Raw genomic sequence first — 113,955 nt, forward strand, 5'->3', positions numbered from 1 at the left:
CCTGGTCCGAGCGCCAAGCGGCGGAACGCGCCGCCTGGTCGACGCCGGGCGTCCGGATGGTGGAAGACCGGATTGCGATTGTCTGATGGTTCGACCCGGTTGACGCGGCGGCTCAAGCGGCCGCCGCGCCGATAGTCCCGAGGCACGCGCACCGCGAAGCTGGCGGTGAAGATCGCGGCCAATGATGGCGAGCAACACCTTCAATCTATGTCAAGGAGTAACAGCATGATTATGACGACTGGCACGCTGGTCGCGGTAACCGACGGCGAGAAATTGCGCCTGTTTCGCAACAAGGGTCACGAGCCCCGGATCGATCTGGTTGAATTGGGCGAGCCGACGCTTCAAGCGGCCAACACCGGCTCGGGTGGTCGCCACCGCAGTTCCACCGCCAATCCCGACGACTCTCGCCTGCGGGAAGACGATTTTGCCGCTGCCGTTGCCGAGTATCTCAATCGCGAGGCCCTCGCGGAAGCGTTCGAGCATGTAGTCGTGGTTGCTGATCCGCGGACGCTCGGCGAACTGCGCAAGCATGTCGAGCCTTCGCTGAAGGCGAAACTGGCGGGCGAACTCGGCAAAGATCTCGTGAAGCACTCAGTCGAAGCCATCGAGAACACGTTGGCAGCGGCTTGAGTAGCCCGCACAGCCCACAACCAGGCTGATATCGACGACCGTCGCGGCCTGGTATCACGGGATGTTGGCCTCACGCACTTACGATTGGGATGGCATCGCTGGCGGCAGTGTTTTTCGCCAGTGGCGTCCGCCGCAAATCCCCAGCCAAGAATCTCCGGAGGGCTCCTGCACAACCGATAGCTGTCAGCCATTGCCGCTAAACGAGCGAGAAGTCCGAGCCCAGGAAGACGAGAAATTGCCCTGTGATCAAAGGAATTCGCAGCACCGGACCGTCGTCGCTGCTGTCCTGAATCGGTGATCCCGTGACACAAGGGTGCACCTTCAGGATCTCTTTCCAGATCGTCGGAAAATCCGCCCCTTTGCTCTTCTCCGCTTTGCACGCATTGAGAAGCCCCGTAACGCTGTCCGTCATTGAAACCACATTGCCTAAGTGCCCGATCCCAAATCTTATGAATGAACGCAGCGGAGACGGTCTTGATCTCGATCAAATTACACGGCTTGGTCGGATGGGCACCCAATCCCTGCCTGCCTTGCGATAGTGGCGCTTCACGGCAGCCCACGCGACGCGATGGGCTGTTTCTTCACGCTTTTCGCCTTGGTCGACATATTCGTCCCAAGCGCTGTTGAAGGCAGCGCGAAAGATCTCCTGGGCATGCGTGGGCAAATGCGTCCTGATGGGCGATGGAAGATCTTCCTCGGTCGCATAAGGCATTTGCCATCCTCCCTTCCAAGCCCCACCGGTGCCAATAGCCGTAGTCGCTGGCGAACACGCCAAGGCATGTCGAGGGGCGGGTGATCAGTTTGACATGAAGCGGCAGAGCTGGACGTCGTCGAGCAGCGAGCGGGTAACGCCGCCGAACACCCATTCCATGATGCGGCTGTGTCCATAAGCGCCTGACACGATCAGATCGGCCTTGGCGGAACTCAGGAAGTCGATCAGCTTGTCGCTCTCGTTGTCGGCCTTCAGCACTTCGGTGCGCGCCTTGATGCCATGCTCGGCCAGGAAGGTCGCGACATCCTTTATGCCGGCTGTCGTTCGGTCACCCGGCTCGGAATCGATCGTGACCACGATCACATCGTCCGCCATCGCCATCAGCGGCACGGCATCGGCCACCGCCCGCCTGGCTTCGCGCGTATCCTTCCAGGCGACCACGATCCTGCCTGTCGGTGCCTGCTCCGCCCCGGCCGACGAGATCAACACCGGCCTGCCGGCACGCAGCGCGAGGCTGCCGGGATCGACAGTCCGATAGGAATCGCCGGAGGAAGCCCCTTCCGGAGCTCCGGTGATGATGAGATCCGCGCTCCTCGATGTCGCGACCAAGGCATGGTTGGGATTGTCGAGCGTGTTGCGCCATTCCGTCGCCACCGAACCAGCAACCAGGCTGTCAAACTCGACGTGGAGGTCCTCGAAGCGCTTCTTGATGTCATCCCTCAATTGCTGCCAGACCTCGGCGGCTATCGCGGCCCCCTCGGGTGCCATCGTGACCGGCAAGGGCGCATCGGCCGCACAGAAGCCGATCAACCGAGCCTTGGAGCGCCTGGCAAGATCGATGGCAATCTTGGTGACGGGCGCGATCGGGCCGTCTATGCCCACATTCAGCAGAATGGATTTGTAACTCATCGCTCACGCTCTTCTTCGATATCGTCGGACCAGCTGAGACTAGCCGTCCCATGCATTGCGATCCTTGATGCCGATCAAGTTGCAACCTCAGGGCATATGCGACTCGAAATGGATGGTCTCTCCGTCCACCACGAAGGTACCCTTTCCGATATGGTGCATGGTCTTTGGCCTTGGCTGCCCCGGGTCAACCCAGGCCTTCACGACCTCGAGGACGAAAAGATTGTATTTGTTGACGAGCCGGGTATCGACCACGCGGCATTCGAGATTGGCAAAGCATTCGGCGACCAAGGGCGCGGCGACATGCTCGGCGGCCAGCGGCGTCAGCCAAGTCGTCGCGAACTTGTCTTTGTCCCGGCCTGAGCAGTTGCCGACCGCCACGACCTTGTCCGCCAGTCCCACGGCAGGAATCGCGATCACGCACTCCTTGGTGTCGCGCAACGCGGCAAACGAGAAATCGCCACTCGACACGACACAGGCAATCGTCGGCGGTGTAAACTCCACCATCATGTGCCACGACATGGTCATGACATTGGCGCGGCCTCTCGCCCTCGTTGTCAGCAGAACGACTGGACCCGGTTCGATCAGCCGATAGACCTCGGCAAGCGGCAGTTCCTTCATCTTCGCACCCTCCGTTGTATTCTATATTGGCAAGCGCAAGCCGGCCGTCACCGGGCGAACGGCCTGCATTCAGTGCGTCAGTTCGAGAACAAGCGGTTGACGGAGCCATTGCTGAGCAGGGAGCGGGTCATGCCTCCAAAGGCCCATTCAAACAGCCGGCTATGCCCGTAGCCGCCGGCAACGACAAGGTCGGCACCCATGCCGTGGGCGAGTCCGATAATGGTTTCGCAAGCATCCCCACGATCCGAGTCCAGGATTTCCGAACTCGCCTTGATGCCATGCCTCATCATAAACCGGACGACGTCGCTGACACTTTCGCGCGCATCCCTCTGGTTTTGTTCTTCGATCGTCGCCACGAGCACATCTTGTGCGCCGGTCAGGAACGGCAGTGCATCCGTGACTGCTCTCCGAGCCTCGCGGGTATCCTTCCACGCGACCAGAACCTTCTTGGGGTCGGGCGGAACAAGCCGGTCGGCCGCAATCAGCACGGGCCGTCCGGCCGACAGCACCGATGTTCCGATATCGACCACCCGATGGTGATCAGCGCCGGAGACCGGCGTTCCCGTCACGACGAGATCGGCGGCGCGGGCATGTTTCGCGAGCAGGCGTGTCGGGTCCCCGATCTCTTCACGCCAGGTGGCGTCATCTCCGACGAGGCCCAGGAATTCCTCCTTCAGGATCTTCAGGCGATCCTCGATCTCGATCCGGCGCTCACGCATGATTTCCGCCGCCGCCATCCCGCCATCGTCACCGGGGACAAAGACATATGAATCGGCCGCGGCAAAACCGATCAGTGTGGCTTCGAAGCGTCGCGCCAACTCCAGCGCATAGTTCGTTCGCGGCGCTGCCGGAGAATCGACATCGAGTTGAACCATGATGGTGTTGAAGATCATTTTGGTGCCCTCCGATGAGATTTGTCGCAGGATCACCTGAGGTCCGATCGTGCGCCTTGATGCGCATCAAAGCCTGCCAGCCTCGGCGGTTCGCGCCTTTCGCCTCCAATCCAAATCGGTGCTCCGGAACTCGCCGCCTACATCGCCATCTCTGGTTCGAAGGTGCGTTCTTTCGTCGGTTCCGGAATTTCGGTCATGGTCGCTTCGGTCAAGAGCAGAACGCTCGCCACCGAGACTGCGTTCTCCAGCGCGATGCGAACGACCTTGGTCGGATCGATGATGCCGGCTTCAACCAAGTCGACATATTCCTTCCTTCCCGCATCGAAGCCGAAATTGCCGGTGCCTTCGAGCATCTTGGCAATAACAACGCCACCGTCGACGGCGGAGTTCTCGGCGATCTGCCTGACCGGCGCTTCGAGAGCCCGCCTGAGGATCTGCACGCCGGTCCGCTCGTCACCTTCGCAGTGTTGTTCCTCGTCAGCCACGGTCGTGATGCATCGCAAGAGGGCAAGCCCGCCGCCTGGCACGATGCCTTCGGCGACCGCAGCCTTGGTGGCGCTGATGGCATCGTCGAGAGCTTCCTTTTTCGACTTCATTTCAGCCTCGGTCGGCGCGCCGACCTTGATGACGGCGACACCACCCGCAAGCTTGGCCAGCCGCTCCTGCAGCTTTTCGCGATCATAGTCGCTCGTCGTATTGTCGATCTCGCGCCGAATCTGTTCGACACGGCCCTTGATTGCCTTCGGGTCTCCGCTGCCACCGATGATCGTCGTATTGTCCTTGTCGACGACCATGCGCTTGGCCCGGCCCAGCTGTTCCATCGTGACATTTTCCAGTTTGAGCCCGAGGTCCTCGGAGATGACCTGTCCGCCGGTCAGGATGGCGATGTCCTGCAACATGGCCTTGCGGCGATCGCCGAAGCCAGGCGCCTTTACGGCACAGTTCTTGAAGGTGCCCCGGATCTGATTGACGATGAGCGTCGCCAGTGCCTCGCCTTCGACTTCTTCGGCGATCACGAGCAGGGGCGCTCCCGACTTTGCTACAGCCTCGAGCAGCTTGATCAGATCATTCAGCGAAGCGATCTTCTTTTCGACGATGAGCACGAGCGCGTCTTCCAGGACCGCTTCCATCTTCTCGGGATCGGTCACGAAATACGGTGACAAGAATCCGCGATCGAACTGCATGCCTTCGACGACGTCCAGAACGGTCTCGGTGGTCTTCGACTCTTCGACCGTGATGACGCCTTCGCCGCCAACCTTCTCCATTGCCTCGCCGACCAGCTGGCCGATGAGAGGATCGTTGTGCGCGGAGATCGTTGCCACCTGTTCTTTTTCGCGACGGGTCGAGACCGGACGGGATATCTGCTTGAGCGTGTCGATCGCGCGTTTTGTTGCGCGATCGAGACCCTTCTTGATGTCGATCGCGCTGGCGCCAGCGACGACATTGCGCACCCCGTCAGCGAACATCGCATGGGCCAGAATGGTCGACGTGCTGGTGCCATCACCGACCATGTCCCCGGTCTTCTCGGCCGCCTGCCTGAGCATCCGCGCGCCAAGGTTCTCCTCGGGATCCTTCAGGTCGAATTCCTTGGCGATGGTCACCCCGTCATTGCAGACGATGGGAGCGCCCCACTTCTTTTCGATCAAAACCGATTTCGAGCGCGGCCCGAGCGTCACGCGCACGGCGTCGGCGAGCTGGGTTGCGCCACGCAGAATCTTTTCGCGCGCCGCTGAGCGAAACAACACCTGTTTGTGAGCCATGACCGTCTCCGAGCTATCATGCGTCTTGGCTAACAGGGATGAGTTCAGTCGGCTTTGATACGCATCAATCCCGCTCCAACGTACCTCCACGATGTCGGCCGGTTCGATCACGGGCACGGGCATGAAATGCGCGTCCGTCCTCCGTCAGCTGCACGCTGCGCGTCGTCCGGTGCAGGAGCCTGACACCCACATCTTCCTCCAGCTTCCGGACGGCCGTCGAGGCCCTCGGGTGGGTGCAAACGCGGATGGGCGGCCCAAGCGCTACCGACGACTTGGAGCAAGCCCACCTTACCCAGGCCTGGCTGGCCGCCGACGAGGCCTCGGCGGGGATTTCAGGCGAATATTTCTACCATATGGAGCGCCGGAGCCCGAACCCGGAGACCCGTGATCCCGCTCTTCAGTAACAGCTTCTCAACCGCTGTGCGGAAATCACCACCATCCCCTTTCCATCCGATCTCGACTGATAACCGAAGACAGGGACATGGGGCGCGCGAATACCCGCCGATGCACCCGAAGGATGACGCATGGGCGAAGCGCATACACACGGCAAGAACGGCCGTTCAACGGTTACTCGCCTACTGGTCCCATATACCTTCGCCGCCTGGCTGGGGTTTCTGGCGATCGGGATCCCGCTCCCAGTCCTCTCCCTCTTTGCACATGATCGCCTGGGATATGACCCGCTGGTGGTCTCCAGGCGGCACTTCCGCCAGAGGGAAAACGCTCTCCGGCGCCGGCAAGGCCAAGGCTGTCGGTGATCAGATAGAAGCGGAGGTTGACGAAGCCGGCGTGAGCGAGCCCTAGACCGAACGGCCGGCACGCAACATGGCCCGCGTAGTTGCGAGCTACGTTCCGTCCTGGCGTTCTCTCTCTCTCTCTCTCTCTCTCTGGGTCATCCAGGTTTGTCCAAGGGCGTTGATGCCGGCCCAGTGGCACAATGTCAGGTCATGCTTCGCGAAAGTCCTGCCGCGTTTGGCAAGGAAGCGCCGGAGCGCCAGCATGGCCGAGGTCTTGCCATTGTTGTTTGCGCCGACAAAAAGCGTGGTCTTATCGGCCAGGTCGATCCGCACCGAAAGTAATTTGCGAAAATTGGCGATTTCCAGATGAGCAATATGCATTTCAGACCCCCAAAACACAGCGTGGTGCAGAATTGGCGTGGCTCACATCGTCTTGGTTCGGCTGCTGTGTTGGTAGGTGATGCCTCGCTCGCAGTTGCCGTGCGCGTGCACAAATCAGCTGACCGCCACTGAGTAGAGCAGAAATCACTTCTTGCAAGATATTTTCGGAGGCATAGACCTCGAAACGGCACACCAAATTCGGTACAGCAGATCCTCGATTAGGGCCAATATCCGGCATTCCAATCAATGGTTTTATTTATCAAAAGCGGACATAGATAGGATCACAGTGATTCCATTATCGCTAAGAGTCGCAGCGAAGCCCAGTCCGGCTTGGGTCGATCGCGAGATTATCCGGAGCTACACGCCTATCAGGTTCGTCCTTGGTCGGACACAAGGGCTGCATTCGCGTTCCTCATGCTATAGCGCTGGAAGGGTGACGATCGGATTTGGAGCTGACATCAATGTGTCCGGCCTGCCATACCGACAGGATGCGCCAGGCGCACACCTCGGCCTCCGCCGCCACTGCGCTCATGATCGCCAATCAGCTCGATCCCTGCTGCCCTGAGGGCGATTACGACATTCTTCTGCATGTCGAACGCGCCCGGTAGATCGCTCTCGCCGGCTTCCATTCGTTGGATGGCTGACAGCGAAATGCCGGCACGCTCAGCCAGGCTTTTCTGGTCAATTCCAAGCAATGCCCGGGCTGCGCGAATCTGCGAAGCGCTAATCACATTTCGGTCTCCTAATTACGACTGCTCTGCACTGCAACAGTCATCGACCAGCGCGACAGCCTGTGGAAACGCGCAATTGTGATCAGTAAAGTGTTCATCTCGGCTCGTCGTTTTCAAGCCGCGAAAACCAGAATGCGCTGATCAAAGCACCTTTTATGCGGGGTAACAAAAGCAGTATCAGCGCTACAATGATAAGAGAGATCAATATCATTGTGACGGCGAAGTATAACAGAAGAAGCTCTTGGAACAAGAAATACAGGGGCGCTGCAAAGACGCCCGCTATGAGGACAGTGAACCAAGGCGCCGCGTCATCAGATTCTATGTCACCAAAGCGTTCTCCACAAACCGCGCAATGCTCCACCTGCTTCGGGTAGGTGCGATAAAATTTCCCCTGACCACAATTGGGGCATCGGCCCACCAAGCCTCGTGAAAGGGCGACTGGCAGGGTCGGCCGTGCAAATCTATCGCTTCCTTTGTCCATTAATGATAATGTATAATACATGATACTCGATGGTTCAACGCCTAGATATCCACTACCTAGCATGATGCCGCATGGGCTTCGAACCACATGGACACAGGCTGACCGCGCGCCTATTGCGCCCTGTGGTTTCAGATGATCGGCGAGCTCATAGATCTCGCTCGGCCGCACCAGAGACTGCCGGGGCTATCTCGCTGACGTGTTCACTAGGGTTCACTGCGGAACGCATCGGTTCGGTGAGGAGCAGCGGAAGCTATCTGCGCGCGGCTGGTAGTCCCTAGCCGCTTGGCTGCATCAACAAAGTGGCCCCCGAAAAGCCTCAACGTCGATATTCAGCCTTGAGCAACGCCAGCCCTTGAATTCACTCGCTCAAGTAAGGCGAGCAAGCCCCTCAGAATTTCGATTGGCGGCGGCGGGCAGCCTGGAATGTGCAGGTCGACGGGCACCACCTCCGACACTCCGCACACCACGGCATAGCTGCCAGCGAAACAGCCGCCGTCCCTGGCGCAATCTCCGAGTGCGACAACCCATTTGGGGTTGGGCGTTGCGTCGTAGGTCCGCTTCAATGCCTCGCGCATGTTTTTTGTGACCGGGCCGGTGACAAGCAGTACATCGGCATGGCGCGGCGAGGCGACGAACCGGATTCCAAAACGCTCGATATCGTAGAAAGCGTTGTTGAGCGCGTTCATCTCAAGTTCGCAGCCGTTGCAGGAACCGGCGTCGACCGCCCGGATCGCCAGGCTTCGCCCCAATCGCTTGCGAGCAGCCCCATCGAGGGCGCGTGCAAGTTCGTCGACCGCGGCGTTGCTAGCCAACGGCGGACGCTCGGTGAGAGCGGGGCGTATCAGGCTTTCAAAAAGAAGCTTGCGCATGACGGCGTGCCTTCAAAGATCATGGCCCGAATAAGAGCAATTGAACGATTTGTTGCACAGCGGGAAGTCGGCGACGATGTTCCCCTCGATCGCCGCCTCAAGGAGGGGCCATTGAAACCATGACGGATCACGCAGGTGACAGCGCTCGACCAGGCCGCTTTTGCCAATACGCAGCCAGGCCAGAATGTCGCCCCGGAAACCTTCGACGAGCGCCATGCCTTCGTGCGGGCCGCTTCTCTGCGCAAAGTCGACACGGATCGGTCCGCCCGGCAGCTGTCGCAGGATTTGCTCGACCAAGGACAGGCTTTGCTCGACTTCGTGAATGCGAATCCAGACACGGGCGTTCACGTCGCCTTCCTGGAGGAGAGGCACATTGAAGGTGAGCGCGTCATAGGGAGGATAGGCCAGACTCCGGCGCGCATCGAAGTCCCGACCGGAGGCTCGGCCGACATACCCCCCGGCGCGATATTGTCGAGCGAGTTCCACCTTCAGCCGCCCAGTTGCGACTGTCCGATCCTGCAGCGACGCGGTGTTGTCGTAGAGCTCGACAAGTGCAGGAAACCGCTGCCTGATCTCTGCGACGAGAGACCAAACGGCTGTCGTCCCCTCGTCGGTCAGGTAGGTTGCCACTCCTCCAGGCACGATGCGGTCGCGCATCAAACGATGGCCGAAGGCAGCATCGCTTGCCCGCAATACGCGCTCGCGCAGCACACCACAGTGGGCATGCATGAGCGCGAAGGCAGCATCATTGCAGATGGCGCCGATATCGCCCAGATGGTTGGCCAGACGCTCCAGCTCAGCCATGAGCGCTCGCAGCCAGACCGCGCGCGGCGGAGCCTCGACGCTCAGCGCCGCTTCGACCGCACGTGCAAATGCCAGCGAATACGCTACGGTACTGTCACCGGAGATTCTGCCCGCCAGTTTGGCGGCTCGGTCGATATCGGACCCCGCCATCAGGCCTTCTATGCCCTTGTGCGTGTATCCGAGGCGTTCCTCCAGCCGGACGATCGTTTCGCCGCTCGCTGTAAACCGAAAATGCCCTGGCTCGATGATGCCGGCATGCACGGGCCCGACCGGAATCTGATGCAGGCTTTCCCCCTCGACAGGCAGGAAATGGTAGGGGGTCGCCGTCGCAGCAGACGTCCGGACGCGTGCACTCAACGGATAGCTGACGCCCCAATGGCCATGATCAAGCCACGGCCGGGTATCGGGCGCGCCTTGTGGCAAGAGCCCGAACAGGTCCGCGGCCGCACGTTCGAGGCGCAATGCGGGCGAATGCAGCCGGCCGACCGACGGGTAACGTCCATCGGGACATACCAGGCTGACAACGCCGATGTCCCCGGCGGCCTCGTCGAGGAGTGCCATGTGGACGGTGCCTGGCTCGCCCCAGAGACCGAGCAAGCTCCATTGACCCTCAGCCAGCTGCTCGACGGCAAAGCTCCATTTTTTCGGGGTTACCACTGCGCGCGACCATGGGAAATGGTTGTCCACACGTTTGCCAGTAAGGATGAGATCGATCAATGCGGGCATGTTTTTTCTTCCGTCCGCGTCATCCTAGCAGGTTGGCGACATGCTGGAACCATATGACCAGCGGTGGTGGCAGATAGATGCCGGCGGCAAATACCAGCGCCAAGTGGGAATACATCGGAACGTAGGAGGCCTCGGCGGGCGCGGTGCTGCCGCGCGGTTCGCCGAATGCGACGCCGGTCAACCGAAGCAGCAGGGCGCCGAAAGCGAGCAAAATCCCGAACACCAGCGGCATCGCCAAAAGGGGGTGCCTTGCAAATGTCGAACTCACGACCAGGAATTCGCTCATGAAGATGCCGAGCGGAGGGAGGCCGGCAATGGCAACGACGCCGATGACGAGCGCCCAGCCAAGCCCCGGATGCGTTTCCGTCAACCCCCGGATCTCGGCAATGTTCTGTGTTCCCTTGATCTGAGCGATGTGGCCGACCGTAAAAAAGATCGCCGACTTGGTCAGGCTGTGCATGACCATGTGCAGCAGTCCGGCAAAATTGGCGAGCGGGCCACCCATGCCGAAAGCGAACACGATGATGCCCATGTGCTCGATGGAGGAATATGCGAACAGACGTTTGATGTCGCGGCGGCGGTAAAGCATGAAAGCTGCGAAAACAAGCGACGTCAGCCCCATCGTGATCATCAATGGCCCGGGCGGGATCGCCTCCGGGCTTGCGGCAAGCAACAGCTTGAAGCGCAGCACGGCATAGAGCGCGACGTTCAACAGCAAGCCCGACAGCACCGCGGAAATCGGCGTAGGGCCTTCCGCGTGCGCGTCGGGCAGCCAGGCATGCAAGGGTGCAAGGCCAACCTTCGTGCCGTAGCCGAGCAGCAGGAAGACGAAGGCAACGTCGAGCAAAGCCGGGTCGAAGCGCGCTGCGTGCTCGATAAGCACTGTCCAGACCATGGCATTCGTGCCTTCGCCAACGACCGGCTGTGCGGCCATGTAGACGAGGATAGTGCCGAAGAGGGCAAGCGCAATGCCGACGCTGCCGAGTATGAAATACTTCCAGGCCGCCTCCAGCGCCTCGTGCGTGCGGTAGATGCCGACCATGAGCACGGTGGTCAGCGTGGCAAGCTCCACCGCCACCCACATCAAGCCGATATTGTTCGACACGAACGCCAGGTTCATGCCGAACATCATGATCTGGTACATCGCGTGGTAGAAACGGAGGTTCGGCGCGGTCAGCCGTCCGGTGTCCAGCTCATGCGCAATGTAGGAGGCGCTGAACACACTGGTCGTGAAGCCGACGAACGTGTTGAGCACGATGAAAACGATATTGAGATCGTCGACGAGCAGGTATTGACCGGGCGGTGGCCGAACCGTGACGAAAAGCGATATTGCGGCGAGCAAGGTCAGCAAGCTCGCGGCGACATTGAGGCCAGCCGCCAGCCGATAATTCGGCAGCGCCGCCAGAAGCGCGGCCGCGACGACTGGTATCAGCAAAATGGCGGCCACCGCATCGAGGGAAAACGCGGTCAACGGTGTTCTCCCCTGTAGTCGTCGAGCGCGCCGACATCGACCGAGTCGAACCTCTCGCGGATGCGGAACAGGAAGACACCGATGACGATGAAGGCGATGAGGATCGAGAAGGCGACACTGATCTCGACGACCAGCGGCATGCCCTTGGCCCCCGTGGCGGCAAGGACCAGGCCGTTCTCGAGCGACATGAATCCGACAACCTGGCTGACGGCGTTGCGGCGGGTGACCATCACCAGCAGGCCCAGCAGTATTATGGACAGCGCGAAGGCCAGGTCCTCGCGGGCGAGGGGGGCGGCGTAGGGGGTGACCCTCAGCATCAGGACCATGGACAGGGTCACCAGCCCTATTCCCGCGAGCATGGTCGAACCGATCCCGACCGCCGTCTCGATATCGCGATGGATGCCGAGCCGCTGAATGATGCGATGAAGCCCGACGGGAATGATGATCGCCTTGAAAATGAGGGCAATCGCCGCCGTGACGTAGAGATGATGCGCGTCCTGGATGTAGGCCTGCCAAGCCACCGACAGGGCGAGGACGATGGCATGAACCGCAAAAACGTTGATCAGTGCAAAGAGGCGATCCTGGTACAGCATCATGAAACTGACCAGCACCAGGCCACCGGCCAGCAGATGAGCGATGTCGAAGGTGAGGCCGTTCATCAGAGGCTCCTCGAGACGAACCGCAGGAGCGTGGCAAGCAGGGCCAGCATGAGCGCTGCCCCGAGGAAATCCGGGACGCGGAAGACACGCATCTTGGCGATGGCAGTCTCGAACAAGGCGAGGAGAACGCCGCTCGCGGCAAGCTTGCAGATGTAGAAAATGACGCCCAGAACATAGGCCCAGGGCCCGGCCCCGGTGGTCACGAGCCCCCAGGGAACGAAGACACAGGAAATCAGCGAGACGTAGAGCAGAAGCTTCAGGAAGGCCGCGAAATCGATCATCGCCAGATGGCGACCGGAATATTCCAGGACCATCGCCTCGTGGATCATGGTCAGCTCCAGATGCGTCGCCGGGTTGTCCACCGGTACACGGGCATTTTCCGCGATTGCCACCATGACGAGAGCGATCAGTGACATTCCGAGCGATACCCGCAGGCCAACCTGCGGCGAGCCCATGAAAGCCGCCACCGTGGACAGTTGCGTCGCTCCGGCAACGAGTGCCAGGCTGAACACGATCAGGAGCATGGCGGGCTCGGCCAGGGAAGCGATCATCACCTCGCGGCTGGCGCCGATGCCGCCAAAGCTCGTGCCGACGTCCATCGCCGCCAGCGCAAGGAAGAACCGTGCGCTTCCAAGCAGCGCCACGATCGCTATGAGATCGGCGGTCCAACTGAACTCGAGGCCGGTGGCGAATGTCGGGATGAGCGCGGCGGCGACCCAGGTGAAGGCGAAAATCAGATAGGGTATGACGCGAAACAGCCAGGATGCATTGTCGGCCAGAACGACCTCCTTGCGCATGAGCCGCAAGAGATCGCGATAGGGCTGGATGAGAGGAGGGCCCTGGCGCCGCAACAGCCTTGCCTTCACCTTGCGGACGAAGCCGGTCAGGAGCGGTGCCAGCAAAAGCACCAGCAACATCTGCGCGCCCTGAACGGCCAACTCAAGGATCAGGGCCATAGTGCGAGCACCAAAAGCAGGACAATGAGAAAGAGAAATACAAGGGTCAGGTAGCGCCTGATCGTCAGGAACTGCAGATGATTCAGGTGGTCGGTCGCAAAGTCGAGGGCCTTGCCAATGGGCAGATACAGCGTCTCCCAGATCGCGTCATGGATTTCCAGATTGAAGCGGGCCGGACCGGTATCGCCGGGTGCCGGCATTTCGACCCTTTCAGTCGCGCGGAACACGAATGTGCCGAAGACCCGGCGGATAGGCTGTGCGAAGCTGACGCCCGTGTACTGCGAGCCCGGGACGGCATCGGCGAAGCCACAACCCCAGGCGGGACCGCGACGGAGTGCGTGCGAGGCGAAGCGATGGATGACATAGACCGCGGCGGATGCGGAAATGGCGATGAATATAAACACCAGCAGGCCGTTGTAGGAACTGCGGCTCTCGGCGATTGGCGCGATCGAAAGCCAAGGTTGCGCCATCTGCACCGGCATGCGGCTGCCGATGAGCGAAAGCGTCACGGGGGAAAGGCCATCTATGACAAAGCCCGGCAGAATGCCGGCAAGCAGACAGAGCGCGGCAAGGATGAACATTGCCGCCAACGAGTAGCGGTCGGCTTCGTGCGCGTGTTCCACCGCCGAGGTCCGTGGTCGGCCCAGAAACGTAATTCCGAAGGCCTTTACGAAGCAGGCCGCGGCCAGCGCCGCCGACAGCGCCAGCAGGCCGCCGACCGCGGGCACCATCACCTTCAGGGCCCATTGCGGCAGATCCGGGCTTTGCAAGACAGCCTGGAAAGCCAGCCATTCGGAGACGAAGCCGTTGAAGGGCGGAAGTGAGGAGATCGCCACGCAGCCAACGAGAAAGACGAAGCTGGTCTGCGGCATCCTATGGATAAGACCGCCCAGCTTCTCCATGTCCCGTTCGCCGGTTGCGGTCAGCACCGCACCCGCGCCGAAAAACAGCAGGCTCTTGAAAAAGGAATGATTGAGGACGTGGAATAGCGCGGCGGTGAGCGCCAGCGCTGCGGCCGATGGCATCGCATTTGCCCTGAAGGCCAGCGCAAGGCCAAGGCTCACGAAGATGACACCGACGTTTTCGATGGTGCTATAGGCAAGAAGCCGCTTCAGGTCCTTTTCCATCAAGGCGTGAAGAATGCCGAGAACCGCCGTCAGGCCGCCCAGGAAAAGCACGACAACGCCCGACCACCATGCCGGCTCGCCGAGCAGGTCGAAAATAACGCGTATGAAGCCGTAGATAGCGACCTTGGTCATGACGCCGCTCATCAGGGCCGAGACGTGGCTTGGCGCGGCCGGGTGAGCGAGTGGCAGCCATACGTGCAGCGGTACCAGGCCAGCCTTGGAGCCGGCGCCCAGCAACATCAGAGCCAGGACGAAAACCGCGACGGGCGGAGTAGAGGAGGCGGCACGCATCGCTTCGAACGTGTAGTTTCCGCTCGGGCCAGCCAGCAGGCCGAAGGCAAGCAGCAACGCGAGCGTGCCGAAGCTCGCCATCACTAGATAGATGTAGCCCGCCCGCGCATTGTCCTGCTCGCGATGGTGCGCCATGACGAGCGCCCAGGAGGCAAGGGACATGAATTCCCAGGAAAGCAGGAAAGTGAAGGCGTCGTCCGCCAGCACGACCAGATTCATCCCGGCTAGGAAGGCAGGGAAGAACGGCAGCACCCGATGCGGCGCAGACTCATGTCTGCCGTAGCCGAGGCCGTAAAGACTGGCCATGGTGCCGCCGAAGTTCACGACGACGAGGAAGAAGGTCGAGAGCGCGTCCAGACGGAAATGGGCGCCAATCCATGGCAGCCCAAGCGGCAGCGCGGCAGTCGACGGAGTCACGGGATCGTCGGCGATGCGGCTGGCGAGAACCAGGAGCACGGCCGCCGATATGCCTAGCGTCAGGCTATAGATCAGGCGCGTTCCTGCGTCCGATCTACGGCTTCCCGCAGTCGCAATCACCGCAGTTCCCAGGAGCGCGGCAACGCCCCACAGGAGAACTGCGGCCCCCGAAATCACGCCACACTCCTCACGGGGGTTTTGGCGTCCGCCTCGACCCCTCCTAGAATCTTGGCGGGATCAAAATCTGCTTTCAGCCGCACGCCGCGCCCGCCGATTTGGCTGGAGGCGCCTTCAGCAATCAATTCGACGCCGGCCAGGTCAAGCGCCCCGATCAGCTTCATTAGAGAATCTACATTGCCCCGGATAATCGACTCGCTGGCTTCCATACGCTGTATCGTCGGCACGGAAAGGCCAGACAATTCGGCAAGCCTGCGCTGGTCGATGCCAAGGAGCGCCCTCGCGGCACGCAACTGTGGAGCGGTTATCACGGTCGCATTCCCTTTTTGATCAGCTTTGAGATATTATCTCTACGCGCTGCAGCATATATTAAAATGCCGGGCATTCAATTAATGATGCGTGACGCATCTGTCTTGAAGTTGTAGAAAACTGAGTGACACGAGCCGGGAGGCTCTGGGCCTCGCCGAGCAGTTGTCCTGCAACTGCGAAGCGGAGCCTGCTGCCGGAGGCCCCCCCGCGGCTCCGCTGGACGGGTCTGACAAACGGAAACCAGCCGAGCGGCGGACTTAGGAATTGGCTGTGATGACAAAGTCATGATCCGGGTTGCGAAATATCATACCGATTTCGGCAATATCGAGGTTCTGCGGAGCAAGGACTCCGGTTCGTTCATCTATCGTCAGGGTGGCTGCTATCAAAGCGAGTGCGATCCGAGCGGCATCAGCGTTGTGCCCTACATCCACGCGATCTTTTGTCTTCTCGCACAGGCGCAGGTGTCTGATGTTCTGATGATCGGCTGTGGAGGTGGCAGCCTGGGCACGATGCTGGATAGGGTTGGTGTGCGTGTTACGATCGTCGACATCAATCCCAAGGCTTTCCAAATCGCCCGGAAATATTTCGGGCTACCTCTTGGCGTTCACTGCTGCATCTCCGATGGGCGGGACTTTTTGCGCGCCGGCCGTCACCGCTACGACGCGATCGTTATGGACGCATATTCCGGGGGGCGCATCCCAGATCACTTGTGCGCCGAGACATTCTTCGGCTTGGCGCAGACGCGTCTCCAGGATTCTTCCGGTATTCTGATCGGCAACGTTCATGCTCGTCACGACCTCGACATCATGCCGGATCGCGTTGCCGCAAAGCTCGCCAATATCTGGACGGATGTGAGACTGCTCGATATCCGCGGCATTCCGGATCGCAACGCACTCGTCATGGCAGGCAAGGTGCGGGATCTCGTCCAGCCGGTGCTGCTGATACCGCCGTCGGTCGGAGCCGACGAGATCGAACATGAGCTCGGCTTGCTGGCATTCAGGCCGTGGCGCGGACCGCGACGGGCTGCCTAAGGTGCGGCGCCACTGACAAGGCTGAGCAGAACGCCAAGTTCATAGAGGGCTCTCGATTGCTTCTGTCACGAGCCAGTTGCGAAGGTGGCGCACCGCGGGCCGCTGCAACGCGTCGGAGGGGGCAACGGGATATTAGGCGAACCGTGTTGGCCATCGAACGGCAATCGCCCGCACCAACCGGTTCGCACGCAGGTCATCGTCAGCATAGACATTGCGCAGAAACGCGAGCCCCTGACCGGACACGGCAGCTGTGACCGTTGGAGCCGCAGCTGGCGCGTTAGCGGGCGGCTATCTCTTCGATCTCACTCTACGTGAGGAGTGGGTATGGCCGAGTTCGCTCGCTCTTGCCGTCGGAGCCGGTCTTATCGTGTTCGTGCTTCAGGATAGCTGCCGAAATTTAAGAGCAGCGCCTTCGCGAATGTGGCGCCAAATCCGGAATGTGGCACAGCTTTGTCGAGCTACTGCCAGAGCCGCCTCATGCGAATGGAGAGATCCTCCAAGACTGGCATTGAGGCCAGCACAAGGAGAATGGCCGCGAGAAACAACGTCGCTGCAAAGCCAATGTGTTTGAAACCCACAGCGCCGATGACGCCGCCGACAAAGAACAATGCTACAAGCGACGCAAGCAGTCTCAGCTTTCTCCGGTCTGCTCTTACGAAGAGTCTGTCCGAGTCATTGCCTGAGATGTTCCAATAAAGCAGCTTGCCAAGTTCGATGCCCATATCGGTCACCAGGCCCGTGACATGCGTCGTCCGGATTCTGGCTTCCGACAGTTTGGTTATGATGGCGTTCTGCAGCCCCATGATGAAGCAAAGCAGCATCACCGTCATTGGCACGAACAGCGCTTCGTGACGTGCAAGATGGCTGCCGAGCAGACCGAAACACATCAGCAGGATCGCTTCCAGGACAAGCGGGAACGCGTATTCGCTCTGCAGACCCTGCCGCCGTCCCCAGTTGACCAGGACTGCCGAACAGGCAGCACCTGTGACAAATGACAACAAGGCCCCCAATCCGGAAAGTGCCAGTCCGACATTGCCCAGTGCCAGGTGGTCGGCCATCGACGAAACGATGCCGGACATGTGGGAAGTGTACTGCTGAACTGCCAGGAAGCCGCCAGCGTTGGCAGCTCCTGCTATGAACGTCAGGAAACGGGCGAGATGCCGATCCGTTCTTTCGCTTCGTTCCCTGCCAGTCAACCGGCGCAGATATAGGATCATGGGCAAACCTCGCCTTTCCACGTGGAAAGGCGGGACCGCAAGCTGACGTGCCGGGAAAGACTCATAGTGTTTCTTGAGCAGGGAAGACAAAAGCGAGGGCGGTGAATGCGTGGCGCCGAGGGTATGCTTTTGTACGGCCTAGTTTGGCCTGCCAAGCAGCGTGTCCGGATGGCGGAACCTGACGCCACGGCCGCCATCGTCGCTACGCACATGTTCGCTGAGAAGTTCGACGCCGGCGCGGCTCAGCGCGTTGATCACTTTCATCAAACTGTCGACAACGCCTCGCACATTGCCCTGGCTGGCTTCCATTCGTTGGATCGTCGGCAGCGAGACGCCCGCCATTTCCGCTAGGGTTTTCTGGTCGATGTTGAGAAGGGCGCGGGCAGCACGAAGCTGGGAAGCAGTGATCATTGAGGCATCAGCGTTTGAATATGAGAAATGATATTCTTCATGGTATCACTGACGTATGAAACATCAATACAAAGTGAAAAAATATTGAACCACCCTTGGCACAGGGAACCTCGGCGATTATCGTATCCGCATGACTCAACGCTACAAACCCTTTCAGGAGCCGACAGACACCTGGGCTGTCAACGATGCCTGGACCGGGCGGCCTGCCGAGATGGGCAGCCGAACCATTGTTGGAATGAACCAGCACGATGCCGAGGAACTTGCCGATCTCCTCAACGGGCTGGATGCACAAAAGCAGGAAGCGAAATCATGAAGGCCAAAGACAGCAACGGCACGCCGCTGAGCGAAGGGGATTCCGTCACGCTCATCAAGGATCTCAAGGTCAAGGGCACGTCCGTCACCCTGAAACGCGGAACTCTGATCAAAAACATCCACCTCACGGGCAATGAAGATGAGGTCGAGTGTCGGGCCGAAAAGGTCAAAAACCTGGTTCTACGGACGGAGTTTTTGAAGAAAGCGTAGGAAGCGATCGCTTCGAGGGGCGATGTTGTCTTGAGAGTTGTCAAGGAGTGCGATTTTAAGCACGGCAAGGGCGCGGTTTTCCCGACAATTTTGTAGATTGTATTGAAGACGCATCCGTCAGTTTCAGGATCGCCGATGCAGGACTGGAGTGAGGAAGGCGCTATCCTGAAGGTTCCCCTCATTACCGGCCGCTCCCTCGTATTCGCGTGGACGAGTCGGCGGTGGTGTGAAAGATGGACGAGGGATCGATTGGCCGAAATTGCACGCAGAGGAAGGGGCACGTTTCTCCACCCGACGACCGCAAGGCCCAGCTGGCGCGTGTTCTGAGCAGTGCGGACTTTCAGGCAACCGATCGAGAGCGTCGTTTCCTCGTGTACGAAACCTTGGCGGGGCGCAGCGATCGCATTAAGGCTTATTCAATCGCGGTAGAGGCGTTCGACTGGCCCTTCGTCCTTCCGGGCCCGCCATGACCGTTGATTTTGTTGATGAAAATTGCTGTCGGTTCTTGCCGCGAAGCGACCCGGACCGAGCCCATGGTGCCGAGCTCCGAAGTTGATTGGACGGCGCCGCAGCCAGCTCGACGCCCCAAGCTCCACGATGTTGTCGTTTCCGACTGCGCCAAGCTCGGGCCGGCAGACACAACCCCTCGACGGCCCGCGAAGCAGCAGGATCTACCGCTACTCAGTCAGCCTGCCACTGCGGTGCCCGAGCGCCTGCTTCGCAGCATACATGGTCGGCGAGCGCTTGCCGGGAAGGTTCGCCTCCAGAACAAGCTGTTCGACAAAGCCCTGGTTCATTTCGAATTCGACGCATTGGTCAAGCTTATCGACAATCCAGACCCTGTAATAGTCTTTCTTAAGATCATATCCGGAATCATCGCCGGGTATCTGTAGCGGAGGTGCCGGTATCAACATGATCTTTGGTTTTGGTAGATCGTATGTGTGCCCCTCGTACGCATATCCGAAAATTACTCCACAGCTATATTTCTTCGAATCTTTCTTAGTTGGTTGTGTGTCGATCGCACTTAAAAGTAACATATAATTATCTAATACAGATTTAATAAAAACGTAAGAACTTTCTTGCTTGGTAATTCCTTGATTCTCGAACATTGTTTTTATCATTTGCAGCAATTCTTCATAATTATTGTCAGGAGTGCTTTCCGCCAATTTGGAAAAAGTTATGGCGTACTGACCTTCTTTTACAATAGTGTTTATATCTCCAAATTCATTTTTGTCTTCTGGCTTTGGAACTCCAGGAACCCCGTAGAGCCGCACCTGCGTTGCATTGAACGCTCCGTGCAAATCGGTCGTCGTATATGTAGGACGGTGATAGTCGTCGCTCATGATGCTTCTCCTCGCTTCGGCAATTCAGTTCATGAAATTTCTCGCCACCTGAAGTTTTCCTCGAACTTGGCGCCCAGCGCCGGCGCGATGCGGCTGCCGGCTTCGGTAATGGCCATCGCGGCATTCTCAAAGGTCAGATCGTCTGCGTCGAGGCTGGACCAGGTCCGGGCAAGGGTCAGCGCCACATCGTCGCGCGCCCGGGTCAGCGCGCTTTTGAACAGGAACGGCCTGGCACGGAAGGCCAGCGCCGTGAAATTCGAGATGCGGTGCATGGCGGCCTCGTCGATATCTCTAATATCGATATCGAGAAGCCGCCCGTCGGCTAGTCCATCACCCACGAGATTCGCGTGGTAGATGTCGACGATCGTATCGAATACGGCCCCCGTGAAGGGCCGCGACCTGTCATGGATTTCGTCGGAGACTTCAGACATGCGGCGCGAATTGCTGGCGAGGCGAATCTGCCGGTCGCCGATCAGTTCGGCAATGCGGTTGAGCTCGTTCAGGACGAGGAGGTTGCCGTCGCAGTGGCGGAGCAGCCGGTCGAGGCCGCTGTCGAAATGCAGGAAGGACAGAAGCGACGTTATGTCGGCGCTCGCCTCATGGAACGACGCGAAGTCGCCGGTCTTCAAGCCATTTGCCGGCACCCCAAAAAGGGAAAACAGAATCGCATGGCCGACCTCATGCGCAATCGTATCGAAGTTGAGGGCATAGGGATAAGTTCGGCCGTCGGGCGCCCTGTCCACGCCGAGTTCCAGATAACCGTAGCCAGATTGGGCGTTGTTCCAGTCGACCCACGGAATGATCTCCAGCCGCTCATAGGTTTCGGCGAAGTACCAGGTAATCGGCCGCCCAAGGTAGCTCTCCCAGATGTCCAGGACCCTGCTGACCGCCCCGAAGGCGTGTGCCGCCAGGAACTGACGTGAATTCAATGAAATCTGGTCGAAGTGACCGTCGTAGGCGGGTTCCGCCGGCGGGAAGGCCTCGCCAACGAAGGGCGGCAGATAGGGATACTCGTAAGGTTCCTTGTCGAGAAGCGGATCGCGGACATAGATGCGGTGGTCCTCCGGACCGGCGCTTAACCGGCCCGGCGGGGTCGATATCCAGACGGTCTCTGGTGTGCCGTAGTCGGCAAGGTGGGGTACCTGGGGGAATAGAAGGAAGCGCGTGCCGACGGAACGACCTTGGTCGCTGGATCGATCGAGCGTTCCTATTAGCTCAGCCCCTCTCATTCTAATACATTAGCAATTTTTAATACATTAGCAAAATGCCAAACGCATCGTATGTTGAGATTGAGAATTCTCGCCCTGATGCTCTCAAATCTCTAACCCGGCTTCGTCGAGATCCTTAAAGAAAGCCGCCGTCAATTGGAAATCCGGCAGGGGTGCGGGCTCCTTGAATAAGCCGTGATGCAATAGCCGGAGTGCATCGCGCGCATCCTGCTTCTTTTGCTGAACGAAAGTTGCGGCGAGGATCTTCTGATATTTCTCGACAACGAGATCACCTTCGCATGACAAGGCGTCACCGACCATGCGGGCGAGCGTGCGCTGGCGAAAATTGAGAGCTTGTGCGGCGCGCTCCAGGCTGGCTCTGTATTCAGCCGAAATAATGCCTCGACGGCAGGCCCTGCGAACCGTCATGCGAAGATCGATCAGCGCGTGGGTTATGGGCGCGGAATTTACCTCCCATGGTCCGTGCAGCACGGCCACTGCATCGTCAGGCGCAAACGCAAAACGACGATACCACCGGTAGATGAGCCCCACGCCCTGCATGTATGGAAAGAGTTCCGCGGCGCGAAGTGCCCCCATGCTCGCTGCGCCGATTATCGGAACACCTTTCGCTATTGCCCAAAGGATTTCCTTGTGCCTGACCGCCGGCTCCGACTGAAAGCCGCCGTCGATGATGACTATCGCGCTCGGATCAAAATGCTGCACGGCCGCAATGATCGAACCCTGCACAGCCGGCGGAAGGCAGATCGCCTCCACGACTTCCAGCACCTCGCCCTGTGACAGGGTGGGACCGGAGAAGACCAGCTTGGGACGCATTTGCCTAGCCATGCAACAGCGGCCTTAAGGCCGGTATGACGATCCTGATGACCGACAGGTCGCAGAGCGGCCTCGTATCGAGCTGAATCATGTACACCGCGTCGATTCCTGCGCCCTCGATCTGTGCGAGAAGGGCGGACATCCTATTTCCCGCGCTGGTGTGGTTCTGTCCGGCAATCGCATGGAAATGGACGTCGCGAGGGCCGTCGGACAGGAGGCGTCGGTGCGCCGCAATTTTTTGCCAATCGGGATATCTTGGATAGGACACACGCGTCAGGTCATCACGGGCGCCGGAGATCGCCGTCAATCGCGACTGCGCCGCCTCGTAGATTGCGTGAACGATCGCGGACGCGGCATCGAAACCTGCCGCCGAGCCCTCTGCCGGATGGTGAAGAATTGCAGTTTCCGGTGGCCGATCCTCCATGAGATGGCACCAGATCACCGGCAGTCCCAGCGGCGAGGGGGCGTGCCAAAGCCCCACCAGCAGGCCTTTGGCTTCCAGGCTTTCGAGAAGGCCCGCAACTGTCGGATCGTCGATCGTTCTTGGGTCAATTCGACGGCGCTGGAAAAAGCCATGGATTCGCTCCGCCCGCGTGAGTGCGTCGCGCTCGATGCATTCCATTATCCCGTGCAGGATAGAGTCCGTTTCCTTGAAGGAGGCCGCCAGGCCAGACGTCGATGAAGCGAAGATTTCCTCGTGGGGCCGCGGCGGGAACACGTAGGCAGTGTGTACAAGCTCGAACGGGACCCAATCCTGCAGGCCACCCTTGAGGATATTCTCGGCATGAATCCAAGCTATGTCCCTGCTGCGCCAGCCCGCGTCGACACCAGGCTGGAGATGGGCTTCGAATCTTTCAGGAGGAATATTCAGGGAGTCGGCGGAGGCCGCGATGGGGTCGTAGTGCGTCAAGCGCTCGGCAAAGCAGGATTCCGCGGCCTCGAGAATGGCCGATACCGCAGCCTCAGTTCTGGTCGGCCCCTTGCCTTGCGAAACGGAATTTAAAAGGGAGAAAGGCCTGACCGCCTGAACCACGGGTATGTCGAGCACGTCGAGGCCTGTGATGTCGGCAATCCGTGTGATGCCCAAGAGCTCACGCATCGTCATTAGCCGCATGAGCGCTTCGCACGGCGGAGGACCCGAGCGCTCGTATCGTTCCAGCATGGAGCCTTCCTGATCTCCCAGCCGCGCGGGCTAGTGGCGCAGGCTTGGTTCTAGATTGACGAACAACGCCGCGCCCTGCTCGATGGCTGATTTCGCCAAGGCGACGCGCCCACGGTACTGCCGGGATAATTCCTCCGATACGCCCCATGTCCCGAGCATCTCATATGCATTGAGCAGGATTGGCACCGCATTTTGCTCATCGGCGGTAGCCAGGCTTTTGGAGAGCGCGGCAACAACATCCGTGCCCGAGGAACCTCTCAGTAGAAGCAGATGTGCCTTTCGCCGATAGAGTTCGGCGAGCCAAGAAAGGCTGCCGCCTGCTTCGGCTTCCGCAGCCGCGGAAGAGACAAGCCTGAGGGCCTCGTCAGTCTCGCCTGTCCGGGCCAGAAGCTCCGCCAGCATGCCGTAGTAGACGGGATAGTCTTCCGGCGTCTGGAGTTCGCCGTGGATCGCGAGACCCTCCCTGATCTGGTCCCTGCCTTGCTCAACCCGAGCAGCATTTCCTTCGCACCAGCCTTCGAGAATTTGCGCTAAGGCGGCAAGGGAGGGCAGATGGTGGCGCTTCGTCAATTCGCGGATATCGGCGATGACGCCGCGCAGCGCCGAGAAATCTCGGCGATAGCAATCAAGCATCGCTTCGTTGATGTAGGCATGGGCGATACTACCAACATGCGCCGTTTGCATTGCCCAGTGCCTGGCTTCAGCCAACGACCGGACTGCGCTTGCGGCCCGGCCGGTAAACCATTGAGAGAGACCCCTGTGTGACAGGCCGCAAACCCTGGCGTCATGGCCGCCGAACAGAGTGGCATCTCCTGCCCTTTGGCCTGTCCCATAGAGCGCAAGTCCTTCGTCGACCGCCGCAATGCAGTTCTTGTGATGCCCAAGATTAAATTCGATCGCCCAGACACAGTGTCTGGCCTGAAACTGCACTTCGGGGTCGTCGACATCCCTCAGATCGGTGAGGACGGTCCGTGCGCGTTCCCCGTCGATGGTTGAGTCGGTGAACCACCAACCCCAGTAGATCGGAAACCACTTCGCACGCTCGGCGAGTGGCCGCCGCCTGGCGATCTCTACCCCGTCCTCGTAAAGTTTGCGGGCCGGCAGCGAGTTTGGACCTTCCGTGGCTGTAAGTATCGGCCCGAGCGGCATCATCGCGGCGAGGCGCAAAACGTCCTGCTTGTCCGGCCTTCTCACTCGCTGGCAAAGGGTCATGGCATGGTCGAGAATCTGTCTCGCCTCGGCCATTGCAGAGCGGACGTAGCTTTCCCGGCCGGCTGCGATGAACTGATCGATCGCTTCCTCGATAAGGCCAGCGCGTTCAGCATGCTCCGCCAGTTCAGCCGTACCCAGCCAGGGAGCCAGATTTCGGTCGCGGCCGACAGTGGAGAAAAGCGACTGATGAAGGGTCTGCCGTCTCCTCCGCAGCAGTGCATTGTAGATTGTCTCTCGGATCAGGGCATGACGAAATCCATAGTCGGGCTCGCCGGAAGGCCTGACCCGGATGAGGAATTCCGCCTCGATGAGGGTGTCCAGTGCGTTCCTGATCGTCTCGTCACTGTATTCCGGCAGCAGCTTGCGGAGCAATTCCAGATTGAAACGGTTGCCGGCGACGGCCGCCGCTCGTGCCACATCCTTTGCGGGGCCTAAGGCTTCCAGCCTGGCTTCAACGATGCCTTCAAACACCGATATTCGGCTTGATGAGCCTGCTGGCGCAAGGCGATCCGTTATGGAGGCTGCATTTTCGGCGATCCATTGGCAGATTTCCTCGATGAAAAGAGGCACGCCCCCGGTTACCTCCTCCACCATGCTAACGAGTTCCGCGTGCGTGGCTGATCCGATTTCCGGCCGCATGGCGATGATTGCCTGTCGCGTTTCCTCGCGATCGAGCGGCTTCAGAGTAATATGCGACACGTCCCGGAACACTGAATAAGTCTCAGATCCAGGTCGCGCAGTCATTATGAGAAGCACGGGCAGCCGATGAATGAAGAGTGCAATTTCTGCCAGTAATTGCCTCGATGTGGGGTCGATCCAATGTATGTCTTCGACCACCAGGATGAGTGGTCCGCGTTTGCATATGGCTTCGATGCTTCTGCGCGCCGCCCAGGTGGCTTTCTCCCGGATGACCTTGAGATCAGCCTCCTTCAGAGTGGGGTTCGATCCTTCAGCCCCAAGCAGAAACGAGAAGATGCCGACCACGTCGTCATCGTGAACGCTTTGATTTCCGAAGACCTTCGCTACGTCTGAGGTCTCCAGCCGCCCCTCTTTGCCAGCCAGCTCACTGCGAACATTTTGCAGCAGAGGATAAAGGGCCGAGTGAGAGCCGCCTGGCTGACATTGAAAAAGCAGCAATTTTGCCCGCTGAAAGCGTGTCCTCTTGCGGACTTCATAAAGCAGCCGGGACTTGCCGATACCGGCCTCACCCTGAACCAAAATGACGCCGCCCTTGCCGGCGACAGCATCGCGCCAACATGCGGCGATGGTGGCCAGTTCGTCCCCACGGCCTATAAACGTATTGTTCAAGCGCCCGAAGGCGAAGAAGCGGTCGACGTCCCGCTTGTGGCTGATGGCACGCCAGGTCCGCTCCGGCTCCGCGAAACCCTTAATAACGTGAATGCCACGAAAACTGAAAACGTGGGACCGCCGCGCCAGATTTCGGGTCTCGTCGGACACCAATATTGCATCCGGCTGAGCCATGGCCTGAAGCCGCGTCGCCATGGCCAAAGCAGGGCCAGTGACGCTGGCATGCGCCGTGTTACCGCCGTCCTCATGAACGAGGGTCATGGATGTAGCGATCCCGACCCGAACATGTAGGTCCGTATGGTCTTTCTCCAGCCCGACCCGCTTGCACGCTTCAATGATTTCGAGCCCGGCCCGGATCGCCTGCGAAGCCGCGTCCTTTGCCTCCATCTCTGCTGGAAAAAGTGCGACACCGCCGTCGCCGGCTTCCACCACGACAACGCCCGAGTACGATGAGATTGCCTGTCTTGCCTCACGCCGAAAGGCCGACTCCAGTTCGTCATAGTCCTCGATATCCAGAACTGCGAGCAGGTCGGTCGATCCGACCAGATCATAACAGAGAGCTGTCATAACGCGCCGCTCGCTGCGAACGTCGGACACGCTGCTGTCGCCCCTACTCACGACGCTGTTGGTAAGGGCCACGATTGGAGGCTCTACTCGAGGCTTTTCCGACATGTTACGGGTGCCTTGGCTGGGCGGCGTGGGAGCGATACTATCAAATGCGCTAATATTCACCAGAGCAGCGATACTTCGGACGATGTGCGTCACGCTCCCTGACCGCCCAATCTCACGAGATTGCCGAAAGCAGGATAAGTCTCTCGCAGTTCGTCCAGTTCAGCCACGTGCCGCCTGTTCCACAGAACGTCGGCCACCTCGCTGGGGCGAAATCATGGTCACGCCGTCATGGCTGGCCGGACGGTCTCACGAACCGGCGACGTCAAGAACGGCCTGGACAAAGGCCTTCGGCGCCTCCTGAGGGAGGTTGTGCCCGACACCTCCCTCGATCTGCCGATGCTCATACTTGCCAGTGAACATCTTGGCGTATGAACTCGGCGCTGGATGCGGCGCGCCGTTGGCGTCGCTCTCCATCGTGATGGTCGGGACACCGATGGTCGGGGCGGTGGCCAGTTGTTTCTCCATTTCGGCGTACTCGGCCTCGCCTTCGGCCAGGCCGAGCCGCCAGCGGTAGTTGTGGACCACGATGTCGACGTGATCAGGGTTGTCGAAGGCCGCCGCGCTGCGCGCGTAGGTGGCGTCATCGAATGCCCATTTCGGCGAAGCGAGATGCCAGATCAGCTCGTTGAAATCGCGCCGGTTTTTCTCGTAGCCAAGACGGCCGCGTTCCGTTGCGAGGTAGAACTGGTACCACCACTCGAACTCGGCTTGCGGCGGCAGGGGCATCTTGCCGGCCTCCTGGCTACCGATCAGGTAGCCGCTGACGGAAACCAGCGCCTTGACGCGCTCGGGCCAGAGCGCGGCGACGATGTCGGCTGTCCGGGCGCCCCAGTCGAAGCCCGCCAGGACCGCGGTTTTGATCTTGAGACTATCCATGAAGGCGGTGAGATCGACGGCGAGCGCCGCGGGCTCGCCGTTGCGAAATGTCCCGGTGGAACGAAAGAGCGTTCCCCCATAGCCGCGCAGATAGGGTACCAGCACGCGATGCCCCGCCGATGCAAGCATCGGTGCAACGTCGACGAAGCTGTGAATGTCGTACGGCCAGCCATGCAAGAGCACGACCGGCGGGCCGTCGGACGGACCGGCCTCGGCATACTCGATTTTGAGCACGCCGGCATCGACCTGCTTCAGCGGGCCGAAGGACGCGTCCGGTTGTCCGGTTGCCTGCGCGCCGAACACGACCGGCATGCCGAACTGGCCGGCAGCCGCAAGAGCGACCGCGCCGAGCAGCCGGCGGCGCTGACGGTCGACCTTTTCGCGAGCTGTGCTCATTGCCGGCCTCCTGTCCTTGCGGCGCAAGCTCAACGCTACGCAGGCTTGGCAATTATGCGCTTGGTCGAAACGCCACACCAGTCAGATTTTCGCCGACGCTCTGCCAAGCCCGTCGCAGCCGAAGGCTCGAACTGAACCATCCTTCGCGAAAGCACTCATCGCGAAACCTGCGCGGGCGAAGCGATCGATCCTGAAATCGTCAAGTGGCGTTTCGCAACGGCCGGTCATGATGAGTTCGGCCATGGCGTCGCCCACGCCCGGACCGAGCTGGAAGCCGTGCCCGCAGAAACCGAAGGCGTGGAACAAGCCTGGCGTCGTCGCCGAGCCTCCCATGACCGGCAGCATGTCCCGTACATAGCCCTCGCAGCCGGACCAGGTGCGGATGACCGCGACCTGCGCGATTGCCGGCAGCAGCCGTGTGACCGCGCGCAATTGCAGGGGAAGACGCATGGGATCGGCGACCGCATGGCCCGGATCGAGGTCCACCGGCACCCTTTCGGCCGCGCCGCCGAAGACGATGTTGCCCCGCTCGACCTGGCGCAGATAGGCGCCATGGTGCTTGTCGCGCGTCCAGATGCCGACCACCGGCAGGATCCGATACGGCAGCGGCTCGGTCACGCCCATTTGCGGGCCGCGGGCGTCGAGCGGCACGTCTTCGCCGAACTGTGCTGCGATGCGCGCGCCCCAGGCGCCGGCGGTGTTGAGCAGGCATTCCGCGGAGAATGCGCCTTTCGAAGTGGCGACGAGGAAACCGGAGCCCGTGTGGGTGATCGTGTCGACTTCAGCGTCCTCGACGATTTGCATGCCGAGCTTGCGGGCAGCTTCGGCAAAAGCGGGCGCGATCAGCCGCGGATTGCCGCTGCCATCCTGCGGCGAGAACGACGCGGCGACCGCGTCAGGGCCGAGGCCGGGAAAACGGGAACGGATCTCACGCGGGCCGAGTTCTTCCAGCTCGAGCCCCCAGGGCCGCGCGGCTTGGGCATAGGCCCGCATGTCGGCAAGGCTGCCCTCGTCGAAGATCAGCCTGATATGACCAGTGGCGCGGAATTCCACGTCGCGACCAAGCATCTTTTCGGCTTCGCCCCACAGCCGCAGCGACCGATGGGCCAGCGGAAGCTGGGACAGATGGCGTCCCGTGCGCCGGATGTTGCCGAAGGAGGCGACGGTCGCGCCGGTGCCGATCCGGTTGCGCTCGATCAGCGTCACGCGTGCGCCGCGCCTGGCAAGGAAATAGGCGCAAGCCGTCCCCATCAGTCCGCCGCCCAGCACGATCACATCCATGGTTATTCCTTATGCCGAGCGGATGATCTCTTAAGACGCCGATCTTGTCGGCACCGCTTCATTGCGTCAAAGATGGGTTTGGGCAAGAACCATAAGCTTAACCTATGGAGTGGCCATGCGGGCCCGGCAGCTCGAAGTGTTCATCGCCGTCATGCGCGCGGGCACCGTGACCGCCGCGGCGCGGATGCTGAACATTTCCCAGCCCGCGCTCAGCCAGATCCTGCTCCACACCGAGGACGAACTCGGCTTCACGCTGTTCGAACGGGTGAAGGGCCGGCTGCGGCCGACCCCGGAGGCGCTAGAGATCTTTGCCGATGCCGAGAGGCTGTCGGCGGGGCTGGAGGGCTTGCGCCGCAAGACCACCGACCTGCGTTTGGGCCGGACGGGGCTGGTGCGGGTCGCGGCCTCGCCGCCGCCGGCCATGGCGATCTTGCCGCGCGCTTTCACCAGCTTCCGGGCGCAGCATCCCGACATCTTGCTGCGTTCCCATATGGCGCCGATCGCCGCCATCGTCGACATGTTGCGCGCCGGCGATGCCAGTCTCGGCGTGGCCTTGGATGACCGTCTGCCTCCCGATATCGAGGCGGACGTGATCGGCAGCGTCGGTTTCACCTGCCTGCTGCCCGCCGGGCATGCATTGGCCGGGAAAACCGAGCTGACGCTCGCCGATCTCGCCGGCGAGGACTTGATATCCTATCGCGCAAACACCCGCCCTGCTGACGAGTTGGCCCACGCGGCGCGCGCGCAGGGCGTGGCGCTTTCGCCGGCACTCGAGATCGACGTCTCCATCTCGGCAGTCGGCTTCGTCCAGGCCGGGCTGGGTGTCGCCCTGGTCGACGCGTTGCTGCCCTGGCATCAGTTTGCCGGGCTTGCCGTCCGGCCGCTGGCGAATGGGCCGGAATTTCCGATCGCGCTGCTCACGTCGCGCACGCGGGCTCTTTCGCGGGCCGATGAGATGATGCGCGACCAGATCCGCGCGGCCTGTTCCGTCGTGCTGGGCGGTGACAAGACAAGGGCATAAGCAAGAAGGGGGCATAAGCAAGACTTATATCGTTCCTCATCATACGTCTTGGACCCTGGCCATCCTGTCGTGTCAGCTTTGGTTGGCAGACAGGAAGGGACGTATCATGGATGGTGCCATCGCGGCGGACGAGGCGCGGAACGAAGCCGACTGGAAGGTCGGCGTCGATATCGGCGGCACATTTATCGACTTCTGCGCGCTCGAAGCCAATTCCGGTCGCGTCGCCTCGCTGAAGGTGCTGACGACGCCGGAAGATCCGGGTGCCGAGCTGATGACGGGCCTCACGCTTCTCTCCGAGCGCGAAGGCTTCGATCCCGCCCGCATGACGCGTTTCGTGCATGGCACGACCGTCGGCATCAACACCATCATCCAGCGCAAGGGCGCGCCGCTCGCGCTGTTCACCAATGCCGGCTTCGAGGACGTGATCGAACTCGCGCGGCTGCGCATGCCGGACATGTATTCGCTGTTCTGCGCGCGGCCTGATCCGCTGATCTCACGCGACATGGTGTTCGGCATCCCGGCCCGCATGCGCGCCGATGGCAGCGAATCCCAGGCGCCTGATATGGCGGCCGTGGAAAGCGCGGTGGCCGTGGCGAAAGCGAACGGCGCGCAAGGCGTCATCGTCTGCTTCCTCCATTCCTGGCGCAACGCAGCGCAGGAAGCCTCGGTCAAGGCGGCGATCGCCCGTCTCGCGCCCGATCTGTTCGTCTTCTCCTCGGCGGAAGTCTGGCCGGTTATCCGCGAATATGAGCGCAGCTCGACCGCCATCCTCAACGGCTACGTCCATCCGCGCGTCTCGGGCTACCTCACGGCGCTGGAGGAGCGGCTGAAGGGCCGCGGCGTGCCGGCCCGCCCGATGCTGACCAAGTCGAATGGCGGGCTGATGAACGCCGCCGAGGGCAAGCGTGCCTGCGTCAACATGCTTTTGTCGGGAACGGCCTCCGGCGTCATCGGCGCCTCGTGGCTGGCGCGCCAGGCTGGTGAGGACAGGATCCTGACCCTGGACATTGGCGGGACCTCGGCCGATTTCGCGCTCATCATCGACGGCGAGGCGCAGTTTGGCACCGGCGAGTTGATCGGCGAATTCCCGCTGCATATCCCCTCCGTATCGGTCAGCTCGATCGGTGTCGGCGGCGGCTCGATCGCTACTGTCGACGCGCAGGGGGTACTGCGGGTCGGGCCGGAATCGGCCGGTTCGACGCCGGGGCCGGCATGCTACGGCCGTGGCGGCGAACACGCGACGGTGACGGATGCCATGGTGGTGTGCGGATGGCTTGGCCATAGCGAGATGGCCTATGGACAGCTGCGCATCGACACCGGACTGGCGCAGCGCGCGGTCGGCGACCTTGCCGCCCGGCTCGGCCGTCCGACGCAGCAAACCGCGCAGGCGATCCTCGACATTGCCGTGTCGGAAATGTTCGTCGAGGTCGAGAAGCTCGCCTCGCGCGCCGGCGTCGACTTGCGCGATTTCACGCTGATGCCTTTCGGCGGCGGCGGCCCGATGCTCGGCGCTTTTCTTGCCCGCGAGCTCGGCATGAAGCGTGTCATGGCGCCGCGCCGCCCCGGCGTTGTGTCGGCGCTGGGCGGACTGGTGGCGGATCTGCGCGGGGATTTCATCCGCACCATCTTCAGCCCGCTGTCGTCCGTGGCGCTTGCCGGAATTCGCGGGGCCTTCGAGACGCTTGCACAGGAGGGTCGCGATTGGCTCGCGGCGCAGGGGCACGACGCGGCGGCGGAGCTCAACCTCTCCTGCGATATGCGCTATGTCGGGCAGAGTTACGAGATCGAGGTCGTCCTCTCGCCGGAATGGCTGACGGAGGGCAATGCGGGCGCAATCGGGCAGGCCTTCCACATGACCCATCAACAGCTCTACGATTTCCACGATCCGGACGGCGAGATCGAGCTTGTGAACCTCCGTCTGTCCGCCATAGGCGCCGGGCCGAAACTCTCCCTCCCGGAGACCGAAGAAGTGGATGTTGCGGCCATCCCGGCGCGCCGGCTCCCGGTCTATACCGGCTTGGGCGTCGAAATGGTCGACCTGCACGACCGGCAAGCCCTCGTGCCGGGCAGCAGGTTCCAAGGGCCTGCCGTGGTCGTTCAGGAAGACACCACCTTCGCCATCCCCGCTGGAGCGCAGGCACGGGTCGACCGCCATCTCAACCTTCTGCTGACCTTCGCGGAGTGACGCCATGTTCGACCGCACAAACCTCCAGGTTCTGGCCAACCATGCCCGCGCGGCCGCCGAGAACATGGCCCACACGCTGCATCGCACCGCGCATTCCGCCTTCGTCAAGGAGACGCAGGATTTTACGGTGATGCTGATGGATCGATCGGGGGCGACATTCGCCGTGCCGATGGAACTCGGCGCCACCTGGTATCCCGGGCTTTCCTATCGCCGCGCGATCGCGATGGTCGACGACTACCGGCCGGGCGACGTTGCCTTCACCAACGATCCCTATTCCGGCCACGTCGCCACGCATGCGCCCGATACGCATCTGTGGAAGCCCGTCTTCGTCGACGGCGAGATCGTCGCCTGGACCGGAGGCCATATCCACAACACCGATATGGGCGGGGCGGTGCCGGCCTCGCTCAGCCGGGCGCTGACCGAAATCCATCAGGAAGGCATCCGCTTTCCGCCGATGAAGCTGGTGAACGAAGGCGTCTTCGACGAGATGATCCTGCGGATCATGAGCACCAATGTGCGCAAGCCCGACCTCAACATCGGCGATATCAAGGCGCTGGTCGGCGCGCTCAACACCGGCGAGCGCAAGATCCAGGCGATGGTGCGGAAGTTCGGCAAGGCCGGTTTCATCGAAGGTGTTTCGGCGCTTCTCGACCATGCGGAGGCGCAGGCGCGCGACGTACTGCGGGCCATGCCCGACGGCACATGGGAATTCGCCGATTACGCCGATGAGGATTCTGTCGAGGCCAATCCCTGCCGGCTGAAGCTGAGGCTGACGATCAGGGGCGACGAGGCGGTGCTCGACTTCACCGGCTCCGATCCGCAGCTCGGTTCCTCGCTCAACGTGCCTTCGGGCGGCGATCCGCGCCACACCATGCTTTTGGTGGGCGTCTACTACGTGCTCTATACGCTGAACCCGAAGATCCTGCTCAATACGGGCCTGACCCGGCCGTTCACCTGCATCACGCCCACGGGGTCGGTGCTGAATCCCGTCCACCCCGCCGCCGTGGGCATGCGCTCGCTCACCTGCGCCCGGCTGCGATCGGTGATTTTCGGCGCCTTCTCGCAAGCCGTGCCGGAGCGCCTGCCCGCAGCACCCGCCGGCAACAACTGCATCGTCAACGTCATGACCACGAACGAGCGCACCAGCCGGACCGTCATCACGGCGGTGAACCCCGTGGTCGGCGGCGGCGGGGCGATGCCGCACCGCGACGGGACCAATGGGTCAGGCGCGGATGCCGCCTATCTGAAGAACACGCCGATCGAGATCACCGAGACCGAGACGCCGGTCGAATTCCTGAAATACGGGCTCGCCAGGGACAGTGGCGGTGCGGGCCGTTGGCGAGGCGGGCTGGCGACCGAGATGGCCTTCCGCGTCTTTGCTCCCGACTCCAGGATCACGGCGCGCAACCGTGACCGCAGCTTCTTCCGTCCCTGGGGTGTGCTGGGCGGCAAGGCCGCCGGCCTGTCCGACATGATCGTCAATCCTGGGACTGAGCACGAGCGGCGGCTGGGCAATATCGACACCGCGGTGCTGCAGCCCGGCGACGTGCTCGATATCCGCTCCGCCGGAGGCGGCGGGCGTGGCGATCCGTATGAACGCGAGCCCTGGCGGGTCGCGCAGGATGTGCAGCGCGGCTACGTTTCGCCGATAGCGGCTGAACGCGACTATGGTGTCGTCATTCGCGAAGGCGAGGTTGATGAGCACGCGACGGAAAGGCGGCGCGCGCATCACGAGCCGGCCGCCGGCCATTTCCATTTCGGTCCGGAGCGCGATGGCTACGAAGCGCAGTGGACGCCGGCCGCCTATGACCGGCTCACCGCCATACTGGGGGATTTGCCGATCCACTGGCGCTTCTTCGCCAAGACGGAAATCTTCCGCCGCATGAAGGGACTTTCGGGGCCGGAGGGCGTCCAGGCGGCGTTCGATGCCGTCTGCGAGCGGTTCCCAGAACTGCCTCGCCCTGGCCCGGTGCGTGAGGCCGCGGAATGATCACCGCCGGCCGCATCGTCCGGCTGGCTGAGCGCGATCGGGCGCAGCTGCATTTCTTTCTCGACGGGCAGGTGAGCACTGCACTGGCCGGCGACACAGTGCTGACTGCCATGCTGGCGTCGGGACACGCGTTGCGAACATCCGAGTTCGGACCGGAACCGCGCGCCGGCTTCTGCCTGATGGGCGCCTGCCAGGATTGCTGGGTCTGGCAAGAGGAAAGACCGCGCCTGCGGGCATGCTCCACCCTTGTCACGGAAGGCATGCGGCTGCGCACTACGCCGCCGGGGAACTGGCCTTGAGTGAGACCTCATCACCGCGGGTCGTGATCGTCGGCGCCGGCCCCGCCGGCATAAGGGCGGCGGCGGCGCTGGTCGATGCGGGGCTCCATCCGGTGGTGATCGACGAAGGCAATCGCGCCGGCGGCCAGATCTATCGTCGCCCGCCTGACGGGTTCGTCCGCACGACGGAGCAGCTCTACGGGTCGGAGGCGGCGAAGGCGCGCGCGCTGCATGCGCTGTTCGACCGCTTGGTGGCAGACGGGCGGCTCACTCATTGCACGGGAAGCTCGGTCATCGCCGTGCATGAGGGGCGGCTGCACGTGCTGGGGGAGGGCGGGGTGCAGATAGTCAGCTATGACCGCCTGATCCTTGCCACCGGCGCATCCGACCGTGTCGCTCCGGTTCCGGGCTGGCAGAGCGCCGGCGTCTACAGTCTTGGCGCGGCGCAGATCGCGCTCAAGGCGCAGGGCGTGGCGCTGGGGCGGCGCATCGTGTTGATGGGGTCGGGGCCTCTGCTGACGCTGGTCGGCGCGCAACTCGTCAAGGCTGGAGCGGAAGTGGCGGCGGTGCTCGACACCTCGCCCTGGCGTCAGCAGATACGGGGCTTCTGGAAGCTTGCCGCCCGGCCGCTCGTCACGCTGCGCGGTCTGGCCCTGCGGGCGCAGCTCGGCGGCCGCTATCATGCAGGCGTGAGCCTCGAAAGGATCGAGGCCGACGGGCAAGGTGTCACGGCGATGTGTTGGCGCGATACCGGCGGAAGGCAGCACCTCACGCCATGCGACACGATCGGCATGGGCTGGCATCTACGCGCCGAGACGCATCTCGCCGACCTCGCGGGATGCGCCTTCACCTATGATGAGCAGTGGCAGCAATGGCTGCCAAAGACCGATGAGATGGGTCGCGCCGGCAATGGCGTCTATCTTGCGGGTGACGGGGTTCGTCTTCTGGGGGCGGACGGCGCGGAGATCGCGGGGCGTCTGGCGGCGGTGGCATGTCTTGCCGATCTCGGACATCGGGCGCCCGCCACCAGCGCCAATCTGCGCAAGCTCAAGCGGCTCGAGCGCTTTGCGCGCGGTCTGGCTAGCGCCTTTCCCTGGCCGGCCAAGATGATGCGGGCGCTGCCCGACGACGCAATCATCTGCCGCTGCGAGAACGTGACTGCCGGAGCCGTACGTCAAAGTGTGGATTTCGGTGGCGGCGAGGCCAACCGGGTGAAGTCGTTGTCGCGTGTCGGCATGGGGCGATGCCAGGGGCGCTATTGCCAGTTGGCGGCCGTTGAACTCGCAGCAGCGCAAGCCGGTTGTATCCCCAGCGATGTCGGTCGATTCCGCGGGCAGGCGCCTGTACGGCCTGCGCCTATCGGCGCCTTTCTCCGGGAAGACTGATGCGATTGCGAACCGCGCATGGATGAGGATACCGTCCTAGAAATCGGCGACCTTCCCCCACACGGAAGCATCGAAGCGCCGCGGATCGTAGGATATCGCATCGACGATCGGTTGCGACCCGGTCACCAGATCGGCAACGAGGTGACCGGCGCCGGGTCCGATGCCGAAGCCGTGTCCCGAAAACCCGGCGGCCAGGAAGAAACCCGGAACGCTATGGATCTCGCCGATGGCAGGCACTCCGTCCGGCGTGCTGTCGATATAGCCGGCCCAGGCAGCACTTATCTTGGTCTTTCGAAGGTCGGGCAGAAGTTCGAGCGCGCGGGCATGGGTCAGGTGGATTGTCGCCTGGTCCGGGACTGGATCGAGAATGCGCATCCGCTCCATCGGCGTCGGCTGGTCGAGCCGCCAGCGCTTGAGCGTTTCGTGGCCCGAGCGTACGCCCTGCAGCCCGCCCGGCGCGAGGCTGCGCCAGCGCTTCAGGAACATCGGGACGAATTGCGACGAGAAGCGCAGTTGCTGCGGCGTCACGTCGACGCGGCCGCGTCCACTTATGGCGAGGGTGTAGCCGTCGTCGCCGCGACGCGTGGCCGAGATTTTCGCCGTGTGCAGCGCATCCGGCAGACCCTCCGCGCCCGGCGAGACCGACAGGATCGAGGAGCGGATCGACGCCTGCGGAAAACGGAAACCGAACTGCCGGCAAAAGGAGGATGCCCAGGCGCCGCCGGCCAGGACCGCCAGCTTGGTCCGGATCGTACCGCTTTCGGTGATCACGCCGCTCAGGCGTCCGCCTTCGGTCTCGATGCCGCGCGCGGCGCAGTTCTGGTGCACGGTGCCCCCGAGCTTGAGGATGGCCCGGGCGACCGAGGGGGCTGCCCGCGACGGGTCGGCGGTGCCGTCGGTCGGCGAGAAGACGCCGCCCTTCCAGCTCCGGCCGGTGGCGCGGCCCCGCTCGCTGGCCCCGGCGCTGTCAAGCATATGCGTGGTGACGCCGGCCGTCCTGGCGAAGTCACGCCAGCGCGCCCAGCCGGCCAGCTCCGCCTCGTCATTGCTGAGATAGAGCAGGCCGCAGCGGCGAAAGCCGGTGTCTTCGCCGGTTTCCGCGGCAAAACTGTCCCACAAATCGAGGCTTCGGGTCGCCATCGGCAGCTCGCGGGCGTCGCGATTCTGCTGGCGGCACCATCCCCAGTTCCGCGAGGACTGCTCGGCGCCGATGCGTCCCTTTTCGACAAGCGCGACCTTCATGCCGCGCCTGGCCAGATAATAGGCCGCGAAGACACCGACGATGCCGCCGCCAATCACCACCGCGTCCGCGGACTTTGGCAGGTCACCAGATGTCTCGATTTGCTGTAGCGGCGCGCCCATGGTCTCTCTGCCTTGAAGCGCCAATCTACCGTGTTGCGCAGGCAGCCGCTGCCGCAGTTGCGGCCGAAGCAGAATTTTATTCCGGCAACGCGGTCGAAATCGGGAGCCGCTGCGTTTCAAAGCGCTATCCGCTTGGATGGACAGGCCAACGGGCTGTGGTAGTGTCAATGTCCATGAGCAAGGCAGCATTTTGTGCTGTGGCGTGCGTTCTGCGGAGACGACCGTGAAACTGGATCGGATCGACATCAAAATTCTGTACGAATTGCAGAAGAACGGCCGCATCACCAATGTGGAACTGGCTGAACTGGTGCATCTGTCGCCGAGCCCGTGCCTGATGCGGGTCAAGAGACTGCAATCGGAGGGCTACATCGAGGGCTATTCCGCGCAGATCAACATCGGCAAGCTTGGCCAGACGCTGACCGTGTTCACCGAAATCACCTTGAAGAATCACCGCCAGGTCGACTTCGCCCGCTTTCTCGCCGTCGTCGAGAAGATCGACCAGGTCATCGAATGCCATCTCGTGTCGGGCGGCTACGACTATCTGATGAAATTCGTGACCGCCGGCATAGCCGAGTACCAGACGATCATGGAGCGGCTGACCGACATGGATATCGGCATCGACAAGTATTTCAGCTTCGTGGTGCTGAAGTCGCCCATCGTCAAGGCGCACATGCCACTGCCCAGCCTGTTTCCGAGGTGAGGCTCTGCCGTTTTCAGTCTTTGTTTTGATGCATGTCGTTGCCCCAGAACTGCGGTACATTTTCGGGCGACATGCATTAGTTTTGACGCAATTCCGGACGGAAAACCGTTCACACTTCCTGGAATTGCTCTAGCGGTGGCCGTACTGACTGACCAGCTCGGGGTCGCGGACGAGGCCGTCGAGCCATGTCGGGTCGAGCTTCGGCACGGAGGAGAACAGAAGCTTGGAATAGGGGTGGGTTGGCGCTTGCAGTCTGTCGGGTGTGATCTGCTCGACCCGCTGCCCATTGTACATGACCATGATCTCGTCGCAGATCGCTTCGACGACGGAGAGGTCGTGGCTGATGAAAATGTAGGAAAGGCCCAGCTCGCGCTGCAGCTCCTTGAGCAGTTCGATCACGGCGGCCGCCACCACCGTGTCGAGCGCCGATGTGATCTCGTCGCAGATGATGAGCTTGGGATCAGCTGCCAGCGCGCGCGCAAAATTCACGCGCTGCTTCTGGCCGCCCGAGAGCTCCGACGGGCGGCGGTAGCGCAGCGTCCTGGGCAGGCGAACCATGTCGAGCAGTTCGTCGACGCGTTTCGAGCGCGCCTGCCTGTCGAGCCCGTGATAGAAGGCCAGCGGCCGGGCAATGATGTCTTCGACCGGCTTGGCCGGATTGAGCGCGGTATCTGCATACTGGAACACGATCTGCATCTCGCGCAGCTGGTCCTGGCTGCGTTTGCCTGCGACGCGCTCCAGTTGTTTGCCGTCGAATATGATGTCGCCGGCCGCCGCGGGATGGATGCCGGCGATGACGCGTGCCAGCGTCGATTTTCCGCAACCGGACTCGCCGATGACGCCGAGATTGCGCCCTTTCTCGACGACGAGGCTGACGGTATCGACGGCGCGGATGAGCGGCAGTCCGTCAGCCCGCACCGCGCCATAGCCGGCCGTCACATTGTCGATGCGCAGCAACGGTTTGGCGCCGGCATCCGCGTCCGCATGCGCTTGCCGCGGCTTAGGCTCGAAGGCAGCCAAAAGTTCACGCGTGTAGGGGTGCTGGGCAGCCGAAAGGATCTGGGCCGTGGTGCCGGTCTCCTGCACTTCGCCGCCCTTTAGCACCACAATGTGGTCGGCGATCTGGGCGACGACGGCGAGGTCATGCGAAACATACACACCCGCTATCCCGCCCGCCCGCATGACCGACTTGAAGGCCTTCAGCACGTCGATCTGCGTCGTCACGTCGAGTGCCGTCGTCGGCTCGTCGAAGATCATCAGCTTGGGATCGCCGATCAGCGCCATGGCCGCCGACAGCCGCTGCAATTGCCCGCCCGAAACCTGGTGCGGATAACGCGCGCCGATCCCTTCCGGGTCCGGCAGCGACAAGGCCCGGAACAGCTCGACCGCGCGCTTTCGCGCCTGCTCGGGCGGCATCAGCCCGTGGATGCGCGTAACCTCGATGACCTGCTCCATGATGGTGGACGAGGGGTTGAACGAGGCGGCGGCACTTTGCGGAACATAGGCGATGTCGGTGCCGCGCAATTTGGCGCGCTGCTTTTCGGAAAGTGCGGCCATGTTCTTGCCGTTCACATTGATCTCGCCGCCGATGATCCGGCAGCCGGGCCGCGCATAGCCCATGAGCGAGAGCGCCACCGTCGTCTTGCCGGAGCCGCTCTCGCCGATCAGGGCGACGATCTCACCGTCGGCGATGTCGAGGCTGACGCCCTTGATGATTTCGACGACGCGTCCAGAGTCGGTCGTCGCCTCGATCTTCAGGTTCCTGACCTCGACGAGATTGGTCATGCGTCGCGGTCCCTGATCTTCTGTGGCAAATTGTCGATCAGCAGGTTGACGCTGATGGTGAGGCTGGCGATCGCCAGCGAGGGAACGATGACGGCCGGTGCCGCGAAGGGCAGGCCGCCTATGTTCTCGCGCACCAGCGCACCCCAGTCGGCGAGCGGCGGCTGCAGGCCGAGCCCGAGGAAGGACAGGCCGGAGAGCAGGAGCACGATGAAGACGAAGCGCAGGCCGAAATCGGCCAGCACCGGGCGGATGATGTTGGGCAGGATCTCGGAGCCGATGAGGTAGGCGATGCTTTCGCCGCGGACGCGGGCGACGGTCATGAAGTCCATGGTGTTGATGTTGACGGCGAGCGCCCGCGCGAAGCGGTAGGCGCCCGGTATGTATATGACGGCGAGCGTCAGGATCAGCGCCGGGATCGACGAGCCGACCGCGGCGACGACCACAAGGCCGAACAGCTTGCTGGGGATGGAATTCATGGCGTCGAGGAAACGGCTGAGGCAAGTGTCGAGCCAGCCGCCGGTGACGGCCGCGATCATCCCCAGCACCACGCCCGAGAAGCAGGCGATGATGACGGCGGCGAGCGATATGCCGACGGTGTAGCGCGCGCCCATCAGCACCCGCGAAAGCATGTCGCGTCCCAGATAGTCCGAGCCGAGCCACAAGCCCTGACGCATCGGACCGAAATAATCGTCGTCGACGATGTCGCCGATCGAATGGGGAATGATGACGGGCGCGAAGATGGCGATCAGCGTCCACGCCAGGATGACCAGCGCGGCCACGACGCCTACGAGATTGTAACTGTGGCCCAGCAAGGACCGTCGGGAAGCTGCCACGCGCGCCATCGTCACCTGAGCCTCGGGTTGGACATGATGGCGATGATGTCGGCGACGGTGATGAGCAAGAGATAGCCGAGGCAAAAAATCATCGCGCAGCTTTGGATCAGCGGCAGGTCGCGGGTGGCGACGGCATCGACCATCAGCTTGGCGATGCCGGGATAGTTGAAGATCGTCTCCACGATGATGACGCCGCCGACCAGATAGGACAGGGACAGCGCGACCGCGTTGACGATCGGCCCGAGCGCATTGGGAAGCGCATGCTTGAGCACCATACGGCCGCGTGAGGCGCCTTTGAGAAGCGCCATCTCGACATAGGGCGTGGAGAGCGTTTCGATCACCGCGGCGCGCGTCATGCGGATCATCTGGGCGGAGATGACGAAGGTGAGCGTGATCACCGGCATGGCATAGATGCGCACCAGGTCGGTCAGCGTATGCGCCTCGTTGACCGAGGACAGGGCCGGCAGCCATTTGAGATAGACAGCGAAAAGCAGGACCGCGAGCGTCGCGACCATGAATTCCGGCACCGAGATGACGCCGATCGATAGGATGGTGACGGCGCGGTCGTAGAGGGAACCGCGCAACATGGCGGCGGTGATGCCGAGCGTCAGCGCCAACGGCACCGAGAGCAACGTGGTGATGCCGGCGAGTTCCATGGTGTTGACGAAGCGCCCGCCGATCAGCGCCGCGACTGGCATCTCATTGGCATAGGAGGTGCCGAGATCGCCGTGGAGCAGGCCGAGAAGCCAGAGCAGGAAGCGCAGGATTGCCGGATCGTTGAGATGCATGGCCTCGCGCAGGCCGGCGACGGCTTCGGGTGTAGCCGCCTGGCCGAGCAGGATCGACGCGGTGTCGCCGGGCAGCATGCTGGTGGCGAAAAACACGGCGAACAGCACGATCAGCAGCGTGACGACCGCGATCGCCAGCCGCTTCAGCACGAGGTTTAGAACCCCAGACGTCATTGAAGCGCTCCTGCGGTTGCGTTCGGCCAAGTCATGTTGCGCAATAGGTGCCGGGGACCGGCTGTCCGGTCCCCGGCAGGCGCCTCTCAGGCTTCGAGCCAGAGATATTCCGCCATTGCGTAGCCCATCATGCCACCGAGCGGGTTCGCCTCCAAACCCTTCACCTTGCTGGAGAGGGCGTCCACGTTGGAAATGTAGGCCGGGATGATGGTGCCGGCTTCTTCGGAGATCATGGTCTGCATCTGGCCGTAGATCTCCTTGCGTTTGGCCTGGTCAAGCGAGCCGCGCGCCTCGATCATCAGCTTGTCGAATTTCTCGGACTTGTACTGGCTTTCGTTCCAGGGCGCGTTGGAGGCGTAGAGGAGCGAGAACAGGATGTCTGGCGTCGGGCGCGGATTGATGTTGCCGAAATGGATCGGCGCCTTGAGCCAGTAATTGTCCCAGTAGCCGTCGGACGGGACGCGCTGGACGTCGAGCTTCATGCCGATATCCGCGCCGGCGGCCTGGATGATCACCGCCATGTCGATCGACGAGGTCGCCGCGTCGGAAGCGACCACCGGGATGGACTGGCCGAGCAGGCCCGCCTTCTGGAAGTGGAACTTCGCCTTGTCCGGGTCGAAAGCCTTCGGCTTGAGGTCGGCGTTGTGGTAGATGTTCGCCGGCGAGACGGGCTGGTCGTTGCCGATTTCGCCGAGGCCGCGCAGCGCCGATTTGACGATCTGTTCGCGATTGACGAGGTACTTCATGCCGGCGACGAAATCGGCCTTGTTGCCCGGATCCATGTCGAGCCGGATGTTGAGGTCGGTGTAGTTGCCCGAGGTCGTCTTCGACAGTTCGAAGCCCGGCTGGCCGCCGATGAGCTTCATTGCGCGCGGATTGATCGAGGCAGCGAAACTGATGTCGCCGGAAAGCAGCGCGTTGACGCGGGCGCTATCGTCGCTGATGGCGATGAACTCGAACGAGTCGAGATAGGGCTTGCCCGACTTCCAGTAGTTCTTGTTCTTGGTGACCACCGAGCGCACGCCCGGTTCGAACGTCTGCAGCACGAAGGCGCCGGTGCCGTTGCCCTTGGAGAAGTCGGTGGTGCCGTCCTGGACGATCATGAAGTGGTGCAGCGCCAGGATGGTCGGAAGGTCGGCATTGGGATCGGCGAGCGTGATTTCGACCGTGGACTTGTCGACGGCCTTGAAGCCGGTCATCTGCGCGGCGATCTTGGCGACCTTGGAACCGACAGCCTTGTCGAGATGGCGCTTCAGCGAGAAGACGACGTCGTCTGCGGTGAGGTCCTTGCCGTCGTGGAAGGTGACGCCCTTGCGCAACTTCACGGTCCAGGTCTTGGCGTCCTTGCTGTCGAAGCTTTCGGCCAGCTCCATCTGCGTGACGCCATCCTTGTCGAGGAAAGTCAGGCGGTTGTAGAGCGAGCAGCAGCGGACATAGTCGGTCGACAGCGACGCCTTCGCCGGATCGAGCGTGTCGGCGGTCGAGGACGACCAGCCGGCTGCCTTGAAATTGCCGCCGGAAACTGGCGTGGCGGCGACGGCCTGGGTGGCTCGGCCAAGCACCACGCTGCTCGCGGCAATCGCGGCGCCGCCGGCCAACAGCATCTTGAGAAGTTCGCGGCGGCTCGCGCCCCGCCGGATGGCATTCTCGACCATGGCATCGTCTGCGCCGGTCCAGTTGGTGATCTTGTCGGTCATAGCATTCCCCTTTCTGTTTGTTTCCGGGTTGCTCGTCTTGCTGCGGCTTTCCGGGCTTGGGCTCAGGTTCGTTCCTTCAGGCTTTCCCGCACGGCCGCCGCCAATGCGGCCATTGAGGTGAAATGGTAGTCCGGCGCGGTGAAGCGCTCGGGCTCGATCGTGCCGCCATAGCCCTTCTGGGCGTGCCGGCGCTCGATCCAGCAATTGGTCAAGCCAAGCGCCCGGGATATGCCGATGTCGTGGTACTGGCTTTGCGCGACGTGCAGGATGTCGTCCTTGCTGTCGCCTCGGGAGGCGACGAAATCGAAGACCTTCTGGAAGAAGGCCGGGTCCGGTTTCTCCGTGCCTGTATCGTCGGCCGTAAAGGTGGCGAAAAAGGGCGATCCGAGCTGCTTTTCGAAATGATCGAGCGCCCAGCGCCTTGCATTGGTCATGGCGATCAACCTGTGCGACTTCGCAAGCTCCGCCAATGCCGCCGCGCTGTCCGAGAAGCCTTGCCAGACGCTGGCGGAGTCCCGCAGGCAGACGCCGTATTTTTCGTCAGCCGGCAGGCCGAGCCGCGGTGCGATGACTGTGTAGACACGCACAAGATCGTCGGGAAACAGGCCGGCATCGGGCATGTAGCGGGCCTGCCGGTAGAGGCTCAGCGCCTCCTCGCCATCGATCGAAACGCCGGCCTCGGCGGCAATTCCCGCCAGGCAGGTCGTGATGCCGCCTTCGAAGTCGATCAGCGTGCCGACCACATCGAAGGTCATGTATTTGAATTCGCTAAAGCCCCTGGCCAAGACTGGGTCTCCTCTGCGCGCGGCCGAATTGCATGTGTTGAACAGAACAAAATTCCGTGCTGTCCGGGGCGTCGGCCTTTTTCGAAGGCCCGGAAATCCGGGCTTTCTGGCCTTGTCTTAACTGCAGTCTGGCACTTCCCCCGCGCTGGATTCGCCGAAAAGGCGTGAGGGGGCGGCACAAAATTGCGAAATCGTCCGCCCCAGCGATATTTCGAGACACGACATATTTCGCCGCCATCATGCCAGTGCCCTGCGGACATCGGGATCGGCCAGCGTCTGGTCGAGCGTACGGCGCGTGCGCTCGATGATCGCATCGATGTCGGCGTCGGTGCAGCAGAGCGGCGGTGCGTAGCCGAGAACCCCGTTGGCAAAGGCACGGATGATGAGGCCGTTTTCCCACGCCCGGTCGAAGACCCGCCGCGCCGGCATAGAAGACGCCGGAAGCGGCGACTTCTTGTCCTTGTCGACCACCAGTTCGATGGCGGCAAGCATGCCGCGGCCGCGCACCTCGCCGACCAGCGGGTGGTCGCTCAGGCCCTTCAATCCCGCCATCAGGCGGGCGCCAGCCTTGATGCCATTCTCCAGAAGGCCGTCTTCGTAGAGCTTCAACACTTCGAGCGCGACGGCGGCGCTGACGGGATGGGCGGAATAGGTGTAGCCGTGGCCGACCGCCGAAGCGCCCGCTCCATCGGCGATGACGTTATAGACACGATCGGCCATGAACACGGCGCCCATGGGAACATAGCCCGAGGTCAGCCCCTTCGCCGTCGTCATGAAATCGGGAACGATCTCCTCTTCGGTGCAGGCGAACAGGGGCCCCGTGCGGCCGAAGCCGGTGATCACCTCGTCGGCGATGAACAGGATGCCGTACTCCCGGCAGAGCTCGCGCATCGCCTTGATCCAGCCTTTCGGCGGGACGATGACGCCGCCCGAGCCCTGGATCGGTTCGGCATAGAAGGCGGCGACCCGCTCCGGCCCGATCGCCTCGATCTTGGCCTTCAGCGCGGCGAGCGATGCGGCGATGATCGCGTTGCCGTCCTCGCCGACCGGGTTGCGATAGGGATAGGGGGAGGGGATCTTGTGCTGCCATTCGAAGGGAATGCCGAAGCCGGCGTGAAAGGCGGGGAGCGCTGTCAGGCCCGCGCCGACCACCGACGAGCCGTGATAGCCCTGTTCGATGGAAATGAACTGGTCGCGTTGCGGCTCGCCCTTGGCATTCCAGTAGTAGCGGACGAAACGGATGGTGCTGTCGACCGCGTCCGATCCGCCAAGTGTGAAGAAGACGTGATTGAGATCGCCGGGCGCGCGCTCGGCCAGTTCCGAGGCGAGCCGGATGGCCGGCTCCGAGCCGAGATCGAAATAGGCGGTGGCGTAAGGGAGCTCGCGCATCTGCCGGGCCGCCGCCTCGACGATGCTGTCGTGGCCGTAGCCGGCATTGACGCACCACAGTCCGGCGAATCCGTCGACGAGTTGCTTGCCGGAAGCGTCGGTCACGGTCGCGCCCTTCGCCGATTTCAAGACGCGTACGCCGAGCGCCTCATGGCCGTGATAGGATGAGACCGGGTGGATGAGATGGGCGCGGTCGAGTTCGATCAGCGAATTGGCGAGCATTGTTGTCCTCCTAGCCGAGCGCCTGGTTGGCGAGGGCGTAAATTTTTGGCCTGGCCTGTTCCGCGACCGTCTTGGGTGGACGGTCCATGGCCACGCCGCCGCCGACATGGGTGAGGCCGATTTCCTCGAGCCAGCCGGCGATGCCAGTCCCGCTGCCGGTATCCACGCGCAGGAAGGCGCCTGGACGCGACGCCGCAAAGAAGCCGATCAGGGCCTTCGCCTCGGCTGCGCTTCCCGCGATGACCGGACCGATCACCTCGCCGCGTCCGAACGGGCGGATCGCGGCATAGGCCTCGATGGCGCCGTCGCGGTGGATGACCGCGAACTGGCCACGCTCCGCCAGCGCATCGATCAGGGCTTCGCGGTCGGCGCCATAGGCATCGCGGTCCAGCGCCTTGATGTCAGGCAGATCGTCAGGACCGGCTGCTTCCACGCCATCGGGCGCGCCAAGCGCCGCGACCTTGCCCTGGTGCTGCAAAATGGTGCCGGAAGGCACGAAGCCTAGTTTCTCATAGAGAGGCATGCCGTCCGCCGTCGCGACGAGCCGCAGCGGACGTTTGCCGGCAAGCGCGAATGCCTGATCCATGAGCCGGCGCCCAAGGCCCTTGCCGCGCGCGTTCCTGTCGACGATCACCATGTTGATCATGGCGCAATCCATGCCGTAGGGCGTGACCAGGATGGTTCCGGTGACACGGCCCTGATCGTCGAGCGCGACCGCGCCGTTCGAGAGCTGCAGCGCCATCTGCCAGTCCTGCGGGCGATGCGGCCAATTCTCCTGGCGGGAAAGCGCCACGGCGCCTTCGATATGGTCCGGCCCGAAGGCCTGGAGTTCGATCTCGCCCTGCGGCATGAGGCATCCTTCCGTCTAGAGCCCAAGTCTCGGACATCGGCGCGCCGCAGATCGTCTGAAGGCTTTGGCTTGGACAGTATCTTTCGCCGTAGCACGAGGGGTGCGCCGCATCTTGTGCTGGCATCGCCCGCGGCGGACGCGCCTAACGCCGCGCGCGGCCCCGCAATCGGCACGCCAGATGCTACAGCGTGCCAAACCGGATGGCGGATACGGAACTTTCTGCTTTCGGGAGGGCGATTTCGGTCAGGTGGGCCGCTGCCTGCCGTCCTATGATGAAATACATCCCAGCGCGGATGTGCGTCCACCGGAGATCGACTGCTATGGCTTCCTTCAGGCCCAAATACATCACCTTCGACTGCTACGGCACGTTGACCTTTTTCCAGATGGCGGAAGCGGCGCGCGACCTCTACGGCAGCCACCTCGACGAGCCACGCATGCAGGAGTTCATCAAGAATTTCGCGGCCTATCGGCTCGACGAGATCATGGGCGACTGGAAGCCCTATGCCGACGTCGTCCACAACGCGCTCGAGCGTACCTGCAAGCGCAACGGCGTTGCCTTCAGCGCCGACGACGCCAGAATGGTCTATGAGCGCGTTCCGACCTGGGGACCTCATGCGGATGTTCCAGCCGGCCTGGCGAAGGTCGCCAAGGAAATTCCGCTGGTCATCCTCTCCAACGCCATGAACGCGCAGATCATGTCCAATGTCGAGAAGCTCGGCGCGCCGTTCCATGCCGTCTACACGGCCGAGCAGGCGCAGGCCTACAAGCCCCGTTTCAAGGCCTTCGAATACATGTTCGACAGGCTGGGTTGCGGCCCGGAGGATGTTCTTCACTGCTCGTCTTCGTTCCGCTACGACCTGATGTCGGCGCACGACCTCGGCATCAAGAACAAGGTCTGGGTCAATCGCGGCCACGAACCGGCCAACCCGTATTACGGCTATGTCGAGATATCGGACATTTCCGGTCTTGCGGGCGTCGTTGGGCTCTGAAACAGGCGGATTGCCGATGAAGTTCGTCTCCTACTGGCACGACACAGCTCCCGTCTTTACCGGCGGGGCGCAAGGCCCGGTCGAGGGGCACTACGATGCCGCCATCATCGGCGGCGGCTTCACCGGTCTCGCCGCCGCGCGCCAGCTGGCGAAGGCCGGTGCCAAGGTGGTCGTGCTGGAGGCGCAGCGTGTGGGCTGGGGCGCATCCGGGCGCAATGGCGGACACCTCAACAACGGCCTCGCCCACAGCTACGTCTCGGCCAAGGCGGAGCTCGGCAAGGAGCGCGCTATCGCGCTTTACCGGGCGCTCGACGACTCCGTCGACACCATCGAGGCGCTGGTCGCCGAAGAAGGCATCGACTGCAACTTCCGCCGCGCCGGCAAGCTGAAGCTCGCCTCCAAGCCGCAACATTTCGAAGCGATCGCCCGCAACTTCGAGGCCCTCCATGCCGAGGTGGATCCGGATACGGCGCTGCTGTCGGCGGTCGATCTGAAATCGGAGATCGGCTCGCCCTTCCATGGCGCGATGCTGTCGAAGAAGAGCGCCATGATGCATATGGGCCGCTATGTGGCGGGTCTCGCCACTTCGGCCGTCCGCCACGGCGCGGTCATCCATGAGCACACGGCGGTGACGGATCGCAAGCAGGCCGGCGGCAGGCATGAGCTGACCACTTCGCGCGGCCGGATCAGCGCCGACAATGTGCTGGTGGCGACCGGCGCCTACACCACGCCTGACTTCAGCTATTTCCGTCGCAGGATCATTTCCGTCGGCAGCTTCATCATCGCCACGCGGCCGCTAAGCGACGCCGAGATCACCGCCACCATGCCCGGCAAACGGACATGCGTCACCTCGATGAACATCGGCAACTACTTCCGGCTGTCACCGGACAATCGCCTGATCTTCGGCGGCCGCGCACGCTTTTCGGCGACATCGGACCAGCGCTCCGACGCCAGGAGCGGAGAGATCCTGCGGGCGGGCCTCGCGGCGATCTTTCCGCAGCTCGCCAAGGTCGAGATCGACTATTGCTGGGGCGGGCTGGTCGACATGACCAAGGACCGTTTTCCGCGCGCCGGTTACCATGACGGTGTCTGGTACGCGATGGGCTATTCCGGCCACGGCGCGCAGCTCTCCACCCATCTCGGCATGATCCTGGCCGATGCCATGCTCGGCCGCGAGGACCGCAATCCGCTGAAGGGGCTCGAATGGCCCTCCATTCCCGGCTATTCCGGCAAACCCTGGTTCCTGCCGATGGTCGGCCTCTACTACAAGGCGCTCGATCGGGTGAGATAGGGCAGTAGGGCAGTAGGGCGGTGTCTCCCAATTCCCTGCTGCCTATTACCTACTGCCTATTCCCATGTGGAAGCTTTTCATCTCGAGATATTCCTCGATGCCGGCCTGCGCGCCTTCGCGGCCGAGGCCAGACAGCTTGACGCCGCCGAACGGGGCGACTTCGATCGAGACCGAGCCGGTGTTCAAGCCCACCATGCCGAACTCCAGCGCCTCGCCGACGCGCCAGGCGCGTTTCAAATTCTCGGTGTAGAAGTATGAGGCAAGCCCGTAGGGCGTGCCGTTGGCCAGCGCGATCGCTTCCTCTTCCGTCTCGAACCGGAAAAGCGGCGCGACCGGGCCGAACGTTTCCTCACCGGCGAGCTGCATGTCCTTTGTGGCGCCGCTCAGCACTAGCGGCGCGACATACTGCGGGCCGTCAGGCAATGCCGGCTTCTCGGTGATGATTACAGCACCCTTGGCCAGCGCGTCCTCGACGTGGCGGTTGATCTTCTCGACCGCCGCCATGTTGATCATCGGCCCGATGGCGACGCCGGGCTGCGTGCCGGGTCCCACCGTCATGGCGTTGACGCGGGCGGATAGCTTGGCCGCGAAGGTTTCGTAGACACCGGCCTGGACGAGGATGCGGTTGGCGCAGACGCAGGTCTGGCCGCCATTGCGGAATTTCGAGACCAGCGCGCCCTCGACAGCGAGGTCGAGATCGGCGTCGTCGAAGACGATGAAGGGGGCGTTGCCGCCGAGCTCGAGGCTGAGCCGCTTCACGCTGTCGGCGGCCCCGCGCATCAGCAGCGAGCCGACCCGCGTCGAGCCGGTGAAGGAGATCTTGCGGACGGTCTCGTTCGCCATGATCTCGTTGCCGATGTCGGTCGGCATGCCGGTGACGATGTTGATGACGCCGGCGGGAATGCCTGCCCGTTCGGCAAGCACGCCGAGCGCCAGCGCCGAATAGGGCGTGAACTCGGAGGGCTTGATGACCACCGTGCAGCCCGCGGCCAGCGCCGGCGCGACCTTGCGGGTGATCATCGCATTGGGAAAATTCCACGGCGTGATGATGCCGCAGACGCCCACCGGCTCCTTCAGCACGATGATGCGGCGGTCTGGCGTCGGCGAGGGAATGGTGTGGCCGTTGATGCGGCGCGCTTCCTCCGCGAACCATTTGACGAAGGACGCGCCATAGCGGATCTCGCCTTTGGCCTCGTCCAGTGGCTTGCCCTGTTCCGTCGTCAGGATCAGTGCGAGATCGTCCAGATGCGCCAGCATCAGGCCATGCCAGGCCTCCAGCAGGGCAGCGCGCTCGGCGTTGGTCTTTTTCCTCCAACTCCCGTATGCGGACGCAGCGGCCTCTATGGCCGCACGGGTCTCCAGACCGGCCATGTCGGGCACGGTGCCGATCGCCGCCTGCGTCGCCGGATCGATGACATCGACGGTCTTGCCGGAGCCGGCGGCGACCCACTCGCCACCAATCAGGCCGGCTTCCCGGAAGAGGCTTTTGTCTCTGAGGTTTTTCATCGAAAACGACCTTGCTATTAGGTGAGCGCCGCGACGACGGCGGCGGTGATGGCCTCCGTACGATCCTTGCCGGGAATGGTGCCCATGCCTCTGGCGGTTGTTGCCTCGACCGCCTTCATGACGCGGTCGGCCGCGGCCTTTTCACCGAGATGTTCGAGCATCATGGCGCCGGACCAGATGGTGGCGATCGGATTGGCGACGCCCAGATGGGTGATGTCGGGCGCCGAGCCGTGCACCGGCTCGAACATGGATGGCGCCGAGCGGTCGGGATTGATGTTGGCGGAGGCGGCGTAGCCGAGCCCGCCCTGGATGGCCGCGCCGATGTCGGTGAGGATATCGCCGAACAGGTTGGAGGCGACGACCACGTCGAGGCTCTCCGGCGCCATGATCATGCGCGCGGCGAGCGCATCGACATGATAGCTGGTCACGACGACGTCAGGGTACTCCGCGGCCAGCTTGCGGGTGATCTCGTCCCAGAACACCATCGAGTATTTCTGCGCGTTGGATTTGGTGACGGAGGCCAGCTTGCCCCGACGCGACCGCGCCTGCTCGAAGCCGAAGCGCAGGATGCGCTCTACCCCGGCGCGGGTGAAGATCGAGGTCTCCACGGCGACCTCGTCCAGCGTGCCTTGATGCACGCGTCCGCCGGCGCCCGAATATTCGCCTTCTGTGTTCTCGCGGATGCATAATATGTCGAAACCTTCCGCCCGCAGCGGTCCCGTCACGCCCGGCAGCAGGCGGTGCGGCCTGATATTGGCGTGCTGCACGAATGCCTTGCGGATCGGCAGCAGCAGGCCGTGCAGCGAAACGGAATCCGGCACCTCCGCCGGCCAGCCGATCGCGCCGAGAAGGATGGCGTCGAAGCCGCGCAAGGTCTCGATGCCGTCCTGCGGCATCATGCGGCCGGTTTCCTTGTAGAATTTGCAGGACCAGGGGAACTCGGTTGCGGTCAAGGCAAAGCCCGCATGCTCGGCGGCGGTCTCCAGCACCGTCCATGCGGCGGCGGTCACGTCGCGGCCGATGCCGTCACCGGGGATAATAGCGATCGAATAGGACTTCATCGGCATCTCTCTAGAGGCTGATCAGGACGCTCTTGGTCCTGCGGTTGGCGAGATAGGCCTCGCGGCCGAGGTCCTTGCCGATGCCGGAGCGCTTGTAGCCGCCGGTCGGCAGGATATGGTCGCGCGAGCGGCTGTAGCGATTGATCCAGACGGTGCCGGCCTCGAGCTTGCGGGCGAAGCGGATGGTTCGGGACAGGTCTGAAGTAAACAGGCCGGACGCCAGCCCGTAGGTCGGATGGGAAGACAGCGCCAGCGCCTCCTCCTCGGTCTCGAAGGTCTGGATGGTCAGGACCGGGCCGAAGATTTCCTCGACGATCGCCGGATTGGCCTGGTCGACATCGGCGATCAGCGTCGGTTCGTAGAAATAGCCTGGGCTGTCCATGACGCCGCCGCCGGTCAGGCATTCGCCGCCGGCCTCGATCGCGGCGCGCACAATGCCGTCGACGCGCGCCCGCTGCCGTTCCGAGATTATGGGCGAATACTGCGTCGCCTCGTCCCAGGTCGGGCCGGGCAGCACCGCCTTCATCTTCTCCAGGATCGCGGTCGTAAGCCTGTCGGCCACGCTCTTCTCGACGATCAGGCGCGTGCCGGCCACACAGGCCTGGCCGGCATTGAAGGTGACGCTGCCGGCGATTGCCGTCGCCGCCTTGTCCAGATCGGCATCGGCAAAGACGATCTGCGGGCTCTTGCCGCCGAGTTCCAGCGTCATCGGCTTGACGCCGGTGCGGGCGACATTCTCCATGATGGCCGAGCCGGCGCGGGTCGAGCCGGTGAAGCTGACCTTGGCGATATCGGGATGGCCGGTCAGCGCCGTGCCGGTCGTCGGACCGTCGCCCAGCACGACGTTTATGAGCCCGGCCGGCAGGCCTGCTTTGACAGCGAGTTGCGCCATATAGACTGCCGAAAAGGGCGTCATTTCCGATGGCTTCAGCACGACCGCATTGCCCGCGGCTAGCGCCGGACCAAGCTTCCATCCGGCCATCGAGATCGGGAAATTCCACGGCGTGATCGCGCCGACCACGCCATAGGGCTCGCTCATGATCATGCCGAGAGTGGCGTCGTCGGTCGGCACCAGCTCGCTGCCTTCCTTGTCGGCGAACTCGGCGAAGAAGCGGATCTGCTCGGCGGTGATAGCAATGTCGCCGGCGACGAGCTGGCCGACGGGCCGGGTCGAGCACAGTGCCTCTATCCTGGCCAGCGTTTCGGCTTCCACCTCGATCAGGTCGGCCCAGGCCTGGAGCGCCCTGGTGCGCTCGCGCGGCCGTACGCCGCCCCAGTTGCTGGCCTTCAGCGCCGCCTTCGCGCTCTCCACCGCCCGGTCGACCATATCGACGCCGGCCACAGGGCAGGCGGTGTAGGCTTTGCCGTCCGACGGGCGGTGCATCTCGATCTCACCCTCGGCTGCGATCAGTTCCCCGCCAATGAAATGGCCGACGGGAAGGGAGATTGTATCCGGATCGAAGCTCAGGCCCATGGGCGCTTACTCGCGGTTGTTCTGGAGAAACCTAGCGCGAGCAGCGGCGCAGCATGCACCGTTCGACGATCAGCCGCGGATGATTGTTGCGTGCCGGCGATGGGCGACGGCAAAATCTGTTGCGGAGGCGGGCTCCGGCTACCCCACCGTCACATAGATCTTGCGTACCGTTTCGATGGTCTTCCAGACGCCGGTGAAGCCAGGCTTCATCACGAAGCTGTCGCCGGCGCCGTAGGTCACTGGTTTGCCGCCGTCGGGCGTGATTTCGATCACGCCGGAGAGGATGTGGCAGAACTCGAAGGTCTCGCCCTTGATCGAGCGCGTCTCACCCGGCGTCGCTTCCCAGACGCCGGTGTGGACGAGATCGTCCTTGGCGGCGTCCTGCGCCCAGGTCTTGAAGGCGGGGCTGCCGGCAATCAGCCGTTCGGGCAGCGCCGCGGATTCGCGCGGCGGGAAGGCCGGGTTTGTGTCGACGGTCTTGAGCAGGGACAAGGGATTGCCTTTCATGTTGGACTCTAACTCTTTGTTTTTGAAGCAATTCCCAAGGGCAAAGCGCATGCGCTTTGCCCGGGAAAACCGCACACACTTTTCCTGGAATTGCTCTAATAGCCGCGCGACCGGTCGACGAGCCCGATGGGATCGAGACCGGCGCGGTAACGCCGGATGTTTTCGACAACGGCTTGCGCGGCGCTGGTGGGCTGGGTGACGCTGGCGACATGCGGGGTCAGGATGATTTTCGGATGTGACCAGAACGGATGGCCCGCCGGCAGTGGTTCGGGATCGGTGACGTCGATCATCGCCGCGGAAAGGTGGCCGTTGTCGAGCGCGGCGACAAGGGCTTCGTGGTCGAGTTGCGGCCCCCGGCCGGTGTGGACGAGCGCCGCGCCCTTGGGCAGTTTCGCAAACAGGTCGGCACCGAGGAAACCGCGTGTCTCCTCGGTCAGCGGCAGCAGGCAGATCAAAATGTCACTGGCCGCGAGCATCTCGTTCAGCCCGAGCTCGCCATGATGACAGGTCACGCCCTCGATCCGCCGCGGCGAGCGGCTCCATCCGGCAAGCGGGAAGCCGAAGGGCTTCAGGCGGTCGAGGACGGCCTGGCCAAGCTGCCCGAGACCAAGCAGGCCGACCCGGCGCGATCCGGCCTGGGGCTGCGCGATGTCAGCCCATTCGCCGGCGCGCTGCTGTGCCAGATATCCAGGCAGGTTGCGGTGGAGCGCGAGCACGGCAAGTGTCACATATTCCTGCATCATGCGCACGATGCCTTCCTCGATCATGCGCACGATCTTCACGTTCGCGGGCACCGCATCGAGGTGAAACTGATCGACGCCGGCGCCGATAGAAAACAGGACTTCCAGGTTGCTGTAGCGGGCGAGATTGTCCGGCACCGTCCAACTGATCAGGTAACGCACGGCGTCGGGATCGACCGTCGTGGCATCCATCGTAAAGGGGACCTCCGGCAGTTCTCTCGCGAATGCCGCGCGGAAGATCTCGCCGCGGCGCGCATCGGAATTGAACAGGAATGTCATTCCGTTCCTTTCATGCCGCGCAGCGGGCGCCCAGCGCCTCGATCAATCGCTGACAGGCGGTGAGCTCGCTGGCAAGGATGTATTCGTCGGGCTTGTGGGCGCGGTCGATGTCGCCGGGGCCGCAAATGATCGCATCGAGCCCGGCGGCCTGGTAAAGTCCGGCCTCCGTGCCGTAGCTGACGGCAGCGAGTGGCGCTTCGCCGGTCAGTTCGCCCAGCACCGTCGCAAGCGCCGCATCCTGCGGCAGCGACAGCGCCGGATAGGCGCTCATCGGTGTCCATTCGATCCGAAAGCCGTCGGTGGCAAGGGCCTCGGCCCGCGCCTTGACGGGCGCGAGCAGGCTGGCCGGGTCGACGCCTGGAATGGCGCGCGCCTCGAGGTCCAGAGTGCAGGTGCCGGGGATGATGTTGACCTGATGTCCGCCCGCCACGACGCCCGCCTGCAACGAAGAGTAGGGCGGCTCGAAGGCAGCGTCGAACGGACCGTGTGTCAGCCGCTCGGCTTCGCTCACGGCCGCGCTCAGCGCAGTGGCCGTGGCATGGATGGCGTTGAGCCCGAGATCGGGTCGGGAGGAATGGCCGGAGCGCCCGTTGATGATCACGCGGGCGGCCGCCTTGCCCTTATGGCCGCGCACGGCGCGCATGCCGCTCGGCTCGCCGACGATGACGCCGAGCGGCCTGGCGCACAGTTCGGGAAGGCGGGCGATCAGATGCGGCACGCCCCGGCATCCCACCTCCTCGTCATAGGAGAAGGCGAGGTGGACAGGCCTGGCAAGGCGCAGTTTCGCCAGCGCAGGGACGGAAGCGAGCACCGCGGCCAGAAACCCCTTCATGTCCGTGGTGCCGCGTCCGTAGAGCCGTTCGCCCTCCTTGCGCAGCTCGAAAGGGTTCGAACTCCATTGCGGCTCGCTGGCGGGGACAACGTCCATATGGCCGGACAAGATATAGCCCGGAACATCTGCGGGGCCGATCGTCGCGAAAAGATTGGAACGATCGCCTTCCGGCCCTGGCAGCAGGGTGACCTGCGTTCCGTGTTTTGCCAGATAGGCTTCGATCCAGCCAGCGATGTCGCCGTTCGGTTTGCCGGCGACCGATGGAAAGGCGACGAGACGATCGAGGATGTCGAAGACGTCCATTCCAGCCCTCAAAACGTTCGGGTTCGCCGGGATCGGTGCCGTCGACCATATGCTGCTAGATTTCCGGAGAGAGTGTGTGCATTCTTTCGCGATTGCGTGCCGAAAGCTGAAATGTTTCAGTTGAATCTTGCGTTGCTGGGCGGCTTTCGAGCTAATCGTACCGGTCCGCTCGTTTAGCGTTGGTGGGCAGGGGGTGGCCATCAGTGTGCCGCGCTCGGTGCGACAATCTTTTAGGGGCATGGACTTGAAGCCGTCCGGAAGCTTGAAAATCGACACCTTCTCGATGCGGATCGGCGACATCGAAGGCGTCGAACTGGACCGCTTGCACGCGCACTCGCTCGCCGTGGGATGGCCGCATCGCGCCGAGGACTGGCAATTCCTGCGGGAATCGGGAGAGGGGTTCGTGGCGCTCGACGAGATCGGCCGGGTTCTCGGTTCGGCCATGTGGTTCGCGCATGGTGCCGATTTCGCCACCGTGGGGATGGTCATCACCTCGCCGCGGCTCCAGACGCTGGGGGCGGGGCAATGGCTGATGAAGCGGGTCTTCGAGAAGGTCGCCGGGCGCGATCTGCGCCTGAATGCAACGCGCGCGGCAAGGCGGCTCTATCTCTCGCTCGACTTCCAGCCGGAGAAGACCGTTTATCAATGCCAGGGCATCGCCCGCCTGCAGACGACGGGTGGGCCGGCAAATATTCGAGGCGATGTCCGGATCTTGGACGCAAGTGATATTCCTGCGGTGATCGCGCTCGATGCGGCAGGCTTTGGCGTGAGGCGGGCGGCGCTCATCGAAAGGCTTTTCGCGCACTCGGCCGGCTATGGGCTGTTCAAGGGCGATATGCTGACCGCTTTCGCGCTCTGCCGGCCGTTCGGGCGGGGCCATGTCGTGGGGCCGGTCGTGGCGCAAAGCGATGCAGATGCCGTGGCGGTCGTCCGGCCGCACGTGGCCGACCATTCGGGGTCTTTCCTGCGGATCGACACCCACATGGACAATGGCGAATTCGCAGCCTTTCTGTCGCACAGTGGAATGCCGGTTTTCGACACGGTGCTCACCATGTCGATGGGCAAACGCCTCACCGATTTTGCCGTCGGCGGTGCGATCACACCGATGACGTATGCGCTCGCCAGTCAGACTCTTGGGTAGTTCGTTCCAGGACGTGGGCCGTTGCGATTGGCCACGCAATCAATGTGGGTCATGGACGTAGCCAGGTTTCGCGACCGACGCGTTGCGGGAACTTACCGGATCGGCGTCTGGCCGCGAAACAGCGGCTGATGCGCTTGTATCAGAGCCGCAATCCGGCCGGCGACTTTTCGGACCGGCGGGGCGTGACGTTCCTCGTGATGGGTGACGATCCATTGGTCGGTTTCGAGTTCGGGGATGGGCTGGGCGACGCGGACCAGTCGGGGATCGCTGTCGCCGACGAAGCACGGAAAGACCGAAAGGCCGGCGCCGGCGGCCACCAGTTCGCGCACCGAATGGGTGTTGTTGCCGCGCACGGCGATGCGGTCGCCGTGATGGGCCTGCAGCCAGCGCGCCGAGGCGATGTTTGCCCCTTCGCCGGTGACGCCGACGAACAGACCGGCGGCGATGCCGTTCACAAGATGGCGTCCGGAATAAAGGGCGTGGGCGACCTTGCCGCTCTGACGGCCGGCCAGCCATTGCTCGGTCGGTCGCTCGCTGCGGATTCCGATGTCGGCGGCACGGCGGCCAATGTCGACCCGCTCGGTGGTGGTGATGAACTCCACCCTTATGCCGTCATCGACCGTCCAGACCTCGCCGATATGGGCGGATATGAAAGCCGAGGTCCAGGGTCCGGCCGAGACGCGGACAATGCGATCGGGCAGGTTGCCTTCGCGCCAGCGGGTCAGCGACTGCATGGCTGCCTCGACGTCTTCGGCGCGCCGCAGCAGTTCTTCACCGACCGGCGTCAGCCGGTAGCCGGTCTGCTGACGCACGAACAGCGGTTCGCCGATCTGATTCTCGAGCGCGCTGACGCGTCGCCCAAGCGTGGCTGCGCTGAGGCGCGTGGTTGCCGTCGCCGCGCTCAGGCCACCCAGCCGCGCAACGTCGAGAAACAACCTCAGATCGTCCCAGCCAATATCCATTTTGCAGAAATGAAAAATTCCTTGCGACCTTGGCTGTAGCGCCAAGCGGGCGTGATGCGCAAGTATGCAGGCGTTGGCGGCATTGGACAATCCTGCCTGCCGAGATACTGGCAGGCGCCCCGGTTGGCCAAGTAGCCAGTGCAATCCTTTCGATCATGCATGCGCCTTGCACAGACGCTTTGCGTTTTCGATCAGCCAAGCGCGTGGAGATTCCGTGCGCCAAAGGAGACGATCATGTTTTATGAATTTCGAGACCGTTTCGCGCGCTGGCTTGTCTATCGCCAGACGCTTTCGAGCTTGCGGCGAATCCCGGACAGCACACTGGCGGATGCCGGCATTTCCCGCTCGGAGATCCGCGAGCGTGCCCGCTACGCCAGCCTGCGCCGTTGAAGCAATGCTCGATCTAGCGGTGGAATGGAATCTCGCCTGACAGCCATTGCAGGAACAGCGTCGCGGACCGCGAAAGCCGGCGCTGTTGATTGGGCACCGCATGCAGGGCGACGGGCAGGATTTCCCCCGGGCCGAAGGGCGCCACCAGCCGCCCCGAAGCCAAATAGCTTGCCGCATAGGTCGACATGACGGCGGTGATGCCGCCGGCGCATGCCGCGATCTCCAATGCCGCTGCCGCATTGTCGGCCTTGATCGGCGCCTTTTGCGGTGCGACGACGATGGTTTCCTTCTTCGCCCAGAGGTCCAGCAACTGCATCCGGCCCTGGACATAGACGAGCCGGGCGGCGTTGAGCCAGTTCGAACTGGGCTTCGCTGCGGCCTGGCGACCGGTCTCGGGGTCGCAGAGCAGCATCAGCCGCTCTTGTCCCAGTTGCACGGCACCCGCTACCGGCTGCAGCGGGTCGAGTGCCAGAATGCTGAGATCCGCCAGTTCCACATTGGGGTCGGTCCAGATCGTGCTGTTCAACCGCACCTCGATGCGCGGATGGGCGGCGGAGAAACCAGCCAGGTGCTGTGCGAGCCACAGTGTGACGAAGCTGAGCGGGGCTGAAACGGTCACGCTGGTCTGCGCCTGTGCACCCAGCATCCCTTCGGTCGCCGCCTCGGCCCGATCGAGAGCCTCGGCTATTCCCGGCAGATAAGCCGTGCCGACTTCGGTGAGTTCCAAGCCGTTGCTCCTGCGGTGGAACAGCGGCCGGGCGAAGAATTGCTCCAGCGCCCGAACCCGTTGGCTGATCGCCGCCTGGGTGCAATTCAACTCCTCGGCGGCGCGGGTGAAGCTCAGATGCCGCGCCGCCGCTTCAAAGGCTTCCAGATAAATGAGATGCGGTAGATTTCGCATGGAGACCCCATTCAGGTTTCTTATGCATTACGAAAACGGGGTCACTGGGTAAAGAACGATTTCTTGCGCCAGGTCGGCGTGGCGGGTTTTCTGACGTCCATTCCCAGCCGCTGAACCGCAGGAAACCATGCCTTTCTCTCTGCTGAAATACGGCCTGCGTTCCAGGCATGTTCCCTTTCGCGACATCCCTCCGACGCCCGAGCTGAAACGATCCTACGATGTGGTGATCATCGGCGGCGGTGGCCACGGCCTCGCGGCGGCTTACTACCTGTCCAACGTGCATGGCATCCGCAATGTCGCGGTGCTGGAAAAGGGCTATCTCGCCGGCGGCAACACGGCGCGCAACACCACCACGATCCGCTCCAATTACATGACCGAGGAATCGGTCCGCTTCTACAAGGAAGGCGTCGAGCTGTTCGAGACCATGTCGCGGGATCTCGGCTTCAACGTCATGTTTTCGCAGCGCGGGCAGCTGACGCTCGCGCATTCCGAGGCGACGCTGCGCAGTTTCCATCTGCGTGCCGAGATGGGCAAGCATATGGGCACAAGGATCGAAGTGGTCGATGTCCAGACGGTGAAGGAACTTTGCCCGCATCTCAACCTCGATCTCGGCGGTCAGCACGAGGTGATGGGCGGGCTCTGGCATGCCGATGGCGGCACTGCCCGCCATGATGCCGTGGCCTGGGGCTATGCCAGGCATGCCGGCGCGCGCGGCGTGGAGATCCACCAGCGCACCGAGGTGATCGGCTTCGAGCAGGCGGGCGACCGGGTCACCCATGTCAGGACGAACCGCGGCACGATCGCCGTGGGCCAAGTGCTGCAGGCCGTGGGCGGGCTCAACGGCCAGGTCGCCGCCATGGCGGGCATACGGCTGCCGATCCGCTGCTTCCCACTGCAGGCGATGGTGACGCAGCCGCTGAAGCCGTTCCTGGACATACTCGTCTCGTCAGCCAATCTGCATACCTACCTGGTGCAGTCCTCGCGTGGCGAGATCGTCATCGGCGGCGGCTCCGACCCCTACCAGCTGGCCTCGACGCGCTCGACGCTGGACCAGAAGGAACATCTCGCCGAAGGCGCGCTGCACCTCTTCCCCTTCCTGCACAAGGTCAAGCTGCTGCGGCAATGGGCGGGGATTACCGACATGACGCCGGATTACAGCCCGATCATGGGCGCCTCGCCGTTGCGGAACTACTGGCTCGACTGCGGCTGGGGGACCTGGGGCTTCAAGGCGACGCCGGTGGCCGGCAAGCGCATGGCCGAGACCATCGCCACCGGGCGCGTGCCCAATGTCCTGAAACCATTCGACCTCCGCCGGTTCGACAGCTTCGCGCTGCTGAACGAGATGGGCGCCACGGCCGCCAGCCACTGACGGGTGCTCCGATGAAGCTTTTGACCTGCCCGGTGAACGGGCCGCGCAACATCACCGAGTTCCAGTATCTCGGACCGGTCCGCGAGGCCAGCGCCGAACAGCCCGAACAACTGATCGCTGCCCTGTTCTATGCCGAGAACCCACTCGGCGTGATGCGGGAGTGGTGGCGGCACACACCGTCCAACACCGTGCTGATCGCCGAACGCCACACCGTCAGCGACCAGATCGTCGCCACCTATCTTCCCAATCGAAAGCCTGCCTGACATGACCGAAAGGCTGCCACATCCCTGGGGATCGCGTCTCGATCGCACCCAAAAAATCCGTTTCGATTTCGACGGCCGACCGCTCGAAGGTTTCGCCGGCGATTGCATCGCCTCCGCCATGGCCGGTAGCGATCGCTGGATCCTGTCGCGCTCGTTCAAATACCACCGTGCGCGCGGCATTCTGACCATGGCCGGGCAGGACGCCAACACGCTGGTGCAACTGCCTGACGAGCCGAATGTCCGGGCCGATCTGCGCCCGATCGCCGAAGGGCTGAAGGTCACGGCCCAGAACGTCAACGGAACCGCCGAACGCGACCGCGGCGCGGTGCTCGACAGGCTGGGCCGCTTCATGCCCGTCGGGTTCTATTACCGCAGCTTCTTCGGCCCCGGCGCGAAGAGCTGGCTCAAATTCTGGGAGCCGATGATCCGCAAATCGGCCGGCCTCGGCAAGGTCGATCTCGCCGCCGGTCACGGCCACTATACCAGGGAAAACCTGCACACCGACGTGCTGGTGGTCGGCGGGGGCCCGGCCGGGCTTTCGGCCGCCATCAAGGCCGCCGAAGCGGGTGCCGGGGTGCTGCTGGTCGATCTAAACCGGGAAATCGGCGGCGCACTGACCTATGCGCGCTTCGGGCTTGAGACGGCAGAGGCGGAGGCTGCGCTGGAGAGGCTGCGCGACGCGGCTGAAAGGCTCGGCAATCTGCGCGTGCTGACTGGCGCGACCTGCAATGGCTGGTTCGCCGACAACTGGCTTCCGGTGCTGCAGGGCGAGACGCTCTACCGTGTTCGCGCCAAACAGGTCGTGGTGGCCGCGGGGTCGCATGAACAGCCCTTGGTGTTCCGCAACAACGACCTGCCGGGCATCCTCCTGTCGTCGGCGGCGCAGAGGCTGATGCGCCACTATGCGGTTCGCCCTGGCCGGCGCGCCGTGGTCTTTGCCGGCAACCGGGACGGATATCTCGCGGCCCTCGACCTTCTCGACGCAGGCGTGCCGCTGGTCGCCGTTCTCGACCCCACTGCCGATGCGTCCGGCAATCCCATCGCGAAACACCTCGTCGAGCGCGGCGCCAGGATCATCCCGAATGTCACCGTGACGGAAGCGTTGGGGAGCGCGGGCAATCGCCATGTCCGAGCCATCCGCTTCAGCACGCCCGAGCATGGCACGGAGCTGCTGGAGTGCGATCATCTCGTCGTCGCCGCCGGCTACACGCCGTCTTACCAGCTGCCGCTGCATGCCGGCGCGAAGCTCGGATTTGACGAGACCAGCCGGCAATTCGTGCTGAGCAATCTGCCGGAGGCATTTCATGTCGCCGGTTCCGCGGCAGGCTATTTCGAGCTGAGCTCGGTGCTGCGCAGCGGCGAGATCGCGGGCGCGGCCGCGGCGCGCGGGGCGGGTCATGATGTCGACTTGCCGGCTGTCATCCCGGATGCCGGCGCGGCAGGGATGAACCATTTTCAACCGCTGTCCGCCCACGCCAAGGGGCGGGACTTCGTGGATTTCGACGAGGACCTGCAGGTCAAGGACATCAAGAACGCCGTCAGCGACGGCTATAGCGAGCTTGAGCTGGTGAAGCGCTATTCCACTGTCGGCATGGGGCCGTCGCAGGGACGGCATTCCGCCCTGGCAACGGTCAGGATCGTCGCGGCGGAAACGGGCCGCACAGTGGGCGAGGTGGGTATCACGACTTCGCGGCCACCCTTCGGTCCGGAGAAACTGGGACTGCTGGCCGGCCCGAACCATGTGCCGTACCGGCATACGGCAATCCACGCCGAACATGTTGCGGGCGCAGCGAAGCTGACACCGGTCGGCACGTGGTGGCGACCGCTGCATTACGGCGGAGATCGCGATGTCCGCAAGACGATCTCCGACGAGGTCACGCTGGTGCGCAATAAGGTCGGCATGCTTGACGTCTCGACCCTGGGCAAGCTGGCGATCCGCGGGCCGGATGCCGGCGCTTTCCTCGACCGCATCTATACGATGGCGCATGCCAGGCAGCCGGTGGGGCGCGTGCGCTACTGCCTGATGCTGAACGACATGGGATCGGTCATCGATGACGGCGTGGCTTTCCGCCTGTCCGAGAGCGAATTCTACGTGACCGCCACCACCGGCGCCGTCGCCCGCGTCTTCACCGACATGCTGTTCGCGAACACGCAATGGGGCATGCGGGTCGATATCCAGAACGTCACCGCCGCCTTCGCCGCCATCAATGTCACCGGCCCTTCGGCGCGCAAGGTGCTCGAGGCGCTGGGCGGCGACATCGATCTCTCTCCGGACGGTTTTCCCTATCTCAACGGCCGCAGCGGCGTGATCGGCGGGTGTCCGGTCCGTATCATGCGCATCGGCTTCACCGGCGAGCTGAGTTATGAGCTGCACGTGCCGCAATCCTTCGGCGCGGCGCTTTGGCGAAAACTGCTGGAGGTGGGGGCGCCTTATGGTTTGCAACCCTATGGGCTGGAAGCCTCGCGTGTCCTGCGTCTGGAAAAGGGGCACATCATCATCGGCCAGGATACCGACGCGCTGTCGACGCCGGACGAGCTCGGCATGGGGTGGGCACTGTCGAAGGCCAAGGTTCGATATGTCGGCAAGACCGCCATCGAGGCACGCGGCAGGCTCGGCCTGAAGCGCAAGCTTTGCGGCTTCGAACTGCCGGAGGGCCACGGCATCCGGCTGGCGGAATCCTGCCTCGTGCTGCGGGACGGACGCCCGGTGGGCTTCGTCACCTCGACCTGCTTTTCGCCGACACTGGGCAAATGGATCGGGCTGGCCTATGCCGACCCGCGCGACGCGACGCCAGGATCCAGCCTGCGTATACGCGGCCTGTGCGGCAAGGAAGTGCAGGCCAACGTAGTGCCCACGCCTTTCTATGATCCAGAGAACAAACGGCAGGAGATGTAGGATGGCCCCGATCAGCCATAGCGGGACATCGATCGGGCATTCCGGCCATGTCGATCCGAGCTTACGCCGCAATGCCATCGCCCACCGCCTGAGCCGGAAGGATGGTCCTGTCGGCGCCCAAGAGAACGTCGTTTTCGATTGCACGCACACCGAACGCTTCGGGCTGCGTGGCCCCGGTACGCTTGCCTGGCTCGCTGAAGCAGGCCTGTCCCTGCCGGAGGCGGTGAACACCGCCCTTACCTTGTCTTGCGGTACATCCGTGCTGCGACTTGGCCAGCAGGAGGTGCTGCTGGCCGCACCTCCCGGCGTCGGCGGTGCGCGGTTGCGCGACCTGCGCAAGGCCTGGCACGACAGTGAGCTTTCCTCCAAGGGATATGACGCCTATCGCGACGAAGGGTGGGCGTGGTTCGTGATATCGGGCCCCGCGGCGCCCGCGCTGATGCGGCGGATTTCGATGGCCGATCTGAGGCCGGAAAGCCTGAAGCCAGGCGATCTTGCCCAGACCCGCGCCTTGCATCTAGACGCGGTGGTGGCCCGCTTCGACCGGTTCGGTGCGGTGTCCTACGACATCTTCATCGACATCGCCTCGGCGGCGTTTGCGCTGGATGTCCTGACGGAGACCGCGGCGGGGACGAATTCCGGCTTTCAATTCGCGGCTCTTCACGCCACTGAATAGTCGGCCCCGCCTGGTTCCCGCGCCGGTCGTTCCGCTGCTTATGCGCGGTACCGGTCGGCGAGAGCCACCAGGCGCTCGCAGGCGGCAACGGCCGCGGCGTGGTCCTGCGAAAAGTTCAGGCGCACGCTGCTTTCGGAGAACGGGCTGAACTCCGTTCCAGGCGTCACGATGATTCCTGCCTGCAGGCGCAGGATGCGGACAAAATCACCACCGGTGACGGACAGACGGGGCAGGGCCGGAAAAATGTAGCTGCCCGCTTCGGTCGTGCGGACCTGGATGCCTTGCGTCGCGCGGAAAACCTTCAAAAGATCATCGCGAATCGCCTGGTGCTGGCGAATGCGTTGCTCCATCCAGCCGGCCGGCTCGTCGAACCATGTGCGCAGAACGGCCTGGCTATAGCCGCCGGCGCGTAGCGACACGATCGCCTGCAGCTTCTCCATCCGGGCAACGATTTCTTTCGACCCGAAAGCCAGCCCAAGCCGATAGCCGCTGAGCGATTCCGTCTTCGACGGCCCCATGATGGTGACGATGTTTTCCGCATCCAGCTGTTGCGCGCGCAAGTGGGTGTAGTCCACGCCTGTGTAGAGGAGACGGGCGTAGAGCTGATCGACGATGACGGTGGCGTTGTACCGGCTTGCCAGAGCGGCAATCGTCTCGATCTCTTCGCGGGAGTAGACGACGCCTGCCGGATTGTTAGGGTTCGAGAACAGGAAGATTTTGGCGCCCGATTTGAACGCATCTTCCAGCTGGCTGAGGTCGAGGCCCGAGCGGCCTTCGGCCGTCGCATAGTCCATGCGCACAGGCAACATTTCGCCTTCGCAGAATTCCACCAGTTTGCGGTTGGCAAAATAATCGGGCTGGACGATCGCCACCTTGTCGCCCCGCGACACGGTCGAGGCGACGGTCAGGAACAGGGCACCCTGGGTGCCGGGCGTGATGATCATTCCGTCACGGGCATCAACAGGCGCTCCGGTGAAATCTGCGAGCCGCCCGGCGAGTTCTTCGCGAATGCCGAGATCGCCACGATATTCGGTGTAGGCCTGCTTGCCGCCGGTTTCGACACCGGCTGAAAAGACCTCGAACGAGCCAGGCGTCGGGGTGAACGCGTCGACGTCGCCATGCGAAAAGTCCACCGGCCGCCCGCCGATCGCGTCGCCGCGCAACATCGTGTCGATGCCGCCGGCCAGCTGGCGGGCCTCCTGTCCGGGTGCGGCATCGGTGCCGAGGCCGCTGAATTTGCTCTGGATCGTCATCGGAAGTTCCTGATTGAAGGCGCAGCTGCCGCTGGCATGCGACGCTCAGTAGCAGTGCGCGCGAAGAAACAAAATTTGGAAGATGAAAAAAGTGACTATGGCCCTCGGATTTCTGCAGAGCTTGCTCACCGTCTTGGTTCGATCGCGAAGGCATATCGGCTCTGCTTCGGCAGCCTTGGCTCGGTGACAGACACCGGCCTCTGCCCAGCCTGAAAGCTTACCGGCGCAACACGGCGGCCGAAGAACGGTTCGCTTTCGACATCAAAAAGGGTGAAGCGGGATTGCGCTGTAAATGCTCTTGTTGTACGAACGTTCAACAAGAGCATTTACGGGTACCTGCCGTGGTACGAACCGAGTTTCCCTTTGCCGTCGAAACCGTGGATCCGCTGTGGATCGTGCTGGCCGACGGCACCCGCATTGCCGCGACGCTTTGGCGTCCGCGCACAGAGGGCAAGGTGCCGGTCGTTGTCGAGATGGTGCCTTACCGCCGCCGCGACGGCACGGTGGCGCGCGACATCGACATCCACCCCTGGCTTGCCGGTCACGGCATTGCCTGCGCGCGCATCGACATCAGGGGTTCGGGCGATTCCGACGGCGATCTCGCCGACGAATATCTGCCGCGCGAACAGGAAGACGCCTGTGAGATCATCGCCCATCTGGCGGCCCAGCCCTGGTGCAACGGCAATGTCGGCATGACCGGCATTTCCTGGGGCGGCTTCAACGCGCTGCAGGTCGCGGCGCGGCGGCCACCGGCCCTGAAAGCCATCATCACAAACTGCGCCACCGACGACCGCTACGCCGACGACATCCACTATATGGGCGGCGCGCTGCTGACCGAGCAGGAGATGTGGTCGAACTTCATGCTGGTGAAGAAGGCGATGGCGCCCGACCCACAGATCGTCGGCGATGCCTGGCGCGCCATGTGGATGAACCGGCTCGGAGCGACACGTTCGCTGTCGGAGGTCTGGCTCGCGCATCAGCGCCGCGACGATTACTGGCGACAAGGCTCCGTTTGCGAGGATCATTCCGCAATCGAATGCGCCGTGATGGCTGTCTGCGGCTGGGAGGACAGCTATTCCAACTTCGTGCCGCGTCTGCTCGAACATCTGCCGGGTCCAAAACTCGGCATCGTCGGGCCGTGGTCGCATGCCTATCCCTGCCGCGGCGCGCCTGGGCCGCTGATCGGCTATCTGCAGGAGGCGCTGCGCTGGTGGCGCCACTGGCTCGTCGGCGAAGACACCGGCATCATGGAGGAGCCGCTCTACCGCGTATGGATCACCGGCGAGGAACGCCCGCAGCCTTTTTATCTGCCTGACCATGCCGGCAACTGGGCCGCCGAGGACCAGTGGCCATCGCCGCGCATCGAGCGCCGCGCCTTGCATCTGAACGCCACCGGTCTGAGTGGTCAGGCAGTACCGGGTGCTACGCTGTCCGTCCGCTCGCCAGCCACCGCCGGCCGTGATTGCGGCCGCTGGGGCGGCTATGGAGGCTCCTGTCCTGACATGCCCGTCGACCAGCGCCGCGAGGACGGCATGGCGCTGTGCTTCGACGCGTTGCCGCTGGACGATGACCTGACCTTGCTCGGCGCACCGGAACTCGATCTGCTCGTCACCGTCGATGAACCGCATGTCAATCTCGCCGCCCGGCTCTGCGATGTCTATCCGGACGGCACGTCAGCGCTGATGACCTATGGCGTTCTCAATCTCAGCCACCGCGACAGCCATGAGCATCCCACCCCGTGTCCGGTTGGAACGCCATTCCGGGTCAAGCTGAAGCTCAATGATTTCGCCCGTTCAGTGCCCAAGGGCCACCGCATCCGTCTGGCGCTGGCCAACCAGCATTGGCCGATCCTGTGGCCGCAGCCGAAATTGTCGACGCTGTCGGTAGCGAGCGGCGACAGCAGCATCATGCTTCCGGTGCGGCCGCTGTCGGAACGCGATCGCGATGTCCGTTTCGAGCCGGCTGAAACCGCGCCGCCGGTTCCGACCACGACGCTGGACGAGGGCTTCGACCGCCGCATCGTCACCGAGGATGTCGGCTCGGGTGTGCAGACCATCGCGCTGACCTCCGACCATGGACGCCGACGCTTTGACGATCGCGGCATCACCGTGTCCTCGGCCAACAGCGACACGAAGAGCATCCGTGCCGACGATCCGTTGTCGGCGAAACTCGTCACCGAATATCGCTGGGCGATTGCCAGTGGCGACGCCGACACCGAAGCGACCGCAGTCACCGAACTGACGGCGGACGAGACCCATTTCAACCTGAGTTGGCGGCTCGAGGCGCGAGAACGGGGCACGCTCGTCCACAGCGCCTCGGCAACCCAGCGCATCAGGCGCGATTTCGCCTGAGGAGGAGGGAGGCCATGCTCGCATATGCAGTGAAGCGCATCGGTCTCGGCCTTCTGATCCTCGTCCTCGTCATGATCGCCATGTACGCGGCCGTCTTCCTGGTGCCCGGCGATCCGGCGACCGTGGCGCTCGGTCCGCGCGCCACGCCGGAACTGAAGCGGCTGCTGATCGAGCGGATGGGGCTCGACCAGCCGGTCTGGTGGCAGATCATCGAATTCTTCCGCAACGCGCTGACAGGCAATCTCGGCTATGACGTCTGGTCAAACCGGCCCGTCTCCACCCTGGTGCTGGAGGCACTGCCGAACACGCTGATCCTCGGCCTGACCGCGCTGGCCGTCGCGCTCCTCATCGGCGTTCCCTTGGGTTGCCTGTCGGTGATGCGGCGCGGCACGGCGGCCGATGCCGTCATCGGCGTGCTCTCGGTCGGCGTCATCGCCGTGCCGTCCTTCGTCGTCGCCATCTATTCGCTGCTGCTGTTCGCCGTGACGCTGCGCTGGCTGCCGGCCATCGGCGCCGGCGAGGCTGGTAACTTCGCCAGCCAGGCCAAGGCGCTGGTCATGCCCGCGGCAGCGATTGCGCTGGGCTGGATAGGCTACATCGCCCGCATGGTGCGCGCCTCGATGATGGAGGTGATGGGCGAGCCGCACATCCGCACCGCGCGCTCGTTTGGTTTGCCCGAATGGAAGATCGTCTCCAAATACGCGCTGCGCATCGCCATCATCCCGACCATCTCGCTGGTCGCCGTCGGCCTCGGCAGCATCCTGTCCAGCGCCGTCTTCGTCGAGGCGGTGTTCGCCCGGCCAGGCATCGGCAAGCTGATCACCGATGCCGTCAACACCCGCAACTATCCCGTCGTCATGGGCACGGTGCTGATCATGACCGCCATCTATGTCTCCATAACCATTGCCGCCGACCTGTTGATCGCGCGGCTCGATCCGAGGGTGCGCGATGTCTTCCGTGGCTGATGCCTCGCTGTCCGTTCCGGGCCGACAACGCTTTGTGCTGCTGCGCGCACTGCTTGCCGATCCGTTCACCTGCGTCGCGCTGTTCCTGGTCACCGGCTTCCTGGTCACCGCCATCTTCGCACCGTGGCTGGCGCCCTATTCGCCGGTCAAGATCGACGTGCTCCACAAGCTGCAGCCGCCGTCGGCGGAGCACTGGTTCGGCACCGATCATCTCGGCCGCGATCTCCTGTCGCGCGTCATCTACGGCGCGCGCACGGCACTCACCATCGCCATGGTGTCGGTGGCCATTGCCGGCGCCATCGGCCTGATGCTCGGCCTGATCGCCGGCTATGGCCCGCGCTGGCTCGACGCCATACTGGTGCTGAGCTTCGACAGCCTGAATTCGCTGCCGATGATCATGTTCGCGCTCGCCATCATCACCGTGCTCGGCGCCGGCACGGGCACGCTGATCATCGTCATCGCCGCGACCTCGTTTCCGAGCTACGCCCGGCTGATCCGGGCGCAAACGCTGGCGCTGAAGAACAGCGACTACATCCTCGCCGAACGCCTGATCGATGCCAGCGCCGCGCGCATCATCTTCATACACCTCCTGCCCAATGTCGTCGGCCCGCTGATCATCCTTTTGTCGATGGACATTCCGGTCGTCATCATGGTCGAGGCCGGCCTGAGCTTCCTTGGCCTGGGCGTGCGGCCGCCGACGCCGTCCTGGGGCTCGATCCTCTATGACGGCTACACTTCGATCCGCTCGGCACCCTTCATGGTCATCTTCGGCGGGCTGCCGCTGGTGCTGGCGACGCTCGGCTTCACCTTCCTCGGCGAAGGCCTGCGCGACTATCTCGATCCGCGCCTGCAATTGCGGAGGCCGGCATGACCGGCTTGCTCGCCGCCAGCGATCTCAGCGTCCGCTACGAGACGCCGCATGGCGCGGTGCATGCGCTGCGCCATGTCGATATCGAAGCGCATCCCGGCGAGGTCATCGGCATTGTCGGCGAGAGCGGCTGCGGCAAGTCCACGCTGGTCACCGCTCTGGCCAATCTTCTGCCGGCCAATGCCCGCATCGACGGCTCGATCCGTTACAACGGCGTCGACCTGGCCAAGCTCGACGCGCATCGCCAGCGGCTGCTGCGCGGTGACGAGATCGCGCTGGTCAGCCAGGATCCGATGACGGCGTTCAACCCGGTGCTGACCATCGGCGACCAGCTCGTCGACTTCCAGCACCACCGCAAGGATCTCAGCCGGGCGCAGAAGCGGGCGCGCATCGCCGCCATGCTTGGCCGCGTCGGCATCGCCGACGCCGAACGGCGCATGCGCAGCTTCCCGCACGAACTGTCCGGCGGCATGCGCCAGCGCGTCGCCATTGCTGCTGCCTTGCTCACCGATCCCGGCCTTCTCATCGCCGACGAGCCGACGACGGCGCTCGACGTCACCATGGAGGCGCAGATCATCCATCTGCTGCGCGAACTGCGGCGCGAGTACAACGGCATCATCATCGTCGTCTCGCACCATCTCGGCGTCATCGCCGAGCTCTGCGACCGGGTCTATGTCATGTATGCCGGCGAGGTGGTCGAGGGCGGCGAGGTCGACGCGATCTTCCACGACGCCCAGCATCCCTACACGCAAGCGCTGCTCGCCTGCGATCCTGCCCGTTTCCACGAGCGGTTGGACAGGCTGCCGACCATTCCGGGCTCCCTGCCCAATTTGACCCAGCCGCCATCGGGATGCGTCTACGCACCGCGCTGCGACCGCGCCTTCGCGCCGTGCGCTTCCATCGCGCCACCGCTGGTCAAACTCGCCGCGGCTCATGTCGCGCGCTGCCATGCGGTGACGCCATGAGCCCGCTGCTTGCCGTCGAAGACCTCTCCGTCAGTTTCGTTCGCGGCGGCTTGCTCAACCGGCTGATCAATCCGTTCCCGCTGCCGGGCTTCAATGTCATCGACGGCGTGACGCTGTCGCTGATGCCGGGCGAGACGCTCGGGCTGGTTGGCGAATCTGGCTCCGGCAAGACGACGCTGGCGCGCACCATTCTCGGGCTCATCCGGGCCGCCGCCGGCCGCATCGTCTTCGAGGGCAGGGATGTGGCGACGCCGGCTGATTTCCGCGCCATGCGCCGGCGTTCGGCGATGATGTTCCAGGATCCGGTCGCCTCGCTCAGCCCGCGCCTGCGCATCGGCACGCTGCTCACCGAGCCGCAGATCATTCAGGGCGTGCCGATGCCGGACCGCCGCGCCGCGGCCAAGGCGCTGCTGGCGCTGGTCGGTTTGCCCGCTTCCTTCGTCGACCGCTTTCCGCATGAGCTGTCGGGTGGCCAGGCGCGCCGCGTCGGCGTGGCTCGCGCTTTGGCGATGAAGCCGCATCTGCTGCTCGCCGACGAGCCGACCGCCGGGCTCGATGTCTCGGTGCAGGGCGATGTGCTCAACCTGATCGGCGAGCTCAAGCGCGAGCTCGGTTTCGCCGCCATGATCGTCACCCACAACCTCGCCATGATCCGCCATGTCAGCGATCGGCTCGCCATCATGTATCTCGGCCGGCTGGTCGAAACCGGACCGACGCAGGACGTGTTTTCCGCGCCGCTGCATCCCTATACCGCGACGCTGATCCAGTCCGAACCGATCCCTGACCCGCGCCGGCGCAGCCACAACCCTGCCCTCACCGGCGAGATCCCGAGCGTGTTCCGGCGGCCTTCGGGCTGCGAGTTCCACACACGCTGTCCCATTGCACAAGGTCGCTGCAAGACCGAGGCGCCAGCCTACCGGCCGATGGGCGCCGACCGCATGGTGCGCTGCCATTTCCCGCTGCAGACCGGCGGGCAAGAACGGGAAGCCTTCTCACGCGCTTCCGCAAACCAAAGGGGAAACTGAGATGACAGAATGGTCCATGGACAGACGTGCATTCCTGAAAGCGGCCGGCGTGCTGAGCGCCGGCCTGGCGATGAAGCCGAGCTTTGCCTGGTCGGCCGCCGGTGACACGCTGCGCATCCGCATGGAGGGCGATCTGCAATGCCTCGATCCCGCCTTCATGAATGGTGGCATCGAGGATGTCATGATGCGCGGCATCTATGTCTCGCTCAACCATTTCGGCGACATCCGCAAAGGCTCGCCCTGGTCGCTGTGGGGCGCGGAAAAGCTGGAGCAGAAAGACCCGAAAACCATTGCCTTCACCTTGATCGACGGGCTGAAATGGTCGGGTGGTTTCGGCGCGGTCACCGCTGACGACGTGAAATTCTCCTTCGAGCGCATTGCCGACAAGGCGCTGGCATCGCCCTGGGCCTATCAGTTCGAAAAGCTCGACCGCGTCGAGGTCGTCGATGCCCGCAACGGCATCATCCATCTGAAGGAACCTTACCAGCCGATCTTCGTCACCAGCCTGCCTTACTATGGCGGCCACATCATCAGCCGCGCCGGCACCGAGAAAGCCGGCGGCAAATTCACCACGCAGCCGCCGGCGACCTGCGGGCCCTATCTCTTATCGGACTGGCAGCAGAAGCAGAAGGTGACGCTGACCGCCAACCCGGACTGGCCGGGACCGAAGCCGGACTTTTCGAAGGTCGAGATCTATATCGTCACCGACGACCAGGCGGCCCAGCTTGCCTACGAGGCCGATGCCTTCGACTACACCAAAATAGCCATTTCAGCGACCAAGGCCGTCAAGGAGAAGCCGCCAGCGGACACAAACCTGATCGAGGCGCAATCGACGCGTTATGTCTGGCTGACCATCAACCAGTTGAGCCCGCGACTCAAGGATTTGAAGGTGCGGCAAGCCGTGCAGTATGGCGTCGATGTCGGGCAGATCCTCACCGGCGTCTATGACGACCTGACCAAGCGCTCCACCGGCGTCGTCCAGCCCGGCACCAAATTCGCGCGCGCCTCCAATCTGATCGCGGCGCCCGACTATGAGAAGTCGGCCGCGCTACTCACTGAAGCCGGCGTCAGCGATCTGTCGCTGACGCTGACGGTGATGAACGATTCCATCCGCACCGCGACCGCGCAGATCATCCAGGCCAGCCTTGAGCAGGCCGGCATCAAGGTCGAGATCCAGCCCTATGACGAGGCCGCCTTCTGGGGCGTCGGCGACAAGACGCAGGGCGATGGCTACAAGAACATCGACCTGGCGCTGATGGATTTTGCCGGCGGCATCGACCCGTCGGAAAACCTGGTCTGGTTCCGCCCCGACCAGATCGGCGCCTACAATTGGTCGGGCTTCGACAGTGCGGAATTCGAGACCAGCTATCAGCAGCTGGTGGCGGAAAGCGACGAGGCCAAGCGCATCGCCTTGTCGAACCGCATGGAGGATCTGATGGAGCAGTCCGGCGGTTTCGTCTTCATCTGCCACCAGCCGCTGGTCGCCATCCACAAGACGGCGTTCGACCCGGTCATCTATCCGGACGGACACCCCAATCCGGTGCTGTTCAAGAAGAAGGTTTGAACCGAAACATGATCCCGAAAAGTGGGAACCGGTTTTCTCAGACAAACGGTTTCCGTTTGTCCAGAGATCATGGTCAAACAAGGAGATAGAGCCCCATCCCGATGTCATCGGGATGGAACAGGCTCTATGTGGACAGGAAGGGCATAATCGATTAGCTGGGTTGCATGACGGAAGCCCAGCCAGAAGATGCAAAAAGGAAGCGCGGCGTGAAGAAGGCTCCGCCGCGCTTCAGCCGCGAGCAGGCCGACGTGCGCCGTTCCATGCTGATTGAGGCGGCGACGCGCTGCCTGTCGGTCGGCGGCATCGGCGCCTTCACCATCGACCGTATCTGCAAGGAGGCCGGCGTTTCGCGCGGCCTCATAAACCATCATTTCGAAAGCCTCGATGGGTTGCTGGTCGAGGTCTACAAATCCTCGCTCTACGCCAGCGTCAACAACCAGATCGCCGAAGCCAAGCGCCGCCGTGCCGAGGCATCCGACTGGCCGCCGGAAGCCTCGCTCGCCGCTTTGGTGCACTCCAATTTCTCGCCCGAATATTTCAGCCGCGAGAATCTGCTGATCTGGCTGTCGCTGTGGGGCGAGATCGCCGTCAACCCGCGCCTCAAGGAAGCGCACCGCGAACTCTACGATGCCTATCGGGCGGAGCTCGCCGAGGATATAGCGGCGGTCGCGGTGCCACGCGGCAGGCAAGTCGACGCTCCGTCGCTGGCGCGCAATTTCATCGCTTTGGTCGACGGGCTCTGGCTCGAATGGTGCCTTGATGAAAGCGTGGTGACGCCGCAGGCGGCGGAGGCGGCGGGGTTCGAGATGCTGGAAGCGCAGGTGGGGCCGCTGCGGGACGGTTGAATGCGAGGCAGCGCTGCTTCGCACCTTGCCGAGGCTGCCTCAGCCCTTCTTGCGTCCTGGACAGCCTCTATGCGGTCATCTGCTTGAGCGCCTTGAGCAGGCGAATATGGGTGTGGGAATGATGGTGCCTGACATGGACGGCCGAATAAATGGGATGTGAAATCTTCGGCGCGTCGGCGACGAATTCCGCCACGCCCTCCTGCCGCAACCTGGTCGCCACCGTCTCGGTGACGAAAGCGGTCCCGCCCCGACTTCGCAAGAGATAGGCGACAGCGCCGCCATTTCCGGTCGAGACCGGGCTGTTTTCAAGCTCCGGCAGCATCTGCCTGTGGGCGCGATTGAAGAAGGCCGAATAGTTGGCCCGGATATAGTCGGCCGGCGTGACCGCGCCGAAGGCAACGCCGCGCGTCGACACCATGACGAAATTCTCCTCGGCGATCTGCTCGTAATGCATGTCCGGCAGGTGCTGCGGCGAATAGAGCACCGCCAGATCGAGGCTGCCGGTGGTGAGATCGAGGATCATTTGGTTGGAGTAGTCGATCTCGACATAGATCGCCAGTTTGGGCATCGTCGCCCGCACCCATTCCAGCCATCCTCCCAGCACGCGTTCGTAGAGCTCGAACTGGATGCCGATGCGGATCAGCCGGTCGAACTTGCCGACCGTCTGGATTTCGCGGCGGGCGTCGAGCCAGCGCAGCCTGACCGCACGCGCATGCTCCTCGAACCTCAGGCCGGCGACGGTCGGTTCCGTGCCGCTCTTGCCGCGGATGAAGAGCTGCTTGTCCAGCAATGTCTCGAGCGTGCGGATGCGGCTCGAAACGGTCGACTGTGTGATGCCAAGGCGCTCCGCCGTCCTGTTGAAGTTGCGGGTTTCGATAAGGTCGAGGAACGTGTCCAAGAGTTCGATCTGCATCTCGGCCATCCAGCGCCAGGAATTCCCCGCAATCGCTAACGCTTTTCGGCCCGGTCCGACAACGGGTAATCGGATTCTTCGATTAACATCCCGCCGCTGGCTGCGTTGCCGGCCCTGCCTTGGAAGCGCACGGTTGCCGCAACCTCACCCCACCCAATGGCGGGCAAGACATCCATGTTCATCGTCGATACCGACGTTCACAATTACTGGTCCAGCGCCGAGGTGCTGCTGCCCTATCTCGAACCCTACTGGCGCGATTTCCTGGTGCGCGGCGAGAAGCCCGGGCCGAGGGGAAGCTTTCCGCACGGCCACCGTCCATGGCTGCACCCGGAGGGGTTCTCGCGGCACGACATCCGTCCGGAAACCGAGGATGACAATTACCTGATCATGAAGGAGAAGCACCTCGATCTCTATGACATCGATGTGGCGATCCTCACCGCCGACGAGCCTTTGGAAGCCTCGACCCTGGCCAACTATCACTATGCCAACGCACTGGTGAAAGCCTACAATGATTACATGATCGACTGGTGGCTGCCGAAGGACAACCGCTTCAAGGGATCGATCATCATTTCGCCGACCGACCCCCATGGCGCCGCCGCCGAAATCCGGCGTCTCGGCGGCCACAAGGACATCGTCCAGGTGCTGGCCAGCCACGGCTCGCAGCGCCCCTATGGCGATCCCTTCTACCATCCGATCTATGAAGCCTGCGCCGAGGTCGGGCTGCCCTTCGCCATTCATTTCGGCGGCCAAGGCGGCGTCAACCACAACGCGATCGCCAGCGGCCCGACTGCCTATTATTGGGAAACGCACGCCTTGCTCGCCCAGCCGGCGATGACCCATGTGGTCAGCATGATCTCCAACGGCGTTTTCGAGAAATATCCCGACCTCTATTTCGTCGTCATCGAGTGCGGCGTATCGTGGGTGCCTTCGCTGATGTGGCGGCTCGATGCCAATTTCAAGGCGCTGCGCAAGGAGACGCCATGGCTGAAGATGCTGCCGTCGGAATATTGCCGCCGCAACATCCGCTTCAGCACCCAGCCGTTGGAGCAGCCCCAGAACGTCAGGCATCTGTGGGAGACGCTGGAGCACATGGACGGCCAGAACACGCTGCTTTTCGCCTCCGACTATCCGCACTGGGATTTCGACGCGCCGACCAATCTGCACATCCCACCGGCCTGGCGCGACAAGGTGATGGGGCTGAATGCGCTGGAGGTCTACAAGCGCATCGAGGCGCCGGCCGCCGCCGCGAGGGTCGCCTGATGAGCGCCGCCGCAACCGCTCCGGCGCTGACCTTTGCCTGCAAGGCCGCCCAGGTCGCCGTCGGCACGCCCACGATCGTCACCGTCGGTCGCATCCGCGTCGGCATATTCCAGCTCGAGGATGGCTATGCCGCGCTGCTCAACATCTGCCCACATCGGGCAGGCCATCTCTGCGAGGGGCCGATATCCGGTACCACGAGGCAAACGGACAAGGCGGAATTCGTCTATGAGCGCGCCGGAGAGCTCATCCGCTGCGCCTGGCATGGATGGGAGTTCGACATCCGCTCCGGCAAATGCCTTGTCGACGAGAAGCTCAGGGCGCGCACTTTTCCCGTTCATGTCGATGGCGACGACATCTATCTCGAAATGCGCCGCTGACCGCCGCGTGCCGCAAATTTTGGAGTCCGGACGATGGAAACCGTGAAGTTCACCCAGATGAAGGATGGCGACCGCGAGGACTATGCCTTCCTGACCGAACATGAGACCGAATACGCCACCGGCACGGCCGATCGGCTGCTGGGGGCGATGGTCGAACTCGACAAATCGCTGTCGGGCTACAAGGTGACGCGGCTCGGCCATTCGCTGCAGGCCGCGACGCGCGCCTGGAATGCCGGTGCCGATATCGACTGGGTGGTGTCGGCGCTGCTGCATGACATCGGCGACATCTACGCGCCCTACAATCATGACGAATACGCGGCCGCCATCCTGCGTCCGTTCGTGCGCGAGCAATGCGCCTGGGTGGTGGAAAAGCATGGCGATTTCCAGCTGATCTACTATGGCGAGCATGTCGGTGCGAACCCGCACAAGCGGGATGCCTTCAGGAACAGCGCCTATTTCGACGACTGCGCCGAGTTCTGCGAGAAATGGGACCAGTCGAGCTTCGATCCGGACTATCCCACACGGCCGCTGGATTTCTTCGCGCCGCTGGTGCGGGAAGTGTTCGCCCGCAAGAGCTACGATCCCGCCATCGTCAGGCCTGGAATGCGCATTGCGATGTCGGATGAAGCGGCCGCCGCCGAGCGATCGCGCCTGTAGCGCCTGGCGACGAGGCTGAGATATTTCCCCAGGGGCGTGTCTTTGCCCGGTTTCGCCCTCGAAGGTTGCCCCCCTCAATTCAGCGGTGAACCGCCCTCGCGTTTGCGCCGATCCATATAGTCGCGCAGCGCCTCGTCGATGCCGGGATCGATCGGCGGCTGTTCGTATTCGGCGACCATGCGTTTCCACACGACATTGGCGCGCTCGCGCGCCGTGACCTGGCCGCGCTCGATCCAGGTGTCGTAATTGTCCCAGTTCGACACCAGCGGCGAATAGAAGGCGCGCTCGTAGCGCTGCATGGTGTGGGCGGCGCCGAAGAAGTGGCCGGCCGGGCCGACCTCGCGCACCGCTTCCAGCGCCAGCGTGTCGATGTCGACCACGGGCGGGTCGAAATAGGCCGACATCATCTGCAGCATCTCGGCATCGATGACCAGTTTCTCGAAGGATGCGGTGAGCCCACCGCCGAGCCAGCCGGCGGCATGCAGCACCAGGTTGGCGCCGCCCATCAGGCAGCCCCACAACGACATCGCGCTCTCATAGGCCGCCTGCGCGTCGACCGAATTGGCGGCGGTGACATTGCTGGAGCGGAACGGCACACCGATCAGCCGGCAGAGCTGCCCGGTGATCTGCGCGGCCTGCGTGTATTCCGGCGTGCCGAAGGCCGGCGCGCCGGTCTTCATGTCGACGTTCGAGGTGAAGCCGCCATACATGACCGGCACGCCGGGGCGCACGATCTGGGTCAGGACGATGCCGGCCAGCGCCTCGGCATGCTGCTGCGACAGCGCGCCGGCAAGCGTCACCGGGCTCATCGCGCCGGCCAGCGTGAAGGGCGTGATGACATTGACCTGGCCATGCTCGGCCAGCGCGATCAGACCTTCGGCCATCGGCTCGTCGAGCTGCAGCGGCGAGTTGGTGTTGATGATACCGGTGAAGACAGGCATCTCCCGTGCAAGGTTTTCGCGCGTCGTGCCGAGCGAAATCGCCACCATTTCCAGCGCGTCGATGGCGCGGCCCTGACCGAGGGTTTGCGGCTGCCAGTTCTTGTCGAGCAAGGTGATCTCGGCATAGTAGAGGTCGAGATGGCGCGTGTTCTGGTGCAGGTCGAGCGGCTCGAACGGGCCGCCGCCTTCCTGGTGCAGCACGTTGAACGACTGGATCAGTTTCAGATAGTCGCACATCTCGGCATAGGTGCCGGGGCGGCGGCCGCGATCATTGTCCATGACATAGGCCGGGCCGCCGACCGATGACAGGATGCAGTGCCGTCCGCCGACCTTGACGTTCTTGGCTGGATTGCGGGCGCGCAGCTCGAAGGATGACGGCGCCATGGCGACGCGCTCCATCACCATGGCGCGGTCGAAGCGCACCCGCATCTCGCCTTCGTCGACATCGCAGCCGGCCGAGCGATAGAGCTGCCGCGCCCGCGGCTGCAGCACGCGCATGCCGATTTCCTCGAGAATGGTGAGACCCATTTCGTGGATCGTCTGGACATGGTCGGCCGACAGGATCTCGATCGGCGCGTAGGGTCGCGTCAGCTGCTTCCACGGCCGCTGCTCGATGCCGCCGATCTCGCGCTGCGGGCGGCCGGGTCTGCGACGTGCGACAATGCGTTCCATGGCCTTCACTCCTTGTTTGACACAATTCCGAACGGAAAACCGCTTCACACTTTTCCTGGAATTGCTCCTATTCAGCGGCTGTGCGCATATCGAAATCCGTCACCGCATCGACGATCGGCGTGTCGCGGCGGTAGGGCTGCCAGCGGATCTTTGTGCCGATTTCGCGGGCAAGCTTATGGCCGCTGTGCACGGCATGGGCGATGGCGCCGGGCGCCAGCGTATCGCCGATGCGATCGACGCTTTGAATGCCGGCGGCCGCAAGCGCGTCCGTCCTTTCGGTGAGCGCCTCGAACAGCTCGTTGCGCGGCAAGCGGAGCCCGACGATCAGCACCGAGCGGCAAGCGATGCGGGTCTCCTCGCCGGTGAAAAGATGCGCCAGCGTCGCCGTCTCGCCATCGAAGGATTTCAGGAAATGCAGCGTTGTCACCGGCACCTTGCGCCTTGCCAGCGCGCGATGCACCAGCGGCAATTCATTGGTCATGATCGTCCAGGCTGAGGCCTGGCCGGCCGGGGTGACGTAGCTGACCGGAATACCTTGTCCTGCCAGGAACTCGGTCAGCACGCCGCCCATGTAGTAGTTGTCGAAATCGAAGACCAATGTCGGTCCCTGCGGGAGCCGGCCGGCGGCGATGTCGTCGGGTGTGAATACGTCGGGATGGTCGAGACGGCCGACCGGAATCTCGAGCGAGGAATAGAGCATGTTGGTCCAGCGCGCGCCGGTCGCCAGCACCACGCGCTCCGGGGCGAGATCGATGATCTCGTCCACGCCCAAAACACTCTCGGGATAGAGCGAGACATTGCCCATTTCGCTCAGGCGCCCGAGCCGGTACTCGACGACGCGGTACCAGGCCGACAGGCCGGGCAGCGTCTTCTCGAAGGTCAGCCGTCCGCCGAAGCTGCGGCTGCTGTCGGCGAGCGTCACCTCATGGCCGCGACGGCCTAGAGTGAGCGCGCATTCGAGCCCGGCCGGCCCGCCGCCGACGATCAGGATGCGTTCCGGCCTGTCGGTGCGCTCGACACGTTCGGGATGCCAGCCGCGCCGCCATTCCTCGCCGGCGGTGGGGTTCTGGGTGCAGCGCACCGGCACGCCGTCATGCCAGCTGGAAATGCAGATGTTGCAGCCGATGCATTCGCGGATTTCGGCCTCGCGGCCTTCGCGGATCTTGGCCGGCAGGAAGGGGTCGGCGATCGACGGCCGCGCGCCGCCGACGAAGTCGAGCACGCCGCGCTTGATCTGCGACACCATCGTGTCGGGCGAGGTGAAGCGGCCGACGCCAACCACCGGCTTTTTCGTCAGCGACTTGACGAAATCGATTACCGGCTCGTGGCTGCCTTCACCGGTGAAGCGTGAGGCCGAACAGTCGGTCGGGCTGGAATCCATCTTGACGTCGAACAGGTCGGGCAGGTCGGCCAAAAGTTCGATCAGCTCGTGCGCCTCGGAGGGCTGGTTGCGGCCGGGCCTGCCGCGCAGTTCCTCGAGGCTGACGCGCAAGGCGACGCCGCAATCCTTGCCGACGGCATCCTTGGTGACCTCGATCATCTCGCGCACGAAGCGCACCCGGTTCGCGATCGATCCGCCGTACTCGTCGGTGCGATGATTGTATTCCGGAAGCAGGAATTCGTAGCCGAGATAGCCCATGCCGGCGTAGACATAGACTATGTCGAAGCCGGCCGTGCGCGCCTTGCGCGCCGCCTCGGCCTGGCACCGCAGCACCTCTTTTATGTCGGCCTTGTCCATGGTCTTCGGCCGCAGATTGCCCATGAAGCCGACATGCGTGGCCATCCAGGGAATCCCCGACGGTGACAGCGGCGGCAGCCGGCTCGCCCTGTTCATCACGGATGCGCCGCCGTGCCAGAGCTCCACGCCGGCCAGCGAGCCATGGCGATGCACGGCTTCCGTCATCAGCGCATGGGCGCGGATGTCGTTGTCGTCCCATAGGGTGGCGAAAGGCAGCGGCGCGTCGTCGGAACTCGGGTCGATCGAACAGGCGCCGGTGCAGATCACGCCCCACCCGCCCTCGGCCTTGGCTTCGCGAAAGGCCGCACGCACCCTTGGAAGGGCGTTGGTCATGCCGCTGGCATGCGGCACTTGGTAGAAGCGGTTCGGCGCGGTGACCGGTCCGATGCGCATCGGCTCGAACAGGATTTCGTAGCGGGGATTGCAGGTCATCGGGGCTTCGCAAACATGCTTGTTGAACGATCGTACAACAAGCATATTCTGTGATATTGCAGAACGCAATGGCCCAAAGCGCCGATGCGTTGGTGATCTGTCCGGGAAGGGGTGCCCGTGCGCCGGGCGGCGGTACTGGGATGGACATGCGCGGCCTTGTCAGGCGATCAGATCGGGACCAATCTGGTTCAACGACGGCATACCCGCGAGCTTCAGGCCGTTGGCGACGTCCTCGAGCAGGATGTCGAGCACCCTGGCCACGCCGGCCTCTCCGCCGGCGGCGCCGAACAGGGCGGCCCGGCCGATCGCCGCCGCGGAGGCGCCGAGCGCACCGGCCTTGATGATGTCCATGCCGGTGCGGATGCCGGAATCGATGAGGATCGGAACCCCGCAACCCAGCGCATGGCGGACTGCCGGCAAGGCATCGATGCTCGAAATGGCGCCGTCGAGTTGGCGGCCGCCATGGTTGGACACCCAGATGCCGTCGGCGCCTGCCGCCACCAGGCTTGCCGCATCGCCTGCATGCAGCACGCCCTTCACCAACAGCCGGCCCTTCCACCAGTCGCGGATGCGGCGGAAATCGTCCCAGTCGAAACCAGCGTGGAGGTTGGCGCCGACGCGCGCGGCGATGGTCAGCCCGGCGCTGGTGTCGCCGAGATAGCCGCGAACGTTCTCGAATTGCGGCAGCCCGCCGCGCAGCAGCCGCAGCGACCAGCCGGGATGAGCCAAACCTTCCCAGAGATGGCGGGGCGAGGGGCGAAGCGGGATCGATATGCCGTTCCTGAGGTCCTTTTCGCGTCTGCCGCCGGCCTGCAGGTCGACGGTTACCACCAGCGTCGAATAACCCGTCTCCTCGGCCCGCCGCACCAGTTGCCGGTTGAATTCGAAATCCCTGAGCACGTAGAGCTGGAACCATAGCGGTCCCTCGACAGCCCTGGCCATGCGCTCGATGCTGGTCGTGGCCATGGTGGAGAGCGTGTAGGGGATGCCGCGCGCGGCGGCCGCCCTGGCGATGGCGATGTCGGCCCCGGGCCTGACCAGCGCGCAGGAACCCATCGGACTGATCACCAACGGCGTCGGCAAGGTCTGCGACCACAGCGACGTGGAAAGGGAGGGTCGGGACACGTCAGTGAGCACGCGTGGCAGAAGCCTGATCCGCTCGAAATCGGCGCGGTTGGCCTTGAGCGTCAGTTCCTGTCCGGCGCCGCCGTCGACGAATTCGAAGATCGATTTCGGCAGGCGGCGGCGGGCAAGGCTGCGGAAATCCTCGACCGAAACCATGCGATCGAGCGATCCCATTTTCAGACCTCGCCTGCCGTCATCGCCAGCCCCTCACGCCGCGGCTGCCAGCCGGTCGCAGACGGAATGGGTTATCTCGCGGGTCGAGGCGCTGCCTTTCAGATCGGCGCTGAGCAGGCCGCCGGCAAGGCAGGCTTCCGTCACGCCTCGGATCCGTTCGGCGGCCTGATTGAGCCTTCCGTCCTGATGCTTGTGGCCGAGCCAATCGAGCATCGAGGCGGCCGACAGGATGGTGCCGTAGGGGTTGGCGATGCCCTTGCCGGCAATGTCGGGCGCCGAGCCGTGCGCGGCCTGGAAGAAGCCGTTGGCGTCGCCGATCTCGGCCGACGGCGCCATGCCCATGCCGCCGACCGTGGCCGCCGCGAGGTCGGAGAGGATGTCGCCGAACATGTTCTCGCTGACGATGACATTGAAATGGCCGGGCTTCAGCACGAGATGCATGGCCATGGCGTCGACCAGCGCATATTCGGTGGCGATGTCGGGGTAGCCCTGTGCCACCTCGTCGAAGACGGAGCGGAAGAAGGCATAGCTGCGCAGCACATTGGCCTTGTCGCAGCAGGTCACCCGGCGCACGCCGTCGCGCGGCGCGCCGTTTGACTGCCGCGCCAGCTCAAAAGCCTTGCGCACGATGCGTTCGATGCCGGTGCGCGTCTGCACCAGCGTGTCGACCGCAACCTCGCCGCGCAGCAGCGCGCCCGAGCCGCGCGCGGCGTAGAGCCCCTCGCTGTTCTCGCGCAGGATGATGTAGTCGATGTCGCCGGCCTTGATGCCACTCAACGGGCTCTGCACGCCCTCGAACAGCCGGATCGGGCGGATGTTGGCATAGAGGTCGAGTTCGAAGCGCAGCTTCAAGGTGAAATCCAGCCCTGCCTCGGTGCCGTCGGGGTGGACGACGCCCGGCAGGCCGCCGGCGCCATGCAGGATGGCATCCGCCGCCCGGCAGGCCTGGAAGGTCGGTTCGGGAAAGCTCTGGCCGGTCTTCAGGAAGTGCTCGGCGCCGGCCGGATAGTCGCTGAAGCGCAACCGGCTGTTGGGCCCGAGCGCGGCCTTCACCACCTCGACCGTGGCGGCGCAGACTTCCGGGCCGATGCCGTCGCCATGCACCACGGCGATTTCGTAGACAGGCTTCATCGCCGAACCCTCACGGACAACAATCTCTCAGATGCACTTGCCGCCATCGACGTTGAGGTCGACACCGGTGATCATGCTGGCCTCGTCGGAGCACAGGAAGGCGGCGGCATTGCCCATGTCCTGTGGCGTCGAGAGCCGGCCGATCGGGATGGTGGCGACGACGCGGGCGCGGTTCTCCTCGCCGGAGCCGATGAAGGTTGACAGAAGCGGCGTGTCGCCGGCGACCGGGTTGATGGCGTTGACGCGGATGCCGAAGGGCGCGAGTTCCACCGCCATCGCCCGCGTGGCGGCGATCGCCCAGCCCTTGGAGGCATTGTACCAGGTGAGGTTCGGCCGCGGCGAGACACCGCCAGTGGAGGCGACGTTGAGGATGGCGCCCGATTTGATGGCTTTGAAATGCGGAACGACCGCGCGGGCGCCGTTGTAGATCGAGCGCATGTTGACGTCAGCGATGCGGTCGAACAGCTCCTCCTCCATCGTCTCAAGCGGCAGTGGCGGCTGGGCGACGCCGGCATTGTTGACCAGTATGTCGAGCCCACCAAAAGCCGAGCGGGCGAGGTCGGCGGCCGCTTCGAAGCTGCCCACGGTCGAGACATCGCCGGTGATCGGCCGCACCTTTTCGCCGGCCTCGCTTGCGACCCTGGCCGCTGCTGCCTCATCGCGGTCCATCAGCACGACCAGCGCGCCCTCGGCGACGAATTTCCTGACGATGCCTTCGCCAAATCCCGAACCGCCACCGGTGACGATGGCGACCTTGCCAGCAAGTCTCATATCTGTTCCTCCGTTGCCGGCACCATCGGGGAAGTCGCTTGGATTGCACAGTCCGATTATCTGAACGCCCTTTTAGCTTTCCTTGTTTGAGCTCGCCGGTGGCGGGAGTAATAGTCGCGGCGGAATTCGTGAGGAGGACGCGATGACGCTGAATTTCGACCCGAGGGCGAAGGCCGCGACGCTCTACCACGGCGAATTCCGGCCGATGTTCATCGGCGGCAAGTGGGTTGCGGCACAGTCCGGTGAGGTGATGCAGGCGCTCAACCCGGCGACGGGCGAGGTGCTGGCGACGGTGCCGCGCGGCGGGGCCGCTGACATCGATGCGGCGGTGGCCGCCGCACGCGCGGCCTTCGAAGGCCCATGGTCGAAATTCTCGCCCTATGAGCGGCAGTGCGTGCTGTTGCGCATCGCCGATCTGTTCGAGACGCATTGGGAAGAGCTCAGCGTTTCCGACACGCTCGACATGGGGCTGCCGATCACGCGCACGCTGGCCAACCGGCGCCGCGTCATCGGCATGCTGCGCTTCTATGGCGGCATGGCGACGGCGCTGCATGGCGAGGCGATCGACAATTCCATTCCCGGCGAGATCGTCTCCTTCACTAGGCGCGAGCCGGTCGGCGTCGTCGGCGCCATCATTCCCTGGAACGCGCCGACTGCCGCCTCGATCTGGAAGATCGCGCCGGCGCTCGCCACCGGCTGCACCATCGTGCTGAAGCCTTCCGAGGATGCCTCGCTGACGCCACTGCTGATCGCCAGGCTGATGCAGGAGGCCGGCGTGCCCGACGGCGTCGTCAACATCGTCACCGGCACTGGCGCCGAGGCCGGCGCGCGGCTTGCCGAACATCCCGACGTCAACAAGATCGTCTTCACCGGCTCGACGCTGACTGGCCAAGCGATCGCGCGGGCGGGCGTCACCAACCTCAAGCGCGTGTCGCTGGAACTCGGCGGCAAGTCACCGATCATCGTCTGCCGCGACGCCGACATCGACAAGGCGGTTCCGGTGGCGGCGATGGCGGTGTTCATACATTCGGGCCAGATCTGCATCGCCGGCTCGCGGCTGTTCGTGGCGCGCGAAATCCATGATGAATTCGTGCGCCGGGTCGCCGAGTTTGCCGGCAAGCTGCGCATCGGTCACGGCATCGAGGCGGAGACCGAAATCGGGCCGCTGATCAATGCCAGGCAGGCCGGCAAGGTGGAGGGCTACATCAAGGCCGGCAGCGACGAGGGCGCCGAACTGGTCGCGGGAGGCTCGCGGCTGACGGGCGCGCTCTATGATGGCGGCAATTTCATCGCGCCGACCGTGTTCGGCGCGGTGTCGGACAAGATGACCATCGCGCGCGAGGAGATATTCGGGCCGGTCATTTCCGCCATGCCCTTCGACACGCTGGATGAGGCGGTCACGCGCGCCAATGCCACGCCCTATGGGCTGGCGGCCGGCATCTTCACCACGCATCTCGGCACCGCGCACAAGCTGGCGCGCCGCGTCAAGGCCGGCTCGGTCTGGGTCAACATGTACCATGCCATCGACCCTGCGGTGCCGTTCGGCGGCATGAAGATGTCCGGCTATGGCCGCGAGGGCGGCATCGAGCATCTGCATGAGTATCTGGAGACCAAGGCCGTCTGGATCCAGACCGACTGACGGGTATGCCGATATTCAGGTGAGGGCGGCCTGCAAATGACTGATGCCTGTGCTTCCGGTGCTCACGTACTTTAAGTACGCTCCGCTCCGGTTCTCGGCATCAGCCATTTTCGGCTCGCCCTGACCTGAATCTCGACACACCCTGGCGCGTGCGGGAGGAGCCCGTCCGAAAAGTTGCTCAATGCGCCAGTTCGCGCAGGTTGGTGCGGATGAGGTTCATCAGCTGTTCGGAGAAGGAGTGGTGCACGTAGCCTCGCGCCGTGATGATGCCGACGGAGCGGTGGGCGTCGCGGTGGTCGATGGGCACGACGCGCATGCGCTCGTCATTGCGTGAGATGGCGATGCCGGGGACGACGCACACACCCAGGCCGGATGAGGCAAGCGCCACCGCGGTCTGCGCGCTCTCGACCTCATATTGCGGCTTGAGCTCGATGCCTTCCGCCGCCGTGAGCCGATCGACAAGGCCGCGTACCGCCGTCTTGCGGTTGAGCAGGATCAGCGGGTAGCGCAGCAAGTCGGATAAAAGCAGCTTCTTTTCGCCGCCGTGGATTTCCGTAGGAATGCAGGCCATCAGCGGATCGTCGAGGATGGATTCGAACTGGAAGTCCGTGAGATTCGGCAGTTCAGGACCGATATAGAACTCGACCTCCTGCTGCTGCAAAAGGCTCAGCGCCGCCTGGGGCGGGGTTTCGATGACCTCGACGATCGAGCGGGGATAGCGCAGCTTGAATGTCGCCAATATGTCGCCCAGCCGGCTTGCGGCCAGCGTCGGGGCGCAGGCGATCTGGACCTTGCCCTTGCGCCGCGCGGCGATCTCGGTCAGCCGGTCGAGGCTGGTCTGCACCTGCGACATCGCGTTGGCGATCTCCTCGAACAGGACCTGGCCTTCCGGCGTCAGGCTGGCGCGCTGCGCGGTGCGGATGAAGAGCGATATGCCGATCTGCTCCTCGAGGTCGCGGATCTGCATCGAGACCGCCGATGGCGAGCGGTTGCTCTCTTCGGCAGCACGACGGAAGCTGCCGTTTTCGGCGGCAAGCAGGAACGTCTGCAGAAGTTTGAGGTTGATGCTGGACATGTCCGCTCGGGCAGGTGGTCTGACCTCCTGACCTATTCAGACGCGGAACCGATTGCAAGGCAATAGGCCGGGCCAGCCATTGGTCCTGGCTTAGCCGGCGAAACATTGCCTTTCTTTGCGACCATCAATGCACTGCAGCAAACATCACGCGTTCCTCGGTCGCTTCCGACAGCATCATCTCCTCGACCACGCGGCCGCGCTTGACAACCAGGATGCGGTCCGAAACGGCCAGGATTTCAGGCAGATAGGACGAGATGACGACGACGGCCATGCCCTGATCGGCGAGATCGCTGATGAGCTGGTGGATCTCGACGATGGCGCCAACATCGACGCCGCGCGTCGGCTCGTCGAAGATCACCAGCTTCGGCTTCTGGATCAGCGATTTGGCGATCACTACCTTTTGCTGATTGCCGCCGGAAAGCTCGATCATCCGGGCGCGGTCGCTGGTCTGCCGCAGGCTCAAGCGCTCGCCCCATTCGCGGGCAAGCTGCCTGGCGCGCGCCAAGGACACCATCGAGACCGGGTTGGCGCCCTCGGTGAGTTCGCCCATCTGCAGGTTCTCGCCGGCCGTCATGGTCTCGAAGAAACCGTCGAGCTTGCGGTCCTCGGTGACATAGACGATGCCGTCGCGCACCGCCGGCCGCGGCACGCGGTAGCGCACCGATTTGCCGAGCAGGCGGATTTCGCCGCCATGGAAGATGTTGCGCTTCAGCAGGCCGGCAACGACCTTGGCCATTTCGGTGCGGCCGGCGCCGACAAGGCCGAACATGCCGGTGACCTGGCCCGAAAAGACCGAGAAGGAGGAGTTGCGCACCAGGCCGGCGCAGGAGAGGTTCTCGACCGAAAGCACATTGTCGCCATAGGGCCGGGCCGTGCGCTTGACCTCGCCATGCAGCGTTTCGGTCAATGTGCGGCCGACCATGGCCTGCACGATGGTGGCGCGGGTGAAGCCCTTGGCGTCTCCCGAAGCCACGATCTCGCCGTCGCGCATGACGGTGATGCGGTCGGCCACGGCCAGCGCCTCTTCCAGCGCATGGCTGATGAAGATGATGGCGATGCCTTCCTTTACCAGGCGCTGCTGCAGGTTGAAGAAATGGCTCTTCTCTTCCGGCGTCAGCGTCGCCGTCGGCTCGTCGAAGATGATGACGCGGGCCTTGTGGTGGACGGCGCGCGCGATCTCCACCATCTGCTTGTGCGCCGCGCCAAGCGTGCTGACTTGCGCGGTCGGGTCGACCTGAAATCCCATGCCGGCAAGGAACTGCCGCGCCTGGATGTAGAGGCCGCGCAGCCGGTTGAACATCTTCTCTTCGCCGAGATAGAGGTTCTGCGCGACCGTCATGGCCGGCACCAGATTGGTTTCCTGGAACACCATGGCGATGCCGGCGCGCAGCGCTTCGGCGGGTGCCGCGAAGGACACCGCCTTGCCGTCGAAGGTCATCTTGCCCTCTGTCAGCTTGAAGACACCAGCCATGACCTTGGTCAGCGTCGACTTGCCGGCGCCGTTTTCGCCGAGCAGCGCGTGGATCTCGCCCTTGCGCAGGTCGAAATTGACGTTCTTGAAGGCGGGGATGCGCGAGAAGGCCTTGGTGGCGTCCCTGAGTTCGATGATGTTATCCGACATCGCTTAACCCCGCTTGCCGCCGGCGGCGCCGGCCACGCGCACCACCCGCGATCCGCCGCGCGAGGCGACGAGCAAATCGTCGCCCGCCTCACAGGCGCTGACCGTGCCGTGCACCGTGCCGTCGGCGCGCGAATGAAAGCTCGACAGCGGCTTCATGTTCTGGTCGCAATGTACCACCAGCCCATAGGATCGGGTGACCGCATAGGGCTTCAGCACGTTCATCTGCTTCAGCTGGCTGCCTTGCATCGGCTCGCGGTAATCGCGCCATGAGCTCAGCGAAGGCGCCATCCAATACGCTTCCGGGACCTCGGCCAGCATGCGCTTGCGATAGGTCTCCTCGCGCAGGATGAATTCCACCAGCTGGTTGCGGACGGAATAGAAGGTCAGCCAGTAGCCGGCATTGAAGGCGGGCGCGATGCGGGCGGGATAGGCGGGCAGATGGTCCAGCACCGGCAACGTCGCCTTGGTGGCGAGGTCGATCGCCAGCACGCGGTGGCGCCAGGCTTCGGTGACGTAGATGCGGTTCGAACCGGTGGTGGCGATGCCGGCGGGCCAGGCCAGGCCGTCGCGGATCAGCTCCAGCCGGCCGCTTTTCAAATCGAGGCGCCAGAGCGAGCCGGAAGCGTTCTTCTGCATCAGGTCGCGGCGCCAGCCGCTCGCCGGCAGCGAGGCCGAACCGTTGGCGATCAGCAGGCTGTTGCTGTCGAGGAAGGTGAGGGCGGTGATGCAGGAGAGCCGCAGGGCCTCGTCGCCCGTCGCTTCGCGCCCGTCATGCAGGCCGCCGCGGATGACGACGCCCTTGCCGTCGATCGCCAGCGCCGTCATGCCGCGGGCATGGGCAAGTGCTGTGATCTCGCCCGAAAATTCCTGCAGTATTTCGGCATGGCCGTCGGCGCCGAAACGTACCAGAGAGGCGGTGCTGCTGGCCAGCACGCCCTTGTCGGTGCGCACGAGATTGTCTGAATTGGCGAGGCTGGCGAAGGTCTCGGCCTCCTCCAATCCCTGGTTGGGCAGCAGGGGGCCGTCGAGCGTCGGCACCGTCACCGCCCAGTCGCCACGGCCGAGGAAGCGGTCGAAAAACTGGCTCACGGCGCTCATGCCTTTTTGCCCCAGTAGGAATCCGAGCTGAACCAGTTCTGGTCGACGCCCTTCAGCGGCAGCGTGCCCATGCGGTTGTTGAAGATGCCGCAGAGATAGAGCACGCCCTTGTGCTCGCGCATCGAGGTGATCATCGGATGTTTCTCGCCGGCGCGGTCCCACAGGCTTTCGAGGATCTGGCCGTTCTCGTCGAAGCGCAGCACGCAGCCGGTGTTGAGGTTGGGCATCAGCCAGGCGTCTTCCGAAACGCGCCGCGCCATGCGGCGGCGGAAGCCCGGCATTTCCAGCGACAAATCGAGCGCCGGCGTGCGCATGCCCATCAGGGCAAGCCAATAGGTGCCGTCCGAGGCGCGGTTGATGTTGTCGGGATAGCCGGGCAAGCCTTCGATGACGCGCTCGACCTTGCCCTTCTTCGGGCCGTCGAAATAGTAGCGGCTGATGCGGCAGGCCCAGCTTTCGGCGAACAGCACCGACTGGCCGTCGAAGGCGGTGCAGATGCCATTGGGGAAGACCAGGTTCGACAGCAGCGTGCGGGTCGAACCTGTGCGCGGATCATGGACGATGATGCGGCCGTTGCCTCGGCTTTCCAGCGCATCGGCGTACCAGTCATGCATTTCGAAACGTACGGTCGCTTCGGAAAAGACAATACGGCCGTCGGGAAGGATGTCGCAGTCGTCGGCGAGCTTCATGGTCGAGTCGTCGACGACCGAGGTCAGCGAGCGGTTGGTCTCGGCCGTCAGCAGCTTCACCGCGCCGTCCGGTGCCACCCGGTAAAGGCCCATGCCGGCGACGCAGATGACCAGATTGTCGTCGCGGTCGAAGGCCATGCCGAGCGGCGAGCCGCCAATATGGGCGAACACTTCGCTCTGCGTATAATGCGGCGGCTGGAAGCGTAAAATGTCGCCCTGGCGGGTGCCGGTGTAGAGGCGGTCCTGGCGATCGAAGATGACGTCCTCGGCGCCGTCGAGGACGCCAAGGCCGATGACGCCGACATCCTTCAACCGGTCGTTCACCGCGATCGGCGTGCCCGGCGCGGTGGAGATCGGCTCGCGCATCTTGGCGAAGGTCGGCGAGATGTAGACGCTGCGCAGGATCTTGTGACGGTTCTTGACCCAGCGCACGTCGAGCAGGACCGAGAAAAGCAGCACGAGGCCAAGGATCAGGGAGTTGACCGGGCCGGATACGGCCAGAGCAAGCAGGCTGTTCGACAGGACGAGCACGAAGACCGTGCCCATCAACGCCTTGGCCACCGAGCCGCGCCCGCCGCCAAGTGAGATGCCGCCAAGCACGGTCGCGGTGAGCACCTGCAGTTCGAGGCCGGTGCCGATATCGGAGGCCGCACTGCCGATGCGGGCCGAGAAGAAGAAACCGGAGAGCGCGACCAGCACCGAGCACAGAACATAAGCGCTGAACAGAGTGAAACGCACATTGATGCCGGCATTGTAGGCCGAGCGGCGCGCGCCGCCGACCGCGAACAGCCGCCAGCCATAGCGGGCACGCGACAAAACGAGATGGATCGCCAGCGCGATGACGACGAAGACGGCGAAGGAGGTCGGCACGCCCCAGATCGTGCCGAAGCCGAGGAAATCATAGGTCGGCGAATTAGGCCCGCTGGTGACGATCGGCGTCGAAACCTGCGGGAAGATGACGTCGAAGGTCGATCGGTAGATGATCAGCGTGACCAGCGTCGTCAGGAAGGCCCGCATGCGCAGGAAGCCGACGAGCAAGCCGTTGATGGCGCCGCAGACGACGCCGAGCCCGAGGCATGCCAGCAGGCCGGTGCCAAAGCTCCATTGGCCGACATTCATGCCGTAGAGCGTCACCAGCACGGCCAGCGCGAAGGTCGAACCAACCGACAGGTCGATGCCGCCCGAGACCATGACGATGGTCATGCCGAGCACGACCAGGCCAAGCTCGGCGGTCTGGCCGCTGAGATTGGTCAGCGTCGCGACGCTCCAGAAGCCCGGCACGATCGAGCCGAAGATCGCGCACAGGATGACCAGCGCCGTGAAGGGGATGACGCTGTCGATCCACTTCTTGGTCAGGATCTCCCCGACCACATGGTCGGGGAGCAGGCGGTAGCGCCAGCGCACGAGGCTTTCGGCCATGCTCATCGAAAAGTCCGTTACTTGATGTCTTCAGGCTTCCAGCAGTTCCGGCCGGTCGCGTTGGTCTTGTCGACACGGGTGATCGGGCCGAAGAAGATGGTCTTCTCGCTGCCCGCTTGCCGGTCGGGATGCTGCAGCAGTTCGGAAATCTGCTGCGCGGCGATCTCGGCCTGGATCGGGGCATTGAAGTTGAAGATCACATCGAGCAGGCCGTTCTTGATGCTGTCGCACCCCGTGGCGGCACCCGCGCCATTGGTCACGATGGTGACCTGGTCCTGCTTGCCGGCAGCCGCGACGGCGGCACCGGCGCCGACCTCGGCATTGTCCCAGATGCCCATGATGCCGCAGAGGTCTGGATGCTGCTGCAGCACCGTCTCGGTGATCTGGCGGGCCTTTTCGCTCATATAGTCGGCGGGCTGGTCGGAGACGAGCTGCAGTTCGGGATTGGCCTTCAGCACCTCGTCGATGCCGGTTCGCATGTAGATGTTGGCGGCGCCCGTCTGCACGCCGGCAAGCCAGACCACCTTGTGCGAGACGGCGTTCGGCCCGGTGCAGTGCTTGGCCAGTTCGCCCATTTCCAGGCGGCCCATCTCGATCCAGTCATTGCCGACATAGGAGTCGGTCTGGGTGGCCGACTGCATGTTGACCTGCAGCACCTTGATGCCGGCCGCCTGCGCCTGCTTGAGCAGGCGGGCGTAGGTCTGGACATCGGGATTCTGCACGATGATCAGGTCCGGCTTCTCGGCGATGGCGCCCTGCATGGCGCGGATGCCGGCATTGGTGTCACCGTTGGGATCGCGCACTTCGAGGCTGAAGCCATAGCGGGCGGCGTGACGCTGCCACACCATCACCCAGGCCTGGTTGAGGTCCATGCCTTGCGAGATCGGCACGAAGATCACCTTCTTGCCCTTGAGCGTTTCCAGATAGGGCGCCCGACCGACCTGGTCGGTTTCCTGCGCGGTGCCGACGTTGGCCGCTCCCAGCAGCGCAAGCGCGGTCAGGCCTGCGAACAGGCCGTTCTTGAATAGCTTCATGGTTTCCTCCCTGATTTGATGAGTTCTTGTTTCAGATGTCGCCGCTCTGCGAGGTCTGCTCGTCGCGCGGATTGATGATGGCGTCGATCGCCAGCGCGCCCAGCAGGATCACACTCTTGATCAGGTTCTGGCTGGTGTAGCTGAAGTTCAGGATCGTCATGCCGTTGGTCAGGATGCCGACCAGGATGGTGCCGACGATGACGTTGCGCACGCCGCCCTGGCCGCCGGAGAGGCCGATGCCGCCAAGCACCACGACCAAAAGCACGTCGTAGATCAAGCTGGAGTTGTAGAGGCGGGTGTCGATGCCGGTGACCAGCCCCAGCATGATGGTGCCGGCAGTAAAGGCGATGAGCGCGCTGATGACGTATTGGGTCACGATGATCGGGCGCGTCGGCAGGCCGGTGGTGCGGGCCGCGTTAGGATTGTCGCCCGTTGCATAAACCAGCCGGCCGAAGCGGGTCTTTTTCAGGAAGAAGCCCATCAATGCCGCGACCGCCGCGAAGATGACCACGACCATCGGGATGCCGAGGACGGTGCCGCTGCCGACGAATTTCAGCCAGCCGATGTTAGACGGAGCATAGAGCACGTCGGAGGCAAAGACGATGCGGCCGGAGCCGTAGACCGAGGAGGCGATGGCAAGCGTGGCGAAGATCGGCGGGATTTCGGCCACCGCCACCATGATGCCGGTGAACAAGCCGATTGCCGCGGCCAGAAGGGCACCGCAGAGCACGGCCAGCGTGAAATCGATGCCCCAGGTGGAGATCCAGATCGAGAAGGCGACGCCGACCACCATCACCGCGACCATGGTGAGATCAATGCCGCGGCCAACGACGATGAAGCCCATGCCGACCGCCAGCGTGCCGAGGATGGAGACGTTCTTGAGGATGGCGATGATGTTGCCCTGGCTCAGGAAATTGTTGAGCGTCGCCGAGAACACAACAAAGAGGATGACCGAGATCGCAACGACGACGAGCTCCTGGGACAGTTTGATGCCCGAGCGCGCGCCGTCGGATTTGCCCGAACCAGCCAATTTCCTTCCTCCCTCGCTGCCAGCCTCAACTGGCAGCTTGCCTGAGCGGCGTTTGCCGCTCCGGCGTTTCCTCCACAGCCCTGAGCCGGCTGCCTCCCGCAAGACCATTGCGGCTCGACGCGGCAGGGGCAATTTCGATTTTCTGATGCGCTGTGCAGTTCGCTCCGGCGGGCGGGGCAGGCGAACCCTTGCCAGGGAACCTTTGTCCGGCCGGTGATTTTTGCCTATATAGGAAGCGTGAACGGCCAGGAGGGTGTTGCCGATGACGACGAAACGCTTTGCGATCTGCGCTCTTGCCCTGGCGACGGCCTGCGGCATGACCGCGCCGGCATCCGCCGGGGCCAAGCACCGCCACCACACTCAGAACCACTACTACAATCAGGCCGAGCCGGAACGCTATGTTCCCGCCGATGACGATCTCATCGGCTTCCTGTTCGGCGGCCCGCGCTATTATGACCAGCAGCTGTTCACCACCGCCGCCGGCGCCTGCTCCTACAATCGGGTGGGGCCGGACGCGAATGCGATAAACAAGATCAACGATCACCATTGCGGGAAATGATCGGCTGATCTGCCTTTGGCGCACCCAGGCCGGTCTCCTCACGAAAGCTTACGGACATGATGGCGGCGGCTCGATGCCGCCGCTGTTTTGCTGCCCATTGCGCATTGGCGATTTCAAGCTATGATGAAATTCGCCAACCGTGAGGTGAATATGAAAAAAAACTCCAAACCTGTCGCTGTTGAAGCGGCAACGGCCGAGGATGCGCGTGAAATCGCGCGCCTGTTGAGCTGGGCTTTCGGCTTCGGCAAGGCACGGGCGGACGAATATATCGCCCATGCCGGCCTTGGCGCGCTCAGGCTGCTGCGCGGCGAAAGCGGGCATCCGGAGGCCTGCGCGGCACTGCTCGAAACGGCGCATGTCTTCCATGGCAGACCGGTGCGGGCGGCCAACATCGCGCATGTGGCGATCGCGCCGGAGCGTCGCGGGCAGGGGCTGGCGGTGCCTTTCGTCGACGCGTTGTGCGCGGAGGCCCAGGCCAAGGGCGCGGCCATCGCCACGCTGTTTGCCTCGACGCGGCCGGTCTATCGCAAGAGCGGTTTCGAGCTCGCCGGCCATGAGATCATCTATGAAGCCGAGACGGTCAGCCTGCCGGCGGCTAGCAGGCTCGCCTTCGAACGCGTCGATCTGGACGATCCGCGCCTTGCCGATGCCTATGCCGTCAAGGCGGGCCGCGAGGCCGGGCTGCTCAGTCGTGGCCCGGCGCATTGGAACGAGTTGCGGCGGGAGCCGACCGATGCGGTCGCCGCCTATCTGGCCGAAGGCGACGAAGCCTATCTAATCCTCGATATGGGCGACGAGGCCCGTCTCGATGTCCGCGACTGGTACACTGCTTCGCCTGACGCCGCGCAAGGGTTGCTTTCGTTCCTGGCCAGGTTCCGCTCGGTCTATCCGGTCGTGCGCTGGCATGGCGGCCCGCAGGACGATCTGGTGGCGGCGATGCCGGACAAGGGCTGGCGCCTCGCCCATCAAGAGGAATGGCTGTTGCGGGTGCTCGATCCGGCCGCGGCGCTGCGCCAGCGCGGCTACCATGCCGACGATATAAGGCTGGCGCTGCGTATCGAGCAGGCGGAGATGGCGCTGGAGATCGCGATCAGCGGTGGCGCGGTCGAGGTCCGCGAGGCGGCCGGCGGGTGCCCGACCGTTACCCTGCAGGCCCCGGCCTTCGTGCAGATATTCACAGGCTTTCGCAGCGCCTCGAAACTGGCGCAGTATGGCCAGGTGACAGGCGAGGCGGCTGCCATACGTCTGTGTGACCAGCTGTTTGCCGGACCACCACCCTGGGTGGCCGAACATTTCTAAGGACGGAATTCATGACACATGCGCTTATTGCCTCGCTGAGGGCGGCGGCTGGAGACATGACGCCGGCACTGGCGCGCGTCGCCGAGACGGTGCTGGCGCAGCCCGACGTCACCTTGCGCCAGAGCATCACCGAGCTTGCCGAGGCCTCGGCCTCGTCCGAGGCCAGCGTCATGCGCTTCTGCCGGGACCAGGGTTTTACCGGCTTCCAGGATTTCAAGCTGGCGCTGGCCAAGGAACTGGCGACCGATGAACGGGCGCGGGACATCGGCCTGCCGACCGACGACATCCAGCGGCTGGTGGAAACCGCCATCATCTCGCTGCGCGAAACCGAGCAACTGATCGTCCGGGAGGATATCGCCACGGCCTCACGGCAGCTGCTGGCGGCGACGGCGATCGACTGTTTCGGCATCGCCGCCTCCGCCATCACCGCGCAATACCTCGCCTACAAGATGACCCGCATCGGCAAGCTCAGCCGCGCGCTGGGTGACGCGCATCTGGCGGTCATGGCGGCCGGCACCACGCAGAAGGGCACAGTGCAGGTGGTGATTTCGAGTTCCGGCTCGACCGTGGACGCGGTGCGCATCGCCGAGCTTGCCCGCTCGCAGGGCGCCTTCGTCATCGGCATCTCGAACCGTTCGAAGAGTCCGCTGGTCGCGGCCTGCGACCTCGCGCTGATCGCGTCCTGGCCGGAAACGCCGCTGACCGGTGGTGCCTTTCCGTCGAAGATCAGCCAGTTGCTGATTGTCGATGCGCTGGTGGCCGAGATGATGCGGCAGGAGCCGGCGCGGCTGGCGTTGGTCGGCCGCACGGCGGAGGTCGTGAGTGACCGCAGCTTCTGACCGTGCGATCTTCGCCATCGACATTGGCGGGACCAAGATCGCCGCCGCCGAAGTGCGTGGCGGGAAGTTGCTGGACAGGCGCCAGACGGCGACGCCGAGAACGGGCAGGGGCGACGATATGGTCGCGGCGATTGCCGGGCTTGCGCCCAGGCACGCGTTCGACGCCGTCGCCGTCGCCACCACCGGCATCGTCCGCGACGGCGCGCTGACGGCGCTCAATCCGCAGACCTTGCCGATCGAGAATGGCTATCCGTTGGCCCGGGCGCTCGAGGCAGCACTTGGCGTGCCGCCGCTGGTCGTCAATGATGCGCAGGCGGCGGCCTGGGCTGAATTCACCGTCGGCGCCGGCCGCGGCTTTCGCAACTTCGCTTTCTTCACGGTTTCGACAGGCATTGGCTGCGGCCTGGTGATCGACGGCCGGCTGCAGACCGGCGCCGCTGGGCTTGCGGGCCATGTCGGGCACACAATGTCCGAACCCGGCGGGGTGATGTGCGGCTGCGGCCGGCGCGGCTGCCTGGAGACGATCGCTTCGGGTACGGCACTTGCGCGGCGCGGCAGCGGGCGGCTCGGCCGCCCGGTTGACGCGCCGTATCTGTTCGCCGCCGCAAGGCAAGGCGACGCAATCGCCGCCGAGGTGATCGCGGCCGCCGTCGAGGCTCTGGTTGACAGCTTCGCCGACCTGACGGCGTCCGTCGACATAGATGGCTTTGCCGTCGGCGGCGGTGTCGGGCTGGCGGAGGGGTTCATTGCGGCCTTGCAAGCACGTTCCCGGCAGCTTCCGGCCGTTTTCCAGCGCCCGATCCTTGCCGCGCAGGCTGGCGCCGATGCGGGGCTGCTAGGGGTCGCGCTGCTTTATGAAGGAAATTTTCATCTAAAATAGTTTCTTGACAAAAAGTTTCATCCGCGCTTGATTGCAGGGGTAACGCTCGAAGGAGAAACCCCAGGTGCAAGGCGATGTGCTCGCTCAGCTCGATGGAACGCTGGTCGTCTCGTGCCAGGCTGAATCCCGCATGCCGCTCGACGCTCCCGAGCATATCGCCGCCATTGCCCGGTCGGTCGTCCTCGGCGGCGCGGCCGGCGTGCGCATCGAGGGCGTCGCGAACATCGAAGCCGTGCGCAGGCAGGTCGGTGTTTCCGTCATCGGCCTGATCAAGGCGCGCCGTGCCGAGACCGAGATCTACATCACCCCGACGCTCGCCAATGTGGCGTCGGTCATCGATGCCGGCGCCGACATCGTGGCTCTCGACGCCACCAACCGGCCACGCCCGACCGATCTCAAGACGATGTTCGATGCGATCGCGCAGAAGGGACGCCTGTCGATGGGCGATGTCAGCACGCTCGATGAAGGCAAGCGCGCCCTCGACGCCGGCGCCTCGCTCATCAGCACCACCATGGCCGGCTACACGCCCTATTCCAACCAGCAGCGCGGGCCGGATTTCCAGCTCATGAAACAGCTCGCCGGCGCCGGCCTGCCGTTTGTCGCCGAAGGCCGCATCTGGACGCCGCAGGAAGCCGTCCACTGCTTCGAACTCGGCGCTCGTTTTATCGTCGTCGGCGGCGCCATCACGCGGCCCGACGCCATCACCCGTGGCTTCGTTGACCAGGTCGCGTCGTGGAGCGCCAATCCGCAATTGAAGAGGAACCAGTCATGATCAAGCGCCGCCGCGTTGCCGTTATCGGTGCAGGCTTCATGGGCTCCATGCACGCCGCGATCTTCGCCGACATGGTCGGCTGCGAACTGGCGGCGATCGTCGATCCCAATCTGGAGCTGGCCGGCGCCGTCGCCGCCAAGGCGCCGGGCTGCAGGGTCTATGCCGGCCACGATGCATTGCTGGCAGGGGAGCGCGATCTCGACCTCGTCTCGATCTGCACGCCCGACAATCTGCACCTGGCGCCGGCGGTTGCCGTGGCCAAGGCCGGCATCAGCATCTTCGTCGAAAAGCCGATCTCCTCCACGGTCGCGGATGCGAAGGCCATCATCGCGGCCTGCGAGGCGGCCAAGGTCAAGCTCGGCATCGGCTATCTCCTGCGCTTCGATCCGCGCTACGCGGCGGCAAAAGAATTGATGACTTCAGGCAAGATCGGCGCCCCGATCCACATCTATGCCCGGCGCAACAGCGCCCGCACCGAAGGCCCCAAGCGTTACGGCGGCAAGCTGCCACTGGCGCTGCATGTCACCGTGCACGATGTCGACATGGTGCTGTGGATGCTCGACGGGCAGCACCCGGTTTCCGTCTATGCCCAGCAGACCGACATTCTGCTCGGCGCGTCGGGCACGCAGGACAGCCTGGCCGCGATCGTGCGCTTCTCCGGCGGCACGGTGGTGAATTTCGAAAGCGCCTGGTCGCTGCCGGCCGGCGCGCGCCACATGATCGATGCGCGCATGGAGCTGATCGGCACGGAAGGTTCGTTCGAGGTTCAGTGCGGTGACAGCGGCCTCTACTACGCCAGCAACGAGGCCTCGCGCGAGATCGACACGCAGCATTGGCCAGTCGTCAACGGCCGTCTCGACGGCGACCTGGCGCGCCAGCTCGGCGGCCTGCTTGCCTGGCTCGATGGCGCCGACATGCCGATCGCCAGCGGCCGCGATGGTTTTCGTTCGCTCGAGCTGACGCTGGCGATGATGCAGTCGGCTGAGAGCGGCGAAATCGTGCGCCTCGGCTAGAGGTGACGATCTGACAAACAGACAGAATTTGAAACGAGGCCAAAGCGGCCCAACAATGGGAGACGAAAAATGCTTAACAGACGCAATCTATTGATGCTTGGCGTGGCTGCCGCCGCGCTTGCCACGGCCCTGCCGGCCCTGGCACAGGACAAACCGTTCGACGGCGTACAATTGTCGGTGCTGCTCGAAGGCCATCCGACCACCGACGCCATTCAGAGGCTGTTGCCGGAATTCAAGCAGGTGACCGGCATCGACGTGGCGCTCGAAGTCGTGCCCGAGCAGGACATCACGGCCAAGGAACTGCTCGAATTCTCCTCCAAGTCCGGCCGCTACGATGTCGTCCAGAACAACATCATCTACCTGCCGGGCTTCGTGAAGTCGGGCTACATCGTGCCGCTCGACGATTTCCTGGCCAAGCACAAGGAGAACTTCGACAAGGCCGATTTCGTGCCCGGCTATTTCAACACCAACGTCGTCGACGGCAAGGTCTACGGGCTTCCGGTCTATGGCGAGAGCACCTTCGTCATGTACCGCAAGGACCTGTTCGAACAGTACGGGCTTGCAGCGCCGAAGACGTTCGACGACATCGCGGCCGCGGCCAAGACGATTTCCGAAAAGACCAACAAGCAGGTCGCCGGCATCACCATGCGCGGCCAGCAAGGCATCCAGGGCGTCTATGTCTGGGCTGCCTATCTCTGGGGTTTCGGCGGCTCGTTCCTCGATGCCGGCGGCAAGTCGGCGCTGGCAACGCCGGAGGGCGTCGCCGCACTCGACGCCTTCACCAAGTTGCTGAAGGATTACGGCCCGGTCGGTGTCGCCAATTTCGGCTGGGAAGAAAACCGGCTGCTGTTCCAGCAGGGCAAGGCGGCGATCACGCTCGATGCCACCGTCAACGGCGCCTACAATGAGGATCCCACCGTTTCCACGGTCGTCGGCAAGGTCGGCTATGTGCCGGTGCCGATGAAGTCCGCCTCGCCCAAAGGCGGTTCGTCCTCGCTCGCCGTGCACTCGATGTATGTCTCGGCCGAATCCAAGAACCAGGAAGCAGCAGCCCTGTTCGCCGCCTGGGCGACCGCCAAGGAGCAGCAGCTGAAGGCGATCGAGACCGATCCCAATTCCGGCGTGACCTCGCTTTCGGTGCTCAATGGCGAAGCCTTCGGCAAGCGCTACGGTGCCTTCAAGGACGGCATGATCGCCGCCATCAACGCCGGCAATCCGCAATATCTGCCGACGGTCGAACAGGCCAACGAGATCATCAACAACACCGGCATCGCCGTCTCCAAGGCGCTTGCCGGCACGGCCAGCGCCGCTGACGCGCTCAAGGAGGCGGACGAGGCCAACAACGCTGCGCTCGCCCGCTAGGCGGGTAGGCGTGCCCTGCCGCGTGCGCTCCCTGTGCGCGGCAGGGCGAAATTCCCAGCTGATGGATTGAGACCGTGGCGACAACAGCGTCGGATCCGACGAGACATTTCTTCCAGCCGATCATCGTCTGCCTGACCGTGGCATCGGTCGCGCTGACGCTGTTTGTGATCTGGATTTCGCTGCACGATCTGTCGCTGATGCGCGCCGGGCGGGAAAAGTTTGTCGGCCTCGACAATTACCTCCGCTTCTTCGGCGATCCCCGTGCGATGGCAGCACTTTGGCGCACGGTGCTGTTCACGACGCTGGCGACGGTGATCGAGATCGCGCTCGGCCTTGCCGTGGTGCTTTTCCTCGACCGCGACTTCGCAATGAAGCGGCTGGTCCGGACGCTGCTTCTGGTGCCCATCATCATGACGCCTGTCGTCGTCGGCCTGACTTGGCGCTTCCTGTTCGACCCCGCCACCGGCATGGCGAATTATCTGCTGTCGCTGGCCGGCATATCCCAGGTCGACTGGCTCGGCAGCCCGCAGATCGCGCTGTTTGCGGTGCTGATCGCCGACATCTGGCAATGGACGCCTTTCGTCATCCTGCTGGTGATGGCGGCATTGGAATCGGCACCCACCGATCCGCTCAATGCGGCCAGAGTCGATGGCGCGCGCGAATGGCAGGTGACCTGGTATGTGCTTTTGCCGATGCTGCGCCGGGCGCTCGCCATCGTCGCGCTGATCCGGGCGATCGACAGCATCAAGGCCTTCGACCTGTTCTACATCATGACGCGAGGCGGACCGGCGCTGTCGACGGAGACACTGAACTATTACGGCTACATCGTCGCCTTCACCAATTTCGACATTTCCTATGCGCTGGCCATCGCCGTCATCCTGACCATCTTCACCAATGTCGCGCTGCTGACCATGTACAGTGTTCTGTTTCCGAAAGCGGGAGAGCGCTGATGGGCCGGCGCGCGGTTTTCTATATCGGGCTGCTCATGCTTTTGCTGGCGGTGCTGTTCCCGCTCTACTGGGTGGTGGCGACCTCGTTCAAGACGACGCGCGATGCGTTCGCCATCCCGCCGGTCTGGCTGTTCAGCCCGACGCTCGACAATTACCGTACGGTGTTCGCCAATCGCGGCTTCCTCAGCGCCTTCGCCAACTCCTTCATCATCTCCATCCTGTCCAGCGCGCTGGCGGTGGCCATCGGCTCGGTCGCCGCCTACGGGCTGGCACAGCAGCCGGGCGACCTGCGCCGTTCGAAGGAAAAGTTCATCCTCAGCCTGCGCATCGCGCCGGCGCTGCTGTTCGTCATTCCAATGTACTATCTGGCGACGCGGATCGGCGTGCTGAACCAGCATTGGCTGCTGATCGCCGCCTATGCCTTCGTCAATGTGCCGTTCGCCATCTCGCTGCTGATCACCTTCTTCGACGACATTCCGAAGGAGTTGCGCGATGCGGCCCGCGTCGACGGCGCGCGCGAGTTCAGCGTGTTCTGGCATGTCTATCTGCCGGCGGCGCGCGGCGGCATGGTGGCGACGCTGATCCTGTGCGTGCTGTTCACCTGGAACGAGTTCTTCGTCGCCCTGGTGCTGACCGGCCGCGACACGCAGACGCTGCCGGTCTCCATCACCTCGTTCCTGACATTTCAGGGCATCCAGTGGGGCGCGCTGACGGCCGCCGCCACGCTCATCATGCTGCCGATGATCGTGCTTGGCGTTCTGGTGCAGGGGCAGATCGTGCGCGGCATGACGCTGGGCAGCGTGAAGGGCTGAGGGGATACGATGGCGAATTTGTCTATACGGTCGGTGTCGAAATCCTATGGCGCGGTCAACGTGCTGGATGATGTCTCGGTCGAGGTCGAGGAGGGCTCCTTCGTCGTGCTGCTCGGGCCGTCGGGCTGCGGGAAGTCGACGCTGCTGCATGCGATTGCGGGGCTCAACCCGATCGATTCCGGCACCATCATCATCGGCGACCGCAACGTCACCAATCTGCCTGCGCGGGAGCGCGACGTGGCGATGGTGTTCCAATCCTACGCGCTCTATCCGACCATGTCGGTGGCTGAGAACATCGCCTTTCCGCTGAAGATGCGCGGGCTCGACCGCAAGACGTCAAACGAGAAGGTCGGTGCGGTGGCGAAGCTGCTGCAGATCGAACCCTTGCTGGGTCGCAAGCCGCGCGAATTGTCCGGCGGCCAGCGCCAGCGCGTCGCCATCGGCCGGGCGCTGGTGCGCGATCCCCGGCTGTTCCTGTTCGACGAGCCGCTGTCCAATCTCGACGCGGCGCTGCGCACCGAACTGCGCGCCGAGATCAAGCGCCTGCACCAGTCGATCCGCCGCACCATGGTCTATGTGACGCACGACCAGACCGAGGCGCTGACGCTTGCCGACAAGATCGTCGTGCTCAAGGCCGGCAAGATCGAGCAGATCGGCACGCCGCTGTCGCTGTATGACGATCCCGACAATGCATTCGTCGCCGGCTTCATCGGTTCGCCGCGCATGAATTTCCTAAGGGCGAGCGTGGCCGAGGACGGGAAGGCCGTGCTCGTCGGCGACGCCAGGGTCGACGTCTCGCATCTTGTCGCGAAGCTCGTCGGCGGCCAGCAGGTCATGCTGGGCATCAGGCCGGAGCATCTCGACGAAAAGCAGGGCGTCGAACTGGCGCTTGCCGTCGACGTCACCGAGCGCCTGGGATCGACCTCCTATGTGCATGGGGCGCTGCCGAGCGGCGAAACCGTGGTCGCCGAGAGGCGCGAAGACCAGCCGCGTTTCGGCGAGACGATCACGCTGCGCTTTCTGCCCGCCCGCACGCGCATCTTCGACGCGCAAGGGTTGCGTGTTCGCTGATCCCAGCGCTGCCTTAGACCGTTTCCCATCCCACAAAACGATTGGGGCGCAGCCATTGCTGTACCGGATTGCCGTCGCCGGAAAGCACGGCGTCGACCAGCCAGCGTGCGGTGGCGGGTGCGGCATGCATGCCGATGGAACCCATGCCGCCATGCACGAACAGGCCCTCGACAGCGGTCCTGCCGGCGACCGGCAGGCCGTCGGACAGCATCGGGCGGTTGCCGGGATAGACGTTCTTGACCTGCGGTGAGCCGAGGCCGGGCAGCATGCGCAGCGTGCGGCTGGCGATGCGGCTCGCCATGTCGGTGTTGCGGACGAGATCGCGGAAGGCAGGCTGAACGGAGGCGCCGAGCCTGGCGTCGCCGCCGCGCATCGGGTTGAGGCAGATGGCCTCCACCGCCGGTCGGTCGTCGCGCTGCGCGGCAACATCGGCGAGGCCGTCGAGCCGCATGCGCCGGCCGAGTTCTTCCTGGTCCGGCCAGGTCAGTTCCTCGACGATCCAGGGCAATTCGAAATCGAGTTTTCCCAACTGGATCAGCCAGCCGCGGCCGGCGGTGAAGGGCAGGCCGGGCAGCGGCCCGTCGCCAACGGTGCGCCGCAACAGCTCCGACATCCACAGCCCGTTGGCGATGAAGACGAGATCGGCCTGAATGATGCCCTGGTCGGTCAGGACACCCTGGACCTTGCCGCCCCGGGAAAAGATCTGGACGACGCGCAGGCCCGTGCGGATCGCAGCGCCGGCCTCACGGGCGGCATGGGCGAAGGCATGCGTCGCCCCCATTGGCTCCAGCGTCCAGGCGCGGCCGACGCTGTAGCCGCCGGCGACGTTGAAGCCGATGCGGCGATGGTCCCGCGCCAGCTCCTTGCCGGCGACCTTCTCCATCGCCACGCCGGCCGCCCGGTAGCGGTCCGCGACAGCGGCGGCGGCCTCGAAACCGGCGTCGTCCTCGGAAATCAAGAGATGCGCGATGGCGGCGAATTCGAAGGGCACGGGTCCGCCGGCGAGTTCCGAATAGACCTCGACGCTGGCATCCAGCAGTTCGACCACTTCCTTCTGCGGCCCGCTGAGCAAGGTGCCGGTGTTGCGCCCGGAGGACTCGGCCGCGATCATGCTCTGCTCGAGGATGGTCGTCTTGAGGCCGCGGCGGGCGAGTTCATAGGCGAGCGTGCAACCGGCAATGCCGCCGCCGATGACCAGGGCGTCCACCGGCGCCTTGTCGGAATTCCTGACGAAGGACATGGGCAATCCTTTCCGATGAAAGCCAACACCAATCTCGTATACTCGTATACGAGATTGGTGAGGCGTATTCAAGAGATGCCGCTGCCTTGCGAGGGTGGCCAGGCCTTCGGGCCGCTGCAGCGGCGCGACCTGTGCAGATGTCAGGGATAAAGGGTTGACGCCTGCATTGGCCTGCGATTAAATCAATTTGATTTACATCATGACCGGTCTGCTCAGGGAGGAGAAAGATGCTGGGTCTCGTACAATCACCAGAGGTGCAGGGTTCAATGCGTGCGGCCGCTTTCGCGCGCGGCACGATCAGCCGGCGGCTGCTGTTCGCGCTTGCAGGCGCGGTGGCCGTTTCGTCGGCCTTTGTTTCCGTGACGCGGCCCGCGGCCGCCGAATCCGTGCTTGCCATGCATATCGAGGAGCAGACGAGCTGGGTGCAGAACTTCAACCCGTTCGATCTCGGTGGGCGGCGCCAGAGCACGATGGATTTCGTCTACGAGCCGCTGGTCATCTTCAACGACTATGACAGCGGCAAGCCGATCTTCCGCTTGGCGACGGGCTATAAATTCTCCGACGATCTGAAGTCGATCACCTACACGCTGCGCGACGGCGTCAAATGGTCCGATGGTCAGCCGCTGACCGCGGCCGACATGAAATACACGCTCGAACTGATGCTCAAGAACCCGGCCGTCGACATCGTCGGCGTCGGTGAAAGCGTGGCTTCGGTCGAGGCGCCGTCACCGACCGAGGTCAAGATCAACCTCAAGGGCGTCGACACCCACTTCCCGGAATCGCTGGCCGATTTTCCGGTCGTGCCCGAGCACATCTGGAAGGATATCAAGGACCCGCTCGCCTTCAAGAACGAGAAGCCGGTTGGCTCGGGGCCGATGACCGAGATCCGCCGCTTCACGCCGCAGGTCTACGAGCAGTGCCGCAACCCGAATTACTGGGACGCAGCCGACCTGCATGTCGACTGCCTGAAACTGCCGCAGATCTCCGGTAATGACCAGATGCTGGCGCTGCTGCCGCAAGGCGAAATGGACTGGATCGGCTCGTTCCTGCCGGAGATCGACAAGACTTATGTCGCGCTCGACAAGGATCATAACGGCTACTGGCAGCCGCCGGCCGAGACCATCGCCTACGAGATGAATCTGAAGACCGACAAGCCGGGCAATTTTGAAGCGTTCAACGACATCAACTTCCGTCACGCCTTCAGCCTGGCCATGGACCGCACCTCGATGGTCGACATTGCCGGCTTCGGTTATCCCGTGGTCAATCTGCATGCCAGCGGCCTGCCGCCGCGCTTCGACAGCTGGCGCAACAAGGCCGCCGAAGGCGACAAGGATGTCTGGATGACTTACGACATCGACAAGGCCAACAAGGTGCTTGACGATGCCGGCTACAAGAAGGGCGCCGACGGCTTCCGCACCACGCCGAAGGGCCAACCGATCGCCTTCACCATCATCGTGCCGAACGGCTGGACCGACTGGATCGACGCCGTGCAGATCGCCACCGAAGGCTTGCGCAAGATCGGCGTCAATGCCTCCGTCGCCACGCCCGAATATGAGCAGTGGCAGAAGCAGCTCCTGGACGGGTCCTTCGACGCCGTCATGAACTCGCGCCCCGACGGGCCGACACCGTTCCGCGGCTATTACCAGACACTGTCGACGGCGTTCGCCGGGCGCATCGTGCATGCGGACTCGCGCTACTCCAATCCCGAGCTCGACAAGGTGTTCGACGCCTACCGCAAGGCAACGACGGACGAGGAGCGCAAGAAGCTGTTCGACCAGGTGCAAGTGATCATCGCCGACGACTTCCCGGTCGTTCCGGTGTTCAACGGACCGACCTGGTACCAGTATTCGAGCAAGCGCTTCACCGGCTGGGTGACCAAGGACGAGCCGGTGATGAACCCGGAGAACCACGACAACAACCGCATGCGGTTGATGCATCTGTTGCGCCTGAAGCCCGTCCAGTAATCGACTGGAGCAGCTCACCGTTTCGCGGAAACGGTGAACTGCTCCGTCTCTTTGTTCTGACGCAATTCCGGACGGAAAACCGCTCACACTTTTTCCTGGAATTGCTTTAGCGAGGTTTTCGGGATGCGGATTCCACTTCGCCGGCTGGGCGTCTATTTCGTCGCCTTCCTGTTTGCGATCGTCGTCAACTTCACCCTTCCCAGGCTGATGCCTGGGAGCCCGGTGGACTCGATGATCGCGCAGCTTGGTCCGCGCGCGACACCGGCGGCGATCGAAGCGATCAAGGCTCGCTTCGGCGCCGTCGAGCAGCCGGTCTGGTTGCAGTTCGTCGACTACATCAAAGGGCTGGCGACCTTCGACCTCGGCGTCTCGGTGAAATATTATCCGCAGACGGTCACACAGGTGCTCGCCCGCTCAGCCGGCTGGACAGCGCTTCTGGTCAGCTGCGCCATCGTCTTTTCCCTCTGCATCGGCGTCTCCCTCGGTGCAGTGGCAGCCTGGCGGCGAGGCGGACGCTTCGATGCGTTCGTCTCGCCGTTTTCCGTCGTGCTACTCGCCATTCCGCCTGTGATCATCGCGCTCGCCACGCTGTTCACCTTCGGCGTAACGCTGCGCTGGTTCCCGGTCGGCTATGCCTACAATCCGGACCTCGACCCCGGCTTCAATTTCACCTTTCTCGGCAGTGTGTTCTGGCATGCGGTCATGCCGGTGCTGACGCTGTCGCCCTATATGATCGGCGAGTTCCAGACCACGATGCGCTCCTCGATGATCTCGGTGCTCGGCGAGGACTACGTCACCATGGGTCGCGCCAAAGGGTTATCGGAAACGGCGGTGATGTTCTCCTATGCGGCGCGCAACGCGATGCTGCCGGTTCTGACCAATCTGGCGCTGATGCTGGGCGCGGTCTTCGGCGGCTCGATCGTCACCGAGATCGTCTTCAACTATCCCGGACTCGGGCTGACGCTGTTCACGGCGAGCGTGGCGCGCGACTATCCAGTCATCCAGGGCCAGCTTCTGCTGATGACATTGGCGACGCTTGGCGCCAACCTGCTGGTCGACATCATCTATGGAATCGTCGACCCGCGCATCAGGGAGGAGCGCGCATGAGATTCGGGCTGCAACTCCTGTTTCGGCAGAAGAAGGCGGTGGCGGGGTTGATCATCGTCGCGGCACTCTGCCTGATGGCGCTGGCAGCACCGATCCTGGCGCCGAACGATCCCGGCGCGCGCGTCGGACGTTCGCACCAGCCGCCGACGGTCTCGCACTACTTCGGCACCACCAAGATGGGCCGCGACGTCTACAGCCAGTTCGTCTGGGGCGCGCGGCCGTCGCTTGCCGTCGGTTTCGCCACCGGCCTCGCCATCACCGCGCTCGGCACGGTGATCGGCCTCATATCAGGCTATTTCGGCGGCCGCACCGATGCGACGCTGGATCTCATCACCAATGCGGTGCTGGTGATACCCAATATTCCGCTACTGATCCTGCTTGCCTCCTTCGCCGGAACGGTCGGGCCATTAGCGATCATGACGATCATCGCGCTGACATCCTGGCCGTGGGGTGCGCGCATGACGCGGGCGCAGACCATGGCGTTGCGCAACCGTGAATTCATCACGGCGGCACGCATGGTCGGCGAGCCTTCCTGGCGCATCATCTTCGTCGAGATCCTGCCCAATCTCGTGCCGTTGATCGGCATCAACATTGTCGGCTCGATCATCTATGCCATCGTGGCGCAGACAACGCTCGAATATCTCGGCTTCGGCGATCCGCTCAACGTAACCTGGGGCACCATGCTCTACAACGCGCAGAATTCCTCGGCGATCATCGTCGGCGCTTGGTGGGATATCGGCGCGCCGGCGCTCGGCATTGCGCTGGTCGGGCTGGGCCTGGCGCTGCTCAACTTCACCTTCGACGAGATCGCCAACCCCCAGCTGCGTTCGGGATCGGCGCTGTCGCGATGGCTGCGGCTGACACGGCTGCGCAAGCGTGAACTGGAGGCGGCACGGTGAGCGGCTCCCTGCTGCAAGTCCGCGACCTCAGCGTCGACTATCTCACCGACAAGGGCGCCTTCCGCGCCGTGAAGAACGTCTCGTTCGAGATCGGCCGTGGCGAGTTGTTCGGGCTCGCCGGCGAATCCGGTTGCGGCAAGAGCACCATCGCTTATGCCATCACCAGGCTCGCCAAGGCGCCGGCCTGGGTGGCGGGCGGAGAGATACTGCTCGACGGCCAGGATCTGCTCAAGCTCACCGAAGCCAGCCTGCAGAAAGTGCGCTGGCGGCGCATCGGCATGGTGTTCCAGAGCGCGATGAATTCGCTCAACCCGCTGATGCGGGTGGAAGCGCAGTTCCACGACGTGCTGCGGCGGCATAATGGCGCCAGCCGGGAGCAGTCGCGGGCCCGCGCCGAGGCGATGTTCAAGCTGGTCGGCATCCCGGCGAACCGGCTTCCGGATTATCCGCACCAGTTCAGCGGCGGCATGCGCCAGCGCATCGTCATCGCCATCTGCCTGGCACTGGAGCCCGAGCTGATCATCATGGACGAGCCGACGACCGCGCTCGACGTGGTGGTGCAGCGCGAGATCCTCGAACAGGTGATCGACCTGCAGCGCGCGCTCGGCTTCTCGGTGCTGTTCATCACCCATGATCTGCATCTGATGGCGCAGCTCTGCCATCGCATCGGCGTGATGCTGAAGGGCGAACTGGTCGAGGTGGGCCATGTCCGCCAGGTGAGCCAAGCCCCCGTCCACGAATACACACGCAAGCTCTGGGGCGCGATCCCGCAATTGCCGGCGCGGGCGCGCGAGGCGCTGGCATGAACGCGCTGCCCTCCGTGCTCGCCGAGCCGGTGATCGCGCTCAACGCGATCGAACGCAGCTTCGGCCTTGTGCAGGCGCTGCGCGGCATCTCGTTGTCGCTGCGGCCCGGCCGGGCACTGGCCCTGGTCGGCGAATCCGGCTGCGGCAAGACGACATGCGCGCGCATCATCGCGCGCATGGACCATCCGACAGCAGGCACGCTGTCTTTTCGTGGCCGCGACGCGACGAGGGCTGGAACAGGCGATGAAGAGCGGGCCTATCGTCGCGCCGTGCAGATGGTGTTCCAGGATCCGTTCGCCTCGCTCAATCCGGTGTTCACCGTGCATCATCACCTGGCCCGGCCGCTCGCTTTGCACGGCCATGCGCGGGGCAAGGCGGCGCTGGCCAAGGGCGTGACGGAACTGCTTGCCGATGTCGGCCTCGATCCGGAGCTGACGGCGCATAAATTTCCGCACGAGCTGTCCGGAGGCCAGCGCCAGCGCGTCAACATTGCCAGAGCGCTCGCCGTGCAGCCGGATGTGCTGGTTGCCGACGAGCCGACCTCGATGCTCGATGTCTCGATCCGGCTCGGCATCCTCGAACTGCTTGCCCGCATCAAGCGCGAGAAGAACCTGGCGCTGCTCTACATCACCCATGATATCGCCACTGCCGCCCATGTGGCGGAGGAGATCATCGTCATGTTCGCCGGGCAGATGGTGGAGTGGGGTGCGACATCGGCCGTCATCGCCGGCCCGCGCCATCCCTACACGCAGCTCCTGCTTTCGGCGGTGCCCGATCCGGACCGGCCTTTCGTGCCGGGCGACAGCGCCCGCTTCCTCAACCATGCCGAGGAGGTGCGGCGGATATCACGCCCCGCCTCGGCCGATGTCGAACAGGTCGCCCCAGATCATTTCGTCCGTGCGCTCGGCACGGTTTCGTAACAGGATTTTTGGAATGGACTATCTGGTCAACCTTTCCCTGCTTGGACCCGATCCGGCGCTCGACCAGCGCGTGGCCAAGGCCGGCGTCACCATCCGCCGGGCGCTTGCGCCGGAATACGAACTGGTGACGGGCTGGGTGCGGCGGACATTCAGTGTCGGCTGGGCGGGAGAAACCGCCGTCTCCTTCATGCGCCAGCCGCCGGCCTGTTTCCTGGCGACGCGGGCAGGGGAACTGGTCGGCTTTGCCTGCCATGAATCGATCGCCCGTGGCTTCTTCGGCCCCACAGGTGTCGACGAGGCCGCGCGCGGCCAGGGCATCGGCCATGCGCTGCTGCTCGCCTCCCTGCTCGACCTGAGGACGATGGGTTACGCCTACGCCATCATCGGCGATGTCGGCCCGTCGCAATTCTACGAACGCACCGTCGGTGCGACACCGATCCCCAATTCGGAGCCCGGTATCTATGCCGGCCTGCTGAAGACCTCCGACTGACCCTTTCACTTCACGAGATTGCCATGACCGAGACACTTGCCTTGCGGCTGGAAAGTTTCTGGACGCCTCCGGGCGAAGGCCAGAAACTGGCCTATTCGCTGAAACTCACCAACGCCTCGCGCCAGCGGTTGGAAAACTTCCGGCTCTGCATCAGTGGCCCGGGCCGGATCGATCCCGCCGCGACGGTCGAGGGCGGCGTGCTGACCGAGCGGATGTCCAACCATGCCGCGTTCGCGCCGCCGGACGGCTTCGTGCTCGATCCGGGCGCTGCCTGGACGGTGACGGCGCGAGGCCTGAGCTATCCGCTGCGCCACTGGACCGACGGCGCCACCAGCGCCTATCTCGTCCTGGCCGACGGCAGCACGCAGAGTATCTCGGTCGAGCCGACGAAGGCAGCCGGGGACAATGCGCCGCGCAAGCGCGGCGCCGAACTCTATCCGGTACCCGCTGTGGCGCCGGTTTCGATTTCGGTCATCCCCTGGCCAGCCAAGGTCGAGGTGTCGGGTGCTATACCGGCGCCCGCGGGTCTCGACCCCAGGCCTGTAGGCAAAGAGGCCACCGCAGCGGCGGCGGCCTTTGCCGAGCTCACCGCCAGCCTGTTCCCCGTCGAGGGGATCGTTCGCCCAGCCGCGGAGGGCGGCTTCCCCGTCATCTTGTCACCAGGGGGCGGCTTGCGGCCGGAAGCCTACTCCATCACCTTTTCCACCGATGCGGCGACGGTTTCAGCGACCACGAGCACGGGATTTCTCTACGGGCAGATCACGCTTGGCCAGATCCTGCGCGGCGCCGGACAGCATCCCGGCACCTTCCGCTTTCCAGCCGGTGGAGAGATCCGCGACGAACCCTCGCTCGGCTGGCGCGGCTGCCATCTCGACGCGGCGCGGCAATTCTACGCTTCGGCCGAGATCGAGAAATTCCTCAGGCTTCTGGCCTGGAACAAGCTCAACCGCTTCCATTGGCACTTGTCGGACGACGAAGCCTGGCGGGTCGAGATATCAGCCTATCCCGCGCTGACCGAAATCGGCGCCTGGCGTGGCCACGGCCTGCCGGTTCCGCCGCTGCTGGGCTCGGGCCCTCAGAAGTCCGGCGGCTATTACACCAAGCCGGTCATCCGCGACATCGTCGCGCTGGCCGGCCGGCTTGGCATCGAGGTGGTGCCCGAGATCGACGTGCCCGGCCACTGCTACGCCATGCTGCAAGCGCTGCCTGAGCTGCGCGATCCCGGCGAGCATGGCGAGTATTTTTCCGTGCAGGGATTTCCCAACAACTGCCTCAACCCGGCGCGCGAAGAAACCTACCGCGTGCTGGAGACGATCTTCGACGAGCTTATCGAATTGTTTCCCTCGAAGATCATTCATGTCGGCGCCGACGAGGTGCCGATCGGCGCCTGGTCGGGTTCGCCGCAGGCGCTGCACCGGCTTGCCGAGATCGGCGGCGAGGCGGTGGCGCAGTCGCATGCCAGGCGGCTTGGCGTGGTCACCAACACGCATGGCGCCGATGAGATCGAAGGCTCGGGGGCAGCGGTGCTGCAGGCGCAGTTCCTCAAGCGCGTACAAGCGTTCCTTGCGTCTCGCGGCTGCATCACCGGCGGTTGGGAGGAGGCAGCACACGGCAATGTCATCGACAAGACGAAGTGCTACCTGAATGGCTGGCGCAATGTCGAGGTTTCGGCGGCGCTGGCCGGCGAGGGCTATGACATGGTCGTCAATCCGGGACAGGTCTACTATCTCGACATGGCCAACAGCCAGGAATGGTCGGAACCGGGCGCCGCCTGGGCCGGCTGGTCGTCGCCCGAGAAACTCTACGGCTTCGATCCGGTGCAAGGCTGGAGCGAGGCGCAGAAGAAGCATTTCCTCGGCGTGCAATGCTGCATCTGGTCGGAACCGATGACCGACCGCGCCGTCTTCGACCGGCTGGTCTTTCCCAGGCTTTCGGCGCTTGCCGAAACCGGCTGGACGCAGCCGCAGCGCAAGTCGTGGGAACGCTTCAAGGCGCTCTGCGGACTGATGCCGGTTCTCTACGGATTGCCATAGGCCCTCCGTTGTGACGCGGGTGGAGAACCGCGCCACACTTTTCCTGGAATGGCCCGGCGGATCAGCCGAGCGGCTTCTGCAGCACGTCGAACTGAGGGTTGGTCTCCGAAAAGATCGGCAAGGCTGCGGCGCCGAGCACGGACGTGTCCTTGCCGGCGGCGCCGACCAGCACGCGCGGCGTGGTCCGCGCGCTGGTCGAGCTGACGGAGAGATGCAGCGGTTCGAGCCGGGCGACGAGGGCCTCGATCACCGGCAATGGCATGAAGCCGCCCACCACCACGGTTTCGGGATCGAGCGCCAGCTCCAGCACGTCGATCGCCTGGCGCAGCGGATCGACGGCATCGGCGATCCAGGCTTCGAGGCGGTCGTCGCCATGCGCCAGCAACGCCTCCAGCACATCGGGCGAGGCATGATCGGGGTCAGGCAGGTCGAGCCGGTCATAGGCGGCCCGCAGCGACACGTAGCGCTCCAGGCAGCCGCGCTTGCCGCAGCCGCAGGACAGGCCGCCAGGCTTGACGATCATGTGGCCGATCTCGCCGGCATTGTGGCGGCTGCCCTTGTAGAGATGGCCGTCCAGGAACAGGCCGGCGCCAAGGCCGGTGCCGATGAACAGATAGACGAAGCTGCCGAGGTTGCGGGCAACGCCATAGAGCCGCTCGCCTATTGCCGCGGCGGTGGCGTCGTTCTCGACTGTCACCGCAATGCCGGTCAGCCGCTGGAGCTCGTCCGCGACCGGAAAATCCTGCCAGCCGGGCAGGGCGGTGGGCCCGACCGAGGTCATGCCTTCGACGTCGAACGGGCCCGGCATCGCCACGCCGATGCCGAACAGGCGCTGGCGGACGAAGCGGAACTTGCGCATCAGCTCCTCGGCAATCGCGGCAAGCAGCGGCATCGCCTGCGCCGGGGTCGGACGGTCGACGGGGTGCTCTATACGCGCCCGCACCGTGCCTGAGAGATCGGTGATGACGCCAACCGCCAGCTGATGGTCGAGCTGCAGGCCGATCGAGTAACCGCCATCGGGGTTGATCGAATAGGGCACCGCCGGCTGGCCGCGCGCGCCCTTGAGCGTCGCCTCGGCGCGCAGCAGTTCGGCCGTCTCGAGTTCCTCGACGATGTTGGAAATGGTCTGGGTGCTCAGCGCCGTCAGCCGCGCGA

103 protein-coding genes and 1 pseudogene (2 of these 104 running past the window's edge) are annotated in these 113,955 nt (G+C 63.7%); 47 read left to right on the forward strand and 57 right to left on the reverse strand.

Features of this window, described 5'->3' with window-relative positions:
* A protein-coding gene (locus AC04SF_RS05470) for a BON domain-containing protein (protein ID WP_488476860.1) crosses the window boundary here: on the forward strand, positions 1 to 86 show its final stretch. 562 nt of this gene lie to the left of the window's left edge; 86 of the gene's 648 nt are visible here — the last part of the coding sequence; its start codon lies beyond the left edge, outside the window; it ends in the stop codon at positions 84 to 86.
* Between the two features lie 79 nt (positions 87 to 165).
* The gene (locus AC04SF_RS05475) at positions 166 to 630 is read left to right on the forward strand and encodes a host attachment family protein (RefSeq protein WP_488476861.1); all 465 of its coding nucleotides are present in this window, start codon (positions 166 to 168) and stop codon (positions 628 to 630) included.
* A 196-nt stretch (positions 631 to 826) separates the two neighbouring features.
* On the opposite strand, the gene AC04SF_RS05480 is transcribed toward AC04SF_RS05475, so the two are convergent.
* From AC04SF_RS05480 to AC04SF_RS05560, 17 genes are all read right to left on the reverse strand, one after another.
* Positions 827 to 1,042, reverse strand: a complete 216-nt coding sequence (locus AC04SF_RS05480; RefSeq protein ID WP_488476862.1) for a hypothetical protein — start codon at positions 1,040 to 1,042, stop codon at positions 827 to 829.
* 72 nt (positions 1,043 to 1,114) lie between these two features.
* Complete coding sequence (locus AC04SF_RS05485) at positions 1,115 to 1,342, reverse strand: ChaB family protein (RefSeq protein ID WP_096448879.1); 228 nt, start codon at positions 1,340 to 1,342, stop codon at positions 1,115 to 1,117.
* An 84-nt stretch (positions 1,343 to 1,426) separates the two neighbouring features.
* Entirely contained in the window at positions 1,427 to 2,251 is an 825-nt protein-coding gene (locus AC04SF_RS05490) for a universal stress protein (RefSeq protein WP_488476863.1), read from the reverse strand.
* 87 nt (positions 2,252 to 2,338) lie between these two features.
* Positions 2,339 to 2,869: a flavin reductase family protein gene (locus tag AC04SF_RS05495; RefSeq protein ID WP_488476864.1), complete on the reverse strand. Its 531-nt coding sequence runs from the start codon at positions 2,867 to 2,869 to the stop codon at positions 2,339 to 2,341.
* Positions 2,870 to 2,946: 77 nt separating this feature from the next.
* On the reverse strand, positions 2,947 to 3,762 hold the full coding sequence (locus AC04SF_RS05500; protein WP_488476865.1) for a universal stress protein: 816 nt from the start codon (positions 3,760 to 3,762) through the stop codon (positions 2,947 to 2,949).
* Between the two features lie 137 nt (positions 3,763 to 3,899).
* Entirely contained in the window at positions 3,900 to 5,522 is a 1,623-nt protein-coding gene (gene groL, locus AC04SF_RS05505) for a chaperonin GroEL (protein ID WP_488476866.1), read from the reverse strand.
* Positions 5,523 to 5,586: 64 nt separating this feature from the next.
* Entirely contained in the window at positions 5,587 to 5,712 is a 126-nt protein-coding gene (locus AC04SF_RS05510; RefSeq protein WP_488476867.1) for a hypothetical protein, read from the reverse strand.
* 652 nt (positions 5,713 to 6,364) lie between these two features.
* Positions 6,365 to 6,637 (reverse strand): AAA family ATPase, encoded by a 273-nt coding sequence (locus AC04SF_RS05515; RefSeq protein ID WP_488476868.1) that lies wholly within the window; start codon positions 6,635 to 6,637, stop codon positions 6,365 to 6,367.
* 458 nt (positions 6,638 to 7,095) lie between these two features.
* Positions 7,096 to 7,368, reverse strand: coding sequence for a helix-turn-helix domain-containing protein (locus AC04SF_RS05520; protein ID WP_202353078.1), 273 nt, complete (start codon positions 7,366 to 7,368; stop codon positions 7,096 to 7,098).
* A gap of 94 nt (positions 7,369 to 7,462) precedes the next feature.
* Complete coding sequence (locus AC04SF_RS05525; RefSeq protein ID WP_488477329.1) at positions 7,463 to 7,912, reverse strand: DUF983 domain-containing protein; 450 nt, start codon at positions 7,910 to 7,912, stop codon at positions 7,463 to 7,465.
* Positions 7,913 to 8,178: 266 nt separating this feature from the next.
* Entirely contained in the window at positions 8,179 to 8,718 is a 540-nt protein-coding gene (locus AC04SF_RS05530) for an NADH-quinone oxidoreductase subunit B family protein (RefSeq protein WP_488476869.1), read from the reverse strand.
* 12 nt (positions 8,719 to 8,730) lie between these two features.
* The gene (locus tag AC04SF_RS05535; protein WP_488476870.1) at positions 8,731 to 10,248 is read right to left on the reverse strand and encodes a hydrogenase large subunit; all 1,518 of its coding nucleotides are present in this window, start codon (positions 10,246 to 10,248) and stop codon (positions 8,731 to 8,733) included.
* Positions 10,249 to 10,267: 19 nt separating this feature from the next.
* Positions 10,268 to 11,719: a hydrogenase 4 subunit F gene (locus AC04SF_RS05540; RefSeq protein WP_488476871.1), complete on the reverse strand. Its 1,452-nt coding sequence runs from the start codon at positions 11,717 to 11,719 to the stop codon at positions 10,268 to 10,270.
* On the reverse strand, positions 11,716 to 12,378 hold the full coding sequence (locus AC04SF_RS05545; protein ID WP_096448857.1) for a hydrogenase-4 component E: 663 nt from the start codon (positions 12,376 to 12,378) through the stop codon (positions 11,716 to 11,718). The genes AC04SF_RS05540 and AC04SF_RS05545 overlap by 4 nt, the downstream gene beginning before the upstream one ends.
* Positions 12,378 to 13,334 carry a respiratory chain complex I subunit 1 family protein gene (locus AC04SF_RS05550; RefSeq protein WP_096448855.1) on the reverse strand — a complete coding sequence of 319 codons (957 nt, stop codon included), beginning with the start codon at positions 13,332 to 13,334 and terminating at the stop codon, positions 12,378 to 12,380. The genes AC04SF_RS05545 and AC04SF_RS05550 overlap by 1 nt, the downstream gene beginning before the upstream one ends.
* Positions 13,325 to 15,346, reverse strand: coding sequence for a hydrogenase 4 subunit B (hyfB, locus tag AC04SF_RS05555; RefSeq protein ID WP_488476872.1), 2,022 nt, complete (start codon positions 15,344 to 15,346; stop codon positions 13,325 to 13,327). The genes AC04SF_RS05550 and hyfB overlap by 10 nt, the downstream gene beginning before the upstream one ends.
* Positions 15,343 to 15,657, reverse strand: a complete 315-nt coding sequence (locus AC04SF_RS05560) for a helix-turn-helix domain-containing protein (protein ID WP_096448853.1) — start codon at positions 15,655 to 15,657, stop codon at positions 15,343 to 15,345. Before AC04SF_RS05560 ends, hyfB begins: the two co-directional genes overlap by 4 nt.
* Positions 15,658 to 15,939: 282 nt before the next feature.
* Here AC04SF_RS05560 and AC04SF_RS05565 point away from each other — a divergent pair, with 282 nt between their 5' ends.
* Positions 15,940 to 16,686, forward strand: a complete 747-nt coding sequence (locus tag AC04SF_RS05565; protein WP_488476873.1) for a spermidine synthase — start codon at positions 15,940 to 15,942, stop codon at positions 16,684 to 16,686.
* A gap of 470 nt (positions 16,687 to 17,156) precedes the next feature.
* Here AC04SF_RS05565 and AC04SF_RS05570 read toward each other — a convergent pair.
* Together AC04SF_RS05570 and AC04SF_RS05575 are read right to left on the reverse strand one after the other, a co-directional pair.
* A pseudogene (locus tag AC04SF_RS05570) lies at positions 17,157 to 17,903 on the reverse strand (YoaK family protein); the annotation flags it as partial.
* 138 nt (positions 17,904 to 18,041) lie between these two features.
* Positions 18,042 to 18,314, reverse strand: a complete 273-nt coding sequence (locus AC04SF_RS05575; protein WP_096448847.1) for a helix-turn-helix domain-containing protein — start codon at positions 18,312 to 18,314, stop codon at positions 18,042 to 18,044.
* A 130-nt stretch (positions 18,315 to 18,444) separates the two neighbouring features.
* Here AC04SF_RS05575 and AC04SF_RS05580 point away from each other — a divergent pair, with 130 nt between their 5' ends.
* Both AC04SF_RS05580 and AC04SF_RS05585 read left to right on the forward strand, forming a co-directional pair.
* Positions 18,445 to 18,627 carry a hypothetical protein gene (locus tag AC04SF_RS05580; RefSeq protein WP_488476874.1) on the forward strand — a complete coding sequence of 61 codons (183 nt, stop codon included), beginning with the start codon at positions 18,445 to 18,447 and terminating at the stop codon, positions 18,625 to 18,627.
* A complete protein-coding gene (locus tag AC04SF_RS05585; protein ID WP_202353086.1) occupies positions 18,624 to 18,836 on the forward strand; it encodes an alkylphosphonate utilization protein in 213 nt (70 codons plus the stop codon). Before AC04SF_RS05580 ends, AC04SF_RS05585 begins: the two co-directional genes overlap by 4 nt.
* 677 nt (positions 18,837 to 19,513) lie before the next feature.
* Here the strand turns inward: AC04SF_RS05585 and AC04SF_RS05590 are convergent.
* The 7 genes from AC04SF_RS05590 to AC04SF_RS05620 form a co-directional block, all read right to left on the reverse strand.
* Positions 19,514 to 20,179 carry a hypothetical protein gene (locus AC04SF_RS05590; protein ID WP_202353087.1) on the reverse strand — a complete coding sequence of 222 codons (666 nt, stop codon included), beginning with the start codon at positions 20,177 to 20,179 and terminating at the stop codon, positions 19,514 to 19,516.
* A 29-nt stretch (positions 20,180 to 20,208) separates the two neighbouring features.
* On the reverse strand, positions 20,209 to 21,408 hold the full coding sequence (locus AC04SF_RS05595; RefSeq protein ID WP_488476875.1) for a gluzincin family metallopeptidase: 1,200 nt from the start codon (positions 21,406 to 21,408) through the stop codon (positions 20,209 to 20,211).
* 84 nt (positions 21,409 to 21,492) lie between these two features.
* The gene (locus AC04SF_RS05600) at positions 21,493 to 22,221 is read right to left on the reverse strand and encodes a TfuA-like protein (protein WP_488476876.1); all 729 of its coding nucleotides are present in this window, start codon (positions 22,219 to 22,221) and stop codon (positions 21,493 to 21,495) included.
* A 4-nt stretch (positions 22,222 to 22,225) separates the two neighbouring features.
* Positions 22,226 to 23,383 (reverse strand): YcaO-like family protein, encoded by a 1,158-nt coding sequence (locus AC04SF_RS05605; RefSeq protein WP_488476877.1) that lies wholly within the window; start codon positions 23,381 to 23,383, stop codon positions 22,226 to 22,228.
* A gap of 30 nt (positions 23,384 to 23,413) precedes the next feature.
* Positions 23,414 to 26,500: an ATP-binding protein gene (locus tag AC04SF_RS05610; protein ID WP_488476878.1), complete on the reverse strand. Its 3,087-nt coding sequence runs from the start codon at positions 26,498 to 26,500 to the stop codon at positions 23,414 to 23,416.
* A gap of 321 nt (positions 26,501 to 26,821) precedes the next feature.
* On the reverse strand, positions 26,822 to 27,847 hold the full coding sequence (locus AC04SF_RS05615; protein ID WP_488477330.1) for an alpha/beta fold hydrolase: 1,026 nt from the start codon (positions 27,845 to 27,847) through the stop codon (positions 26,822 to 26,824).
* 81 nt (positions 27,848 to 27,928) lie between these two features.
* Positions 27,929 to 29,128 carry an NAD(P)/FAD-dependent oxidoreductase gene (locus tag AC04SF_RS05620; protein ID WP_488476879.1) on the reverse strand — a complete coding sequence of 400 codons (1,200 nt, stop codon included), beginning with the start codon at positions 29,126 to 29,128 and terminating at the stop codon, positions 27,929 to 27,931.
* 115 nt (positions 29,129 to 29,243) lie between these two features.
* Here AC04SF_RS05620 and AC04SF_RS05625 point away from each other — a divergent pair, with 115 nt between their 5' ends.
* The 5 genes from AC04SF_RS05625 (at position 29,244) to AC04SF_RS05645 (ending at position 35,987) form a co-directional block, all read left to right on the forward strand.
* Positions 29,244 to 30,149 carry a LysR substrate-binding domain-containing protein gene (locus AC04SF_RS05625; protein WP_488476880.1) on the forward strand — a complete coding sequence of 302 codons (906 nt, stop codon included), beginning with the start codon at positions 29,244 to 29,246 and terminating at the stop codon, positions 30,147 to 30,149.
* 106 nt (positions 30,150 to 30,255) lie between these two features.
* On the forward strand, positions 30,256 to 32,334 hold the full coding sequence (locus tag AC04SF_RS05630) for a hydantoinase/oxoprolinase family protein (RefSeq protein WP_488476881.1): 2,079 nt from the start codon (positions 30,256 to 30,258) through the stop codon (positions 32,332 to 32,334).
* Between the two features lie 4 nt (positions 32,335 to 32,338).
* A complete protein-coding gene (locus AC04SF_RS05635) occupies positions 32,339 to 34,324 on the forward strand; it encodes a hydantoinase B/oxoprolinase family protein (protein WP_488476882.1) in 1,986 nt (661 codons plus the stop codon).
* Positions 34,321 to 34,623, forward strand: coding sequence for a (2Fe-2S)-binding protein (locus AC04SF_RS05640; protein WP_488476883.1), 303 nt, complete (start codon positions 34,321 to 34,323; stop codon positions 34,621 to 34,623). Before AC04SF_RS05635 ends, AC04SF_RS05640 begins: the two co-directional genes overlap by 4 nt.
* Positions 34,620 to 35,987 (forward strand): FAD/NAD(P)-dependent oxidoreductase, encoded by a 1,368-nt coding sequence (locus tag AC04SF_RS05645; protein ID WP_488476884.1) that lies wholly within the window; start codon positions 34,620 to 34,622, stop codon positions 35,985 to 35,987. The genes AC04SF_RS05640 and AC04SF_RS05645 overlap by 4 nt, the downstream gene beginning before the upstream one ends.
* A gap of 36 nt (positions 35,988 to 36,023) precedes the next feature.
* Here the strand turns inward: AC04SF_RS05645 and AC04SF_RS05650 are convergent, their stop codons facing one another.
* Positions 36,024 to 37,349, reverse strand: coding sequence for an NAD(P)/FAD-dependent oxidoreductase (locus AC04SF_RS05650; protein WP_488476885.1), 1,326 nt, complete (start codon positions 37,347 to 37,349; stop codon positions 36,024 to 36,026).
* A gap of 223 nt (positions 37,350 to 37,572) precedes the next feature.
* Between AC04SF_RS05650 and AC04SF_RS05655 the strand changes: the two genes are divergently transcribed.
* A complete protein-coding gene (locus AC04SF_RS05655; protein WP_032933129.1) occupies positions 37,573 to 38,049 on the forward strand; it encodes an Lrp/AsnC family transcriptional regulator in 477 nt (158 codons plus the stop codon).
* A 129-nt stretch (positions 38,050 to 38,178) separates the two neighbouring features.
* Here AC04SF_RS05655 and AC04SF_RS05660 read toward each other — a convergent pair whose 3' ends face one another.
* The 7 genes from AC04SF_RS05660 to AC04SF_RS05690 form a co-directional block, all read right to left on the reverse strand.
* Entirely contained in the window at positions 38,179 to 39,834 is a 1,656-nt protein-coding gene (locus tag AC04SF_RS05660) for an ABC transporter ATP-binding protein (RefSeq protein ID WP_488476886.1), read from the reverse strand.
* On the reverse strand, positions 39,831 to 40,676 hold the full coding sequence (locus tag AC04SF_RS05665; protein ID WP_488476887.1) for an ABC transporter permease: 846 nt from the start codon (positions 40,674 to 40,676) through the stop codon (positions 39,831 to 39,833). Before AC04SF_RS05665 ends, AC04SF_RS05660 begins: the two co-directional genes overlap by 4 nt.
* A 2-nt stretch (positions 40,677 to 40,678) precedes the next feature.
* Positions 40,679 to 41,629: an ABC transporter permease gene (locus AC04SF_RS05670; protein ID WP_488476888.1), complete on the reverse strand. Its 951-nt coding sequence runs from the start codon at positions 41,627 to 41,629 to the stop codon at positions 40,679 to 40,681.
* 86 nt (positions 41,630 to 41,715) lie between these two features.
* On the reverse strand, positions 41,716 to 43,326 hold the full coding sequence (locus AC04SF_RS05675) for an ABC transporter substrate-binding protein (protein WP_488476889.1): 1,611 nt from the start codon (positions 43,324 to 43,326) through the stop codon (positions 41,716 to 41,718).
* Between the two features lie 62 nt (positions 43,327 to 43,388).
* On the reverse strand, positions 43,389 to 44,081 hold the full coding sequence (locus tag AC04SF_RS05680; RefSeq protein WP_488477331.1) for an HAD-IA family hydrolase: 693 nt from the start codon (positions 44,079 to 44,081) through the stop codon (positions 43,389 to 43,391).
* A gap of 267 nt (positions 44,082 to 44,348) precedes the next feature.
* Positions 44,349 to 45,722 (reverse strand): aminotransferase class III-fold pyridoxal phosphate-dependent enzyme, encoded by a 1,374-nt coding sequence (locus AC04SF_RS05685; RefSeq protein ID WP_488476890.1) that lies wholly within the window; start codon positions 45,720 to 45,722, stop codon positions 44,349 to 44,351.
* Positions 45,723 to 45,732: 10 nt separating this feature from the next.
* Positions 45,733 to 46,572 (reverse strand): GNAT family N-acetyltransferase, encoded by an 840-nt coding sequence (locus tag AC04SF_RS05690; RefSeq protein ID WP_488476891.1) that lies wholly within the window; start codon positions 46,570 to 46,572, stop codon positions 45,733 to 45,735.
* Between the two features lie 320 nt (positions 46,573 to 46,892).
* On the opposite strand from AC04SF_RS05690, the gene AC04SF_RS05695 reads away from it, so the two are divergent.
* Positions 46,893 to 47,561 carry a haloacid dehalogenase type II gene (locus AC04SF_RS05695; protein ID WP_488476892.1) on the forward strand — a complete coding sequence of 223 codons (669 nt, stop codon included), beginning with the start codon at positions 46,893 to 46,895 and terminating at the stop codon, positions 47,559 to 47,561.
* Positions 47,562 to 47,577: 16 nt separating this feature from the next.
* The gene (locus tag AC04SF_RS05700; RefSeq protein ID WP_488476893.1) at positions 47,578 to 48,852 is read left to right on the forward strand and encodes an NAD(P)/FAD-dependent oxidoreductase; all 1,275 of its coding nucleotides are present in this window, start codon (positions 47,578 to 47,580) and stop codon (positions 48,850 to 48,852) included.
* 45 nt (positions 48,853 to 48,897) lie between these two features.
* On the opposite strand, the gene AC04SF_RS05705 is transcribed toward AC04SF_RS05700, so the two are convergent.
* The 6 genes from AC04SF_RS05705 to argE form a co-directional block, all read right to left on the reverse strand.
* A complete protein-coding gene (locus AC04SF_RS05705) occupies positions 48,898 to 50,358 on the reverse strand; it encodes an NAD-dependent succinate-semialdehyde dehydrogenase (RefSeq protein WP_488476894.1) in 1,461 nt (486 codons plus the stop codon).
* 17 nt (positions 50,359 to 50,375) lie between these two features.
* Positions 50,376 to 51,419 carry a tartrate dehydrogenase gene (locus AC04SF_RS05710; RefSeq protein WP_488476895.1) on the reverse strand — a complete coding sequence of 348 codons (1,044 nt, stop codon included), beginning with the start codon at positions 51,417 to 51,419 and terminating at the stop codon, positions 50,376 to 50,378.
* 10 nt (positions 51,420 to 51,429) lie between these two features.
* Entirely contained in the window at positions 51,430 to 52,893 is a 1,464-nt protein-coding gene (locus AC04SF_RS05715; RefSeq protein ID WP_488476896.1) for an aldehyde dehydrogenase family protein, read from the reverse strand.
* Positions 52,894 to 53,031: 138 nt separating this feature from the next.
* The gene (locus tag AC04SF_RS05720) at positions 53,032 to 53,385 is read right to left on the reverse strand and encodes a cupin domain-containing protein (protein ID WP_488477332.1); all 354 of its coding nucleotides are present in this window, start codon (positions 53,383 to 53,385) and stop codon (positions 53,032 to 53,034) included.
* Between the two features lie 110 nt (positions 53,386 to 53,495).
* Positions 53,496 to 54,419, reverse strand: coding sequence for a 2-hydroxyacid dehydrogenase (locus AC04SF_RS05725; protein WP_488476897.1), 924 nt, complete (start codon positions 54,417 to 54,419; stop codon positions 53,496 to 53,498).
* 10 nt (positions 54,420 to 54,429) lie between these two features.
* Entirely contained in the window at positions 54,430 to 55,554 is a 1,125-nt protein-coding gene (gene argE, locus AC04SF_RS05730; protein WP_488476898.1) for an acetylornithine deacetylase, read from the reverse strand.
* A 238-nt stretch (positions 55,555 to 55,792) separates the two neighbouring features.
* On the opposite strand from argE, the gene AC04SF_RS05735 reads away from it, so the two are divergent.
* Positions 55,793 to 56,695, forward strand: coding sequence for a GNAT family N-acetyltransferase (locus AC04SF_RS05735; RefSeq protein WP_488476899.1), 903 nt, complete (start codon positions 55,793 to 55,795; stop codon positions 56,693 to 56,695).
* Between the two features lie 92 nt (positions 56,696 to 56,787).
* Here the strand turns inward: AC04SF_RS05735 and AC04SF_RS05740 are convergent, their stop codons facing one another.
* Positions 56,788 to 57,657, reverse strand: a complete 870-nt coding sequence (locus AC04SF_RS05740) for a LysR family transcriptional regulator (protein ID WP_488476900.1) — start codon at positions 57,655 to 57,657, stop codon at positions 56,788 to 56,790.
* A 234-nt stretch (positions 57,658 to 57,891) separates the two neighbouring features.
* Here AC04SF_RS05740 and AC04SF_RS05745 point away from each other — a divergent pair, with 234 nt between their 5' ends.
* Entirely contained in the window at positions 57,892 to 58,047 is a 156-nt protein-coding gene (locus tag AC04SF_RS05745) for a YjiS-like domain-containing protein (RefSeq protein WP_488476901.1), read from the forward strand.
* A 13-nt stretch (positions 58,048 to 58,060) separates the two neighbouring features.
* Here AC04SF_RS05745 and AC04SF_RS05750 read toward each other — a convergent pair whose 3' ends face one another.
* Positions 58,061 to 58,948, reverse strand: a complete 888-nt coding sequence (locus AC04SF_RS05750; RefSeq protein WP_488476902.1) for a LysR family transcriptional regulator — start codon at positions 58,946 to 58,948, stop codon at positions 58,061 to 58,063.
* Positions 58,949 to 59,075: 127 nt separating this feature from the next.
* Between AC04SF_RS05750 and AC04SF_RS05755 the strand changes: the two genes are divergently transcribed.
* The 4 genes from AC04SF_RS05755 to AC04SF_RS05770 are packed head-to-tail and all read left to right on the forward strand — an operon-like array spanning position 59,076 to position 64,152.
* Positions 59,076 to 60,317, forward strand: a complete 1,242-nt coding sequence (locus AC04SF_RS05755; protein ID WP_488476903.1) for an FAD-dependent oxidoreductase — start codon at positions 59,076 to 59,078, stop codon at positions 60,315 to 60,317.
* An 11-nt stretch (positions 60,318 to 60,328) separates the two neighbouring features.
* Positions 60,329 to 60,580 carry a sarcosine oxidase subunit delta gene (locus AC04SF_RS05760; protein WP_488476904.1) on the forward strand — a complete coding sequence of 84 codons (252 nt, stop codon included), beginning with the start codon at positions 60,329 to 60,331 and terminating at the stop codon, positions 60,578 to 60,580.
* Position 60,581: 1 nt separating this feature from the next.
* Positions 60,582 to 63,476 carry a glycine cleavage T C-terminal barrel domain-containing protein gene (locus AC04SF_RS05765; RefSeq protein ID WP_488476905.1) on the forward strand — a complete coding sequence of 965 codons (2,895 nt, stop codon included), beginning with the start codon at positions 60,582 to 60,584 and terminating at the stop codon, positions 63,474 to 63,476.
* 1 nt (position 63,477) lies between these two features.
* Positions 63,478 to 64,152 (forward strand): hypothetical protein, encoded by a 675-nt coding sequence (locus AC04SF_RS05770; RefSeq protein WP_488476906.1) that lies wholly within the window; start codon positions 63,478 to 63,480, stop codon positions 64,150 to 64,152.
* A 38-nt stretch (positions 64,153 to 64,190) separates the two neighbouring features.
* Here the strand turns inward: AC04SF_RS05770 and AC04SF_RS05775 are convergent, their stop codons facing one another.
* Complete coding sequence (locus tag AC04SF_RS05775; RefSeq protein ID WP_488476907.1) at positions 64,191 to 65,405, reverse strand: pyridoxal phosphate-dependent aminotransferase; 1,215 nt, start codon at positions 65,403 to 65,405, stop codon at positions 64,191 to 64,193.
* Between the two features lie 341 nt (positions 65,406 to 65,746).
* Between AC04SF_RS05775 and AC04SF_RS05780 the strand changes: the two genes are divergently transcribed.
* From AC04SF_RS05780 to AC04SF_RS05810, 7 genes are all read left to right on the forward strand, one after another.
* On the forward strand, positions 65,747 to 67,756 hold the full coding sequence (locus AC04SF_RS05780; protein WP_488476908.1) for a CocE/NonD family hydrolase: 2,010 nt from the start codon (positions 65,747 to 65,749) through the stop codon (positions 67,754 to 67,756).
* A 14-nt stretch (positions 67,757 to 67,770) separates the two neighbouring features.
* Positions 67,771 to 68,721 (forward strand): ABC transporter permease, encoded by a 951-nt coding sequence (locus AC04SF_RS05785; protein WP_488476909.1) that lies wholly within the window; start codon positions 67,771 to 67,773, stop codon positions 68,719 to 68,721.
* Positions 68,705 to 69,592, forward strand: coding sequence for an ABC transporter permease (locus AC04SF_RS05790; protein ID WP_488476910.1), 888 nt, complete (start codon positions 68,705 to 68,707; stop codon positions 69,590 to 69,592). Before AC04SF_RS05785 ends, AC04SF_RS05790 begins: the two co-directional genes overlap by 17 nt.
* Entirely contained in the window at positions 69,589 to 70,554 is a 966-nt protein-coding gene (locus AC04SF_RS05795; RefSeq protein ID WP_488476911.1) for an ABC transporter ATP-binding protein, read from the forward strand. Before AC04SF_RS05790 ends, AC04SF_RS05795 begins: the two co-directional genes overlap by 4 nt.
* Positions 70,551 to 71,579 carry an oligopeptide/dipeptide ABC transporter ATP-binding protein gene (locus AC04SF_RS05800; protein WP_488476912.1) on the forward strand — a complete coding sequence of 343 codons (1,029 nt, stop codon included), beginning with the start codon at positions 70,551 to 70,553 and terminating at the stop codon, positions 71,577 to 71,579. Before AC04SF_RS05795 ends, AC04SF_RS05800 begins: the two co-directional genes overlap by 4 nt.
* 16 nt (positions 71,580 to 71,595) lie before the next feature.
* Positions 71,596 to 73,143 (forward strand): ABC transporter substrate-binding protein, encoded by a 1,548-nt coding sequence (locus AC04SF_RS05805; RefSeq protein WP_488476913.1) that lies wholly within the window; start codon positions 71,596 to 71,598, stop codon positions 73,141 to 73,143.
* 206 nt (positions 73,144 to 73,349) lie between these two features.
* The gene (locus AC04SF_RS05810; RefSeq protein ID WP_244734592.1) at positions 73,350 to 73,988 is read left to right on the forward strand and encodes a TetR/AcrR family transcriptional regulator; all 639 of its coding nucleotides are present in this window, start codon (positions 73,350 to 73,352) and stop codon (positions 73,986 to 73,988) included.
* A 67-nt stretch (positions 73,989 to 74,055) separates the two neighbouring features.
* On the opposite strand, the gene AC04SF_RS05815 is transcribed toward AC04SF_RS05810, so the two are convergent.
* Positions 74,056 to 74,901 (reverse strand): LysR family transcriptional regulator, encoded by an 846-nt coding sequence (locus tag AC04SF_RS05815; RefSeq protein WP_096457656.1) that lies wholly within the window; start codon positions 74,899 to 74,901, stop codon positions 74,056 to 74,058.
* Between the two features lie 174 nt (positions 74,902 to 75,075).
* Here AC04SF_RS05815 and AC04SF_RS05820 point away from each other — a divergent pair, with 174 nt between their 5' ends.
* Genes AC04SF_RS05820 through AC04SF_RS05830 form a run of 3 tightly spaced genes read left to right on the forward strand, consistent with a single transcriptional unit; the run spans position 75,076 to position 77,195 of the window.
* The gene (locus tag AC04SF_RS05820; RefSeq protein ID WP_096448763.1) at positions 75,076 to 76,161 is read left to right on the forward strand and encodes an amidohydrolase family protein; all 1,086 of its coding nucleotides are present in this window, start codon (positions 75,076 to 75,078) and stop codon (positions 76,159 to 76,161) included.
* Positions 76,161 to 76,538 carry a Rieske (2Fe-2S) protein gene (locus AC04SF_RS05825; RefSeq protein WP_488476914.1) on the forward strand — a complete coding sequence of 126 codons (378 nt, stop codon included), beginning with the start codon at positions 76,161 to 76,163 and terminating at the stop codon, positions 76,536 to 76,538. The genes AC04SF_RS05820 and AC04SF_RS05825 overlap by 1 nt, the downstream gene beginning before the upstream one ends.
* 33 nt (positions 76,539 to 76,571) lie before the next feature.
* The gene (locus AC04SF_RS05830) at positions 76,572 to 77,195 is read left to right on the forward strand and encodes an HD domain-containing protein (protein ID WP_488476915.1); all 624 of its coding nucleotides are present in this window, start codon (positions 76,572 to 76,574) and stop codon (positions 77,193 to 77,195) included.
* Positions 77,196 to 77,269: 74 nt separating this feature from the next.
* Here the strand turns inward: AC04SF_RS05830 and AC04SF_RS05835 are convergent, their stop codons facing one another.
* The 5 genes from AC04SF_RS05835 to AC04SF_RS05855 all read right to left on the reverse strand — a co-directional run bounded on the left by AC04SF_RS05835 (position 77,270) and on the right by AC04SF_RS05855 (position 84,179).
* Entirely contained in the window at positions 77,270 to 78,808 is a 1,539-nt protein-coding gene (locus tag AC04SF_RS05835) for a trimethylamine methyltransferase family protein (RefSeq protein WP_488476916.1), read from the reverse strand.
* A 67-nt stretch (positions 78,809 to 78,875) separates the two neighbouring features.
* The gene (locus AC04SF_RS05840) at positions 78,876 to 80,978 is read right to left on the reverse strand and encodes an oxidoreductase (RefSeq protein WP_488476917.1); all 2,103 of its coding nucleotides are present in this window, start codon (positions 80,976 to 80,978) and stop codon (positions 78,876 to 78,878) included.
* A gap of 159 nt (positions 80,979 to 81,137) precedes the next feature.
* Positions 81,138 to 82,277 carry an alpha-hydroxy acid oxidase gene (locus tag AC04SF_RS05845; RefSeq protein WP_488476918.1) on the reverse strand — a complete coding sequence of 380 codons (1,140 nt, stop codon included), beginning with the start codon at positions 82,275 to 82,277 and terminating at the stop codon, positions 81,138 to 81,140.
* 33 nt (positions 82,278 to 82,310) lie between these two features.
* Positions 82,311 to 83,408 (reverse strand): isocitrate/isopropylmalate dehydrogenase family protein, encoded by a 1,098-nt coding sequence (locus tag AC04SF_RS05850; RefSeq protein WP_488476919.1) that lies wholly within the window; start codon positions 83,406 to 83,408, stop codon positions 82,311 to 82,313.
* Between the two features lie 27 nt (positions 83,409 to 83,435).
* Complete coding sequence (locus AC04SF_RS05855; protein ID WP_488476920.1) at positions 83,436 to 84,179, reverse strand: glucose 1-dehydrogenase; 744 nt, start codon at positions 84,177 to 84,179, stop codon at positions 83,436 to 83,438.
* Between the two features lie 142 nt (positions 84,180 to 84,321).
* Here AC04SF_RS05855 and AC04SF_RS05860 point away from each other — a divergent pair, with 142 nt between their 5' ends.
* Entirely contained in the window at positions 84,322 to 85,818 is a 1,497-nt protein-coding gene (locus AC04SF_RS05860) for an aldehyde dehydrogenase family protein (protein ID WP_488476921.1), read from the forward strand.
* Positions 85,819 to 85,996: 178 nt separating this feature from the next.
* On the opposite strand, the gene AC04SF_RS05865 is transcribed toward AC04SF_RS05860, so the two are convergent.
* From AC04SF_RS05865 to AC04SF_RS05890, 6 genes are all read right to left on the reverse strand, one after another.
* Positions 85,997 to 86,893: a LysR family transcriptional regulator gene (locus AC04SF_RS05865; RefSeq protein ID WP_488476922.1), complete on the reverse strand. Its 897-nt coding sequence runs from the start codon at positions 86,891 to 86,893 to the stop codon at positions 85,997 to 85,999.
* A 124-nt stretch (positions 86,894 to 87,017) separates the two neighbouring features.
* Complete coding sequence (locus tag AC04SF_RS05870) at positions 87,018 to 88,514, reverse strand: sugar ABC transporter ATP-binding protein (RefSeq protein ID WP_488476923.1); 1,497 nt, start codon at positions 88,512 to 88,514, stop codon at positions 87,018 to 87,020.
* A gap of 3 nt (positions 88,515 to 88,517) precedes the next feature.
* Positions 88,518 to 89,612, reverse strand: coding sequence for an NHL repeat-containing protein (locus AC04SF_RS05875; protein WP_488476924.1), 1,095 nt, complete (start codon positions 89,610 to 89,612; stop codon positions 88,518 to 88,520).
* The gene (locus AC04SF_RS05880; RefSeq protein WP_488476925.1) at positions 89,609 to 91,726 is read right to left on the reverse strand and encodes an ABC transporter permease; all 2,118 of its coding nucleotides are present in this window, start codon (positions 91,724 to 91,726) and stop codon (positions 89,609 to 89,611) included. Before AC04SF_RS05880 ends, AC04SF_RS05875 begins: the two co-directional genes overlap by 4 nt.
* Before the next feature lie 11 nt (positions 91,727 to 91,737).
* Positions 91,738 to 92,754, reverse strand: coding sequence for a sugar ABC transporter substrate-binding protein (locus tag AC04SF_RS05885; RefSeq protein ID WP_488476926.1), 1,017 nt, complete (start codon positions 92,752 to 92,754; stop codon positions 91,738 to 91,740).
* 31 nt (positions 92,755 to 92,785) lie between these two features.
* Complete coding sequence (locus AC04SF_RS05890) at positions 92,786 to 93,784, reverse strand: ABC transporter permease (protein ID WP_488476927.1); 999 nt, start codon at positions 93,782 to 93,784, stop codon at positions 92,786 to 92,788.
* Positions 93,785 to 94,046: 262 nt separating this feature from the next.
* Between AC04SF_RS05890 and AC04SF_RS05895 the strand changes: the two genes are divergently transcribed.
* The 10 genes from AC04SF_RS05895 to AC04SF_RS05940 all read left to right on the forward strand — a co-directional run bounded on the left by AC04SF_RS05895 (position 94,047) and on the right by AC04SF_RS05940 (position 103,341).
* Positions 94,047 to 94,343 carry a hypothetical protein gene (locus AC04SF_RS05895; RefSeq protein WP_096448751.1) on the forward strand — a complete coding sequence of 99 codons (297 nt, stop codon included), beginning with the start codon at positions 94,047 to 94,049 and terminating at the stop codon, positions 94,341 to 94,343.
* Between the two features lie 150 nt (positions 94,344 to 94,493).
* Positions 94,494 to 95,642: a GNAT family N-acetyltransferase gene (locus AC04SF_RS05900; protein ID WP_488476928.1), complete on the forward strand. Its 1,149-nt coding sequence runs from the start codon at positions 94,494 to 94,496 to the stop codon at positions 95,640 to 95,642.
* Positions 95,643 to 95,653: 11 nt separating this feature from the next.
* Complete coding sequence (locus tag AC04SF_RS05905) at positions 95,654 to 96,481, forward strand: MurR/RpiR family transcriptional regulator (protein ID WP_488476929.1); 828 nt, start codon at positions 95,654 to 95,656, stop codon at positions 96,479 to 96,481.
* Entirely contained in the window at positions 96,465 to 97,361 is an 897-nt protein-coding gene (locus AC04SF_RS05910) for an N-acetylmannosamine kinase (RefSeq protein ID WP_488476930.1), read from the forward strand. Before AC04SF_RS05905 ends, AC04SF_RS05910 begins: the two co-directional genes overlap by 17 nt.
* Before the next feature lie 64 nt (positions 97,362 to 97,425).
* Positions 97,426 to 98,133, forward strand: a complete 708-nt coding sequence (locus tag AC04SF_RS05915) for an N-acetylmannosamine-6-phosphate 2-epimerase (protein WP_488476931.1) — start codon at positions 97,426 to 97,428, stop codon at positions 98,131 to 98,133.
* Complete coding sequence (locus AC04SF_RS05920; RefSeq protein WP_488476932.1) at positions 98,130 to 99,146, forward strand: Gfo/Idh/MocA family protein; 1,017 nt, start codon at positions 98,130 to 98,132, stop codon at positions 99,144 to 99,146. Before AC04SF_RS05915 ends, AC04SF_RS05920 begins: the two co-directional genes overlap by 4 nt.
* A gap of 69 nt (positions 99,147 to 99,215) precedes the next feature.
* On the forward strand, positions 99,216 to 100,508 hold the full coding sequence (locus AC04SF_RS05925) for an ABC transporter substrate-binding protein (RefSeq protein ID WP_488476933.1): 1,293 nt from the start codon (positions 99,216 to 99,218) through the stop codon (positions 100,506 to 100,508).
* 74 nt (positions 100,509 to 100,582) lie between these two features.
* Positions 100,583 to 101,458 carry a carbohydrate ABC transporter permease gene (locus tag AC04SF_RS05930; protein ID WP_488476934.1) on the forward strand — a complete coding sequence of 292 codons (876 nt, stop codon included), beginning with the start codon at positions 100,583 to 100,585 and terminating at the stop codon, positions 101,456 to 101,458.
* Complete coding sequence (locus AC04SF_RS05935; protein WP_488476935.1) at positions 101,458 to 102,270, forward strand: carbohydrate ABC transporter permease; 813 nt, start codon at positions 101,458 to 101,460, stop codon at positions 102,268 to 102,270. The genes AC04SF_RS05930 and AC04SF_RS05935 overlap by 1 nt, the downstream gene beginning before the upstream one ends.
* A gap of 9 nt (positions 102,271 to 102,279) precedes the next feature.
* Complete coding sequence (locus AC04SF_RS05940; RefSeq protein ID WP_488476936.1) at positions 102,280 to 103,341, forward strand: ABC transporter ATP-binding protein; 1,062 nt, start codon at positions 102,280 to 102,282, stop codon at positions 103,339 to 103,341.
* A gap of 13 nt (positions 103,342 to 103,354) precedes the next feature.
* On the opposite strand, the gene AC04SF_RS05945 is transcribed toward AC04SF_RS05940, so the two are convergent.
* Positions 103,355 to 104,581: an NAD(P)/FAD-dependent oxidoreductase gene (locus tag AC04SF_RS05945; RefSeq protein WP_488476937.1), complete on the reverse strand. Its 1,227-nt coding sequence runs from the start codon at positions 104,579 to 104,581 to the stop codon at positions 103,355 to 103,357.
* A gap of 266 nt (positions 104,582 to 104,847) precedes the next feature.
* On the opposite strand from AC04SF_RS05945, the gene AC04SF_RS05950 reads away from it, so the two are divergent.
* From AC04SF_RS05950 to AC04SF_RS05980, 7 genes are all read left to right on the forward strand, one after another.
* Positions 104,848 to 106,545: an ABC transporter substrate-binding protein gene (locus tag AC04SF_RS05950; protein WP_488477333.1), complete on the forward strand. Its 1,698-nt coding sequence runs from the start codon at positions 104,848 to 104,850 to the stop codon at positions 106,543 to 106,545.
* 123 nt (positions 106,546 to 106,668) lie between these two features.
* Positions 106,669 to 107,652, forward strand: a complete 984-nt coding sequence (locus tag AC04SF_RS05955; protein WP_488476938.1) for an ABC transporter permease — start codon at positions 106,669 to 106,671, stop codon at positions 107,650 to 107,652.
* Positions 107,649 to 108,551 (forward strand): ABC transporter permease, encoded by a 903-nt coding sequence (locus tag AC04SF_RS05960; RefSeq protein ID WP_488476939.1) that lies wholly within the window; start codon positions 107,649 to 107,651, stop codon positions 108,549 to 108,551. The genes AC04SF_RS05955 and AC04SF_RS05960 overlap by 4 nt, the downstream gene beginning before the upstream one ends.
* Positions 108,548 to 109,357, forward strand: a complete 810-nt coding sequence (locus AC04SF_RS05965; protein ID WP_488476940.1) for an ABC transporter ATP-binding protein — start codon at positions 108,548 to 108,550, stop codon at positions 109,355 to 109,357. The genes AC04SF_RS05960 and AC04SF_RS05965 overlap by 4 nt, the downstream gene beginning before the upstream one ends.
* A complete protein-coding gene (locus AC04SF_RS05970; RefSeq protein WP_488476941.1) occupies positions 109,354 to 110,277 on the forward strand; it encodes an ABC transporter ATP-binding protein in 924 nt (307 codons plus the stop codon). Before AC04SF_RS05965 ends, AC04SF_RS05970 begins: the two co-directional genes overlap by 4 nt.
* A gap of 13 nt (positions 110,278 to 110,290) precedes the next feature.
* The gene (locus tag AC04SF_RS05975; protein WP_488476942.1) at positions 110,291 to 110,767 is read left to right on the forward strand and encodes a GNAT family N-acetyltransferase; all 477 of its coding nucleotides are present in this window, start codon (positions 110,291 to 110,293) and stop codon (positions 110,765 to 110,767) included.
* A gap of 23 nt (positions 110,768 to 110,790) precedes the next feature.
* Positions 110,791 to 112,800 (forward strand): beta-N-acetylhexosaminidase, encoded by a 2,010-nt coding sequence (locus tag AC04SF_RS05980; RefSeq protein WP_488476943.1) that lies wholly within the window; start codon positions 110,791 to 110,793, stop codon positions 112,798 to 112,800.
* 61 nt (positions 112,801 to 112,861) lie between these two features.
* On the opposite strand, the gene AC04SF_RS05985 is transcribed toward AC04SF_RS05980, so the two are convergent.
* On the reverse strand, positions 112,862 to 113,955 hold the 3' portion of the coding sequence (locus AC04SF_RS05985) for an ROK family transcriptional regulator (RefSeq protein WP_488476944.1). It continues 112 nt past the right edge of the window; 1,094 of the gene's 1,206 nt are visible here — the last part of the coding sequence; the start codon falls outside the window, past its right edge; its stop codon occupies positions 112,862 to 112,864.

This window comes from Mesorhizobium sp. CNPSo 4671, assembly GCF_057784245.1.

What these genes read in the sequence shown, in the direction of transcription:
- AC04SF_RS05480 (WP_488476862.1), bottom strand. Translation starts at nt 1,042, where the DNA reads ATGACGGACAGCGTTACGGGGCTTCTCAATGCGTGCAAAGCGGAGAAG.
- AC04SF_RS05485 (WP_096448879.1), bottom strand. Translation starts at nt 1,342, where the DNA reads ATGCCTTATGCGACCGAGGAAGATCTTCCATCGCCCATCAGGACGCAT.
- AC04SF_RS05490 (WP_488476863.1), bottom strand. Translation starts at nt 2,251, where the DNA reads ATGAGTTACAAATCCATTCTGCTGAATGTGGGCATAGACGGCCCGATC.
- AC04SF_RS05495 (WP_488476864.1), bottom strand. Translation starts at nt 2,869, where the DNA reads ATGAAGGAACTGCCGCTTGCCGAGGTCTATCGGCTGATCGAACCGGGT.
- AC04SF_RS05500 (WP_488476865.1), bottom strand. Translation starts at nt 3,762, where the DNA reads ATGATCTTCAACACCATCATGGTTCAACTCGATGTCGATTCTCCGGCA.
- groL (WP_488476866.1), bottom strand. Translation starts at nt 5,522, where the DNA reads ATGGCTCACAAACAGGTGTTGTTTCGCTCAGCGGCGCGCGAAAAGATT.
- AC04SF_RS05515 (WP_488476868.1), bottom strand. Translation starts at nt 6,637, where the DNA reads ATGCATATTGCTCATCTGGAAATCGCCAATTTTCGCAAATTACTTTCG.
- AC04SF_RS05525 (WP_488477329.1), bottom strand. Translation starts at nt 7,912, where the DNA reads ATGCTAGGTAGTGGATATCTAGGCGTTGAACCATCGAGTATCATGTAT.
- AC04SF_RS05530 (WP_488476869.1), bottom strand. Translation starts at nt 8,718, where the DNA reads ATGCGCAAGCTTCTTTTTGAAAGCCTGATACGCCCCGCTCTCACCGAG.
- AC04SF_RS05535 (WP_488476870.1), bottom strand. Translation starts at nt 10,248, where the DNA reads ATGCCCGCATTGATCGATCTCATCCTTACTGGCAAACGTGTGGACAAC.
- AC04SF_RS05545 (WP_096448857.1), bottom strand. Translation starts at nt 12,378, where the DNA reads ATGAACGGCCTCACCTTCGACATCGCTCATCTGCTGGCCGGTGGCCTG.
- AC04SF_RS05550 (WP_096448855.1), bottom strand. Translation starts at nt 13,334, where the DNA reads ATGGCCCTGATCCTTGAGTTGGCCGTTCAGGGCGCGCAGATGTTGCTG.
- AC04SF_RS05565 (WP_488476873.1), top strand. Translation starts at nt 15,940, where the DNA reads ATGATCCGGGTTGCGAAATATCATACCGATTTCGGCAATATCGAGGTT.
- AC04SF_RS05575 (WP_096448847.1), bottom strand. Translation starts at nt 18,314, where the DNA reads ATGATCACTGCTTCCCAGCTTCGTGCTGCCCGCGCCCTTCTCAACATC.
- AC04SF_RS05580 (WP_488476874.1), top strand. Translation starts at nt 18,445, where the DNA reads ATGACTCAACGCTACAAACCCTTTCAGGAGCCGACAGACACCTGGGCT.
- AC04SF_RS05585 (WP_202353086.1), top strand. Translation starts at nt 18,624, where the DNA reads ATGAAGGCCAAAGACAGCAACGGCACGCCGCTGAGCGAAGGGGATTCC.
- AC04SF_RS05590 (WP_202353087.1), bottom strand. Translation starts at nt 20,179, where the DNA reads ATGAGCGACGACTATCACCGTCCTACATATACGACGACCGATTTGCAC.
- AC04SF_RS05595 (WP_488476875.1), bottom strand. Translation starts at nt 21,408, where the DNA reads ATGAGAGGGGCTGAGCTAATAGGAACGCTCGATCGATCCAGCGACCAA.
- AC04SF_RS05600 (WP_488476876.1), bottom strand. Translation starts at nt 22,221, where the DNA reads ATGCGTCCCAAGCTGGTCTTCTCCGGTCCCACCCTGTCACAGGGCGAG.
- AC04SF_RS05605 (WP_488476877.1), bottom strand. Translation starts at nt 23,383, where the DNA reads ATGCTGGAACGATACGAGCGCTCGGGTCCTCCGCCGTGCGAAGCGCTC.
- AC04SF_RS05615 (WP_488477330.1), bottom strand. Translation starts at nt 27,847, where the DNA reads ATGAGCACAGCTCGCGAAAAGGTCGACCGTCAGCGCCGCCGGCTGCTC.
- AC04SF_RS05620 (WP_488476879.1), bottom strand. Translation starts at nt 29,128, where the DNA reads ATGGATGTGATCGTGCTGGGCGGCGGACTGATGGGGACGGCTTGCGCC.
- AC04SF_RS05625 (WP_488476880.1), top strand. Translation starts at nt 29,244, where the DNA reads ATGCGGGCCCGGCAGCTCGAAGTGTTCATCGCCGTCATGCGCGCGGGC.
- AC04SF_RS05630 (WP_488476881.1), top strand. Translation starts at nt 30,256, where the DNA reads ATGGATGGTGCCATCGCGGCGGACGAGGCGCGGAACGAAGCCGACTGG.
- AC04SF_RS05635 (WP_488476882.1), top strand. Translation starts at nt 32,339, where the DNA reads ATGTTCGACCGCACAAACCTCCAGGTTCTGGCCAACCATGCCCGCGCG.
- AC04SF_RS05640 (WP_488476883.1), top strand. Translation starts at nt 34,321, where the DNA reads ATGATCACCGCCGGCCGCATCGTCCGGCTGGCTGAGCGCGATCGGGCG.
- AC04SF_RS05650 (WP_488476885.1), bottom strand. Translation starts at nt 37,349, where the DNA reads ATGGGCGCGCCGCTACAGCAAATCGAGACATCTGGTGACCTGCCAAAG.
- AC04SF_RS05660 (WP_488476886.1), bottom strand. Translation starts at nt 39,834, where the DNA reads ATGACCAATCTCGTCGAGGTCAGGAACCTGAAGATCGAGGCGACGACC.
- AC04SF_RS05665 (WP_488476887.1), bottom strand. Translation starts at nt 40,676, where the DNA reads ATGGCGCGCGTGGCAGCTTCCCGACGGTCCTTGCTGGGCCACAGTTAC.
- AC04SF_RS05670 (WP_488476888.1), bottom strand. Translation starts at nt 41,629, where the DNA reads ATGACGTCTGGGGTTCTAAACCTCGTGCTGAAGCGGCTGGCGATCGCG.
- AC04SF_RS05675 (WP_488476889.1), bottom strand. Translation starts at nt 43,326, where the DNA reads ATGACCGACAAGATCACCAACTGGACCGGCGCAGACGATGCCATGGTC.
- AC04SF_RS05680 (WP_488477331.1), bottom strand. Translation starts at nt 44,081, where the DNA reads ATGACCTTCGATGTGGTCGGCACGCTGATCGACTTCGAAGGCGGCATC.
- AC04SF_RS05685 (WP_488476890.1), bottom strand. Translation starts at nt 45,722, where the DNA reads ATGCTCGCCAATTCGCTGATCGAACTCGACCGCGCCCATCTCATCCAC.
- AC04SF_RS05690 (WP_488476891.1), bottom strand. Translation starts at nt 46,572, where the DNA reads ATGCCGCAGGGCGAGATCGAACTCCAGGCCTTCGGGCCGGACCATATC.
- AC04SF_RS05695 (WP_488476892.1), top strand. Translation starts at nt 46,893, where the DNA reads ATGGCTTCCTTCAGGCCCAAATACATCACCTTCGACTGCTACGGCACG.
- AC04SF_RS05700 (WP_488476893.1), top strand. Translation starts at nt 47,578, where the DNA reads ATGAAGTTCGTCTCCTACTGGCACGACACAGCTCCCGTCTTTACCGGC.
- AC04SF_RS05705 (WP_488476894.1), bottom strand. Translation starts at nt 50,358, where the DNA reads ATGAAAAACCTCAGAGACAAAAGCCTCTTCCGGGAAGCCGGCCTGATT.
- AC04SF_RS05710 (WP_488476895.1), bottom strand. Translation starts at nt 51,419, where the DNA reads ATGAAGTCCTATTCGATCGCTATTATCCCCGGTGACGGCATCGGCCGC.
- AC04SF_RS05715 (WP_488476896.1), bottom strand. Translation starts at nt 52,893, where the DNA reads ATGGGCCTGAGCTTCGATCCGGATACAATCTCCCTTCCCGTCGGCCAT.
- AC04SF_RS05725 (WP_488476897.1), bottom strand. Translation starts at nt 54,419, where the DNA reads ATGACATTCCTGTTCAATTCCGATGCGCGCCGCGGCGAGATCTTCCGC.
- argE (WP_488476898.1), bottom strand. Translation starts at nt 55,554, where the DNA reads ATGGACGTCTTCGACATCCTCGATCGTCTCGTCGCCTTTCCATCGGTC.
- AC04SF_RS05735 (WP_488476899.1), top strand. Translation starts at nt 55,793, where the DNA reads ATGGACTTGAAGCCGTCCGGAAGCTTGAAAATCGACACCTTCTCGATG.
- AC04SF_RS05740 (WP_488476900.1), bottom strand. Translation starts at nt 57,657, where the DNA reads ATGGATATTGGCTGGGACGATCTGAGGTTGTTTCTCGACGTTGCGCGG.
- AC04SF_RS05745 (WP_488476901.1), top strand. Translation starts at nt 57,892, where the DNA reads ATGTTTTATGAATTTCGAGACCGTTTCGCGCGCTGGCTTGTCTATCGC.
- AC04SF_RS05750 (WP_488476902.1), bottom strand. Translation starts at nt 58,948, where the DNA reads ATGCGAAATCTACCGCATCTCATTTATCTGGAAGCCTTTGAAGCGGCG.
- AC04SF_RS05755 (WP_488476903.1), top strand. Translation starts at nt 59,076, where the DNA reads ATGCCTTTCTCTCTGCTGAAATACGGCCTGCGTTCCAGGCATGTTCCC.
- AC04SF_RS05760 (WP_488476904.1), top strand. Translation starts at nt 60,329, where the DNA reads ATGAAGCTTTTGACCTGCCCGGTGAACGGGCCGCGCAACATCACCGAG.
- AC04SF_RS05765 (WP_488476905.1), top strand. Translation starts at nt 60,582, where the DNA reads ATGACCGAAAGGCTGCCACATCCCTGGGGATCGCGTCTCGATCGCACC.
- AC04SF_RS05770 (WP_488476906.1), top strand. Translation starts at nt 63,478, where the DNA reads ATGGCCCCGATCAGCCATAGCGGGACATCGATCGGGCATTCCGGCCAT.
- AC04SF_RS05775 (WP_488476907.1), bottom strand. Translation starts at nt 65,405, where the DNA reads ATGACGATCCAGAGCAAATTCAGCGGCCTCGGCACCGATGCCGCACCC.
- AC04SF_RS05785 (WP_488476909.1), top strand. Translation starts at nt 67,771, where the DNA reads ATGCTCGCATATGCAGTGAAGCGCATCGGTCTCGGCCTTCTGATCCTC.
- AC04SF_RS05790 (WP_488476910.1), top strand. Translation starts at nt 68,705, where the DNA reads ATGTCTTCCGTGGCTGATGCCTCGCTGTCCGTTCCGGGCCGACAACGC.
- AC04SF_RS05795 (WP_488476911.1), top strand. Translation starts at nt 69,589, where the DNA reads ATGACCGGCTTGCTCGCCGCCAGCGATCTCAGCGTCCGCTACGAGACG.
- AC04SF_RS05800 (WP_488476912.1), top strand. Translation starts at nt 70,551, where the DNA reads ATGAGCCCGCTGCTTGCCGTCGAAGACCTCTCCGTCAGTTTCGTTCGC.
- AC04SF_RS05805 (WP_488476913.1), top strand. Translation starts at nt 71,596, where the DNA reads ATGGACAGACGTGCATTCCTGAAAGCGGCCGGCGTGCTGAGCGCCGGC.
- AC04SF_RS05815 (WP_096457656.1), bottom strand. Translation starts at nt 74,901, where the DNA reads ATGCAGATCGAACTCTTGGACACGTTCCTCGACCTTATCGAAACCCGC.
- AC04SF_RS05820 (WP_096448763.1), top strand. Translation starts at nt 75,076, where the DNA reads ATGTTCATCGTCGATACCGACGTTCACAATTACTGGTCCAGCGCCGAG.
- AC04SF_RS05825 (WP_488476914.1), top strand. Translation starts at nt 76,161, where the DNA reads ATGAGCGCCGCCGCAACCGCTCCGGCGCTGACCTTTGCCTGCAAGGCC.
- AC04SF_RS05830 (WP_488476915.1), top strand. Translation starts at nt 76,572, where the DNA reads ATGGAAACCGTGAAGTTCACCCAGATGAAGGATGGCGACCGCGAGGAC.
- AC04SF_RS05835 (WP_488476916.1), bottom strand. Translation starts at nt 78,808, where the DNA reads ATGGAACGCATTGTCGCACGTCGCAGACCCGGCCGCCCGCAGCGCGAG.
- AC04SF_RS05840 (WP_488476917.1), bottom strand. Translation starts at nt 80,978, where the DNA reads ATGACCTGCAATCCCCGCTACGAAATCCTGTTCGAGCCGATGCGCATC.
- AC04SF_RS05845 (WP_488476918.1), bottom strand. Translation starts at nt 82,277, where the DNA reads ATGGGATCGCTCGATCGCATGGTTTCGGTCGAGGATTTCCGCAGCCTT.
- AC04SF_RS05850 (WP_488476919.1), bottom strand. Translation starts at nt 83,408, where the DNA reads ATGAAGCCTGTCTACGAAATCGCCGTGGTGCATGGCGACGGCATCGGC.
- AC04SF_RS05855 (WP_488476920.1), bottom strand. Translation starts at nt 84,179, where the DNA reads ATGAGACTTGCTGGCAAGGTCGCCATCGTCACCGGTGGCGGTTCGGGA.
- AC04SF_RS05860 (WP_488476921.1), top strand. Translation starts at nt 84,322, where the DNA reads ATGACGCTGAATTTCGACCCGAGGGCGAAGGCCGCGACGCTCTACCAC.
- AC04SF_RS05865 (WP_488476922.1), bottom strand. Translation starts at nt 86,893, where the DNA reads ATGTCCAGCATCAACCTCAAACTTCTGCAGACGTTCCTGCTTGCCGCC.
- AC04SF_RS05870 (WP_488476923.1), bottom strand. Translation starts at nt 88,514, where the DNA reads ATGTCGGATAACATCATCGAACTCAGGGACGCCACCAAGGCCTTCTCG.
- AC04SF_RS05875 (WP_488476924.1), bottom strand. Translation starts at nt 89,612, where the DNA reads ATGAGCGCCGTGAGCCAGTTTTTCGACCGCTTCCTCGGCCGTGGCGAC.
- AC04SF_RS05880 (WP_488476925.1), bottom strand. Translation starts at nt 91,726, where the DNA reads ATGAGCATGGCCGAAAGCCTCGTGCGCTGGCGCTACCGCCTGCTCCCC.
- AC04SF_RS05885 (WP_488476926.1), bottom strand. Translation starts at nt 92,754, where the DNA reads ATGAAGCTATTCAAGAACGGCCTGTTCGCAGGCCTGACCGCGCTTGCG.
- AC04SF_RS05895 (WP_096448751.1), top strand. Translation starts at nt 94,047, where the DNA reads ATGACGACGAAACGCTTTGCGATCTGCGCTCTTGCCCTGGCGACGGCC.
- AC04SF_RS05900 (WP_488476928.1), top strand. Translation starts at nt 94,494, where the DNA reads ATGAAAAAAAACTCCAAACCTGTCGCTGTTGAAGCGGCAACGGCCGAG.
- AC04SF_RS05905 (WP_488476929.1), top strand. Translation starts at nt 95,654, where the DNA reads ATGACACATGCGCTTATTGCCTCGCTGAGGGCGGCGGCTGGAGACATG.
- AC04SF_RS05920 (WP_488476932.1), top strand. Translation starts at nt 98,130, where the DNA reads ATGATCAAGCGCCGCCGCGTTGCCGTTATCGGTGCAGGCTTCATGGGC.
- AC04SF_RS05925 (WP_488476933.1), top strand. Translation starts at nt 99,216, where the DNA reads ATGCTTAACAGACGCAATCTATTGATGCTTGGCGTGGCTGCCGCCGCG.
- AC04SF_RS05935 (WP_488476935.1), top strand. Translation starts at nt 101,458, where the DNA reads ATGGGCCGGCGCGCGGTTTTCTATATCGGGCTGCTCATGCTTTTGCTG.
- AC04SF_RS05940 (WP_488476936.1), top strand. Translation starts at nt 102,280, where the DNA reads ATGGCGAATTTGTCTATACGGTCGGTGTCGAAATCCTATGGCGCGGTC.
- AC04SF_RS05945 (WP_488476937.1), bottom strand. Translation starts at nt 104,581, where the DNA reads ATGTCCTTCGTCAGGAATTCCGACAAGGCGCCGGTGGACGCCCTGGTC.
- AC04SF_RS05950 (WP_488477333.1), top strand. Translation starts at nt 104,848, where the DNA reads ATGCGTGCGGCCGCTTTCGCGCGCGGCACGATCAGCCGGCGGCTGCTG.
- AC04SF_RS05955 (WP_488476938.1), top strand. Translation starts at nt 106,669, where the DNA reads ATGCGGATTCCACTTCGCCGGCTGGGCGTCTATTTCGTCGCCTTCCTG.
- AC04SF_RS05960 (WP_488476939.1), top strand. Translation starts at nt 107,649, where the DNA reads ATGAGATTCGGGCTGCAACTCCTGTTTCGGCAGAAGAAGGCGGTGGCG.
- AC04SF_RS05970 (WP_488476941.1), top strand. Translation starts at nt 109,354, where the DNA reads ATGAACGCGCTGCCCTCCGTGCTCGCCGAGCCGGTGATCGCGCTCAAC.
- AC04SF_RS05975 (WP_488476942.1), top strand. Translation starts at nt 110,291, where the DNA reads ATGGACTATCTGGTCAACCTTTCCCTGCTTGGACCCGATCCGGCGCTC.
- AC04SF_RS05980 (WP_488476943.1), top strand. Translation starts at nt 110,791, where the DNA reads ATGACCGAGACACTTGCCTTGCGGCTGGAAAGTTTCTGGACGCCTCCG.